The sequence below is a fragment of the Sphaerochaeta associata genome (assembly GCF_022869165.1).
Taxonomy (GTDB): Bacteria; Spirochaetota; Spirochaetia; order Sphaerochaetales; family Sphaerochaetaceae; genus Sphaerochaeta; species Sphaerochaeta associata.
Map to the genome: position 1 here is coordinate 344,032 of NZ_CP094929.1, position 115,343 is coordinate 459,374.

Sequence of the window (115,343 nt, forward strand, 5' to 3'; positions counted from 1 at the left end):
CCGAGCACGAGAACTGGTCGTCCCAGGTAGGATTTGCCACCATCATTGACCGCAAGGTCGAGACTGAAGAGAGGCTGGCTTTTCTGCTGGACAGGCTGCTTGGTGAGAAGCATCAGACGGATAAGAGAACCATGCTCGTAGCAGGTTCCTCTTCCTCCCTGGTACGGGACCTTCGCACTGAGTTTGTTCAGCTTGCCATCACAGACGGCCATGCCCTTAAGGACATAGCGTCTTTTCTGCATGTCAGCCATGAGACGGTGAGGAGGATTGGGAAGGGAAGGTGAAATCTGTATGTGAACACGCTCATCGACATGCTGTTCTCCCGGATTATCAAGAACAAGCCGGATGAGTACATCCAGACTATCAAGAAGACCTATGAGGTGTTTGAGTAGGGGGCTATCCCAAGAGAATTCCAGCGTCACGATACCGGCAGAAAAATCTTACATCCCATGCCACAAGAGGAAGGATATTCTCCGACATTTGAACCCTTCACAGTCCATCTTTGCCCTGAGGCATGACCAGTATACCTATCCTTACAGGATTTGGTAGGAGAAATTGTTTTCTCGCTTTTCTCTTGAAATCTTCATTTGGTGGTTATATTCAGCCTTTTTGGCCGATTTCTCTTTCCGTAAGTCCGAAAGTCAGGAAAGAGTCCTTGAAACTAGCAGAAAGAGGCCTTCAGGGCTGATGCTTCCTGAATCAATCGTGCTGCTGCCCTTCCTTTGATTGATGTAAGTACCTTCAAGTATGGCTACGGTGTTCTGGATCCTTGGCAACAACGCAATCAGATATCCCTTGACGATGAAGATGTCCATACTGGATTGGTCGATTGACTTATCTTATACATAATGTATAATATGAGATGCCGAAGTGCCAAAACCACAACCGGAATACGATATCAAGGATTTTCTTCGGGCATGCAAGGGTAATGGGCGTCAACCATCGAACGTGGTGCTCATGGGAGGAGTTCTTGAAACAGCAGCAAGCCATTTCTCTCTCAAGACAAAGGAAGCCATTTTTGCATTCATCAATGCAGGAGGTTTGGAAGATCTTGAATTTGTCAATTCGATTGAGTATAGACGCAGTTTTGAGGTACCCCCTCCGATTTGCGATGCCTATCATTTCAAGTCAGGATTTTCCGTCGGCTATATCTCCTTCTTTTTCAGTGAGTCGAACAGGAAGTGGATTATCAAATCGTTTCATCGTGATGCTGCATGCGGGCCTACAATAATGGAATTCGCGTTAAGGAAGGCAGGATTGCTGCCTGCTAGTTTAGAAGGAAGTGAGTAAGTATGGAAAAAGTCATATGTTCATATTGTGGAAAGGACACTGTATCAATCAAGGATCATGAGATTGAGATCAGCGAACCCTATGCTGAATCCTCCACAATCAAGATACAAGAAAGAGTATGCAGCCATTGTGGATTTTCCGAGGATGATGGCAGCAATGATCTCGTGATTCAGAAAGAGCTTGCAGCGCTCAAACGAGTCTCGATGGTGAACGTGCTTGATGAGCTCAATGCCATGGGTCACGCGACTGCATCCATGGAACGCGCCTTGGGGCTGCCCGCTCGGACTATTGCAAGGTGGAAGAATGAGCGATCCATGTATCCCTCGGCAGCAGCACTCGCATTGATGAGGATGATTCGGACCTTCCCGTGGCTGCTTGCTGTCGCAGACATGCACTTTGAAGGCGAAGCAGCCAGGAATATTCTTCTTCAGCATGCAGCAAAAGAACTTGAGGATATCCGTTTTGAGCACCCGGATATTTTGTAGTGACCGATATCTCCAAACCATTTTGAATACTTGTGAAGGACCTGTTCAAGGGCTATGAGTGAAACCGTATTCCTAAGCAGGACCGGCTCATGCTGTTCCTCAGCTATATCGGCACCCAAGACTGTAAGGTGACAGTTGCCGATAAGGGACCTTCGGGACAGCAGAGATATCTGAAGCATTGACCAAAAGGATTGCCGGTTGGCTCTATGGAACGACTCTGGTGATTAAGCACTGCAACAGGCAGTAGTTCTCAAGAAAACACCAGCAATCCGACATTGGTCACATGGTACCACGTGAAAATCATTACCCCGCCTATGATAGGAGTCTACAGCTTTGACTTCAATGGCCCATTCATGCAGGTTTTCTACTTTTCTTTCTTGATTGCTGAAGCAACTCCTCCTTTGTTCCACCTTTGATGGGTAGGTAGGAGGATTGTTGTGGCCACAGTGATCAGGAGCTTGGGAATTACGGGCATCAGCGGGTACCCGCTTGTAGTGGAAGTCGTAGTCAACCTCAGTCCCGGCGACATCAAGAAACGGGGTGCAAAGTGAGTGGCCAAGTCTACATGAAACCCGGCATGACAAGATGAAGGGTTCCCAGTCTGGTATACAGCGTTAAAAGAAATCGCACAGTCTCAAGAATTGATGTACAATCAGACAACACCAGTGAATCGAAGGATCTTCAGATTGGATTGCGGTGTATTATTCCATGAAGGATTATATGCTCATGTTGGGAGCACGAGGGGACGATAGGTGAACAGAGAACGAGACAAGCTGAGAATTATGGTGTCTTCGACTGTATATGGAATAGAAGAGTTGCTTGATCGCGTGTATACACTCTTAACCTCCTTTGGTTACGAGGTCTGGATGTCCCATAAAGGAACCGTTCCCGTATTTTCCAATCGAACTGCTTTTGGGAACTGTCTGCAAGCTGTGAAGGATTGTGATTTGTTTCTCGGAATCATTACACCCAATTATGGGAGTGGTCAGGATCCCAAAGACTCATCAAGTCTCTCCATCACACACCAGGAGATCCTCAAAGCAATTGAGCTTAATAAACCTCGGTGGCTGTTGGCTCACGATAATGTGGTATTTGCCCGTTCACTACTTAACAATTTGGGGTATAAAGGTAGGGCTGGACGAGCTGATTTAAGGCTGAAGAAGAATCAGATTTTTACAGATTTACGCATCAGCGACCTCTATGAAGACGCCACCATTGACCATGAATCACCTGAGACCGTTCCTTTGGATGAACGAAAAGGCAATTGGGTGCAGAAGTATCACTCCAACAATGATGGATCAATTTTTATAGGTTCCCAGTTCTTCAGGTACCAGGAGGTTGAGGAATTCATCAAGGAAAACTTCCAGAACGGAGAGCCGCTTCAGAAAAATGGAGGGGCTTCATGAATCTGAAACAGATAAAGACACTGCTTTCTCTTGGAGAAAATCAACGTGTTGAGTTCAAGTCCTCCATCCGAAATCTTGAGGAATTGGGGAGAACCGTATGTGGATTTTTGAATAGCGCTGGGGGCTATTTGATTTGCGGGGTGAGCGAGAGTGAAGGTGTCATCGGCATTGAGAGTTCTCATGACGCAGTAACCAAGCTTGAGCGGTATTTGCTTGAGCATATCTCTCCAAAGGCTTTCGTTGCGGTTCAGGCTGAGGAATTGGATAAGAAACTGGTGATTTCCATTGAGGTTCCCGCAGGGAGTGATGTCCCGTATGCCTTCAAAGATGTCATTTACATACGAACGGGTGAACTCACTCAAGTAGCAAAATCACAAACCATTCGTGATATTGTGATGCGACATCAAGTTGAACCTGAGCGTTGGGAGCGCCGCTTCTCTTTCGCTGATATAGAGAGAGATCTTGATGTACAAGAAATACGAACCACTATAGCAGAAGCAGGAAATGTGCGCAGGGTGTTGTTTCGGGATGCAAAAGATATCTCCATGGTATTGGAAGACTTCTCGGTTGCTCGATACGGACGGTTGACCAATGGTGGTGATGTTCTTTTTTCAACAAATCCGGCCATCCGATTGCCACAAACCCGAATCAGGGCTATGTGCTACAGCTCGGATAAAGCAGGTGATACATTCATTGACATGAAATCCTTCGAAGGCCCGTTGCATCGCATCTTCGAGGATGCCTATGCATTCATCATTCGTAATACTTCCAGCAGCTCCAAATTCATCAAAGGTAATCCCAAACGTCTGGATGCCCCGTTATATCCTGAAGAAGCGGTTCGCGAGGCATTGATAAACGCGTTGGCACATAGGGACTATAGTGCAGCATCCGGAGGTGTCAGCATCCATGTATATCCTCATCGACTGGAGATATGGAACTCAGGAGCACTCCCGGAAGGGGTTACCGAGCAGAGCCTGCTGAAAGGGCAAATTTCAATTCTTCGCAATCCTGATATAGCCCATGTATTGTATCTTCGGGGGTTTATGGAAAAAGCAGGGCGCGGTAGCGTGCTGATGGTACAGAAATGCCTTGACAGTGGCCTGCCTTCTCCGTTTTGGAAGTCAGATCCAAAGTTGGGAGTCACCGTAACCTTTTCTACCCCGGAAGTTACCCCGGAAGTTACCCCGGAAGTTACCCCGGAAGTTACCCCGGAAGTTACCCCGGAAGTTACCCCGGAAGTTACCCCGGAAGTTATAAAGCTATTGAAACATCTCACAAGTGAAATGAGCCGGGGGGATTTACAAGAGGTTATTGGCCTCCGGGATGCAGAGCACTTCCGAAAATCCTATATAATTCCAGCGCTCGAAATCAAAGCTATAGAAATGACAATCCCAGAGAAACCTACAAGCAGCAAACAAAAGTACCGGATCAGTTCAGTTGGTGAACGAATATTGGCAGGCTTAGCCAATAACAGCGCAAGGTAGAAAATAGGCAAGCTTGTATACAATCTTGATGATTCCATCGGGTTACCTCTCGTGGACAGAGAATATTGATTTGTTCTAAGCGCTTCCAACAACAAAACGATTAAGGTGTATACCAAGGAAACCCAACAGATGGGAAGTCTGTTGGGTTTCCCTGTTCTTAATCGTCATGTATAAAATCCTTTCAAGGTTTTCTGCTTTTCTTTCCCGACACCTGCAGTAAACCTGCCATTTACTTCTTTTTGATGATTAGTAGGAGGTTTGTTGTGGCTACAGTAATCAGGAGCTTGGGAATTACGGGCATCAGCGGGTACCCGCTTGCAGTGGAAATGGCGATCATCGCAGGTCTGCAGACAACCACCATCGTCGGGTTGGGGGACAGTGCCATCAAGGTGGCTAAGGACAGGCTGCTCTCTGAGAAGCATTAAAACGATAAGAGAACCATGCTGGTTTCAGGTTCTTCTTCCTCGCTGGTACGGGACCTTCGCACTGAGTTTGTTCAGCTCGCCATTGCAGACGGCCATGCCTTGAAGGACATCGCGTCCTTTCTGCATGTCAGCCATGAGACGGTCAGGAGAATCGGGAAGGGAAGGTGAAATCTATGTGGCCAGCCCTCTCCGAGGATGCCTTCTTCTCCAATTGTCTTTGGATAAAATTTCAGATACAGTCTCCCTATCATGGAAACCATCGGTGACGGGGATTTCTCCGTTTGCATCGTCCGCCTTTCTCCCTTCAACGATATTGAACGCTCCAGTCCCCATCTTTTCCTTTACCACGAGTGCCGTGCCGTCCTCCCGGCTGCTTCCATCGATTTCGCTTGGTTCCCCACCTCGCGTGAACGGCAACTCCACGAGGGTGATCATGACTGTTGGATCACCTCAGTCTTCACCAAGCGTCCGTTGGCACAGTTCGACCTGCTCCTCATCTCCAATGCATATGCGCTTGAGCTGGTCAATCTTCCCTACCTGCTTGCACATGCCGGTATTGCCCTGTCTGCTTCAGAGCGCCGACAGGCAAAATCCAAAACACTGATTATCTTGGGAGGATCGAATTCACTGGCATCCCAAAGCCTTGTATTCAGCGACAATGACGCCCTAGTCGACGCCATCCATTTCGGAGAGGGGGAAATGTTGGTCTCTGCATTGGTCGCAGCCCTTACGACAAGGCCGTGTGCTGAGCGTCGCACTGCACTGGAAGAACATGCTGCTTCGGTCGACGGCTTGGTGGTATTCACAAGCACCCGGACCCCCAGTCGGGTTGTAAAGGCCGTCTACCGATCGATGGACTGTTATCCAATCAGATGTGCCGACAATCCACCGTTGTTCGATTCTGATGAAGCCTCGACGATTCGGTTGCAAATCGCGGCCGGGTGCCCCTCTTTTTGCACGTTCTGCTTTGAAGGATGGGAACGCAAGCCATACCGGGAAGTGCCCTTTCGGAAGCTGGTGGAAAATGCATTGCTCCTGAAACAGACCACCGGTGCCGATTCGGTCGAGTTGACTTCGTTCAACTTCAATACCCACTCAGATATCGTCGCCTTGATTGTTGAATTACAGCGGTACTTCAAACAGGTTGATTTCATGAGCCAACGGGCGGACGTCCTGGCCGTTATGCCTGCTTTAGTCGATTTTGAGGTGGCAGCCGGTAAACGGGTGTTCACCGTCGGCATCGAGGGCATCAGCGAGCGCATGCGTGCCTACTACCACAAGGAATTGAGTCGCGACCAGATCATGGGGGCGATTGAAGCGATTATACAAGCCAAAGCGAAGGAAATTAAACTCTTTTTCATTTTGAGCGGGAACGAGGACTCCGTCGATGGTGAGGAATTCAGGCGCTTGTTGATCTCAATCGATTCCTTGCGTTCACACCATGGCAGCCATACCCGTATCGTTTGCTCATTCGGACTGTTGGTGCGCATGCCGTTCACTCCGTTGCGCTATGAACGGTTGCTGCTCGACAGGGCACAATGGGAACAGTCGTTGCAAGCCGTGCAGAGTGCAGTCCAGTCGGCACGTTTTGAATTCCGCTTGGCCGAGCAATTTGACGAGTACTTCATTTCGCAGACGCTGGTGATGACGCCTTATCCCATCGCTCCTGCTTTAGTGGCCATGGCCGAGAACGGCTATGTCTACGATTGCAAATTCCCCAAAGGAGCTTGGCAGTTCTTCTCTTCATTGTTGGGACGACAGGGCTGGCTGCCCGGCTCATTCACCCAACTCAAGGACCGGCATGCTCGATTTGCCTTCGATTTCCTCGATACCGGCATCGACAGTGGGTTTCTGTACAACCGCTTCATCGATGCCCGAAACCATGTCCAACAAAGCTCGTGCATGCCCGTCTCGCATGAGATAACGCGTTGTTCGGCTTGCGGTGCTTGCTCTGGCGCAACCGAACGGCAATTTCTTATCGGGCATGCCATCAAGGCTCCCACAAAGGCCGACATGGAAACTGTCGAAGCGTTGCGTAAGGCCAAAGCTGCAATGCAGCCGCTGTATATCCGCTTCACCATGCCGTTATCATTGCGTACAGCCAAGGCTGCAACCCGCTCTTCCTATATCATGAGGACATTGGCTGAACGCCTCCCAGGGGCAGCGACATCTATCATGCAGGTCCAGGATGTCTTGTTCGGTTCACCCGAATGGCAGGATCGGATGATCGCGTGGTATGGAAGAACCGCCATTGCAGTCTATCCATTGCCGAGGGCAGACCGGGAAGCACTGCAAAAGGACTTGCAAGAAATCGGTTACACGGTCTTGTCACGTGAGCAGGCCATCGGGTCGCGTTATGCCGTGTGCATCGAGCCGGCCGAAGGCAAACACCTCACTATGGTCATGATGGAACGCTCGATTGAGAAATTACTGGATCAACGCTTTCTGCCGGCCTCGCTGTTATGGCGAGGCAACGATGCTGTTTTCAACTTTTCTGAAAAAGCCCGAAAAAAGAGGGAAATCTTCGAGGCAATCATCCGGACGGCTGTCGACGGGAAGGTTTTCGTTGAGCTCCAAGGCAGTCCGAAATTGGACCTTTCTCCGCTGGCTAAAGCGACAAGCGGGCTTCCCGAAGACTCGATAACCGCTTGTATGCGGTTCATCGATGACTCAGAGAAACGATGATCCGAAGGAAACCCAACATTGTTACTTTGCTGGGCTCCATTTTGCCTTACCATCAAGAATCACTTGATGTGCCTAACCCTTGATTCCCGCATTCGTAATTCCTTCAACAAAGTATTTCTGAGTGAAGATGAACAAGAGAACTATCGGAATGATCGCAATGGCAGAACCAGCAAGCTGTACAGGAACATTGGCACCGCCACGCTCCTGGAAGTACTTCAGGGCAGGGGTCAGCATCTGGCGATCGATCGAAGTGATGAATAAGTATGGGTCGAGGAAGTTATTCCAGATATTGATGAATGAGAAGAGCACCGCCGTTGCAATGGCAGGGCCGGAAAGCGGGACATAGATTCTTGCAAGGATGCACAGCTGTGATGCACCGTCTATGCAGGCAGCCTCATTGAGGTCTCTCGGAATTGCCTGGAAGAATTGGATGAGCAACATCAGATAGAAGACTTCACTCAACTCAGGAAGGATTACAACCCACAGGGAGTCGAACAATCCAAGAGATTTATAGTACAGATATCGAGGCACCATGGTAGTTTCACTTGGTACTACGAGCGTGAGCATGAAAACCAAGAGAAGCAGCTTGCTTCCACGGAACTTGAGCCGTGCGAAAGCATACGAAGCAGGCAACGTGACCATAAGACGCAGGACGATTGATACGACAACAGTGACTATGGTGTTCTGACTCCAATTCAGGAAATTGGGATGAGAAATCACTGTAATGAAGTTGTCCGCTATGGGAACGGTTGGGTAGAAAAGCGGACGATAGGCCAACCCGGCAGGACGAAAGGCTATTACCACCATGGAAACAAACGGATAGACCATGAGCAGCCCGAAAATCCACATCACCATCGTAAAGAAAACCTGCTTGGGATTTTTTGTTTGCAGTTCAATATTCATAGGTTTTCCTTTGTATCAGTGAACTGATGATGAATATGATCAGAGCGAGCAACGTACCCTCAGCAGAAGCAATTCCCAATTTGAAGTATTTGAACGCATCGGCATATATCTGCATCGATGCAACCTGGGTGGCTGTCCCTGGTCCTCCTTCGGTCAATGCCATGATCACCGTGTAGTTCTTGAACGAATTGATGATGGTAATTGTCAGGATGAACAGTATGGCGGGTTTGAGCGAAGGCAGTATCACAAATCTGAGACGCTGCAGCGGGCCGGCCCCTTCCAGGTCGGCTACCTCGATCAAGGAACGCGGTACCTGCTGAAGGGCGGCAAGCAACGTAATGACCGGGAAAGCCAAGCCGACCCATGTATGGATCAAAGCCGCCACAGGCAAGGCGCTGTTGTTCCCACTAAGCCAAAGCGGCAGGTTCTGCTCAGCTATTCCCAAGGAAAGAAGCAGGCGATTGACCGGACCCTTGTACGGATTCAGGATGTAATTCCATACGACACCGATTGCGATCAAGTTGGTAACGTACGGCATGTAGAACATGGTCCGGGTTGCCGTACGCCCACGAAATTCCTTATTCAATAAAATTGCGGCCAGGATGGAGAAAGTCATAGTAAAAACGGTGTACATCGCAGAAAACTGAAATGTTCGGACAAAGGCTTGCATGGTGGTCTTATTTGAAAAAACCTTCAAATAATTAGAAAACAATACAAATTTGTCTGAATACACATTCTTCAGGGAGTTCCTGTCAAGAAAGCTTATCGCTACTCCATACACGAGCGGGTAGAGCTTGAAAATGATGAACAACAGTGTAAAGAGAGACAGAAACAACCACGCAGTGCGTTCTTCAGCTTTCAGTCTTCCACTTGTACGATGCATATTTTCCTCCACCTGGCCACAGCTGCTTTGTTGTTTATAGACTCTTGAGAGCTTCATCCATCCTCTGCTTGACGCGTTGGACTGTCTCGGAGAGTGTCTGCTGATCGATGCAATACCGCTCTGCTTCTTCCTTGATGATCTGATTATATTGTGCAGCAGCAGGACCGACGATGTCGACATTGATGATGCTCAAGCCATTGTCGATCAAGGCATTGTTCATGTCCTCGACAGTGATGCTTCCGTTCGAAGCGTCTGCGGTGCTCTTGAATACATTGGCAACGTCCTCCTTGCTCATGTTCTCCAGGGCAGGGATTCCCTTTTCGAATCTCCACTGGTTCTGTCCGAGCCAGAGGATATATGTCAGGGCATCTTCGGGGTGGGCTGCATTCTTGTTGATGCTTGCATACGCCATTGATACAAAGTTGTTGGCACTTCCCTTTTTTCCTGTCGTAGGAATTGCTGCAACACCGTAGTTCCAATCACGAGGATAATCTGCAGGGCTGTTCAGCAATCTGGTGAACCAATTGCCTTGAATGAACATAGCCATGTTGTCCACTGTCGCCCAATAGTTCCACGATGCCTTTTCAGCCAACAGCTGCTTCACGTCCAACTGATACTTCTTGGCACTTCCCAGCTCCTTGAACCATTTGAGGCTTTCAGCGAATGCCGGGTCATCGAAATTGCTGGTTCCGTCTGCCTTGTAGAGAGGGACCTGTTCCTGCAATGCCTTGATGATGATATGAGGAGTTTCGAGGCGCATCAATGCACCGTACTGGTCCTGTTGTGCATTTGTCAGCATTTTTGCCGTTTTCTCGAAGTCATCCCATGTCCATGGAGCCTGGGGATAAGCCACTCCAGCCTTGTCGAACATGGTCTTATTGTAATAGAGGCAGTAGATTTCTTGTTTGGTCGGGATGGAATAGAACTCACCCTTTTCATCGTACACAATGTATTTGCCCCAAATGGATTTGACATCCGTCCCCGAGCTGAGGGCGAGGTCTTTCAACGGAGCAAGGAAGCCGGCTTCCAATCGGGTATTCAAGTCGCGGGGCCCGAGAGTCGGGATTACATCGATCCTGCTGCCGGCAAGCAGGTCAAGGTTTACCTTTGAGACCTGTTCATCGTTGGTTCCGGGGGTCACCTGTACATCTACACGGATACCGGTCTCGGCTGTGAACGCATCGTTCATAGCCTTGTACCATGCTTCGGTGGCATATGATGACAAAGGAATCGTAGTGACAACCCGTTCTTTGGGAGTACTTTTCTTTTGTTCCGAACCTCCGGCTGCAAACAGCATGCCCCCGATAAGAAGGGATCCCAGTACACAGACAAGCAGCTTTTTCATACTTTTGCTCCTTTATAATTGCATCCATTGTGGTTTTGAAGCCACAAAATTGATTACATCAGTTGATGCCCAACAGGTCTTGCACCCTCTTAAGGTACGTTGTATCGCGATCTTTACATTCAGGGGATACTACCGCACTCTCGTCGTAGAAGTTCTTGTCGCCACGGTCCATCTGCTGCCCGGCGAGTGTATGTTTATCCAAGGCATAGTCAGGAATCTGCGGTACAAGCTTGCTTTTCTTGATCCAGTTCAACATCTCGTCCGATGAACGATCCTTCATTCTCGAGCATAGATATCGGACAGCATGGATTGCAAACAGATAGCGGTCATTGGTTTCAGGTTTGGCACTGAGGCGCATCTGTTCAAGAGAATGAATGAGAATGGGGGCCGAGCAGTCCCCGAATCCTACATCTTCAACACTGATGACTTGCAGCCGGAACCAAAGGAATTCCTCGAGTTCCCGACTCGTAGTCAGCATTTCATATGCCAGCAGGGCGGCATTATCGACATTGTTTCGACGGATTTCCTTCTGAAGGGCGGAAATTACCTGGTCGGCAGGTAGCCCGTTTTTGGTTTTGCATTGTTGCCATGGGTCGTATGACGACAAGATAATCCTCCAATTTCAGCTGAATGTTAGAGTACTTGATGATTGATCTCTGGAACAACCATAAGTTTCATGCAAGCGAGTTGTCAATATAGCTGATTTTTTTATTTGCATAAAAGATTAAATATATACAAATAAAAAGAAAGAAATAAAGAATTATCTGTGATATAATCGAGATATAAAGGTAATTTTATACAAAATTATACCTAATCAGTCTCAGGAGAATTGCTCTATGCATCGGGTGAAGTTCAAAGCAAAGAACGGAACGACGTACATCTACGAAGGTACAACCGTATGGGACGAAGAGAGCAAGAAATATAAGACCAAGCGCATCTGCATCGGCAAACTCGACCCTGAAAGCGGTGAGCTCATCCCCTCGAAACGGCTGGATATGACAGAGAAAATTGCCCGGGACATCAATAAGAACAATCTTGGAGTCATGCATGCCGGCCATGATATGCTTCTTTGGAGCATCACGCAGCGAATTAACCTCGACAGGATCATGAAGAGTGCCATCCCCTCTGATTGGAGGGCTGTCCTTGCGATGGTTTGGTACTTGGTTGTTGAAAGCGCTCCTCTCAGCTCTTGCGGCAATTGGATGGCATTCAATCAAACACCATTCGTTGGGAAGTTTTCCAGCAGATACATAGTGGAAGTCCTGGATAGACTGTCTGAGGAAGTCCAGACTCAATTCTACAGACTATGGAACGATACTGTGGCCGATTCTTCCAAAATGCTGTATGATCTCCGTTCCGTGTCCAGCTACAATACCTGTTATCCCTCCCTTGCTTGGGGAGTGAACATGGTGGGATGCAGCCCGAGACAGCTGCGTTACATCATGGTCGCAGGTAAAAACTCCATGCTTCCCTTGTATATGGAATCGACTGAAACGGAACTCCATGAAACAACGCAAGTAGCAAATCTCCTCAGGATGATGAAGAAGGAAGGCTTTTGTGTTGAGGCTCTGAACATGGATCAGGAATTTTACAGCATAGAAAACATTACGGCCATGTTTGTACGCAGATACTCGTTCCTGCAAGCTGTTCGCATTCAGGATGCATGGATTTGTAATCTCATTGAACAGAATCGCGATATGATGGGTGATCCTTCATCGCTCTTTTTACTGGATGGAAGGAACTACTATACCAGGACAATCGCATATACGTGGGAGGAAGAAAAGAAGAATCGGACGGTACACCATCCCTGTACCGTTCATCTCTTCTACTCCCAGGATATCATCGGCAAAGACAGGGACCGTTTTATGCATAGGATCGAGCAGGAACGGGAGAGGCTTGAACAACATCAGGGAGACAGCCCTGAACCGCACCTGTCAAAGTTCTTCATATTTGGACAGCATAAGTACACAGGCCGAAGGACTGTCGGAATCAACGTTGAGGAACTGGAGCTTCATGAGAAGACGTATGCTGGCTTCTTTGCATTCCTCACCAACGACCCTGATTTGCTGGATCCTGTGAAGGTGCTTGAAAGCCATCGGATGCAGAGGACTATAGAACGTGCTTTTGACGACCTGAGAAATGATCAGGATTTGCTGCGGATCAGAATTCATGAAGGCAACAGGCTGTCCCCGCGTCTGTTCCTGCAATTCATTGCTTCCATTTATATCTGTGAATTGCGCAAACAACTGAAGGAAACCGGCCTTGATGGCGAATACACCTACAAAGAGGTGTTATCGCAGTTGAAACAAGTATTTGTCTTGTCCAACCGTGACCATGGCGGCGGCTCGATCCTGCCTGTGAGCGAGACGCAACGAAGGCTGATGCATATCTTGCTTCCACAAGTCAATCTTGATGGATGCTGATGCTATCTGCATCCTCTGACGGTGAATGTGGACGAGGGTATCGAAGGTAGTACTGCGTGATTGCGGAAGTATTCACGCAACAGCAACGGTATTTCCAGTTGCGAATCCAGTACTAGTGGGCACCCGATGTAGCATGTGAAACCTCCTCCTCCGGTCGCACGGTAGCTGTTGAGGGCAAGCCGGAAGAGTTGGTCGTCTGCAATGGGTCTTCCTTTGAATTCCAAGGACGTGACACGGCAGCCGACAGGGCGGGTGATGTCGAATTCGTAGGTGATGCCGTAGAAATAGTCATAATTGAAATGCTGGCGTTCGTTCTGCAGAAATTCAGGGTTGATTACCACTTTTCCATCTGCATCGCAATCGAAATAGGATGCGCATTGCTCCAAAGCAGTACGCAGGATGGATCCTGTTATTTCAAGAACCTTCAGGGTGTTCGGAAATTCATAGGCGATGAGGACATCCCTTGCCGTAAGGTTCTCCGGAAGATCCCTGGAGACTGTGTACAGACACGTTGCAGAGATATCAGCATTACCGGTTTCCATCTGGACCTGGTTGATCAACGTTGCAAATGCATTTCCATGCAATGCTGTGTCCAGGCGTCCGGAAAACCTTATGGGTTCAGGTAATGTTCCCAGAGGTTCATCGAGCTTGCGCTGGATGTCATGTTCCATATTGAACAGGTTGGGAAGGGAAGGAATGGCGCGTTTGATCGACCCGTCGGGTTTCAGCCATTTCGTATCGAGATGCAGCGCATGCTCGTCATCGGCAGTGATTGTGACTTTACAAATTTCCGAGGCATATGCTCCAGGTTGAACCGTATAGGTGCCCCTGATATAGGTACCTTCGGTATGTTTGTGCTGATGGCCGGTGAACACAATGTCGAAATCGAGTTCTGCTGCCAATTTGCAGGCGATGTCTTCCTTGGTTTCCGATAGTTTTTTCCCCGTAGACATATCGTACTCATACCCGCCATGGTAGAGGCATATCAGGATGTCTGTTTTTCCCTTGAGTTCGTTGCAGGCTTGTTCGGCAGCTTCGAATGAGTCTGTTATGGTGAACTTCTCAAGATTCTGGGGAGGTTCCCAGACGGGGACGAAATCGGTGACGATTCCGACGATCCCGATTCGTAAGCCGTTCTCCAATACTCTGACGACATAGGGGACGATAGGGAGTTTCCCACTATGATCTATGACATTTGCACAGACGCATTGTGCGCTAAGGGCACCAAGGAATTCCTTCATTCCTTCGTATCCATAATTAAAATCGTGGTTGCCTAGTGTTATGTAGTCATATCCAAGCTCATTCATGACTTGTGTTATCGGGAAGCGGTTTTCTTTGTTGCTTCGAAGGAAATCAAGAAAGGGGGATCCTTGGATGGTGTCACCACCGTCAAGGGCCAAGGTATTTCCATCTTTTTCGAAAAAATGGGAGCACGACAGAAGCCCCATTGCCCTCACTGAATCATTTGCATAATTTGTGGGAAACAGATAGCCATGGATATCGGATGTGTAGAGTATGGTACAAGATTTCATATCGGTGCCCTTAGGCAACAAAGTCTAAAGGCATGATTGCATATTGTCAACGAAGAGGTTTTGATACCTGTTACAACACTGGCCGACACTTGCTTAAAGTTTTTCTAAAGTTGCTTTAGCCTATAGAAGACTCTCTTGTTGAATGTGCATACGTAACTGCCTTGATCGGACTTTATACTTTGCAAGAGCCTCTGAATAGATACATTTGAAAAGGAGGTGAGGTATGGCAACAAGTTCATTCACAACTGTTTTTAAAATACCCAAGAAGGCCTTGCGTGAAATAGCCAAGACCGTTAATAAACCTGCCGTTAGATTCAAGTTATCCGAGAAAGAAAAATAATCTCTCGCCACCAGTGGAGAGAGATTCCAAAAATGGTTGGAGAGCAACAAGAACTGAATCTGGAACAGCTGGGTTCATGGCTAGGATATGCTGAAGATTCAGTAATCGAGCAAATCCTAGCCCGATTTTCCTGCAGTCGTAACAAAGAGGTGGAAGAAATTCCTTCATGCCTCGGCTATAGCATTTGAAAGGTCCTCGAGTGCTAGAACCTATCTTCTTGCAACAGAAAATAAGGACATTGCTGGATATTTCACAATCTCCATCGGGTTCGCCGATATAAGCAATAGTGAAGGTCTTTCCGAAGAAGAAAAGAATACATTGAAAATGAGCAAATGTCCCGATCATAGAATTCCCTGTTTCCTTATTGGCCAAATTGGGAGAAATGATTCCTTTTCACATGCTGAATTACCGGGAAATCAGATTTTGGAAAACGCATTGGCAGTTCTGGGTGAGGTAAAGAATCTGATTGGCGGAAAGTTTGTGATTGTCGAATGCGAAGATCATCTTGTTCCAATGTATCAATCCGAGCGATTTGGATTCCGATTATTCAACACACCTAATAAAAAACGGAAATACAACCAATTGTTTCGGATTATCTAGAGATCATTTTGGCTCAATTATGCATCATGCGGGTGCAGTAGGACTTCGTTTTAGGCATGTACAAGGTTTGCTCGGAACCAATAAATGGCCAATTCATTTGAAACCACTTGAGTCTGTGTAGAAACATCTCCCAATTTCCTGCAGAATCCACTCTATAGCTCACCCCTATTGGAGAGACGTATGCCCGATACCCGTAAACAGCTGCTGATGGACCTTGGTCTTGAGACCCTTGCCGATACCCTGTTGGAATTGGCAGGCCATAATGAGCAGGTCAATGACAAGATCAACAGCCTTACCTCAGCTGAGAAAGTCAATATCAAACGATACAGACAGAAGTTGGCCGGCTTGAGAAAATCCAATAGATACATCAGCCTTGAGTTGAGCTCTTCCTTTGCCGATCAACTGGAGAGAATGCTTCTAGACTTGCAAACTTGGGTAACGGACCCCTCTACCGGCTTGGACCTTGTTGCCGAATTCATCGAAACAGACGATGTGGTTTTCGAGATCTGTGACGATTCCGACGGTACGGTCGGTCAAGTATATCTCTCTACTGCAAGAAACCTGTTCTTCCAGTATGCTTCGCTTTGCCAGGATAAAGAGAAGGTAGCCACCTTGTTTATCAGGTTGGCCACCAAAGATGACTATGGCGCACGTTCTTCCCTTATGAAGGACCTTCCCGAAACTCTTGGGGAACCTGTATTGTCTCTCGTATTGAAAAAGATACAGGCATTGGAAGCTACCGAGAAAGAAGCGAAGAACAAGAAATCCTATACTTGGATGCTTGAGTCCATAACCAGTCAACAGCGGGAAGCGCAGCTTTTTGCAGCAGCCCTGCAAGGCAAACAGGTGGAACTTCCAGTGCCAAGGATGTTTGCAGCAGCCCGTGCTTTTTTGAAGAAGCAGGATGCCGAATCGGCACTTGCCTGGATACAGAGGATTCCTGAGGATCATGTATCATACGGATATGAGATTGAGGAAATCCTGAAGGAAATCTATATTATGCAAGGTGACAGGGAAAGCCTTGTCGCCCTGCAGTATAAACGATTTCGGTTCTTTCGCACCCTCGAACGCTTTGAGGAGCTGTTGCTTGCAACAGGTCAGGAAAAACGGGATGAGATTCTGGCTAATGAATGGGCTCATATATCCCAAAGTTCTTCCTTCGATGATGACGATGCACAGTTTCTCTCAGAGATTGGGATGATTGATGAACTGGAAGTCTATATATTTGCCAGGGTGGAGACGTTGAATAAAGGTTCTTACTACACGGTACCTAAAATAGCAGCTGTGCTGGCTAAGCATGGGCGCTATCTCGCCGCCTCCTTGCTCTATAGAAGCCTGTTGGACTGTATGATGGAGCGTGCATACGCAAAAAGCTATCATCACGGGGTGGACTATCTCAATGCCCTGGACACCTTTGCACCCCTGATCAAGGACTGGAGGAGTTATCCCACCCATAACTCGTACAAAGTGAATCTCCTGCTGGAGAACAAGCGGAAAACCAGCTTCTGGAACCAATATCGCATAAGCAAAGGATGAAACTTTGCTTTGTTACATGATTATTCCGCGATATACTAGGGAACAATACTGTATCTGAGGAGAAGTCCATGATCATCTATCTAGTAGGCATGGCGTGTGTTGGGAAGACAACAATCGGCAGGATGTTGGCTGAGAGGCTGGGCTACACGTTCATTGACTTGGATGAGGAGGTGATGAAGCATTATCAGAAGTCAATTGAAAGACTTCAGAGTGAGCACCTTACGATGTATGGGTTCAGGGAGAAAGCCGGTGTCGTCCTGGACCATCTGCTCTCCAAAAATATTGACTGTGTAATTGCGGGAACTCCGGCAGGTTTGAAATTCGCCTATAACAAGGTCTTCAAGCGCCATAAGAAGGACAAGGAGCTCTACTCGCTCTACCTGTACGATACCTGTGAGAACGTGCTGGGCAGGCTGACGTTCTACGACGTCGATTCAAACCCTATCGAGGAGCCCATGAGTCCAGCGAAACGTTTGAGATACCTTCGAGACGTCAAGGCCGACTTCAACTATTTCAAAAGCTCCTACGACCGTGCCGATGTTCAGGTAAGCATCGAAAACATCCCGCTGTCCGACATCCCTGAAAAGATTTGCAACATCCTTGTCGAACAGCATGTGTTGCCGGCCGGGGTGTGATCCATCCTGTTCCCCTGATTGGCGATCGGATGGTTCTTGGTGGTCATGTAAAACAAATCGCCATGCGTTACGGTTATGATCAGTCTCAGCTGAAGTGTTTTTGGACAACCTTGGAAACGAGCACCTGACTTGATAGTCAACCACATCCCATACACACATTGTACCAAGGGAAGACTCATTGGAAGCAGCTTTCATTACAAAGCCTTCTTTCACCACGGTGGTGAAAGCTCATAAAATAATGAAACAATACTATCGTTAAACAGAACTATCGGCATCTACCAACAGCAAAACGATGCAATTCCATACAAGGAAACCTGACACCTGGACGGGCTGTATAGAATGCATCACATCCCTGCAGGATTGCCTGTCTGTTCAGACCAGCAATGCCGTCACTGAGTTACTGGTATGGAGAGTATTCTGGTTCCAACCTCGTCATATTGCTTTGGAGGCAGAATGTACGCCTTTTTGCAAAAAGCCTGTAATGGATAATCGTTATACATCATTATACCGATATTGTAATAAAAGTGACATAAAATAATTATTTATGTTTACATACCTACAATCATAATAATATTATCAGTACTATACTCCTTTTATGAGGCTTTCCTATGCAAATACAAGATTTTGACCATCGATTGGCAGGGTACGCATATCTACTTGAGAAACTGGAAATCACCGGCATTCCCAACTGGCACAAATCTGCTGTCGCCACTACCGGCATACACTCCGTAACCAGGCAGGACGGGTTTGTCGATGAAGTATTCAGAGCCCAATACTGGCCTGGAGAAACGATTGGTGCGCATCTTGAGTTTGCGCTGAAATATGATGGGGTGAATCTTGCATTGTTGGCTAAGATTTTCGAAAAGATTGCCATGCAGGAACTCGTCGAATTCATCGAATCCAAACCAACCGGGAAGTATGTCAGAAGAATCTGGTTCTTCTATGAGTTTCTGACAGAAAAACAACTGCCTATCGACGACATGACCACCTCCAACTATATCGATGCCTTGGAGACCAAAGACTATTACACTGTGCAGAAAGGGGAGAGGTCCCCTCGTCACCGCGTTGTGAACAATCTTCTCGGCCCTCGGACCTTCTGTCCTGTCGTCAGGAAAACGGAAAGGCTTTTGGAGTTGGATTCTGCATCACTGCAAAGGCGGTGTGAGGAGATTGTCACAGACTATCCCCCGCAACTACTCCGTCATGCACTGCGATCTCTCTACAACATAGAAGCCAGATCGTCCTTTGAGATAGAAAACATTACGAGCAATACCTCTCGAACCGAGAAATTCATAGCATCCTTGCAACTTGCCGAAAAAGAAGATTTCTGTGAAAAGGCAAGACTGATCGAGCTGCAGAACCGAATTGTCGACCCACGGTTTAGTGACAGTGATTATCGCTTGAGTCAACAGTATGTAGGTCAATCGATTGCGTATCAGAAGGAGATCATCCATTACATCTGCCCGAAGCCTGATGATCTGCCAAGCTTGATGGAGGGGCTGCTTGCCTCTCATGCAAGGATGAAAACAGGGGGGATCCCCCCTGTCATCCATGCTGCGGTCATAGCCTATGGCTTTGTGTTTCTGCACCCGTTTGAGGATGGGAACGGACGGGTACACCGATTTCTCATCCATAACATTCTTGCGATGCAGAATATGGTTCCACGTGGACTCATGTTCCCCGTCTCAGCCGTTATGCTAAAGAACCCGGATGCGTATGACCGGTCATTGGAAGCCTTCTCCCGACCCTTGCTCCAGGTCATTGACTATAGCATGGATGCTATGGGCAGGATGACTGTGGAGAGTGAGAGTGCATGCTGGTATTCCTATATGGATATGACAGCACAGGCAGAAGCCTTGTCCGAGTTTATACTTAAAACGATCGAAGAAGAACTCGTACAAGAGCTCAACTTCCTGGCCAACTATGACACCGCCAAGCAGGCGATTCAGCATATCATCGATATGCCCGACCGTCTGATCGACTTGTTCATCCATGTATGCCTGCAGAACAACGGGCACCTATCTGAAAAGAAAAGAACCGCACATTTCGACTTTCTGACCGATGATGAGCTTACAGCCATGCAGCAGGCGGTTCGAAACTCCTACAAGCAGGTATAACAGATTTGTCAGAGGAACTTCCAAGCAGCCCAAGAGAGGGTGTGGCTGTAGCGATACTTGAAAGGATGAGTATATGGATAATGCAACCGCACCTATTACATTTCATATGAATGCAGAGCTGGCGTTCAATTTTGAGAAAGCTTGTCAGGAACTGGGTTTGACTACTTCCGAGGCATTCACGATTTTTGCAACCAAAGTAGCAAGGGAGAGACGCATTCCCTTCGAGGTTGCGGTCGATCCATTCTATAGCAAACAGAATATTGCTCGGCTTAAGAAATCCATAGCGCAGATGGAAGCCACCGGCGGTATAATTCACGAGGTGGATGTACGTGATTCAGGCGTGGACTGATGATGCATGGAATGATTTTGAGTACTGGACTCGACAAGACAGGAAGACTTTAAAGCGAATATTGACGATTCTTAAGGATATTGACCGCAATGGCTATGAAGGGATTGGAAAACCATAGCGGTTGTCTGGCGATTTGTCGCAGTATTGGAGTCGGAGAATTGATGATTGTAATCGGATTGTTTACCGCATTGATGGAGATGTGATCCGTATCGTTCAATGTGGTTCCCACTCCAGAGATACCTAGTAGTTGATCTGAAGTGTAGAGACTTTTCTGACTTTTAGCTACGAGACGATGAGATGGATGGGCAGGCTATCTTGAAACCCAGTATGATTATCTGTGGTCTGTAAATCCTATTTCTTTAATTTTCTTCGGCCCAAACGCTGGGTAGCTGTGTTCTCGTCGGATCGGATATCGTAGATATCTGATCCTCCTTGGCCTTGCTACTCACCATGTTCGCTCGAAGCAAATATTCAAGTCTAGTCTTAACAGCCCACTCGTGTGTATCTGTAGAAGGTGTAGGGACAGGAAACAGCGCACCTGCACAAACCGTTCGATCAGGGTCGATCAGCTTCTGAAGACCCTCTCGGAGACGAGAGGAAAACAACGCTCATCAACCAGGTGCAATTGTATCTCAGCGCTGGCAACAATCAGATCCATATCCAAGCCCCATATTATATCCGCAGCTCGCTCCCCTTCGTGATACACCTTGCCAAATTTGCGGAAGAACTGCTTAAGGGTAGTCTTGCCGTTTCCTTCGCGAGGGATGGTCTGATCCGGAACTTCCAGGTAGTTGCAGATTCCCTCCTTATCATAGAGAAAAAGATCTTCGATCATCGCTCGTGAGGCTAAATCAATGACCTCCACGTTCTTTCCCTTCAACTTCCTCCGTAAGGTGAGCCAGTCACCTTCATAGAATTTTGTGATATCAGCAAGATGGGAGTCGGTGTCATAGCACAAAAAGACGGTCCATTTGATACCAGGATGTTTTTTCTTGCAAGAGTTGTTGAACCAATCGGCAGAATGAGCTACTTGAGTGATCGTCTTCATGGAATTCATGCGAATAATTACAGAATGAGATCCACAGCTCGACTCGGAGATGACTTCATTGACTACATCATCAAAGCTGACCGAGTACGAATATTCTGGGTGTTTTCCGCTGAATTGGCTTATCAATATCTCATAGAAAGTTTGTTCCGTATCTCCTTCGAAAATGAACGCAACACCGCTGGAATAGGTTTTCTTCATATTGGCTCAACCCTTGATGAAGTGCTTGAGGATGAGGCTGGACTTGGAATCGCCCGCCATCAAGTCAAACAGGTACTCTCCCACAGAGAGCCCAAGATCTTGGGATGTGCCGACTAAAGATTTTGCTTTGCTTTTGGCAATGTTCTGAAAGGAGGCCAGACCTGTCTCATCGGGGAGGCCGATATAGATTCTCTCCAATTTCAAGTATTGGACAAGATAGGGTGAATGGCTTGTGATGAGAAGGGAGATGTCGCCTAAGTGCTCGTTGAGAAGTTCCAGGGTCTGCTTCAAGAGTCTCGGATGGATGCTGGTCTCCAGTTCCTCAATGCCTATCAGATGGGTATCCGAGTTGCTGGAAAACAGTATGGTCATGATCCAGAACAGGCGCTTGGTCCCTGCTGACAACATGGTGATGTCCATAGGCTGGTTCATATGTTTGTTTGTCACAAAGATCTTTTGGATTTCATTTTTCCATTTGAATGGGGGGACTTCTTTATCGTTGCTTTGAAGCCCCTCTCCATTCTTCATGGAGAACATCTTGATCAATCCTTGAGGGGCATCGAATCTTGCCTTCACCACTTCCACATCGGTGATCTCAGGGAAGAGTGTTGTGATGGCTTCCTTGAACAAAGAAAATCTTTCTGGATTGGTTTCCTTGAGAGCGTTGAGCAGTTTAGGGATATCGTTGGTGTAAGAGAGAGGAATGCCCGGCTCATCCAGTTCGAATGGAACATCCTGATAGTGAGTATCCATATCCAGGGATGAGCATGTCTTGAACGAGAGATGCTTGATGCGATCGAGCACAAGAGTGTAAGCGATGTCATCGATGGAAGACAGGGTGTCGACCGCCAACTGATAATCACCAAGGGTGATGTTCCTGAAGGCGTTTGTGGATTTTGCTTTCCGGTAGTGGCCTTCATTTCGCTTCAGATACCTTGTATATTTGACACTCTCGCTTTCTCTCATTTCCAGCCATTCATCGGTAATCCGTTGGCCTGATGCATCATCTCGCATCCATATGAATGAGAAACCATACCGGACATATTGGTATTCCCCCAATGAAGGTTCATGGAACTCAACCTCAAAGAAGAACGGATCATCCGCGGAGTTCGGGTTCAATGGAATCCCTTTCTTCCAAGAAGTCATCTTCTTTCGGCTTTTCTCCCCGGCACTCAAGAACGTCAATGCAAAGTCAATTCCCTGGAGAAAATTGGATTTACCATAATTATTCGGTGAAACCAGCGCGATTATGCGATCGACCTCGATTCTTGTCTGTTTCAGATTCTTGAATCCACCTATGGATATGCTTTTTATTTTCATTCTACAGTCTCACCTTCAAATATCGTTTTCAACCTATATATGTATTTTAATACCAAAAAGTAACAAAATCAAACAATTTATCAAACGAGATGCAGTAAATAGTTATACTCGTCTGATTTTATACTCAAAACGATTGAAGAAGAACAAGAGCTCAACTTCCTGGCCAACTATGACACCACCAAACAGGCGGTTCGAGACTTCTACAAGCAGGTATAACAGATTTGTCAGAGGAACTTCCAAGCAGCCCAAGTGAGGGTGTGTTTGTAGCGATACTTGAAAGGATGAGTAAATGGATAATGCAACCGTACCTGTTTTATTTCATATGAATGCAGAGCTGGCGTTCAATTTTGAGAAAGCTTGTCAGGAACTGGGTTTGACTACTTCCGAGGCATTCACGATTTTTGCAACCAAAGTAGCAAGGGAGAGACGCATTCCCTTCGAGGTTGCGGTCGATCCATTCTATAGCAAACAGAATATTGCTCGGCTTAAGAAATCCATAGCGCAGATGGAAGCCACCGGCGATGCAGTTGGCGAAGTGGATGTACGTGATGCTCTTTGTTGAAGCTTGTATGTGTCTACCCAAAGAAGGCACGCTAGTCATCCTGGTAAATGAGTAGCCCGCCACTTATTCAATGTATTACTACAACAAACAGATGTGGACGGGCATTGATGTGTGAAGGGTACCGTGCATCCACAGTTCTGTCTACCTAAAGTTGGCTGACACTTGCTTACCACTGGCCCGAATATGATTTCTCCCAATCATCCCTCAAATGGTGTATTCCTGCCTGTTTGTGATATGTGGTTTAATGAGGAGAAGACCAGGGGAGAGGATCCCTGAAGGAGAAATGAAGAGGAAGCCCTTTGTCTTTGTTGGCACACAGCAAAGACTTCCCCTTCATCAAAAACACCATAGAAACAGTACCATCGAAGCGGCTTAGGTTCAAGAGCAATACAATCCATCCTTGAGAAAGGGCAACCATCGCTCATGAACATACAGGAGAAGGTTGCATACATTCGCCCTTGTCCGATGTAATCTCACCCCGCACACCTCAGCGTCGGCTTTTCTTCAAGGCGTTCGCATTGATGGGAATGGCGGCAGGAATTTCCGCCTTGATTGATAAATCACCCATGCGATAAACCATCGAATCGGAGTTCGTTTTATCTTTTCTGAACTCCGACGGAGTCGTGCAATACTGCTCCCTGAAACGGTGATAGAAGTAACTGAGGGATTCAAAACCGCAATCCTGACTGATCTCGATGATCGGAATATCGGTTGTGACAAGCAGCATGGCCGCATGCTCCAAGCGGATGCCGTTCACCAGTTGCGATGGTGTTTTCCCCAGGTACTTCTTGCAAGCTCTCGAAACATACTCCGGGCTCTTGCCCGATAGTTTATACAACGTCGGAAGGCCTTTGGTGAAATTCTCTTTGGTCAGCATCTGCAGCGAAAGCAATTTAAGCCACTGTGGGATGGAAGCAGAAGTTTTTTGCACCTGCTGAAGCGGAAAATACTTGGTAAGAAGATTGAAAATGGCAATCCGGTACATCGTATCGCTTTTTTCCTTGAGGATCTTCTTATACAGGATGAGCTGCTCGAAATCCCGGATAAGTGAAGACAAATCACGATAATCCAAACTGACGCAGGGAGGGGTTTGGGAGTGGCACAGCCGCTCTGCATCGTAATTGCTCCCAAGAAAAGCGAACAGGTTGGAGATGATCTGCTCGGGAATGATGATGTTGATGATCCGAAAATCCTCGGATGCCTCGACATAGCAGTGCACATCGTCCGGGCGGACAAAACACAGGCACCCTGCGTACAAGGGGAGCCGGAGATTATTTACCTGATGGATTGCATTGCCCCGGTCGACCAGGAAAATCTCGTAAAAGTCATGAGAATGCAAAAATTTAAGTTGTTTCTTGTCAAAGATGTATGAGGCGTACCCTCTCCCGGGAAAATGAATGAATGAAGGAAACTGCTGAATGTAAGGGTAATAATACCAAACTAAGTGCTAAATATAAGGGTAAAAAATGTAAGTAGAGTGAGAAAATAATGGGTAAAAAAGACGAGTTGTTGCTTATTCTCTCTGTATCGAGTACCTCAGCTCAACCATGTTCTTTCCCGGTTGCTGCACTGAGGTAAGCTGCAAGACCGGACTCAGCACCCTTCTGGGAAACAAAGGCTTCCCGCTTCCAAGCGTAGCCGAACCAATCTGAATAATGAGCTCGTCGAGCAGGCCAGCGTCATGGAATTGTCCGGCAAGGTCTCCACCGCCGACAATCCAAATGTTCTTTTCTCCAGCAATGTTGCGCATAGCCTCATGTACTGCTCGTACATCGCCCTGTACAAAGTGAATATCGGCACCCTCAACTGTTGGAAGTGTTCGGGTGGTGAATACCCATACCGGTTGTGTGTAGGGCCAAGCTTCTCCGGTTTCCTCGCGTACCTGCTCGATATTGTCAAGCATCCACTCATAGGTGGAGGAGCCCATCGCCAAGGCTCCCACCTCGGCAATAAAGGCCGGATAGCTGCTGCTGTCCAACTCTCCTAGTGGGAACAACCACGCAAGGGAGTCGTCTTCAGTGGCGAGAAAGCCATCGAGGGTTGCAGCGGTATAGTACTGGGTTTTCATCACAGAGGTTCCTCCCTGATTCTTTTCTTCTACTATAGCGAAGCATGGCATCACGAGCCAATCTTTCATCCTGATGATTTGAGTAGTATCATTATTCCATGGACGAAGCCTTGCTCCAGTTCTTCACCTCGCTCGACCGCTCCCTCTTTCTGGGTATGCAGTACAAAGGCCTTGCAAAGCTTGATAGGCCTTTGCCTATAGGGCTGGGACAGACGATCAGTCAACCAAGCCTTGTCCTGTATATGACACAACAGCTTGATCTCAAGAAAAACCAAAAGGTACTTGAGATTGGTACCGGAAGCGGATACCAAAGTGCATTTCTCGCTGAGTTCTGTGCTGAGCTCTATACCGTTGAGCTGCTTGCAGAGCTGCAGAAGCAGGCAAAAGAACGTCTTCGTGGATTAGGCTACCACAACATCCACTACAAGGTTGGAGACGGGAGCCTCGGCTGGGCCGAGCATGCTCCCTATGACCGGATCATGGTGACTGCTGCTGCCAAACGGATGCCGCTTCCTTTGATTGAGCAACTTGCTCCCGGAGGCATCATGATCATCCCTGTAGGTCCCTTGGGTTGGCAGGAATTGATGCAGGTCACCAAAGACAGTGAAGGCAACATAGAGCAGAAAAAGCTGCTGGATGTTGCCTTTGTGGAGTTGGTCGGCAAGTATAGCTGATTGTTCTTGCTACTTTTCTTCGTTCCACATCGTTGCTGTCGCCAAGGCAAACATGGCCACATTGCCCTTGTTGATCGAACCCGGTGCCAGATAGACAAACAGCTTGGGGTACACCAGAAGGCCGACTACTCCGACAAGCAGAAAGGCCAAGGGATTGAGCAGTGCCGTCCAGCGTTTGAACACGCTCTTGCCCCCGATGATGTGGATGAACAACAACAGGGGAGCTATGACCCAGGTGACCAGGTAATGGACAAGAAATACCGGCAGGATGGTTTTTGTCAGTGTCCCCTCGATAAATCCAACCAGAGCTTCGTGACGTAATCCGTTTTGCATGCCAAAGCGGTAGATGAATGGGTTGATGCTCATCACTCCATGGATGAAGGGAGAGCCCATCACCGTTCCGAAAGAGAAGAGGATGAAAATAAGTATGCCCAGGGTTTTATTAGTCTTGCTCACCGCCTTGTAGACCAACCAAAAGCCCATGAGGTAGAAGGGTATTGCGAACATGCAGAAGTACATGGAAACGGTAAAGCGCCAGGGGGGCATTTCCAGCCATGCGGTCTCTACAATCGATGAAGAGACTCCGTACTCCTTGTGAAATTCCAAAAGATAATCAGCAGCGGTAAGCAATACTGCTGCGATGATTGCGCTGATACCCATGAAGCGATTGAGTTTTGTTGTTCCTGGCATGAGTTTCGTTGTATGCCTGTACAAGGAATCTGTCAAGTTCTCTTCTCTCATGGTATGCTTGCCTTTAAGCCGATGATTACCCTACGACCAGCTGAGACCAAGGACGTTGAAATACTATGGACGCTCCAAAAAGAAGCGTTCCTCCCATTATGGGAAAGACATCACGATGCAGGCAATCCGTACCTGCGTGGGCCTGAGGACATAAGGACGAGGCTTTTCTCCCCTCAATATCATTGCTTCTGTATTCTTGACGATGCTCAGATTATCGGAGGCATCCTCTATGCAACCATGACCAATGAAATAGAGCGTGAGTACTATCTGCAGAGACTTTTTATCGCCCCTGAGAGGCAGAACCAAGGTATTGGTCGCAAGGCGATAGCACTGTGCGAGCATGAGCTTGCAGATGCAACGCTTTTCTCCGTTGAGTTCCCTCAGGATTTGGAAAAGAATCGTACTTGCTATACCAAAGCTGGATTCAAGGATACCGGCAGACGTGTGAAAACTGAAGAGGGAATTGTACTCGCAAGATTTGAGAAACGAATTATCCATCCTTGCTCTGGCACGTGAGAAATACCCGTGGTATGCTCGCTTTCGGAGGTGTTTCATGATAGGTATTCGAACGATGGAAGAGCAGGATATCAGTGCTGTCCGCTCTCTGATCCTGCAACTGGCTTCCAATTTGGGTGAAGAGTTTGATCTTGATCATGCACACTATCTGCTGCAGTACCAAGCGATGCAGCGATACCCCGATATCTACCAGAACTATGTCTATAGCTTTGAGGGCGAGGTGGTGGGTTTCCTCTCCTTGGTGTTCTACCGTTCGTTCTTCCACAAGAAAGGTACAGTCTTGGTCAACGAACTGGTGGTGAGCCAGGAATATCGGAATCAGAAGATAGGCAAGGCATTGATCGAGTACGCGATGCAGGTGGCGCGAGAGCTGGGTTTCAATGAGATTGAAGTCGGGGTGATGAAAGAGAACACCCGAGCCCTTGCATTCTACCGCCACAATGGATTCGACGAGGAGTACCTGCTGCTGGGAAGGGAGTTTTCAACCAGGGAAGCTAAGTGACTCCGACCTTGGTGATGAGTGTTCAGACCATTACGCTTACATGACAAGGAATAAATCATCAAGATTGACGAGTATGACCCCTTCATTTTGAGCTCTGGTCGTCACCGATTCAGAAAAACCTGATTTGCTGAACAGATAATAGAATCGATGCTCGGCTTTGGTGTGAATTTCGGTAGCACGCATGAAATCATTGTATTCATCCATGGCAAAGGGCTTGTTTCGGAATTTGCATTCACAAAATATGGCATTCTGATGATGTTTGTCCCAAGCGAGGATATCGATGTCATTCTCCTTCTTCGTCCTCGGATCGCTTCCCCACCATCTACCGATAGTATGGGGTATGAAGGGAAGTTTCTTGAGTTTTGCGAGCCTGACCAGGTATTCTGTGCAAATTTTCTCAAAAATTCCGCCCATATAAAGCGGGAGCTGTTCCATGATTTCTTGGGCTGATTCATTTTCTCCGAGTAACTCATAATAGCTTCTATTCGAGAAGATGAAATGATACCAGAACATAAAGAAGTTGTCGGAAATCATATAGATGCTCTTTTTGCTCGATGCCTTCTCACCTGAAGGAGTAATTTTCTCAATCAGCTTCATGGTTTTGAGTGTTCCGATATACTTGGAACATTTCGATTGTTCTTCATGAATTTTTTGTGCAATATCATTGAGACGGCTCGAACCAGTTGCAATAGCCTCGAAAATGCTGTTGTAGACAGCAGGCTCTCGAAGTTCCATTTTTAATAAGTTTTGCGTCTCATCTTTCAAGAACGAGCCCATACTGAGGATGTTCTGCGCTATGTTTTGTGCCAAGGGTGATGCATCACTAAAGGCTTGAAGGTAACATGGGATGCCTCCGAGTATTCCATAGCTGAGTAATTTCTCTTCGTTTGAGTAATTCGGAAAGAAAGCGGCACTCTGCAGGTAGTCAAAGCTTTGCAGTTCCAAATTACTTGTACTGCGACCATATAGCGGGCTCTTTGAACCCATTACCTCCGTTTCCATAAAACTCACGCTTGATCCACAAAGAATGAGGAAGAGGTTCTTTTCTTTCCACTGGTGATCGATTGTATGCTGCAGAATTGATTTGATAGTTGGATTGACCTCTGCGATGAATGGAAACTCATCAATAATGAGTGTTATTCGTTTCTCTGATACTTGACTGGTTATGTATGTGAAAGCAGCCTTCCAATCCGAGAAAGTACCAAACGTAGTCCCGGTGAAATACATCTGTAGTGTTTTGGAAAAATCAGCAAGATTCAGGCTATCGTTTTTTGCCTGGGCCGAATAGAAGATCACCGAGTGGCTCTTGGAAAATTCCTTTAGCAGGGATGTTTTTCCTATACGCCTTCTTCCATACAGCACCAAGTAGGCGAATTTACTTGAGGAATGCAGTGTTTCAAGCAAGGATAGTTCTTTTTCTCGTCCGATAAACATAGCAATCTCCTGAATCTTATATATTATACTTATGAGTATTATACTCGTAATTCCCTAAAAATAAAGCATTTTATTCATCCATTTTGCGATAGACACCTTGGAAAATTTGTTTGGGGAAATGAAAGAGAATGAAGGCGCCCTTGCTTTCTCCCGCCGCAATGGGTTCGACGAGGAGTGCCTTTTGTTGGGAAAGGATTTCTCGCAAAAAAGTATAGCTTTAGGACTTTATTCAATCTCTTGGTGGCGAAAGCTCATGTTATACTGTTGAAAATTTCTCCGTATTCGGCCTGGAGGCGAGCCAAGTGTCTGAACAGAAGAGGATCATCATTGTAGGTGCAGGTATTTCCGGTCTGACTGCAGCAACCTCGCTTGCCATGCGCGGCCACAAGGTGCTGGTGCTGGAAAAGCATGCAACCTCCGGCGGTCTGGTCAACAGCTTCGAGCGGGATGGATTCCTCTTTGACGGGGGGATACGGGCGGTCGAGAATGCCGGCATGGTCAAGCCAATGCTCGAAGAGCTTAAGATCGACCTTCCTCTATTGCCAAGCAAGGTTTCCCTGGGTGTTGAGGACAAGATCATCAAGGCTGACACCAAGCAGAGCCTCACCGACTATGAGAAGCTGCTCAAGGAGCTCTATCCCGAGAGTACAGCCGATGTAGAGAAGGTCATCAAGGTCATTGCCAAATTTGATGTGTACATGCAGGTCCTCTTCGGCAGTGACAGCCCCTTTTTCAAGGATGCCAAGCGTGACATTCGTTACTATTTGACCACCTTTATTGTTTGGTTTGCATGTTTTTTGGCCACCGGGGCTGCCATTATGCGCATGCGTCTTCCCATGGAGCAGTTCCTTGGACATCTTTTGGAGAACCAAGCCCTCAGGGACATCATCTCCCAGCATTTCTTCAAGAAGACTCCTGCTTTTTTTGCCATGAGCTACTTTTCCCTCTATCCGGATTACCATTACCCCAAGGGGGGTGTAGGAAGCATTCCCAAGGCACTGCAGCAGCGTTTGATTGAGTTGGGCTCCGAGGTCAGGACCATGACAGAAGTGGTGAGCGTCGATGCGTATCACAAGACACTTACCGATGGTAATGGCAACCAGTACTCCTATGACAAGTTGATTTGGTGTGCCGACTTGAAGCGCCTATACAGCACTCTTTCCTTTGAGGGGTATGGTGCCAAAGAGACTGAGGCAATACTTCGTGAGCAGAAGCGAATTCTTTCCAGTCGGGGTGCTGAGTCGGTGTTCACGCTCTTTGTAGCCGTCGATTTGGCGCCTTCGTACTTTGCCGGTATTTCGGAAGGACATTTCTTCTACACTCCATCGAGGAAGGGCTTGGGCGAGCTTCATCGAGCGGATCTTGCTGCGTTGCTCTCTGATTGGGATACTCTGGATCGAGAGCGGTTCTATACTTGGCTGGAGGCTTTCTGCCGCCTGAACACCTACGAGATCTCCATCCCTGTCCTCAACGACAGCAGCGCAGCTCCAGAGGGTAAAACAGGGCTTGTCGTCAGTTTCCTCTTCGACTACGAGCTTACGCGAAAGATTGAGGAGGGCGGATGGTATGAGCAGTTTGAAAAGCGTATCACTGAGTTGATGGTTGCATCTCTCTCTGAGTCGGTTTATCCAACTCTGAGTGAGCATATTCTTTTCTCCTTCACGGCAAGTCCGCTGAGCATCCAAAGAAAGTTTGCGTGCTCGGAGGGGGCCATCGTCGGCTGGTCCTTTGAACAGAAGATTCCCATCGAGGCCGGAATGCTGAATATGAAGAAGGCCATCACCACCCCCATGCCTGATGTCTACCGGGCGGGGCAGTGGACGGTAAGCCCGGCAGGGCTTCCTACCTGCATCATGACGGCTAAGATGGCAGCCGACTTGGTGCATGCCAAGCTCTCCGGCTAACCTTCCCATCCAACATAGGTCTCATGCTACTGGTTTTGCGACAAAATCCTGCATAATCATACTTTGGTAGGAAGGCGACGCTCCGATGTGGTTGTATCGTTTGGCCAGGGTTGGACAAGAGACCTTCAATGTCAGACAACAAGGTTGTGCATCATTGCTTGTTGGTTCCCTGGTTTTCAACCTCCACAGGAGGATTGAATCATGATGCATCATATCAAGACCGGGTGTATCGTATTGCTGGCGTTATTGGTGTCTGTAGCGGCGTTTGTCGCGTGTGATTTCGGAGGTGGGGACACACAGCTCGGGTCGTTGGAAATAATCCTACAAGACAGGATTGCTGCACGAACCATCGCCCCTCTATTGGATATGGAGGTGGATCTTTGGAACATCAGGGCCAATCGGGTGGGCTCCGATTACCAAATCGGACCTGTCGATGTTACTGCCGATACGCATAGCTTCACCGGCATTCTCTCGGGAACCTGGGTGGTGACAGTTGAGGCGTACAACAACGATTCCCCCCGTGTGAAAATCGGCGAGGGTTCGTCGACGGTTGTCGTCCAGCCGGGAAAAATGACACAAACTTCGATATCGGTCGTTCCTCTCACTGGAAATGGGAGCTTTACCTTCACCCTCGATTGGACGGGAAATCTGATCGACTCTCCTTCTTTGGAGGCGTATCTGACTGCCGAATCGGCAAGTGTCCCTGCTTCAGTGGCTGCGTCGGATATCAGCATCACAGGTTCGACGGCAACCATCACCGTTGACGAGGTTCCCACCGGCTACTATGACTTCAGCTACGTGCTGAAGAATGGCATGCAGGTCTTTGCAGGGAATTTTCATGAGGTACGCATCCTTGCAGGCCAGGAAAGTTCTGCTTCCGAGACAGTCCCGGTATCACCGCTGGGGCTGTCTCTCTCCATCGTCAACAACCTGAGAAATCCTTTCGAGGTTTCTATTTCATCCCACGATTTTGTGTTGGAGTGTGCAAACTCCCAATCTTTTTTCGCCGCCCCTGCTGATGCCGCTGCATATCAGTGGTATCTCGATGGCATGATGGTCGCAGGGGCTGATGGGGATGTTTTCGAGATCGATGGTGAGGGTTTCCCGTTGGGATGGCACACCGTATCGGTGAAGGTCAAACAATTCGATGGCAGTCTTTCCTCTGATACGAAAGCCTTCCTTGTGGATCCAATTTCCGGTACCGGCGGATGGATGGAGTTGACCTTCATCAACATCGATGACGAGAACGATGTCTATCACTTCTGGATGACCAGCGGCCCGGCCGAGGATTCGGGCTTCGATGCGTTTGGTACGTTCCCTGAGTATAATGTACCGATCCATCTGGAAATGTTCATGGAAAAAGATCCTGATGATTATCAGATGGGAAGCTTCATGCTTGCCTCCTCCGTTCCGCTGGACATTGATGCTGAACTGGATATGTTCCCGCTGGGTGGTGAATCATGGGACGAGCATATGACGGCGGCATTCGGGCCGTGGGGCGTCACCAGCGATACCGTTGTCCTCGATCAAGCGTACGACGGGTGCCTGTTCACCGGAAAGATCGCGGATGGTTACGGGTTCAGGAAGGACTTCAATGCTGTAGGCAACTTTCACAACCCAGTTATTGTTGACAACCCTGGTGATGAGCCGGATGTTCTGAAGCATGGGGATCTAAGCGCAGTCGATGGTGTTTCTGTGACATTCTCCAAGTATGGAACCGAATTCGGCTCGTATGTGAAAGGCACCGTGAGTGGTTCGGTAGTGTCCGTTGATTACCGTACGCCCGAGCAGACACTGGGAGTGTATTCCGTTACGGGCGAGTTTGTTTCGAGCAGAGGCGAGATGACAACGGTTCTTTAGCCGTTCTTTTGTGTAGGGTTTATGTGTCATCCTACCCTTCATCGGCAGGTGAAGGGTAGGATTGTCCGTCTGGTGCTATGAGATGTCTTTTGGTTTCTCTCCTTGAAGCAGGGCGTAGAGTTCGCTGCGGCTGGATATGCCGAGGCGGTTGTACAGGCCTGTTGTGTGGGTTTTTACCGTTGCCAGGCTGATGCACAGGGCGTCGGCTGTCTGGGCTTGGGAATTGCCGCTGAGGATGTGTCGAAGGATATCGGTCTGCCGTTCACTGAGGCTGTATCGTCGGATGAAGTCCTCTAGGTCGAACTGCGGGTGGCAGACGCCAAGGATTCCGATGCTCCCTCCCCATGCATCACGTATGATGGAGAAGTTGGTTACAATCGGAATGAGGTTGCCGTTGGTCGATCGGATGAATCCGGTATGGGAGAACTCGGTGGTCTCTGTCTGCATGACCGCCGCCGCCCGCTTTTCTATTGCTTCGTTGTCACAGAATACCTGCTGCATGGCAATGGGTGGTTTTGATGGTCCGATGAGTCGTTTTGCGTTATCGTTGAGGTCGGTGATGGTCCATGAACGGTCGATCATGAAGACAGGGCGGTTCATGCGGTCGACAAGCTCACGATGTATCTGTGCAGGGGTGAAGCGCATCAGTCCGTACCGCAAGATTGCAAAGCAGATTGCTCCCACCCAGAACAGGGGGATGGTGCACGAAATCGGATTCTTCCCTCCGGTTCCCGAAAGGAAGTCCACCAGTACTCCGATTACTGTTCCGCTGATGGTGCTGACTACAATGATGTTTGCTTGGATTTTCTGCCGATAGAGCGAGGATGCTCGTCCCCAGCGGTAGACGATGAGGGGAATGAAGAGGGACTCCAGTGCACAAAACAGTTGGTGGGAGACAAACCAGAAGCCCGAGGGGAAGTCCTGCGACAGCAGGTTCCAGCCCCAGTTGGCTGTCTGGTAGAGTGCCATGCGCACAGTAATTCCAAGCAGAATCAATCTGTATACCCGTGATGTCCACCCTTCGGTGAGCGTGAGTGCGAAGAGTATGCCGGTCAGGATGAAGAGCTCGGATCCGGTAAAATAGATGCGGTCGAAGAGAGAAACCCAGATGCTATCTTTGAGAAGATGCTGGCCGATGCTGCCGAAGGACCAGAGGGTGAGGGTTGCACAAAAGAGTGCAAAAGCTCGTTGTGTTGGGGAGTTCTTTCCGAACACAAGAATCAGGATTGCGAGGCAGATGTATGCGCTACAGGCAAAGCTCGAAATTATTGCATATAGCATAGGTAGGTGATTCCATCCTACCATGAGATAGGTTATACCGCTATTGGTGATACTAGCAGGACTTGCTAATTTATGAAAAATCTTAGCTCCTTTAGGATAGGTATCCCAACTATTGGAAAAATTCACTGATGATGATTCATGGTGTGGAGATTCAAGAGTTGTTGATTTCTAGTTCTCACTCTCTAAGTTGCCATTGATGATTATATGAAATACTACTATAATGTTAGTAATGTATGATATTTGGAGTTAAAGAATATTATGATAGCACTTATATCTCCATCAAAAGCTCAACGTTTACTTGCTGAAAATATCCGTGAACACAGATTGCAACGCAACCTCACCCAAGAAGAACTTTCATCCCGTTCAGGGGTTCCCCTTTCGACGTTGCGTAAGTTCGAGCAGCAGGGGGTGATCTCTTTGGAATCATTCTTGAAGTTGCTGATGGTCTTGGGTATGTTGGACAATGTAGTAAAAGCTACAAAGATGGAAACAATTCCATTTAGTTCCATCGATGAGGTTATTGCCCTCAATAATGCGCCTAAGCGAAAGAGAGGAAGACGAACATGAAGGCACTTCCTTCGGCATCTGCAATTAACGTAAAACTCAATTTTGCAAATGATAGGATTCCTGTTGGCCGTCTGGCCCTACGTGAGAGGACCATCTATTTTGCTTACGAGTCTTCTTTTATACAGAGAGGATTGGAGATCTCCCCATTCATGCTTCCTTTAAAACCAGGAGTAACAAGCTTTGGCAATAGCCTGTTTGAAGGTTTGCCGGGTGTATTCAATGACAGTCTTCCGGATGGTTGGGGTCGCCTCTTGTTTGATCGTTTTGCACAATCCAAGGGACGGTTGGCTTCGGAAATTACTCCTCTGGATAGATTGGCCTCTGTCGGCAGTCAAGGCCTTGGTGCCTTGGTCTATGAACCGGAATTCTCAATGGACCTACCCGACGCTTCTCTCAATCTTGATTGTGTTGCCTATCAGGTAGAAGAAATCCTGAAGGGTACTTCTTCAGAAGTATTGCAAGAACTACTGATACTCAATGGTTCTTCCTCTGGTGCAAGGCCCAAGGCTTTGATTGGTGTTTCTCAGGACCACGAGTCGATCATCCATGGAGGGATGAACGTTCAGGAAGGGTATTCGCCTTGGTTGGTGAAATTCCCCAATACCCAGGATGGTCTTGATGCTGGCTCGGTTGAATATGTCTATGCCCTGATGGCCAAGGAAGCAGGGGTGCACATGCCTGAAGTACATCTATTTCCAGCCAAGCGAGGTCCAGGGTATTTTGCCTGCAAACGGTTTGATCGTGATGGTGATAGGCGTTTTCATATGCATACTGCTTGTGGATTGCTGCATGCTGATTTCCGCGCCCCTTCTTTGGATTATCAAGATTTGCTTACACTTACCTCCATGCTGACTCGGGACATCCGTGAAGTCCAGAGGATGTATAGGCTTGCGGTGTTCAATGTGCTTGCTCACAACCGTGATGACCATTCCAAGAACTTCAGTTTCTTGATGGATGCGAAAGGTACTTGGAGCCTGTCACCGGCTTACGATCTTACCTTCTCATACGGGCCTGGTGGAGAACAAAGCACTATGGTTATGGGCGAGGGAAGGAATCCCGGGGTGCAGCAATTGATGCGTTTGGGACTTGAGGCAAAGCTGACGAAGGCTTACATCACAGAGATTATTGATCAAACTCGATTTGCTCTTTCTTCTTGGTCTTCTTTGGCAAAGCAGTACGGGGTGAGCCAGGAGATGATAGAGTTGATCGCCAAGAGGATGCAGGAAATTCCCCAAGTGAAATGAGATGCAATGCATTCTTTGATTGTATCGGGGGTGGGGAAAGGGAGGAGCTGGCGTTCAGTAGTTAAGAATCATGCAGAGCGGATGTTGCATACGGAGTACCGTCTCTTTTCTGAGAATGCTTTGTAATATAAGTAAATAATATGAGCCTGTCAAATTATGTGCTCGATACAAGAAGCGGCCTATCTCCCGGAATTAGGAACGTATGAGTTCATTCGATGGGCGAGTTGTCTTAGGGTGATTGGAGGATAACGTATTACAGGATTCTTGGTTTCTTGCTAGGATTCAGAATTCATTGAGTGAAAAAATCACATTCAATATGATAATTACCAAGTATTATGTGGATTTGTTCTTTGTAAATTTATAATAAAGTGATATAATCACGTATATGTTTATACGATGTATGATACGAAATATGTACTCATTCGGGGAAGAGAAGGAATTCAATATGATTCCTGCTCCGCGGTTCACAAGGCTGAAAGGTCATAAATATCAGAAACAAGGTATTGAGTTGTTGAAAATGGCCTCACTCTATGGAGCTAATGGTGCGGGTAAATCGAACTTGCTTCATGCGCTTTCCTTCCTTCGAAAAATTGTGGTTTCGTCCGACCTTCCCAGTACGATGGTCCTGAGGAGGATGAAGCACTTCCATACTACAGATGTCCCTTCAGCTTTGGCTGTAGAATTCATTAGTTTTGATGTCCCCTACATCTATGCCTTGGAGTTCAGTGATCAGTCTGTCTTGAAGGAGGAGCTCTATATTTCCGGGCTTGGCAAACAGGATGATAGGTTGGTGTTTGAACGGAGCACTGATGAAAAATTCAAGACGACACTCACGTTTTCTGATAAATTTGAGAAACATCCGGAAGGTCCTATCTTAAAAGGGATTCTTGAGAACAACCTGGTCAAACATAACAAGACATCTCTGAAGATTTTAGCTAAGCTAGATAATCCTCTGCTCATGGATACCAAACGTGCATATGAGTGGTTTGAGAATAATTTGGTGATTATTTCTCCAACTATGAAACCGAGCGGGCTTGCGCACAAGCTTGATGTGGATGCGGAGTTTCATCGTTATGCCGAGCAGATCATGTGCACATTCAGTGTTGGAATAAAGAAACTCCAGGTCATAAAGAAGCCTATACAAGCTTTCTTCGGTGATGACAACAAGGATGAGATGGAGACTCTGATGCAAAAACTAGCAGAGAGCTCTTCAGGGATTCTCGGCTTGCGTACAAATTCAGGTGAAGAGCTTGTTGCTGTACAAGAAGAAGATACTGTCGTAATCAAGCAGTTGAAAACAGAGCATGTGGACAAGAACGGACAGGCGGTGGTATTCGATTTGTTGGAAGAATCCGATGGATCTGTCCGACTGATGGACTATCTTCCTGCATTCAAGGATGTTTTGACGAAGGATATGACGTATTTTATTGATGAGATTGAGCGAAGCATTCATCCCATCCTTATCAAGGAACTCTTAGGAAAATTTTCTGCAGATGACGGTTCAAAGGGACAGTTGATTTTTACCACGCATGAATCTAATCTGCTCGATCAGGAACTTTTCAGGCTGGATGAAATCTGGTTTGCCGAGAAGGATAGCCTGGGGGGGACCGACCTGTATTCTCTCTGTGATTTCAAGGTTCACAACACAATCGATATACGAAAAGGATACCTATCCGGCAGGTATGGCGCCATACCCTTCCTTGCCAATCTGAAAGACCTTAATTGGGATGCTTATGATTTTAAAGAGTAGGGTATATGAACGTAAGCTACCGGATAGGGATGCAACACTTTTTGTAATATATTGTGAAGGCAGTCGAAGGGAGCATCACTATTTCAGGTATTTCAAGGAGATCAGCTCAAAAATAAATGTTGAGGTGCTTCCTGCCGATTCTCAAGGTAATAACTCTCCATTGGGTCTTTATGAATAAGCATGCAGGGGTATCGATGGTGAAGGTTTTCCTGCAAAGTATGAATTGGTTGAAGGTGATCAGGTATGGTTTGTCATCGATACCGATGCATGGGGAGAGGCAATTCCTGAACTGAAAAGCCTCTGTCGAAGCCGGCCCGGTTGGTTCGTAGCAGAAAGCAATCCATGTTTTGAAGTCTGGCTTTATTATCATGTTTTCAGCGATGCTGCATGGACAATACCATTGCAGGGGTGTTCTGAATGGAAGAATTTGGTGAATGCCGGAATCCCTGGAGGCTTTGACAGCAGGAAACATCCTGTGCTTATTGGGGATGCAATACAGAATGCTCGTATCAACTTCAGGGCAATTGGTGATGAGGTGTTGTATGGCTCCACTGAAGTTTTCAAGTTAAGCAAAGCAATGTACCCTTTGATTGCATCAGTAGTCGAGAAAGCGAGGCGATATCACGAGGATGGGTTGAGGGTGTAATGCAGTGTTATGTCTGCCTGTTTGGATTATCATGTCCCTGACACAAGTTGGTCCCAGATAATTATTCTGGGTGCTTGTAGAGGAAATACTATCTCAAGAATGGAGATTGTATTAAACAGTCCTCTTGATCAGCTCTCTCCCGGATGGCTCTCGTGTTTGTAATATTTCTGGTAGTCCGAAGGTGTGATCTTAATCTTATCAAGGAACAACCTGCAAAAATGCTGGTAGTCCTTGAACCCCAGGGACGTTGCAATCTCCTTGGGGGTTTTGTCGGTCTCCAAGAGAAGTCTTTCGCTCTGCTCAAGCCGTATGCCGTTCACAAACTCCCTGAAGTTTTTTACATTGGCATTCTCGATGCAAGTTTTGAGAGACAGTCTTGTAACATTGCAAGCGCTCATCACCTGCTGGGCAAGAATCTTGTCATCTGTATGTTCTGCAATGTATGCCCGGACCCTGTTCTCATCCGAAAGCTCGGGATCCTTTTGTTGTTGTGCTTCATTTGCATTTCGCACGATTTCTACAAGGAACTCTGCAAGCAAGGCCAGCGAGTATTGGAGTTCGTTGATGTCTATTGAAACAGGACGAACAAACTGCTGATATAACAATCGAGCTGCAATTTTCCTGGATTCGGGCTCCTTTTTGAGCAGTCTCTCCCTTAGGAAATCCCCTTTGCCTTCCTCAAGTGCAAAATGAGAAACGTTGATCGAGCCGTATACCTTGGTTTTTGAGGCTATAGGGACAACCAACTCACACAAGCCGGCAGGGCAATAGCCGAAGAATGGCTTGCGTTGCATGCATTTTTGATAGAGAGGTTTGTTTTGGGCCAAGCAACGCTGATACCCGTTCTCTGTCTCCTTTATGCACATGCAGTAGGGGCTGCAGTGGGCAAGATAGGGGCGGATGACACGTTCGAGGTCTTCACTCGTATAGATGAAGCCTGAGTAATCCTTGATGGTCACATCAAGAGAGTAGGCTGTTTTTACATGTTCCAGATAGGACGTTATGATCTTATAGCTTGGCATGCTCTATCCTTTAGGTAAATCTTCTACGAAATTCAGCCGGGGGAATTCCAAGAAACGAGGAGAACACCCTGCTGTAATAGGAAAGGTCCTCGAACCCAACTATTTCGGCAATATCGGCGATAGTCTTGTTGGAAGTAATGAGGTAGGTCTTGGAAACCTCCACCTTCAACTTGTTGATATAGGTGTTGATATTCATTCCCACCACCTTGTTGAAGTTTCGGGAAACATAGGAGCTGCTGTAGTTGCAGTATCGCGCGATATCCTCGATGCAGATCTTCTCCGTCACATGCATTTTGATATACGTCAGGGCATGCTCAACAAGCACGTCTTCCTGTTTCTGCTTTGGCTGGGTGAGCAGTTTGGCCGTATTCTCTGTTGCACAATACCCGTTGCCCAAGGAGCCCAGATAGGAGGCGATGAACTCAAGCGAACGAAGGACTACGGATATGTGTTGTTCATCGGGAAGTGCAGGTTCTTTCAAGTACAACTGTTCGAGCAAAGACTCATCCAGCTCCGGATGCCGCTCAGCAAGTGCATGGTGATTCTTATTCTTGGGAGGGGAGTTTGAAGCATAGCCGCCAAACGTAATTGCTCCGAGAATATTCTCTCCGTCCATGATGGGGATGACATACTCAAAACTTCCAGCATGACAGAATCCTGAAAAAGTGCTTCTGGTCTCTGTGCACTTGCGCAGGATTTTCGGAATCATATCCAAGCACTCCCGGTAGCATTTCTTGTTGCTTTTCACATAGTTGCAATAGGCGGATGTATGGTTTTCAAAGGGGCTGAGCGCTTGGAAAATCGCCTTGTCCTGTCGCATGAAACCTGTAAAATCTTTAATACAAATTGTAGCATCATAGGTATTTGATAGTTCAAATAGGTATCTTTGCAATGACTGGATGGTTTGCACGGGATTCTGGCCCTCACTGCTTTCTACCGTACCACGACATCAGTCGGTTGTCAAACAACAAGTGTGAGTCATTCTAGGGAAATTTTTCTTCGGGCTTGTATAATATTGTTGAGTATATTTCGAGCAAAGGAGAGCAGGATATTTAAAATAGTCTGCAAAATATTCCATTGTGCCCGTCCTGGCGGTGTGCTAGCGTTCTGGTATGACCCATCCAGGAAAGCTTGTAACTATCACTGCAGATATAACAATAGCCGGCGGAGGTTTGGCCGGGGTGTGTGCAGCCATCGCAGCCGCCCGCCAAGGTCGAACCGTCTCCCTCATCCAGAACCGTCCCGTATTGGGAGGGAACAGCTCCAGCGAAATACGAGTATGGACTCGTGGGTCCACCGGAGGAGGAAACCTCTTCAGTGAAGAGATGGGGATCCTGGGGGAGTTGAAACTGGCCAATCAGTACAAGAACCCTGAAGGGAATCCCATCCTCTGGGATGAGATCCTTTTGGATGCAGTCTATCAGGAACACGCTATTTCACTTTTCCTCAATACGCTGGTTGTGGATGTTGCTCACCAAGACGGCCATATCCAGTCCTTGACAGCGCTGGAGATCAACTCTGAACGACGGTTTCAATTCCGCTCCCCCGTATATGTGGATGCAACCGGAGACGGCTTTATTGCTGCTTCGGCAGGCCTCTCCTATGTAATAGGAAAGGAATGTAATGGGACCTATGGCGAAGAGCATGCACCTGAGCAATTCGACCCGACCACCCAAGGATGCACCATCCTTATGACCTTCATCAAGCGGGACCGGCCTGTTGCTTTTGTTCCGCCCTCCTATGCCTACCCGATTGAGTACATAGAGAAATTGCTGAACAACGGTGGACGCATGGTGAGTGAGAAGTCCAATGGCTGCGACTTTTGGTGGGTCGAATTTGGGGGGCAGAAGGATACGATCAACGAGATTGCTTCCATCACCCTTGAACTCAAGCGCTTGACGCTGGGCATCTACAACTACATCAAGAATTCAAGCAAGTTCGATGCCGATACCTTGGAGCTCAACTGGACGGGAAGCCTGCCGGGTAAACGGGAATCGAGGCGCTTTGTTACCGAGTATGTCCTGACTGAGACCGATATTCTCCAGAATAGGACATTTAATGACGTTGCCTTTCATGGTGGTTGGTATCTCGATTTCCACCCCTCGGAAGGAATTTACAGTAAAGCGGACTTCTGCACCCAGATACCGGTCGACCTTTACGGCATTCCGCTTCGTTGTCTCTTCTCCTCGCAAAGGGATAATCTTCTGGTATGTGGAAGAATCCTTGGTGCCAGCCATGCAGCGTTCGCCAGCACTCGAATCATGGATACGTGTGCCCTTTCAGGACAAGCTGCAGGCACTGCTGCAAGTGTATTGGTTTCCGATCAATTGAAGACACCTGATTTGCTTGACAAGAGCGTCTATGCAAGAATACAAGCCTTGCTTGTCGAGGGTGATATGCTGCTGCCCGGATATCATCAGGAGACTATATCCGAGAATATTCATGTAGAGGCAAGCAGTGTCATCGATGGCCTGCCGGGAAAAGAGTGCGGGGCTCTGTCCTGTCATCGGGATTGTTTTCTCGCAATTCCTACCGAGCTGGCGGCCGTATCCTCACTCTTCTTGGATGCCAAGCAGGAGGCCTTGTTGCAGGTTTCCTACCGATATGCAGCACTGCCCAGCAGGAACAGCAAGCAAGGAGAGTGGTTTCATGGCATGCTCGAGCTGAAACAAGGAAGAACCTCTGTTGACCTAGCTCGATTCAGCAGAAAGGAAGATGCCTATCTCCTGCTTGTTTTGCATGCATCGCATGGAGTCTCCATTCCACTCGTGAACAAAGACTTGGTAGGCGTGTTGTGCGGGCTGAGGGATTCTGCCACCTATCACCACCCCCTGCTCAGCATCCGTTCATTCGTCTCTTATGGACCTGAGAATCTAATAAACGGGCATTCCCGTCCGTATAATCGGGCGCATATCTGGCTCTCTGGAAAGGAAGAGCAGCCGACCATACGCCTGAATCTTGAAAAATCGCGGTCAATTACGGCAATCTCACTCTTCTTTGATTGCGGTTTGAGCGAGGAGATGGTAAGCAGCCGTGTCGCTGATGTAGATCCCCACCATAATATCCAGCTGCGTAGTGGTGTCAGCCCCAATTTGGTTCGTGACTTTGATGTGTATGTCCGCATAGGAGATGAGGATGTGCTTGTACGTCGAATTCGGGATAATTACCAGCGTCATGTGATGGTTCGTTTCGAGTGCTGTGACACTGCTTCGTTGTTGATCAGGTTTCTGAGGACCCACGGTTCTGAACATACCGGGGTCTATGCAATACGAATTCATTGAAAAAGGAGTACGACAATGAAAAAGAGTATCGTTGTTTTTGTAGTGATGGCACTTGTCGCCTCATCTCTCTTTGCAGCAGGTGCTGCAGAGAAAACCGCAGTACAACAAGGTATGACATTTTCCAACTGGTCTGGTTCGGAAAAGGCATCAGTGGAAATTTTTACCTGGATGATCGACACCTTCAACCAGAAGGTGGGAGCAGAAGAACAGGTGGTGCAGATCAACTGGCCGTGGGGTGAGACCGAGTCTCAGCTGGCGATCAGGGCGCAGGGTAAGGAGCAGTACGATATCGCCCAAATCGATATCAGGATGCTTCCTGCACTTGCCGAAGCAGGAGTGCTTGCCGATCTGAATCAGGTATTCGGCAAGGAGTTTTTCACCAGCAACTTCTCTGCAGGTTCCATCGCAGTCGGCAATTTCAAGGGTACCCAGTATGGTATTCCCTGGACCGTTGCTCCCATGGCTTTGATCAGCAATCCCAAGATTCTCAAGGAAGCCGGTGTGGATTTTCCTATCGTGACCATTGCTGATTTCGAGCGGGCTTGTGAAATGGTGAAGACCAATCACCCGGCCAACAAGGATGCCAATCTTTCCAACGACATTGTTGCGTATGCAGCGATGACCAAGGAGTCGGGAACAGCCGCTCCTGATCTGATGGTATGGCTGTGGACCTTTGGCGCAAGTGTGTATGATGAGCAGGGGAAGAGTGCGTTGAACAGTGAGAAAGCCGTGCAGGCTCTCACCTGGTTCAACAGCCTGATGCAGAAGGGATACATCCAGCAGGCGATGGCCCGTGGCGATGCCCGAACCCTCTTCAAGGAAGGACGTGTTGCATTCTATGATGATGCACTGATGAGCAAGGGTGCCATTACCAACCCGGCATTCGGCGATATCTCCGAGTATGCCTTCCCGCAGGTTCATCCCGTACTCAAGCAGGGTGACAAGCCTCAGGCAAGCGGCTGGGGACACCTGTTGGTGATCATCGACCGCAGCCCGAAGAAGGCGCAGGCTAAGGCTTTCATCGAGCATTTGATCAGTGAAGAGGTTGCTCTTCGCTACTTCAAGGAGAACGGTATGCTTCCCTCCAAGAAGAGTGTACTCGCCAATGAGGCGGTTGCCTCCGATTACTGGTCCAATGCTTGGACACCGGTGCTTGACGGCGGCAGGTTGGCCGAGACTGCAGGTCCTCTGTATGCTGCAGCGAACCAGGTTATTCTGGAAGAGTTGCAGGCCATGCTCTCCGGCTCAAAGACCCCGAGCCAGGCCGGATCGGCTATGGCCAGCCGAATCGATACCCTGTAAGCTTTGTATCCCCGCCTTCCCAAGGAGGGCGGGGAGTTTACCTGAATAAGGATTGTCTATGAATCGTTCAACAAGAAATCAGACGCTGATGGGATGGCTGTTGTTGGTTCCCGCGTTGGCTATCTTTGCCCTCATGATTTTCTATCCCTTCATCAACTCGATTTTCATCAGCTTTACAAGCAGGAATCTGCTGTATGCAAAATCGGCATTCATCGGCTTTGAGAATTATCGAAAGCTTTTTTCCGATCCCAATACACTGTTTCTTGTCTGGACGACGATCAAGTTTGTACTTCTCTCTACGCTTATGCCTTTTACCATTGGCTTGATCTGGGCCTTGTTGATGAACCAGAAGTTCAAGGGCTCGGAATTTGTACGGGGACTTACCTTGGTCAACTGGATCATTCCAGGCATTGCCATCGGCTTCTTATGGAGTTGGATATTCAATGGTGATTACGGAATTCTCAATGCTTTGCTGGGAAAGCTCGGCCTCATCGAGAAGAATGTCATCTGGTTTGGAGGCAGGCAGACCTCGATGCTTGCCGTTGTTACAGCACGTACATGGCAGATGTTTCCCTGGTACATGGCTTTCATCATGGGAGGGCTGCAAGGGGTGTCCAACGACCAATGCGAGGCTGCAAGAATCGACGGGGTGAACAATCTGCAAATGTTCAGGCATGTCATCATACCCGCAATCAAGCCGGTGTTGATCCTTATCCTATTGCTGGGAACCATCGGAAACCTTCAGCACTTCGATTTGATCAATGTCATGACCGGAGGCGGGCCTGAACGTGCGACCTCCACCTTCGCAACCGAAGTGTATAAGAAGGCATTCAAGGAGTACAGCTTGGGCAGGGCTGCCTCCCTTGGTGTGATTTGGGCCATGATGCTCAGCTTGTTCAGCATTTTCTATCTTAAACGGATCAAGGAGGACTGAGATGTTTCAGAAAACAATAGGCTTCAAGATTTTCTTTTGGTCGTTCCTCCTGGTCATAGGATTCTTCGCCTTTTTCCCGCAGCTGTGGATGGTTTCCACATCATTGAAACCTGCGACTGAAATGTTCAGTTTCAGCTTCTTCAAGCATTTCAATGGTTCCAATCTTATGCGGGTGTTGTCTGATAAGATCTTTCTGCGGTATCTGAGAAACGGTATTGTCGTTGCAGTCGCGTCCTCACTCTGTTCTACGGCGGTTTCGGTATTTGCCGGCTACAGTTTTTCCAAGTTCCGTTTCAAGGGAAGAAAAACAGTCATGGCCCTGATCATGGTAAGCCAGGCGTTCCCCCAAGGTCTGCTGCTCCTTTCTCTCTATCCCATGATGCAGAAAGTCGGCATGCTCGATACCCTTCCTTCCATCATCCTTGCATACATTGCATTCACGCTTCCTGTCGGAACGTGGACATTGAAAGCGTATTTCGACCAAGTGCCCCAATCGCTGATGGAGGCTGCCCGCGTCGATGGCAGCTCTGAGTGGAGAACCATGTTCCAGATCATCATCCCCTTGGCAGTCCCGGGAATGATGACCATTGCAATCTATAGTTTCGTCTGGGCATGGAACGATTTGCTCTATGCCTTGACCCTCATCTCCTCAACTGCAAACAGGACATTGGCAAGCGGTATGGTTTTCACCTTCACCGGTGAGGGAGGCAATGACTGGATCGGCATGATGGCGGCTTCGGTAATTGCCTCAATTCCAGTTGCGGCGATGTTTGTGTTTCTCCAGCGGTATTTTATCGCCGGTCTGACAGCCGGTGCCGTCAAGGGTTGAGCCATGGCAGATATTCTGGTTCCTGCAGGAAGTTTCAGCTGTTTTGGTGGTTGGGTGCTCGATACCCAGTTCGTTTCGATCATGGGTGGACCGTATTTGTTGGCCCATGGGTTGGGGAACCCTGTATCGGATGCTATGACCACCGTGGAGTTTCCCGAGCAGGGGACGTATCATGTATATGTCTATACTTCCAATTGGACTTCTCCCTGGAAGAAGGGTTTTAGTCCCGGTGTCTTTCAGCTCGCTGTCGATGACACTGTTCTTTCTCCGGTATTCGGGACCCACGAGGGTACGTGGGATTGGGAGTATGGCGGTACCATGGAGGTGTCCTCCACGACCGTACACCTTGCCTTGAAGGATCTTACAGGATTTGAGGGTCGTTGTGGATTCCTCTATTTCTCGACAGAAAAGCAGGAAGTACTTCCCACCGATCCAAGTGAGATGTTCGCGTTGTATCGAAAAGCTAAGCAGCCCCCGCTTACATCGTACTCATTCGATTTTGTGGTAGTCGGCGGCGGTATTGCAGGGATGTGTGCAGCCGTTTGTGCCGCCCGCCAAGGTCTCAAAACTGCTCTGATTCAGGACCGTGAGGTCTTTGGTGGCAATAACAGCTCGGAGGTCCGGGTTTGGCTTGGTGGATTGACGAATCTCAAACCATTTGAAGGTATCGGAAATATTGTAGGGGAGTTCGAGCAAGAGCGAATCGGGCATTACGGGGCAGAGAATCAAGCGGATTTGTATGAAGATGCCAAGAAACGCAGCATACTCGAGCAACAAGAGAACTTGCAGGTGTTCTCGTCCTCAATTCTTGTGGAGAGTCATGTCGATGGTTCAGTAATTACTTCGGTGCTTGCTTGGAAGTATCGCAGCGATACGCTTATTCGCCTTGAGGCTCCTCTCTTTTGTGACTGCACGGGTGACGGCAGCCTTGGTTCTATAAGTGGTGCCGATTTCGAGGTTACCACCAACGGTCATATGGGGATGACGAATATCTGGTATGTGGAGAAGACCGATTCGAAGGTTGATTTCCCTTCCTGCCCTTGGGCCGTTGATCTTAAAGAGGTGGAATTTCCGGGTCGCGGAGAAATTCGGGATGTGTACGACAACCAGCGGGAGATGTCCCTTGGGTGCTGGTTCTGGGAAAGCGGCTGCGAGCTCGATCCAATTATGTATGCAGAGTATGCCCGCGATATGAATTTCAGGGCGATGTATGGTGCCTGGGATTGCTTGAAAAACCACGACCACGATTACCCGAATCACCGGCTTGGATTCGCGGCGTATATCGGGGGAAAGCGGGAATCGCGAAGGTTGTTTGGAGATGTCATCCTTACCAAGGCCGAGGTCATGGCCGATCGTGCATATGAGGATGGATGCGTTCCTTCCACATGGAATTTTGATGTTCATTATCCCGACCGCAGGTTCTATGCAGCGTTCCATGAAGGCGACGGATTCTTGACCAAGGATTACCGACAGCGGTATAAAACCCCCTATTTCATTCCCTATCGATGTCTTTATTCTCGAAATATCTCCAATCTCTTCATGGCAGGCAGGAATATCTCTGTGACGCATGATGCCTTGGGCGCAGCGAGGGTGATGAGGACCTGCGGGATGATGGGGGAGGTTGTCGGGTATGCAGCGAGCCTGTGCAGAACTTGGGATGCATCACCGCGTCAATTGTACGTGAAGCATCTTGCCAAGCTGCTTGTCATGCTCAAAGGGCTTGAGAACAAAGAAGTGCCCAAGCCGAATATTGAGATGCAGATGCATAATGATCAGTGAGCGTGTTCTGTGTAATCATTCTGGATTAGCTACCCATGCAATGGAGAGGGAGTATCATAGTACTCAATCATTTTTGAGTGGATATGGGCGATGGGTTTTCTACCCAATCAAAAATGATGGACTATTCTTCTTTGGTATGCGATGATTTGTTTGGGAGCACGAAGTATGCACACTATTTGGGAGAATCCTGATTGGCCATGCTATGTATTTGATGAACAAGTAGTTGCACGATCCTACGATGCCTATCTGATACAGAAACAAGTGACCGATATTGTATTTGGCTTTCTTGATTCTGATATGAGAATGAGAATGCATGCCCAATCGCTTTCGGAGGAAATTCAATCGAGCCTCGAGATTGAAGGTGAGTCCATAGCGTATGAATCTGTGTTCTCTTCAATTTGCAAGAAGTTGGATGTTCATCTTGAGCAAAGTGCTAAGAGCGACCGATATGCTGAAAGCATTGCTTCATTGGCTCTCGATGCAACCGATAATCTGGAAACGATGACCGAGACGAGAATCATGGGATGGCATTCACTTCTTTTCTCATCGCTGGCTGGACTCAAGCCAAAGAGGATTGGTGAGTATCGAGATGCCCCTGTGTATATCAGCAGAGGCAATGGCAAGGATTCCCAGATTATCTACGAAGGGCTTCCTGCCGTAAGGATCGAGGAAGAGATGGGGCGATTGGTCGACTTTATTAATGAAGACAATGAGCAGCGCCCCTTGGTAAAGAGTGCAATTGTTTCATTGTGGTTTCTTTGCATTCATCCATTCGAGGATGGGAATGGCAGAATCAGCAGGGCTCTCTCCGATTATGTAATCTCAAAGGGCTTTGGTGTGACGCATCGTGTATACAGTATGTCCTCATTGATTCTGAAACATCGAAACGCTTACTATCAGTTGCTCAATGCCATTAGTGGGCAAGCACAGTCGCTTGACCTGACGCAGTGGATTACTTGGAATATCAACATCGCAGTACAAGCAAAGCAGCAAGCGATCAGGGTGTATGAGAAGCGTGTCAGACTTACGCATTTTATGAAGCAACTTGATCCGTCGGTGTTCAATTCCCGCCAATTTTCCATGCTCTTCAAGCTTGCAGACGGAACATTTGAAGGCAAGCTGACGACGGACAAATGGGCAAAGATGAACAAATGTTCTCCTGCAGCAGCAACTCGCGATATCCAGCATCTTCTTCAGGAAGGGTTGTTGGTACCTTCAGGTGATACAGGTCCGAAGACCGGATACTTTCTCAACCCAGCAGTGATGGAAAGAGTGTTGTAGACACAATGCTGGAATGAGAACGAGGGAATTTCTTTCCAGCCAAGATGGTGAGAGACTTAAATTGTAGAATTATTTCCTGTAATATAAGGGTATATTATATATAACTAGAAATATAACACAATATATGTTATATTAGAATATATATTGTTATATTAAGCAGGAGACATCACAGCAATGCAACTGTTTGAAAAGAAGCTAAGACAAACCATTGATGAGCAAGTACAGATAAAGCCTTGGAAAGAATCTGAAAAAATTCCGCTTTATTTCCTGGAATTTTATAAGATGTATGAGATTACTCTGTTGAGTGTAACCTTTTTACTTGCAAAAGAAGTAAGGTCTCCTGCGAGTACCAATGCATTGAAAAAACACGCTATACGGCTTTGTTCTCTGACTGATTTACCGGTTGCATTCCTTTTTAAGTCACTGTCTCGCTATCGAATGCAAAGCATGCTATCCAATCGAATCCCTTTCATGTTGGAAGATGCACAGATGTTTCTTCCTTTCCTTGGAATCAATGTAAAACAACCAAAAGAATGTATTCAAAAAGTTGAGAAGGGTAAATTTTCTCCCTCAACGCAGCTTGCATATCTGTATTTCTTATACAGAGAAAACGTTGAGATGAATGTAACACGGCTTGCCAAGGAACTCAATGTTACAACGATGACTGCTTCCCGTGCCTTGCAGCATCTCTATGAGGTTGAACTTGTACAATGCCGAATTTCCGGAAAGACAGGGAGGAGCAAAGAGTATCGGAAAATTGAAGACCCTCAATTTTTTAAAAGAGGCAAAGAATTTCTTTGTTCGCCGGTGAAGCAAATTGTGAATGTCCGGCACGTACCTGATACATCGTTGCTCGCAGGGCTTGAAGCGTTGGCGCAATTGACGATGATCAATGGTCCAGAATACAGCATCCGAGCCATAGGGCAAAATCAGTTTTCGTACATGCAAGAAACGATCGTCCGGGATGAGGCAATGGTGAAGGATATGAAGCTTGCCGAGCTGCAGATATGGGCGTATGATCCGCTTTTGTTTTCAGTCGATGGGCATGTAGACCCCCTTTCTCTCTATTTGTCTTTGATGGATGTAAAGGATGAACGGGTGGATATTGCACTTGAGGATATGCTTAGGAGGCAAAGGTGGTATACGGACTAACAAGTATCTTCCCAAAATGAGTATATACGCACTTTTATAAAATGGGGTGAAACTCATTTGAATGGCTCTTTGTCCTTGAATTCTCCGATGCATGGAGTGGTATGCCATCAGAGATAAGATTCTCTTTGAATTACTGCTCCTTTGTTGAAGTGCCGCGCATTTTTTCCAATTGCTGAAGAAATACTTGTGTATTCCAATAATCAAGCGAAGCTTGCTCTCTGACGGGGACGAAACGTCTGACATCCATGGCAGCTTCCTTCCAATCAATCGTTGTAATCCGTTCAAGTAATTTGTTGTAAAGCCAATTTTGATCTACGTGGATATCAGTATTTTCCAAAGGTCCTGATTGTTGTAAAGCCTTTTCCAGATACTGATAATTCACTGCTGTTCTTCTTGATGTATACCAAATGAAATCATACCAGTCTCGGCCTTTCACATAGTTTCTACACAAGAGTGCATGAATCTTTCCTGCAAAAAGCGTGTCAGGAGTCTGTACTACAATCGGGGAAATATATGGGAAATCTACATATTTCAGCTCATTGGTTCCACCTCCTGGAGGATTTGTGTCGATTTCCAACTTGATTTTGATTTTTCCAAGCTGACTTGTCTTGCCTGCATACTGGAGCTGCAATATCTTTCCTAGTGTATCGTCTTTTAAGAATGCAAGCCGAACATGTGAATCCGTTTCTCGTCTATCTGTGATTTCCATGTTGTATCCATAAGACGCAACATCACGTATGACCTGTTCTAGGTAAGGTTTCCAAGCAAACGTTGAGTTGCCTCTGATAAGAGTAAAATCCATGTCTTCACTGAATCGATTGAGACCATAGAAGATGCGTAAGCAAGTGCCTCCTTGGAATGCTGCATATTCATAGAAGTCTGTTCTTGCAAGGGAGGCGAGGATTATTTCCTGGGTAATTTCTCTCAATGCTTGGATTTCTTCAATTTCTGATGAAGCCCGATATGATTTCAATTTTTCTTCAACCATCACTACACTCATGAAAACAACTCCTTTCTCAGTCCTTCCAGGAACCTGATCACTCGTTGGTTGTTATAATTGCCTTCCAATTGGAGGAAGTCTTCCTCCTTGATTTCTCTTAGGCTCTCTTCATCAATACGAAGAGATTCAACCAAGGGGCGACTTGTAGTCCACGTACAACCATGCAGGTACACATAGTCGGCAAGGGCTTTTAGCCCGATAGCCCTGAACCAAACAGAGTAAGGATTGTCATGAATCCTCTCGACTCCAGCAAATAGGGTCTTTTGAGGAATCCTGTCGTAGGTGAAATGCCCGACCGGAGTATCGAATTCCGTTGAAGGTCGGGAAGTGACAGCTGTGATGCTCGTCACAGCCTCCGGTATCCAGCCATGGATGCTCAGGGCGGTTTCAAGGCTGATGTAGGAGAGTGTTACGATTGCCTGTGATACACAAAGAGGATTCAGATTTCGCTTTCGGTAGAGGGGAGAAAGGGTGTACAGGCCCCTTTTGATATGAATGATATCACCATCGGCGATAGCCCGCTTGACCAAGGCATAGCGACTATTTGCACTTCCCCCGACAAGATGAGAAATCTCCAACGTGGTAAATAACGGGGTGGGTACCTGTTCGAGAATAGTCTTGACTAATCGATTCATGGGAAAATCCTTATCGAATTTTATAGAAACTGTCACAAAATGACAGTTTCATAGTAGAATAGTTGCTGTGCAAAAGCAAGATGCGCTTACAGGATTCTTTTCGGTAAGGTTCTCGTGATTTCTGAAATGAGGTGAAACAGCCCGTTTACTCGCTTACATTTCTGACGATTGAGAACTCAAACTTGTCACTGAGGTAGTAGCCGTCGGAGTAGAGTACAGGGATTCCTCGCTGGGAGAAGTGCGTCTGTTGGAGTACCAAGAGAGCTTGCGGTTTGGAAAGCGAGAGCTTCTCCTGCAGCCTTGCATCACTCATGATCGCCCGAATTTTGCAATTGACGAATGCTATCTGGTGGCCGTAGGAACGTAAGAAACCCCATCAGCGATCCCAAGATGATTGACAGGTGATTAAAACTTTAGTATAAAATGTATAGAAAACATTAGTTAGGCTTGGTGAGAGCCTAGATCACCAATTTAGTTATTCTTTATTAGTTATATTAGGTCGACTCATTTAGTAGTCGACCTTAATTTTGTTATCCAATATTTGTCATTTTATCTATTTATGTATTGGGAGCAGGAACTTTTCGATTGTAGAAAAGTAACAAATAAGATACTATATAATCAAATTCCGCACTAATGGGAGTAATTACTATTCATACGGAGGCACGGATGCGACTTATCGATACAACTCATGATATTGACATCATTATCACAAGGGGAAAAGACAAGGTTTTATCCTTGTTGCGAGAAGCTTTCCCTGATATCGAAATTATCGATGATTTGTATTCGGAAGTAGCAGATATTGTCGGCGAGTCAGCTTGCTATAGTGCACGATCATATGATGCTTCTTCTCGGCTGTTGATGTACCGCAAACAAAAAGGAATGACACAAGGAGCATTGGCTGAACGTGCCGGTATCAAGCGGGAAGCGCTCTCCATGCTTGAGAATGGGAAACGAAATCTTGGTGTCAACCTGGCAAAGAAACTTGCTCCGGCTCTTGGGGTTGATTACAAGGAACTGCTTCCTGACGCCTAGCAGGAGCAAGGAACGTCGAGAAGGAGAGAACTTTCATGAAAAGGAAGGATAATGGAACGGTTGAGGAAGTGTTGTTTGGCTTTCTGAAGGAGCTTGAAGCCTTTGAATACGCTATGGAATCCTTGGACCATATCTGGAACGTTTTGTTTCCTTCCGAGAATGGGAAGTGGCACCATCTGAGGGTGGTCAACTATAAGGAGGCTTATGTTTTCATCGATATCACCGGTGATCTCAAGCCGATTGAGTTGAAGAAGCCCAACAGCATCAATGAACTTCCTGACTACCGTTTCCCAGACTTGAACGGCTGGTCCAACCTGGTTCATGAGGCACGCAATTGGTTGAAACTCGTTGCCAAGGATTGGATTTCCGCCAACAAGCGGGTTCGAGTTGAGTATCCTTTGGACTACCGCAAGGGGATTGTCCCTCATGCTCTGATTCGTGCAACCTTTGCAGACTACTTTCGCTTCGATCTTGAGGTGGGACCCGAGAAGAAACAGAAAATCATTGAGTTGGTGGAATCGCTGTATCTGAGGCGAAGCGAGAACACAGAACTCGAGAGCTTGACCGCCAATGAGTACTTCAACTATTGCAAAATCGCCTATATTGCCGCCAAGCGGGAAGATGAAGAGGTGGACGAAACCCTCTCGGGTAGAGAGCTGTACCGCATGTTCGCCGATGGTCGTGATGATGGATTATTGGAGATTGATGGGGATTCTCAGCAGGAGTTTGCCGATTGGATTGATGGAAAACATCCCAAGAAAGGGATGGGAGGCCATCCTTGGGAAATCAAGCGGGGCGGCAATACCACCCACATCACACTTGCAGTGTACAGGCCTCCCTACAGTCAACGTAATCGCTTTATCATCGAGTTGTGCGGTGAGGCTTGGACTCGCTTTGCCGAGACACTGAAGATGCTGTATGCCATTCACGAAGCAGGTCTGCCCATCACCATCACAAATCCTGAATCGGTCAGGAAGCGGCTGCTTGCCCAGGATAATGTAGGCGTTATTCCATCATACGACTCCTACCATCGGGCGAATCAGTATTTCCCAGCGAAGCAGGATGTGTTCGAGGTGCTCCACTATAAGGACTTGGGTCGGTATAAGAGAAGAATCACTCCATTCATTACTTGGGAGCCGCTTCCAATACTGAGGCCGATGTAGGTGAGGGATAGGTTAGACTTTTCACAACAAAGAATTGTACTTTTGGGTTGGAGAATTTTCATTGACGTAAACAGAAATAGCGAATATCATGAAATATGTTAATTAGTAATAGCAAATATAATAAAATATGTTACCATATGGAAGTTAGGACGATGAGAGATAAAGCGTATGTCAAACGGATTCTGCAGATAAGAGAGAAACTGGAACGAAAATCACAGTTTCTGCTGGGACCAAGGATGACAGGAAAGACTACCTACATTCGTCATGAATTGCAGGATATGGTGACATTAAGTTGGAACCTATTGGATGGAAGACTTCGCATGAGAGCCTTAGCTGATCCTGGATTGCTCAAGGAAGAGATTGAAGCACGGGATTTGCGTGACTGTCTTGTCGTGATTGATGAAATCCAGAAGGTCCCACAATTATTGGAAGAAATTCATCTTCTCATAGAGGACCGGAATCTTACATTCCTATTGACTGGTTCCAGTGCAAGGAAACTGCGCTCAGCTGGGGTGAATCTTTTGGGAGGAAGAGCGGGGTCGATTACCATGCATCCTTTCGTCTTTCCAGAAATTCAAAATGATGGTATTCGGTTGGAAAGAATATTCAAGTCAGGATTACTCCCTTCAGCCTATTGTTCTGACGACCCTGAACAAGAGTTGAGTGACTATATTTCATTATATCTCAATGAGGAAATTCATGCTGAAGGGGTAACAAGGAAAATTCCTGAATTTACACGGTTCCTTGAAGTTGCTGCAGTGTCAAATGCAGAAATCCTCAATTTTACCAATATTGCCAACGATGTCGGGGTATCCAGGCAAACTGTCGCAGGTTGGTACCAAATATTGGTTGATACGCTCATCGGGTACGAGCTTGCAGCCTTTACCAAGGCATCCAAGCGAAAAACGTTCGGACTCCCGAAGTTTTACTTCTTTGATCTTGGTGTTGCAAGACTGCTGCAAAACTCACCGGTTCCTGCTGAATCCCAAAGTGAATATGGGAGAATGTTTGAACACTACTTGTTTATGGAACTACGTGCCTACCTCGACTATTGCCAAAGAAAGGAAGTGCTGAGTTACTGGAGGACAACCAGTGGATTCGAAGTGGATTTCGTTCTTGGTGATTCTGTGGCTATAGAGGTGAAAACGACGAGAAAAGCTGACTCAAGAGATTATCGGGGCTTGAGAGCTCTCATGGATGAAGGCATCTGTAAACGGTACATCTTGGTCTGTAATGAAGATCGACCTAGAAAACAGGATAACGGTATTGAGATTATGCCTTGGAGGTATTTCCTCGAGCTTCTTTGGAACAATAAGATTATGTAATCGCCAACACTGAAACAGGATGGGTTCGAGGTGCTCTAGTATAAGGACTTGGGTCGTTACAAGCGAAGCATTAGTCCTTCTACCTAACGAATCTCATAATATACGTTAGGTAGTGCTTGCGATTCTCAGGTTCTTTACTTCCCGTTCTTCTTCTAATTACCCAGGTGTACTGTTGTCTCGACAGTATTGTCGTCGTATGCTCACCTATGAGAGGAAAAATACGGATGAGCCATTGTAAGCATTGCGATGCATCTGCAACACAATGTATCAAACTCAGATCGACAGAGAGCCTAGCCCTCTGCCTTGATTGTTATAACAGCTGGTATTGTGAAAAAGCTGGCTTTCTTTGGGAGAGTGCAATACCGGGCCTATGCGGGAAGAGCGGATAATCCAGAATCTTTCCTGTTTAACGGACCTTTTACCATGAGTGGTAAAGAGGCTGTAAAGCAGCTGTCTTCCATCATCGCAGAGCATACGGATCCACGACAGAAGGATGATGTACTTGTCCTGGAACCTGGTTTTATCAGTGTTGTTTCTTCGAGGAATGGGTATGACTACGAAGACTTCGTCGTACATGGAAAACGGTATACAGGAGAACCATTCATCAAGCACCCGAGCATGTACATGGAGACAAATTTCAGATATGTCCTTGATTCACGAGTGCCTTCACCTGATTGCAAATGGATCATGTATGAAGAGGATATTTTTCAATGAATAGAATGGCTGAGCCTGATATGAGAGAAGCCCTCAAGCCTCTGCTTCGAGGTCGGGACAAGGATGCACTGGTTGATTTCTTACTGAATTCGGCTATGTACGATTCTTCATTGGCAAAGCATATCCTTATTGCATTTTCCGACGATGTGCAATCCTTGCTCCATCATTGGGGCTCTGGGTTGGGTACAGCGGTTTCCCAGTTAACACAAAATTCCTTTGGGGAAGTCTGCCTTGCCGAGCAAGGTGAGAACGTCATAGAAGAGTGCCTTTCTGAGATTGATTTTGCTATTCACTACAAGCGTCTTCTGTATGCTGTCGATCTGCTTAAGGTCCTCGAAGAGGCGACGCAAACGCTTGAAGGTATCGAGTGGAATGCAGGAGAAGTCCGCAACCGTATGGAAGCCCTGGCCGACGCTATTGGTACTGTTGAGATTGAGGATGAAGAACGTCTGCAACTTGTGCAATACCTGTGGGAAGACCGTCGGGATTGGGAACTCGGTTTGCATGTGCTGGTGGGACTGATCAAAGGCGATGAAGAGATTGAGTGCGTGCGCAAAGCAGTTGAGGAGGATGATTCCCTATCGGTATTTTGGATATCCCTTTTACTGCGTTTTGCACTGTATGAAGAACTGGATGTCTTCCTTTCGAGCCCCGAGTGTCAGGCTTGCTGGTACACGATTGCTATTGAGGATGCACTCAAAGCAGGCTCTTATGTTCGCGTGATTACCCTTTCACAGCGAGCTCTGGAAAGGTTTTCGCGAATTACGTTGTGGGATACATACCTCTACGATGCTTCGATCAAGGCAGGTAGGGATGACATTACTCGAGAACTTGCTTTCAGATATGCTGCGCAAGGTTCCTTCAGCCATATTGAGATGCTGAAAAAATTGACTGAAGCCGAACATTGGGATGCCGTAGTACAACAGCTCATGGAAGTGTTGGAGAAGAACTCTCAGGCAACCAATACGTATGCACGATTTTTATGTCAGGAAGGCAAAACCGAACGTCTCATGGCTTTGGTGCGGGATAAGCCTTTCCTGTTCGATGACTATTACGATCACTTGCTTCCTCGCTATACGGCAGAGCTCAAGATGCATATGACAGAATATTGCAAGACAATGATTTCCCATGATGGTGACAGGACCCAATGCAAGGTTCTTGTTCAGAAATTGCTTTTGCTTAAAGACTTGGGCTGGGAAGACGAGGTTCAATCGCTGCGAGGGTACTTTCTTGGGAAGTATCCTGCCAAACGGATGTTGAAACAGGAATTGCAGCAAGCCAGGTTGTTGTAATTCCGTACTTGCTTTCTCTGATTCCGCCATCTATGCTGGTCAATAGCAAGGGAGGATGAACGTATGTACACATGTCAGGATTGCGGGATAGAGGCAAATCATCATATTTCGATGGAGAAGGGTGGTGTTGCCCATTATTGCTTGGATTGTTTCAATGTCTACCTGTGTAAGCGAATGGGATTGGATATTGCTTTATATGATCATCCCAAGACGATTTCAGTGGAAGGCCAGCGTTTCCGGGTGATGAAGGAAGTGCTTGACAACGGGGTTGCATATTACGCTTATAAGGGCAAGCCGACCGCCCTCTCTTCCGTTTCCTATCTAGGGCCATTTACCATGAACGGAAAAGAAGCCATGGAAGAACTGAAGTATCGAATTGTTGCATTTCTAAAGCATGATACCTTGCAAGAGGATGAGCTGAGTGAAATAGGAGTCATAGGTATCGTCGATGATCCCGATGCTTGGGATGAAATTGCGTTTATCATCGATGGAAAGCGGTATAGCTCAGAAGACATGATGGATTTCTTCAGCTCTGTGCGAGGTGTAAATATGATGTACATCATGCAACCGCGCATCCCCGAGCCAGGAAGCAAATGGGCTGCGCCTGAATCAATCCTGCCTAAAAAGGAATAAGGTGGCAATCTTGGTGCAGCGGCTTTTATGCTTGCAATCTTTTCATCCTTGAAGGTATCAGCGCCATAACTGCTTGTTTCTCATGTCTGGTGCAATACCTTTAAGGTAGGGGTGCTCAGGATTCTTCCTTCTGCTCAATAGGGCCCGGTACCGCCTGGCGTATTCCATACTCAAGCATACGGTGCATCGAAAGGCACAAACAGCATGCAGTTACTGATGGATCAAGCAGGAATTCTTCTGTAGCTATACAATAAATACCCAGTTTATCATACCAAGTGATGATGTCTTGTTTCACAGACATACGCATGCTCAAGACCCACACCCTGAATCTGGACACCACCTTCATGCAGAATTAGGATGCCTTCGAAGGGTTCCAGTTCATCAACCACCTTGCCCTTCAGTCGCTGTACGCTAGCTGAAGGGCAAGATTAACGGGAGGTTGAGGTACCTGAGTTTTGAATGTTACATTTTAATCATTCAACCCATACCGGACTCGACCAGCCTTGGTGTTCATCCTGTTGGGTGATTCTCAGGTAATACCAACAATTCTCCTCTTGCTTCGTATCCATGAAGGTCCCGTGGTATTCCTCTTGGTTTGTTTCGTGGGAGAATACTACGTGATTGTTTTTCAGTAGTTCAACGGTCAGAGAGGTGGTTCCTGCAACTGCAAAATCAAGAGTATATGATTCTCCGGCTTTCTTGTGGATGATGCTTCCCATCGGCTTACCGTCGACCTTCAGGTCGATAAGCAATCTAGCCCCTGTAGTGGCCCAGGTAGCACGGTCGTACAAGGCTTTGAACACTCCGCTGCGGTTGAGCGTCGGAAGGACCATGCCAAGAATTCCGCCTTCAATGCCATGCTCGAGCTGGTGGGAGTCGCTGCCGGCGGTGAAGCCCATGTGGTAGCCCAGTGCAAGTGCATCCTGCACACTGCAGTCGGTAAGCTGTGGGTTGTTCTTGGTATAGATTGAGTGGTTACCATAGAATTCAAACGGAGCATGTCGTGAATAGATTTCCACCTGACGTTGTACTTGCTCGTCATGGAAAGCCCAATCGGTTGCGGCGCTGACCATCGTCCATGTCGCCGCAGGGTGGTGGGGGAATGCCATGGCCTTATACTGCTTCACTTTGCTGAACAACCTGTCAGGCGTCATCCCATCCTCATCCCCGCTGCGCAGTACCTCCCCTTCATCACCGGGGTAATAGACATTCTTGTGTCCAAAGTCGTAACGATACTCATTCGGCGTCCATTCATAGGAAAGCAGTGTGGCAAGCTCTCCTTCCTTGTTGTGCAAACGGGCGGTGGTCCGAATCCATTCCCATTCACCGGGGGACATCCAATCTGGATAGCAGTCATGGTCGGTAAGAGCTGTGAAATCCAAATCGGCTCCTGCTTTTGCATAATGGAAGTATTGGTCGATCTCCCCCATTCCATCACTGATCCCGCTTTGGCCATGGATATCGCCAAAATAGGGACGGCTTTCTGTATGTTGCGTCTGATTCAACCAGCGCTCGACAGCATCGTGTGAAGGGGAGGGGAATGCCTTCGGAGTCGGAATCGGCAGTGTAAATTGCACCTGCCGAAGCTCGGCGTCACGGTTTGCGGCACAATGGAACTGTTCACGCGGCATTGAAGAGTGATAAAGCTGAGCATTCCGGACCTGTTGATGCCCGTTCTTCAAGGCAAACTGCCATACCAAGTCAATGGAATCCTTGTTCACTGCAAGATGGGGATGCACGGCACAGTTGGTGTCGTCCAAGGACATGACCACCGGGTCGGACCAGCTCTTATTGTCATCAGTAAGACGCACATGGATGTTATTCTTTCCCCATGTATACGCAAAAGCCGCTATCCTTCCATCGGAAGCAAGACTGATATTTTGGTACCAATCCATGGCTCCGGCCAGCTGGATGGGGTGCTCAACGGTGAGCGCGCCCTGATGCACTGTTGCATAGGCGCTCTTGAAGGAGAAGCTTGCTCCCTTGCCGATATCGTACCAACCGACCAGTACTCCATTCTGGAGGGGAACCACTATCGGGCTTGCCGCCCAACGCCCATCTGCGTTGTTGACTTGTACTTCCCCCCCATCCATTGACTTCAGGATGATGTCGTATGAAGAGCCGTTGAAGCGATCATAGGCCAGAATGAAGGCTCCATTAGGGCCTGTCGTGATGGATGGCCTGTAAGCCTTTGTCGACACAGAGAGCTGTCTCGGGTTTGAAAGTGTATTATTTGTCAGAATCCTCCCAAAAATCCTACTCTCATCCTTGTTTTGGCTTGTATAGGCAATCATGAGCTGAGAATCTGAAACACACAGTGCTGGATAGAACTCCGCTTCACCTGTGCTGATTACGTATGTGTTCTTGATCATCATCGATTCAACCACGGCGAGACTGATCGACCATATTTTGTCTCTGTGCCATGCATACGCAATATAAAGCGTTCCTTGGTGTTCAACCATTGTACCCTTCAGGGCCTGGGCGTTCAAAGGTGAAAGCACAAGGTGGTTTTCAAGACCGGCTTCAGAGAGCTTTGCAAGTACAATTACATCAGAAGAGCCTTGCATTTTAGTGTAGACCACATAAGCGGAACCATCGTCGAGATAGACGGCAGATGGATATTGGCAGTGCTCCTTGGAAATTTCGGTAAGCGCTTGATGCATAGATCAATCCTCCTCGCTTTTTCCCACTCCTGCTGGTGGGGTGATGTGCTTGACTCCGAAGGCCAAGACAAACAGGGTGACAACATACGGCAGTGACTGTACCAGCTGGGGTGGAACCCCCTTTCCTTGGAAGACGATCTGTACTGCATCGCTGAAGCCGAAGATGCCCGCACACCAGATTGTATTGAATGGATTGTAACGGGCCAGTATGTTGATGACGACTGCGATATATCCGCGGCCTGCGGTCATATCACGGACGAACATATTCAGGTGATCAAGGGAGAGATACGTACCACCAAGACCGGCAAGGGCGCCGCAAATGAGCGTCCCGGCATACTTGTACCCATGCACCCTCAGTCCCATCGATGCTGCTGCCTTGGGGTTTTCTCCTACCATGCGCAGGCGTAGACCGAATTTAGTCCTGAAAAGCAGGAATGCCGAGATTGCCACCAGTATTAAGGATATAAGAAACAGGGGTGAGAATGGCGCTGCGTACTCCAAGGAAGGAACCTGGGGGCTGCTGCCACGGTTCTTCCAGACCAGTTGCATCAACAAGGTTGTGGTTGCCAAAGCGAGCAGGTTCAAGCCGATGCCGCTGATGACTTGGTTGACCCGATAGCGGATGCACAGCACACCGTGCAACAGGCCGAGCAGCATGCCTCCCAGTATTCCGCAGACTATGCCTATCAATGGGCTTTGCGAAAGGTATGATCCGAGAACCGCACAGAAGGCTCCTGTCATCATCATGCTTTCCAATCCCAAGGCCATAATGCCCGCCCGAACAGAGAACACTCCTCCCAATGCGGCCAAAATAAGCGGCGTTGACATGCTGATTGTAGAAAGCAGCACGGATGGAATGAGATGAGTTAGGATATCAACCATGACGCTTCCTCCTATGTGGTGTGAGTTCTCTTACCAGTGCCGGTGCAGAAACAAAAATGATGACAAGGCCTTGGATGACATTGATGAAATCGGTTGGGATTCGGGTGGTGCGATTAAGCACCATGCTTCCTGCGTTCAAAGCCCCGAAGATGATGGAAGCAAGAATGACCCCCAAGGGATGGTCTGCGGCCAAGGCTGCAACCGAGATGCCATTGAAGCCGTAACCAGGTGAAAAACCGACTATGAAGCGCTTATCCACACCCAGTACATGCATGGCACCGGCCAATCCTCCAACCGCTCCGCTGAGCATCATGCTGATTACTACTACTCTTGAGATGTTGATTCCTGCAGTCTGTGCAGCGAGGCGATTGTAACCGACGCTTCGGATTTCATATCCAAGGATTGACTTTTCCATAATTAAATAGATGAGTAAACACACCAACATTGCAAGGAAGAAAGCCATGGTCAACTGATAACCTGGGAATATGCGGCTCAATTCTGCGGTCTGCTGAATGCGGTTCGTCTGGGCAGTCGGCCCGTCGGCTTTCAGCGGATAATTGCCCAGGTAGCTCGTAATGTTGATGGCAATCGTATTGAGGACAATGGTGGCGATAACCTCGTTGGATCCAAATTTTACCTTAAGGAAACCTACGAATCCGGCCAGCAAGGCTCCTGCTGCCGCACCGATGACAATCGCCAGGGGGAGATGCACAAAGAGTGGGAGTGGAAGCGGCATGGCCCCAATCCAGGCTGCGGCAATCGCACCCATGTACATCTGCCCTTCAACACCGATATTGATCAGGCTTGCTTTCTTGGCTATGGCAAAGGCAAGTCCTGTAAACATCAGGGGAGTGGCTTGCACCAACGTCTGACTTACAGCCCTGAGACTGCCGAATGCCCCTTGGAAAATTGCTGCAAAGGCTTGCATAGGATTGAATCGGCACAGAGCCATGACAATCGCGCTGACAAGGATGGCCAAAACCAATGCACCAAATGAGAGGGAGAGCGAGTGCAAGGCCTTCTGGCTTTTATTCTGAGCTTCAATGCTGATCATCATTATCTCCCTTCTGATAGGATCCTGTCATCATCAATCCCAATTCTGTTTCATTATAGGTTCCATTCTCACTGATCGAGACCAATTGACCCTCGTACAGAACGGCAACGCGGTCACTGAGCCTGAGTACTTCATCGAGGTCCGCCGAGATGAGAAGAATTGCCTTTCCTGCATCCCTGAGTGAGAAGATCTGTTCGTGGATGTACTCCATTGCACCAATATCGACACCACGTGTTGGTTGCGCCACGATGATGAGGTTGGGATCTTCGCTGAAAACCCTGGCAATGACGACTTTCTGCTGGTTTCCCCCAGAGAGGGTGGCGCAGGCCTGCTTGCTTGATCCTGCCTTGATTTGGTAGGAATCAATCTGTTGTTTTGCAAAATCCGTTACTGCAGAAGGTTTAAAGAAACCTGCCTTGGAAAACTGCTGTTTGTGATGATAGCCCAAAATTACGTTCTCTTCGATGCTCATCTGCGAGATCAAGCCTCGTGTAGACCTGTCCTCAGGCACATGGCCGATACGGTTCTCAAGAAATGTGATGGCATTGCCCGCCAAGGGTTTCCCTTCATAAACAAACGAATCGAATCGGGCCTCCTTGAGGCCTGTCAGAACTTCAATCAACTCACTTTGGCCGTTCCCCTCAATACCCGCAATGCCGAGTATCTCATGGTGGTGGAGGGTGAAGCTGATGTTTTTCAATACAGTATTCGACCCTTCGGTAAGGCAGAGATTTTCTACTGCAAGACAGACTTCCCCGCGTTGCTTGCTTCTTCGTGTGGAAGTGAGGCTGATATTCCTCCCTACCATCATCTGTGCCAAGGTACGTTCATTGGTGCCGGCAACAGGAAGGGCGCTGGCGATGAGCCTGCCGTCCCTGAGTACAGAAAATGTGTCGGCAATTGCCAGTGTTTCCTTGAGCTTGTGAGTGATGAGGATGATGCTTTTCCCTTCATTCTTGAGCATGCGAAGGATGACAAACAACTCATCGACCTCCTGAGGGGTCAGGACAGCTGTCGGTTCATCGAGAATGAGAATGTCGGATCCATGATAGAGGGCTTTGAGGATCTCCACCCTCTGTTGCACTCCCACCGATAATGATGACACACAATCGGTGGCCTGCATATGGAAATGGTAGCGGTCTATGAGTGTCTGCACCTTCTCTGCTGCTTTGTGTATGTCAAAATACAAGCCTCGCTGTTTTTCATTTCCTACGACAATATTCTCTGTGACGGAGAGCACCGGGGCCAACATGAAGTGCTGATGAACCATCCCGATGCCGCAGGCAATGGCTTCGCGGGGGTTGTTGATTACCACCGGCTTGTCGTCGATTGTAATCGTCCCCGCGTCGGCCTTGCACATTCCGTAGAGAATGTTCATCAGGGTGGATTTCCCTGCTCCGTTCTCACCTAGCAGGGAGTGGATGGAACCCCGTTGCAGTGTGAATGAAACGGTATCCAGAGCTCTTGTAAGAGGGAAATCCTTGATTATGTCCTGCATTTGGACCCTGCTCATGCTCTACTCCTCGATCATTGGATGGACTTATTTATACTGATTGGCGGCTGTCCAGGAAGGAAGAGCCTCCATGCTGGTGGGAAGCACCAACTCTCCAGCGATGATCTTCTTGCGTGTTTGTTCGACTATGGTGCGAATCGATTCGGGAAGGGTGACATTGGAGTATTCAGTTGAATAACCTACTGCGCCTTCCTTCATGCCGCTGATCTGCAGTCCTGCACTCCAACTTCCATCAACCAAGGCACTTACTTCGTTGTAGACCATGTCGTTGACGTTTCGGATCGAGGTGGCGACGATATGATCAGGCTCGAGATGGTTTTGATTGCCGCCGACACCGAATGCATAGCGATTGACCTGCTTGGCAGCGTTGAACACGCCGAGACCGGAAGCTCCGGCAATGTGCTGAATGAAATCTGCCCCACGGTTGTACATGGAAAGTGCAATCTCTTTGCCCTTGCCGGGGTCGTTGAAGGCTCCTACGGTAGCCTGCAGCACATCACAATCGGGGTTGACGTATTTGACTCCGGCGATGAAACCTGCCACACCTTCACGAAGGTTGGGGAAATCCATGCCCAGAATTACTCCTACGGTATTCTCCTTGTTTGCCTTGTCCATGGTACTGAGGGTTCCCAAACCTGCAACAACACCACACAAGAAGGTCTGTTCAGCCCATTTGGTGGAAACCGATCGAACCCCTTCAATTACGGCTGATGAATCGATGAAGGATATCTTTTGGTTGGGGAAGTCTTTTTTGATTTCTTTCAATGCTTCGAGCTGGTCATTGCCCAAAGCGATGATTAAATCATAGGTTCCTGCTTCAGCAAACATTCTGTTTTGCGGCAGGAAATCACTTGGTGACTTGGGTTCTACATAGTCAAACGTAATGCCCAAGGCTTCTTGAGCCTTTTGCAGACCCTCATAGGCCATATCGTTGAAATTCTTATCCCCGAGCCCACCGGTGGAGAGGACGAGCCCGATGCTCGGCGCCTTCGCCGGTTTTACCTCGGCACTTTCCTTGTTTCCCCCGGCAGTCAAAGTGAAGAGTGCCAAACATGCAATCAAGAACAGACAGGTCAGTTTTTTCATTGGTAGTTCCTCCTGGGCTGCATACAGCCTTCTGTATGTACAGCGTATGAGGCGGTTACCCTTTTGCAAAGACTGAATCATGACCTGTTTCATCAAGGTTTTGACATTGAAGCCTCGACGTGGAGGTTCTTCTATCGTAATTTTGAGATTTCTTGTTCTTTTCTGACTTCTTCAGGATTGATGCCCATGTACTTCTTGTAAAGCTTGGAAAAATGGCTGGCAGAAGCATACCCGACCTGATTGGCAATGTCATAAATCTTGTCATTGGTTTCGGTGAGAAGCTTTTGTGCTTGTTGGAGGCGGAGCATCATAAGGTGGACACTGAAGTTCTCCCCTGTTTTCTCTTTGAAAAGACGGCTGAAGTACTCTGCAGAAAGACTGACATGGTCAGCGGTTTCGACTAGCGAGATGGGCTGCGAGTAGTGTTCGTTCATGTACGCCAATGCTTTCTGGATTCGCTGCGAATATGTATCGCAGAGAGCTTCATCCAAGATGCATAGGGAATCATGTATCCGCTTTTTACATTCCTCGAATGAGTCGGGCTCCTTGCTTGCTTCAGTAATTTTGTTTTGCTGGGTATGCATGACTCGTTCCTCTACGGTAAAGAGCATGCGTAGGCAGGCTTCTTTGGCCCATTGAATATCCTCAAGCCCAACCCGACTTAGCTGTTCAAGCCAATGCGTTAGCAGGGTTCTGGTTTTATTACTATCTTGCAGTTGCAAGGCTTCAAATATCTCAGTACTGGCTTTCCAGATTTGTTGACGGTCGATTATTGGTGAGGAGTGGAAAAAGGACGTGGTTAGTTGTCTCTCTTGCGGATAAAAGAAACCGGCAAGCACCATTTGGTCGGTTTCATGCAGTGCGGTGAGCAATTCTGAAAGGTCGTTCCTAGTGTGAGAAACGCCTATAGTATTTTTCGTAGTCGTCAGTAGAGCGGAGGTCAGTTTCTGGATTCTAGCATTGAGGGCACTGCAAGTTGATTCTTGGAGAAACACCATAACTGTATGTTTTTGGAGGGCGGCAAGGCAGAGTGTTGGTTTTTCAAGTGCAATCATGTTGTCGATCACCTGTCGTTGGATGAAGAGATCTGTTTCCTCAAGGCCGATGAGACAGTACGGAAGGGCGTCTTGCATGCCATGCCGATGCATGAATGTACGGGCGAAATCTCCATCCCCGGCATGTTGATACAGGTCATAGATGTCAAGGAATCCATTTGCGTACATGTCGGTTTGTTTGCCCTGAAGCAGGTCCTTTTTATGTTGATGCAGGGTTTCTATGGCTTCGATGAGGTCAGTGGCTCTCATCTCACTTTTGAGCAGGTAGTGCTTGGCCCCATAAGCGAGGGCGGTACGGGCATAGGAGAACTCGGCATAGTTGGAAAGGATGATGAAGTTCGTGTACGGAAGGCTTTGCAGGATCTGTTTCATCATCCCAAGACCATCCAAACCAGGCATCATGATATCAGTAATGACCAGATCGGGGCGGTATTGCAGGGCCATTTCAACGCCTTCCTGCCCGTTTCTCGCTTTGGCGATCAGCTTGAGGTCTCGCTGTGGTTCCCGTTCGATGCAATATGCAACCCAATCCCTGATCGGAGCTTCATCATCAACTACAAGGATGCTCAACATGGTGTGTTTTCTCCAATTCGTTATAGACTCGTGCCGGAATGGTGATATGAATGGTGGTACCTTCATGTTCCTTGCTGGTGATTGAAAGTCCGAATGCGGTACCGTAATTCAGCTGGATCCGTTCCTGAACGTTATGCAGCCCGACTTTATTCAGGGTGGCATTCTTTGCCAATGCAGTCTGAGCCTCATCCTCTTTCATTCCAAACCCACTGTCTTCAATGGCTATGTGAAGGATTTGTCCTTCTCTCTTGGTTCTGAGCGTGATGATGTTGATATGATTGAGTCCTTCGTTATGGAAAATGGCATTTTCAACCAAGGGTTGAAGAATGAATGAGGGAATTTCCAAATCGAGTGTTTCTTTTTGCAACTCTTTCTGCAGAATAAAACCGTCGGGATAGCGGTATGATTGTACCTTCACGTAATGGTCGATGATGGCGATTTCCTCCGAAAGCGAGATGAATTGGTCGCTGCGATTCAAGGTTGCCCGCAAGAGTTTCGTGAAATGAAAGAGCATTTCGCTTGCATTCTCCGTTTTGCCCATATCGATGGAAAACCGTATGGAGCTGAGGGTGTTGTAGATGAAATGCGGATGTATCTGGGCTCGAAGGAAATCGAGCTCAGCCAGTCGTTTGGCTTTTTCTGTCTCTGTGATGGTTGCTAAAAGATTGTTGATTTTGTCCACCATGGTGTTGAAGGAGGCTGCCATCTGCCCGAACTCATCATTTGTATGTACGGTTGCCCTTACGTTCAGGTCGCCTGAGGCAACGGTATCGAGCATCGTATTCATGCCGATGATCGGCTTTGCGGTCTGATGACGGAAACGGGATATGATGTAAAGCATGGTGAGGATGCTGATGAAGAAGAGTATAATGATGAACCATTGCATCTTCTTCAGCGATGCCATGACAACTGCGATGTTGCTTTGCTGGACCAAATACCAATCGGATCCGCCTATTTGCTGATAGAAAAGCATGGCCTGCTTATCCTGCGATCGTACATACCCCGATGCTCGTTGTCCCAGCCCGGCAGGATTTGCATCAAGGAAGTGAGTCCCGATGAGCGTTTTATCTTTTGCAGAGAGTACTGTGCCCTGCTCATCGACTATTACAAATATCTTCGATTCCGATTGCAGGTCCTTGTAGGAGTCGTACAGTACTTTCTCGCTGACATCGAGGATGACGTACCCGTAGAAATCGCCGTTGACCGGATCTATGAGCGGATTGCTGATACAGAAAGAGAATTGCTGTACCCCTCGTCTGCCAGGGTGCTCAATCATGGGGAGGATTGTGGGTGCGCTGCTTGAAAGTTTTCCGCTCTCCAAGAGAGAAGGCAGCACTGCATTCTCAGTGTATCGCGGTGAGATCTTGTGAAAGGACTGTTCCGATTCGTACAACACATGCAAGGTGATCAAGTTTGATTCCGGGTAGGTGACCCAGATGGTATTATTCACTTTGTTGCCTAGATAGGTGGAAATTTCCTCCTCGAATGCTGCTTTCTGCTTATTTTTATGCGCATACAACTTTTCAATGAGCACACTGTCATAGGAGACTTCCTGGGTAAGTGAAATAAGGCGATTCATGGTTTGAGCACTACTGTCCGTTGCGTATTTTTGCAATGACCGGTTGTAACCAATGACCTCTTGTTCCACGGTTCGGTATAGATAGAAGAGGACAGTCCCTCCCATCAACAACGTGACGAGCGTCATGACCAGCGCGAGCAGAATGAACATCTTGGTGATATAGCTGGAGCGTGCCATCTTCATGGGTGCAGTATATACGAGAGATGGGCAGCTGTCAGTAATGGGATTGTGTAGTGGTATTATGAAACGATGTTCCCGAGAAAAGGGCCGATGAGAAAGGTTGGTGGAGCAATCTATCGGCATTTTTCAGTTCCAATCAGATGCAAGACAAGAATGGAACAAGAATCCCCGGCAATCCTTCCTAAATATCAATAGATGCGAATGTCGGATGAGAGGTAGCATATTCTATGCTTGCAATCTTCTCATTCGTGATTTAATCAACGCTTCAAATGCTTGTTTCTCATGTCTGGTGCAATACCTTTAAGGTAGGGGTGCTCAGGTTTCATCCTTCTGCTCAATAGGGCCCGGTACTACCTGGCTTCCAAACATTGCCAACGCTTGATTTACTTTATCCAGCCTTACAGTAGGCTTGCCTTGTTCCAGTTCACGGACAAACCGAAGGCCAAGTCCCGCTCGAAGGGCAAATTCTTCCTGGGTAAGCTTATTCCGTTTTCTTTGTTCCTTGATGAATCGCGCAATTGAATCCATAGGTATAATTTATACCCGAACGGGTAATAATACAAGAGAATTTTGTTGGTTTATACTCGGAAGGGTGTAAATAGGTACATTTCTCATGATGCCTTAGTGAAAGGGGTGATGATTCCATCAGATTGTCTTTGAGTGAATTTTTCTATTGTGAATCACAACTTGCTCTTTGCCATCTTTAGATTCTGATATACTCTCTGAACATGGCGACAATAAAGGATATTGCAAAGGTAGCTGGTGTTTCCCAAGGGACCGTCTCAAATGTCTTGAACGGCAAGGGGAATGTCAGTAGTGACAAGATGCTTCGTGTTGAAGCTGCCGCCCATTCACTTGGCTATACGGCCAATGAAAAGGCTAAGATGCTTCGCAAAGGCTCAAGCAATATCATAGCTCTTATAATCCCCAATCCACAGGATCGCCATTACGTCGATTTTCAAATCTCATTTACGGCATTTATTGAAGCTCAAGGTTATGAATCAGTGGTGTACTATAGTGAAGACAATGCAGAACGGGAACGCTCATTGGTTGAGCAAATCAAGGCTTCCATGGCACCGGGTCTTGCTTGTTTTTCTTCGGTTGGAGCAGAAGCTTACAAGGTGTATCAAGAGTTGGGATTTGACCCTGCAAATGTCCTTTTTATAGAAAGAAAAGGAGGACCTCTTTGGATTGGTTTCGACTATGCAAAAGCTGCTGCTGATATCGCTGCCTATTTAAGACAATGTGAAGTAGATTCGATGTGTGTAGTTACTGAAGAGAAAGCGGATAACGACGAGACATTTATACAGTTGCTGCGTGAACAGTACCCATCTCTTTCTCACGTTCGAACCAATCTTTTCAATCGAAAATCTAAATTACTTAGTTTGCACGAGAGCCTGCCTCCTTCATGTGTTGTAACAACACATCCTGGGCTCGCCAGAGTTTGGAAGAATATCCAGCAGAGTTTCTTTCCAGAGACTCCAAGCAGACTCATAACCCTGAGTACGTTGAATACCCTGCCTGAAGAAGACTTTGAACGATATGAGCTCAATTACCGATATTTAGGAAGAAAAGCTGCTGAACAACTCCTTAATGCGCTTTCCAGCCATCAAACTTCTGCATGTGTTTTACCCAACAACGGGTTTCGAACCTGGTCGAAATCCAGAATGGAGCCTTGTTTATTGCGAGTGTTGCTTCTAGCAACTCCCCATAGTTCAGCTTTACAGCATTTTGCACAAAAATTCAGTCGAGAGACAGGTATTGCCATCTCTGTTGAGATAGCTTCCTATGAAAGAATCAATGAAGTACTTGTCTCTGAGACGCTTGCATCCGAGTATGATATATTGCGTATTGGTGCAGACGTATTTTCCTGGGATGCCCCCAAGGTGCTGAGACCGCTTGATGAAATTCCATATTCGGTGGATTCGGTGTTCACAAATCTGGTTGAAGGGGTGGAACAACCCTATACCCATGTGAGGGGCAGACGGTACGCAATACCTATTTCTCCGAGTTTGCAAGTTCTGTTTTATCGAAAAGACCTATTTGAGAAGCCTATGTATCGAAGGATTTACCAAGAGACATATCATGAGACATTGAAGGTCCCTTCAACATTCAATCAGTATAATCGCATTGCCGGATTCTTCTCCAATGCAATCAATCCAATTTCTCCCATTCAGTACGGCTCAACCTTGTTGTTGGGTAAGAAGCCTGTAGTTGCAGGCACAGAGTTCATGACCAGATACTTCAGCTATGCTCCCTCCCTTTTTGAAGAGGGTCTGCCCAGACTGATCTCTGATGAAGCAGAGCGGGCTATGCAGGATATACTCTCGCTACGGCACTCCATCAGTTCTCCCCAAACATGGTGGACTGAAGCAGCACAGGAATTTGCCAATGGCAAAACGGCAATGACTATTCTCTTTTCCAATTTTGCTAGTGAATTCTTTGGTAAGAACTCTCAAGTCTCCGACAAGATCGGCTACAGCATGGTTCCGGGATGCAGACCTTTGCTGGGTGGCGGGAGTTTAGGGGTTACCCGCGCCTGCCGTCATCCTGAACAAGCATTACGTTTTATAGCGTGGATGGCTAGCGAACCTGTGGCCTCTGCGGTTGCTTTGTTTGGGGGAAATCCCATTACTGCCAGCACTCTCACCAATTACGAGGTCATCGAAGCCTTCCCTTGGATGGAAATGCTCTCCACCGGGTTTACTCAAGCATTAGGACAACGAACTCCATCCACGAACTGCGCCCCATTCAATGATCATAAGTTTGTAAACTTGTTGGGTGAAGCAGTATGGAGGTGTTGGTATGAACAGGTTCCGATTAAAAAATCATTGCAAAGGGCTCAACAAGTATATGAAAGAGAGAGGGAAAGTTTCATACGTTGATATCTGAATATTTAAATTGACACGTTTCAATTTTGGATGCGATACTACTGAGGTAGAAAAGCTTAAACCAACAGGCAAGGTAGTATGTCCAACATTGACTCTGCTGCACTAGCTGAACGACTCTTTCATGCCTACGATATCAGGATTGATGCCGGCTTGCTTGATTATGATCATGCTCGTCGGCTGTTTGATGCCATCGCAGTATATGCCAGAACCATATTGAAGGTTGATTCAGTTTTGTTATGTCGAGACGCACGGCTCAGTGGCAACTCTCTCTTGCAACAAGGCATCGAGCACTTCTCCTGCTTAGGGTTCTCCGTTCATACAGAATTGAATCCCGTGTCGACCTGCCAATTCTATTTCAGCTGTTCGCGTCTTGGCTCCATATTGGGCATCATGATAGGAGCTTCCCATAATCCGGGAAGATATACCGGCCAGAAGCTGGTAGGCCCTTATTGTATTCCCATCGCACAGGATATTGGACCGGCAGGCGGGCTTACCCAAATTCGTCAATTGTTTATACAAGGTACAGCCCTTGATCTTGCTTCAAAGCGAGGAGACATCCTTTGCATCGAAGACCGTACAGCATATGTACAGGCTTGCTTATCGTGGGCTGGTGTTGAAAAAGGTTCGTTGCATGGGCTTAGGGTAGTGCTTGATTTTCTCAGTGGAACCGCTGCGGCTGAGGTGTTGCTCGGCTTGCAAGAAGCAGGAGTGCATTTTGTTGCAAGAAATGTAGTTCCTGACGGGAATTTTCCGTCAGGCCCGCCCAATCCCATTCTAGAACAAAGTATAAAACCGACTGTAGCGTATCTGAAAGAACATCCTTCCTATGATTTCTGCTTCTGCTTCGACGGCGATGGTGATAGGGTCGATACAATCGCTCATGGCTTGGTAAACGTGGAACCGTCCTTGGTACTTGCATTTCTTGCCCCCGGGTTCAAGCGGTTTCATCCTGATTCAGCATCCACAGCTTTCGGATTCGATCCTAAAGCCAATCCTTTATTGGTTAATTCAATCAAGGCATATGGTGCCAAGCCCCAACTGATTCCCAACGGACACTCAAAGATCAAGGAACTGCTTGTCAAGCGAAATGCGCAGGGAATGGTGGCTGCAGTGGAGGAGAGTGCCCACTACTATATTACTCTTGCTTATGAAGGAAGAATTGTAGCTACAGAGAGCACTCTTCTCATTATACTGCTCTTTTTGAAAACTTGGAGAGAAGAGAAGCAACGCTTTCTCGATTTGCTTGACTTGCAGAATTCTGTCGAACGTAAGCGGGAATGGGGGTACACCTACGCAAACGATAGTAATCGAGCAAAGGCTCTTTCGAGGGTTGAGAAAGCCTTTCTATCCCAGGGATTCGAATCGGTTAACACCCAAGCCGATGGAACACTACTTGGATCTTCGTTGCTCAGGATTGGAGCGGCTGGTGAAAGTCCAGTATGGGCTTGCATTTCTCAACGCTCGAGTGAAAGTGAGGAAGGGGTTGCACGCTGGTCGGTAGTAGCCTCCGATGCAGGACTACTCGCACAATGTGTAGATACGATTGATACGATTGCTGCCCAAGATGCAATCGGATCCTATCAAGGATAATGGAGAGAATTCATGGTTGAAATCAAGGAATTGGTTAAAAGGTATCCATCAGGACAAGAAGCGCTTAAAAGTGTGTCGTTGACACTGAAAGAGAATACTGTCATGGCACTTATAGGCCCTTCAGGAGCAGGAAAGAGTACCTTGATCAGGTGTATCAACCGCTTGGTGGAACCCACCTCCGGTTCAATTATGATAAATGGCGTCAATGTCTGTGATCTCGGTAAAAAGGAACTTCGCTTGAGACGCAGGAAAATTGGTATGATTTTCCAGGAATACGCCTTGGTTGATCGATTGACGGTTATGGAGAATGTACTTTCAGGTCAACTTGGATATGTTGGTTTTTGGCCCAGCACTTTGCGTCGTTTTCCTCAAGAAGTGGTCACTCAAGCCTACACACTGCTTGAGCGTGTGGGACTATCGGACTTTGTCGACAACCGTGCTGACCAGCTTTCAGGCGGGCAACGGCAGCGGGTGGGTATCGCCCGTGCCCTTATCCAGAATCCAGAACTCCTGTTGGTGGACGAGCCGACGGCAAGCTTGGATCCCAAAACCAGCAGGCAGGTTATGCGCTTGATTGTAGAATTGGTGCAGGAGCGTAATCTGCAGTGCATCATCAATATCCATGATGTGGTTCTAGCCAAGCAGTTTGCACAACGAATCGTTGGTCTTCAGGATGGTAGGATTGTCTTCGAAGGACAAAGTGCTGATTTGGATGTCAATGTCCTCAATACGATTTATGGAGAAGAAGATTGGAATATTTCGAAGAAAAAGAAAGAAGATGAGGACGACGAAGCCGACATCTTTTCCATGGGAGAGTGAGCATGCAAAAGGTGCAAACTACATGGAGAAAGAAACGAAAGATTGAAAGCCCTTTCCTGCGATACGGCATTCTTGTACTGGTGCTGGTCTACTTGTATCTGGCTGGGAAAGGCATTCAAGTAGACTCTGACCGCGTGGCACGAGGCCTTTCACGAGTGGGATTGTTATTCTCAGGATTTTTTCAACCTGATTTCCAATCGCGTGGCAAATACATCGTTGAGGGTATACTTGAGAGTGTGGCAATGACGTTGGCTTCATCGGCTTTTGCCATGGTTTTGGCTATTCCTCTTGCTCTTGGTGCATCGAGAAATATTGTACCCAAATGGGTATACCTCATCTGCCGTGTCTTTTTGATGCTGATCAGAAGTCTGCATGTTGTGATACTGGGTATCATTTTTGTTATCATGTTTGGTTACGGTCCATTGGCTGGAGTACTGACCTTGGTGGTTAACGGAGTGGGCTTCATCGGCAAGCTGCTTGCAGAGGATATAGAGAATATTCAGGAAGAGCAACTGGAGGCCATTCGTGCCACAGGGGCAAATTGGCTACAGACAGTGGTGTATGCTGTTTGGCCGCAGGTTTCAACAAGATTCATCGGGTTGTCCATCTACCGTGCAGATATCAGCTTCAGACAGTCGACGGTCATTGGTATCGTCGGAGCCGGTGGGATAGGTGCAGTGCTCGACACGGCGATGGGGCGCTACGATTATCATACTGCTGGAGCGATTCTTTTGGTAATTATCATCATGGTTTTGGTAACCGAGTATGGCTCGAGTGCAATCCGAAGGAGGATAGTCTAATGCCCATCCACAAAGACGGAACAACATTTTTCTGGAAGCGTCGGACTGTTTCCCAGCAAAGGACTCGCTTCTTTTCCTTCCTTGTCATTCTTGTCATATTCCTCATTTCCTCCTCCTATATCGGCAGGCAGACAATGTGGGAGTTTGTTTCCGATGCACCAGTGCAGATTCGTGACTTTGTAAGTCGTATGTTTCCCCCTGATGTAAAGTATTTCGGCAGGATTATGCCGGCTCTGTGGGATACTATCACTATTTCTGTGTTTGGCACCGGTATCGCAGTGGTTATATCATTTTTACTCGCGATTATGGCGGCTAAAAACACTACCCCCAACAGTGCAGTACGCATGGTGGTGCTGACAGTCATTGTTGCCTCACGATCGGTCAATAGTATGATTTGGGCGTTGTTGATCGTCCAGATTGTTGGGCCTGGCTTATTGGCAAGCATCATTGCGATTGCTATCCGCTCGTTGGGTATGATCAGCAAACTTATGTATGAAGCAATCGAAGAAATCAATAAAGAGCCTATAGAGGCAATAACTGCTACAGGGGCAACGAAAGCACAAGTCTTTATGTATGGGTACCTCCCACAGTTGATGCCCTCATTTGTCGGGACTTCAGTCTATCGTTGGGAAAATAATATCAGGGAATCAACAATTATCGGCATAGTTGGCGGAGGTGGTATCGGCATGTTGCTGAACTCTTCCATCAACCGCCTTGCATGGGATCAAGTGATGTCGATTCTGATTGTTATCTTTTTTACTGTTGTAGTTGCTGAATGGGTTTCTGCAAAGATTCGTAAATCCATATCGTAAGGATATTTCGGTACATTGATACCAGAGAATAAAAGGAGAGAACGATGAGAAAAAGTGTAGTATTGGTCTTGATTCTTTGTTTCGTAGCAAGCTTTGCCTTTGCCCAAGGGGCCAAAGAGCAGGTTGAACCGACACAGTACGGCGAACTCGATCCTATGTATGTGGATAAGGATGGTGACATGGTCGCTGATCCTCCTGCCGACTCAAAGCAGTGGCTTGACCCCGATACCTTGGTGTTTGCCTATGCACCGGTAGAAGATCCTGCAGTCTATGAAGAAGTGTTTGTGGACTTCCAAAAACACCTTGAGGCAAAGACTGGCAAAAAAGTGAGATGGTTTGCTGTTACCAGCTATGCTACTCAGATTGAGGCAATGAGAGCCGGCCGCCTCCATGTTTCCGGTTTTGCGGCAGGAACTGTACAGGATGCAGTCAATACCGGTGGATTTGTCCCGATGGTTATTATGGGTGCCGAAACCGGCATGACCGGGTATAAGATGGCGATTATCGTACACAAGAACTCAGGTATTACCACCATTGAAGGCTTGAAGGGTAAGACCATCGCATTCGTTTCTGAGAGTTCAAACTCTGGTTACAGTGCTCCTCGAGCCATTCTGTATGATCAGTTTAAGATGCTGCCTACCAAAGACTATAAAGTAGCCTTCTCTGGCAAACATGACAACTCAATTGCTGGTGTTTTCAACGGAGACTATGATGCCGGAGCCATTGCTGATACAGTATTGCAGAGAATGGTTGCAGGAAACCGTGTTCCTGATCCTGCAGAATGGATGACGCTGGTTTTTGAGTCTCAAACATTCCCCCCGACAGCTTGGGGCGTAAACTATCGTATAGCACCTGAATTGCAGGCAAAGATACGTGATGCGTTTCTCAGTTACAACTGGGCAGGTACGTTGATGAAAGAGACTTGGCCGGAGAACGATAGGTTTATCCCGGTCAATTATGAGAAGGATTATGCCATCACTCGAGCTATCAGAGCTGGTAGTGAGGAAGTTGCAAAACTATTGGGCGAGTAATTCGTTTCCATTGGGGGTATGCCGATGGCATACCCCTATCAATGAATGAAGGGTTAAAAATGGTAGTAGATATTCTTGGGTATTCTGGGAGCATGCAAACTCAGGATTCTTCCAACACGAGTCTGTTGATTACATCCGGGAGTACCAGTATTCTCGTCGATACTTCCGGTAGTCCGGCACAAGCTTTGCTTCAACGCAATTTCAATCCAGACTTATTGGATGCAATTGTCTTGACACATGCACACGTAGATCATCTATATGCCCTTCCTTCTTTGTTGCATAATCTCTGGATGCGGAAGAGGCAGAAAGAACTGTTGATTGTGGGGAATTCTGAAACTTTGGAAGCTGCGAAACAGTTGTATCAATTTTTCCATCTGGACTGTAAACCGAGTCTCGATTCGATTATTTGTTGGGCTGACGCATGCAAGCAAGTTGGTGACATTGAAATAGAGACGTTTTCACTTTATCACCGGCCTCAAATGACTACGCAAGGGTACACGTTTTTTGATGGAACGGGGAAAGTGGCATACTTTCCTGACAGTGTGGTTCAAAAACCCTATCCTGATTGTGCAGAAAACTCCCAACTATTGATTCACGAGGTCGGTGGACTGGATGTTGATAGGCAGGCGTTGCATCATGATGGTCATTCAAGCGCTTTTGAAGTTGCACAGCTGGCAAAAACGCTCAATGCACAGGCATTGCTGTTAGTCCATCTCCCTCCCTCAAAAGCGATTCATTCTGCAATACTCGAAGAAGCAAGCGGTATCTTTCCAACTGTCCGCATGCCTATGGAATATTCTTCCTTTATCGTATCCTGAACTAAATCCTACTCCTCAGTGTGTGCTGATATGGCATTATTGACCATATGATCAGGGATTCCTGGTCCTAATCCGCCCCAAACGGTTTCCCGGTTTCTTGAACACCACTCCTTCCCCTCGCTAGAATGGCCTTAGGCAAAGGAGTGATGATGGGCAGCAACAACAGCAAGCTTGGACTCTTTGACAGTGTGCACCTTCTTGTGGGGGGAATGATCGGGTCGGCAATATTCTCACTGTCGGGTATCACCATCCTGCAGGCCGGTCCTGCTTCCTTGCTTTCATGGATTCTTGGTGGCCTCATCCTGCTAGCCTATGGACTGCAGACGGCAGAGCTTGCTTCTCGCTATCCACAAAGCGGCGGGATATTCAACTTCCCGGCGCAACTCTTGGGAAAAACACGAGAACAGGGCAGGCTCTGGGGTTGGATTTCAGCGTGGGCCTATCTCTTCGGCTGTATTGCCGGTGCTGCTTTCTCTGCCATCTACATCGGCATTTACCTGGGAGTAGCGTTTCCAGCCCTTGGCTCAATGCAGGTACCGCTTGGTCTGCTTGCCGTTTTGTTCAGTGGGGCGTTGAATATCGCCCGATTTAAAATTACCGGGAGAGCTACCACAATTCTCACCCTCTTTCTGGGTGGAACGCTGCTGCTGTTTGCCATAGCGGTATTTACCAGCGGCAGCTGGGATGCTTCCCTGCTGCTTCCTTTCTTTACCCAGGGCAGTGGAGGGTCCACCGGTTTTCTCGATGCCCTTCCTCTGGCCATGGTTGCTTATGGGGCGATTGTTGCTCTTTCCTTCTTGGTTGGGGAGGTAGAGAAACCGAATAAGACCGTGCCCAAGGCGATGGCAATCGCCATGGCCGTGGTGCTTGTTTTCTATCTGGCTGTACTGGTGGCGACCCTTGGGCTGGTCTCAGCAGGCTTCCTTGAGGCTAATGAAGGACTGCGCTATATTCCCCTCTATGCCGCCGCTTCCTTCCTGCCCAAACTTTCCTTTCTGACTCCCTTGATCTCCATCTCCGCCGTCTTGGCCTTGGTCACCACCATGATCGTCACCATGGCCCTTGCCGCCCACACCCTGCTTTCGTGTGCTGAGAATGGCGTGTTGCCTCAATTCCTTGCAAAGACAGGAAAACAGTCGGGCTCACCGCTTTATGCAACAGCAGTGGTAGTTGTGGTGACCGGCTTGTTTGCAGCGTTTCCACAGCTGACCAATATCCTGATAAACCTCGGTGCCCTGTGTAATGTCATCGTGGTAGCCATTGTCTGTGTAACGGTGCTTGCCTCACGCAAGAAGTATCCGAAGCTTGAAGCCGAGCATTTTCGAGCACCGGGGGGAACCATTCTTCCCGTCATTACCTTGGCCGTTCTCGTAGCAAGTTATATTCCCAGTATTCTTCAGGGAGGCTGGCAGGTATGGGTGGCCACAACTGCATACTACCTGCTGGGAATGCTGTTATACCGAGGTCGGAGGCAGAGCGTATGAGCATTGCCTGTGGAGTATTTGACGGGGTGCATAGGGGTCACCAGGCTCTCCTCTCCCAAAAGCCTGATACCGTGTATGTATTGCCTTCCTCATCAGCGCTGGTTCTGACTACCGCCGAAGAGAAACAGGCTCTGCTCACAGCCTATGCCGGGCCAACGGCTCATATCGAGTTTGTTGATCAACTGCCTGGACACTCCTCTTCTGAAGTGCTCTCTGTTGAGCCAGTGCTCTATGACAATCTTCCTATCAGCAGCGAACGTATTCAGGCAGCCCTGCTTGCGGCACAGATTGAGGATGCAGAGGCCATGTTGGGGTATCCGTACACCCTTTATGGTGAAGTGGTGTATGGCAGGCAGTTGGGAAGAACGGTGGGTATGCCCACTGTCAACCTCAAGACCGCTGATGAAAAATTGCTTCCCGCCCACGGCGTGTATGGGACGATTACCATCGTCGACGGAATCCGCTACCTGGGCGTGACGAGCATCGGGCCGAGGCCTACGGTGGACAACCTTCCTACTGTTACCATCGAGACCTTTCTGCTGCATTTCAATCGTGAACTCTACGGGCAGTACATCAGCCTGGAACTGAAGACATATATCCGTCCCATCACCAAGTTCGAGAGCCTTGAGGCAGTGAGAAAGAAGGTGGATGAGGATGTGCTGTATGTGATGGGCAAGAACCTGCTGTAGCTGCTTGTGCTGGACGTCTGGCAATTCTCATGATACCGTCTAGTCAGAGGTTTTGTGCAGAATGTCTGATTTGTATAATTATGGTTCTTTTACGATGCCGGGAGAGTCCGGGTATGAAGAGCTGACCTTGCAGTTGGCTAAGAAGTGGGGCTCGGATGTCATCCGCGATTGTGATGGCACCAAGCTTTCTGATCAGCTGCTTTCTGCAGGGATGGATGTGTATTCCACCATCTGCATCATTCGTGAGCACAATGCGTTTATCAATGAGCATCCAGAGTACCAGCAGCAGGTCTTTTTGGAGAGCGGGAGAGTGCTTGCCACCTCCTCTGCTGTTTCCATTACTCTTCTGTCCGGATACTTTACCAAACAGTTTTGTGTGAACAAGGAATCAACATCCTATTGGCAGGTCTATGACAGGACCACTGATACCGTGGTTCCCCGCATCAATTGGTCGTTCGATGCAGAGAGTGATAGCGTCACCATCCAGGGTACTACACAATGGCACCACTACAGCGTGAACTTCCTGGCCTTCCGCATCTGGGAAGAGATAAACATGTACAACCATGTGACCAACAGCTGGGATAAGGAGCCGCTCAAGCAGCTTGACCCCCGCTATCCAGAGGTTCAGGAGTATCTGCGCTCATGGTTGACTACATGGTGTGAAGAGCATCCGGAGACCGATGTGGTACGGTTCACCTCCCTGTTTTACAACTTTGTCTGGATCTGGGGCGGTGATGAACGCAATCCCTTCTTGTTCACCGACTGGGCTTCCTACGATTTCACTGTCAGCCCGCTGGCTCTTGAGCTGTTTACTGCAGAGTATGGGTATAGACTTACCAGCGAGGACTTCATCAACCAAGGGTATCGTAATCCCAATCATATGGCTTGGAAGCAGAAGATGGTGGACTACCTGTGGTTCACCAACCGTTTTGTCTGCTCGTTTGCCAAGGAGCTGGTGGACATTGTCCACCGCTACGGCAAGAAAGCCTATGTGTTCTATGACGACAGCTGGGTGGGCATGGAACCTCAGTCTGAGGCCTTCGGTACCATTGGTTTCGATGGGATTATCAAGTGCGTGTTCTCGGCCTTTGAAGTCAGGCTCTGCAGCGCAGTGCCTGGCAAGCTGACCCATGAGCTGAGGCTCCATCCTTATCTCTTCCCGGTAGGGTTGGGCGGAGCCCCAACCTTCAAGGAAGGAGGAAATCCTGCCCTCGATGCTCAGAAATACTGGGTGTACGTACGAAGGGCTTTGCTGCGGGCTCCGATCGACCGTATCGGCTTGGGTGGCATTTTGCACTTGGTCGAAGGCTTCCCTGATTTTGTGGATACGATTGCCGATATTGCCAAGCAGTTTCGGATGATCAAGGAATTGCACCAGAGGTCATCGGTCTACAAGGTGAATCTAAAGGTGGGAATTCTGACCAGCTGGGGAAAGCTGAGGACCTGGACGTGCGGCGGCCACTTTCACGAACACCCTGACTTGGATTTGATCAACATCCTCGAAAGCCTGGCAGGCCTTCCCTATGAGGTTGAATTCCTGAATTTTGACGAGATAACCAAAAACAACCTCGAATCGATTGATGTTCTCATCAATGCAGGTTTTGCCGGAAGCAGCTGGAGCGGGGGAGAGCATTGGAAGGATGACAAGATTGTAACAATGCTCACTGAATGGGTGCATGACGGTGGTGTTTTTATGGGGGTTAATGAGCCTTCAGCAGTACAGGGATATGCAAACAACCTCAGGATGGCACCTGTGCTTGGAGTCGATGTTGATGACGGCAGGCGTTTGTGTCATGGACTTTGGAAGGTTGAGCAGGAAGCATCACAGCTGAAGCTGGATATCCGAAAGAAGGACGGTGTGTACCTGATCGATGGTGATACCAAGGTACTGCAAGAAAAGGACAATCTTCCTGTTGTGACCGAACGTTCTTTCGGCAAGGGCAAGGGTATTTACCTCAGTGAGTATCGGTATAGTCCTGAAAATACATTTGCATTGCGTTCAATACTTGAACAGAGTAAACTGCAAGAGAGTCTTTACTGCACGGACAACCCCCTGGTTGACTGTGCATACTTCCCTGAAGCCAAGACGCTGGTGTTGGCCAATGGGAGTGGGCAAAAACAGCGTGTCGTAGTTCGAATTGGGAAGGAATTCATTCCTGCAGAGGTGGAGGGCTTTGCAATAGCTTTGATATCTTATTAATAAACTTGGTCTTTTGATGTTTTGTTGGAATTTTTCAAATGTCTCATATTTCGCTTATTTATATGTCAATCAGCAAAGAAATCTAGTCAATGGATACGAGTGATTGCCGAAATCTAGTTTACATGGGCATAGAAGAATGATAGGCTTCAATCTAGCCGTGGGATGGGATGTATATGCGATGCATTTGTCTCAATCCTAACCATCTTTTTTGTAGGTCCGTCCTGAAAAAGAGTGGCTGTATATACCCCGTTTCCAGAACTTTCTGGGTTGGGGAAGGTCTGTCCTTTGGATTGAGATTCTCTACTTGATTACATCTACAATCAAATCCTAGGAGCCAAAGCCGAGATGTCTGTGCCTCGTATGAGGTAGGTGCATCCGGTGTATACCGCAGTATTGCAAGCTAGGTAGGTTCGCATGTATCAAAAGATAGTACACCAGAAGCGTCTGTACATGACCTTTGTGGTAGCATTCCTCTATCTGTTCCAATTTGTTTACACAGACAGGTTCACCAATATGAGGATGCTGCAGTTTATTATTGTGGATCTATCTGTAGTAGCGTTTATTTTTGCTTTTCATGGTTTTGAGCTGAATACTCTCAAAAGCAAGCATATCATCTTTATTTCAACAGTCATTGGTTCGTTTCTCGGTGTTCTGCTTGGCATGTTCTTGGTAATTTTGATATTTGGTGCTCAGAGAGATATCTATCGGCATGAGTTCATTGCTACCTTTGTTGCTGCAATTGTTGGTATTCCCTTCTTCTCTTGGATGTATTATCGCATCATCATGAAGGTGATTCCTCCTACTCGATGTGTAGTGATAGGAGAGCCGAAAAAATACAAGGCATTGACTGATGAAGTGCAGATTGCTTCCCATGGGAAAGTTGTTATCGATAGCTGGATTACCACAATAGAACAAGCCGAAGAAGTCTCAAGTTCGATTGGGACCAAATCAATCCTCATTGCTGATTTAGCGTTGTACCGCAAGTTGACAGAGCTTTTACATGGTTTGGAGAAACAGGGCGTCCAGAAATATTTCATTACTGATGTAGCAGAATATTGGCTCTATAGAATCCCCTTGCAGTTGGCTGAAGAGTATCGTGATCACTATGAGATTCTCCTCAATCAAGCACCAATTTCACAAGAAAAACGGGTGATGGATATTGTCCTTGGATTGATGATGATGCTTATTGCTTTACCATTTATTGCTGTATTCGGCGTCTTGATTGTTCTGAATTCGGGTTTCCCCATTATCTTCAAGCAACCCAGGATTGGCTTATATGAGCAGTACTTTATGTTCTATAAGCTGAGAAGTCTTAAAGTAGATAAGAAAGCAGAGAATTCAGAGAATCCCAACGGGACCATTACACAGCGGATTACGCTAGTCGGAAAAATTCTTCGCAAGACCCGTGTTGATGAGTTCCCGCAGTTCGTAAATATTCTTAATGGTACGATGTCTGTTGTAGGCCCAAGGCCTGAGATGCAGGTCTACCATGATAAGTGGATTGAAGAAATCCCGTTCTATGGCTATCGCAACATGGTTCGACCCGGTCTTACCGGATGGGCTCAGATCAATTATGGGCATACTACAACCAAAGAAGAGTATATCCGCAAGACAGAATTTGATTTGTACTATGTAATACATAAATCAATTCTCTTTGATATTCAGATCATCATGCAGACGTTCGAGACCTTTCTGGGAATGAAGGGTGGTAGGTAACCATTCCATGCATATTCTGGTTGAGTCACAGTTCTTCTATCCTGAACAGATGCGAATCAATGACATCTGTGCTGCTTTAGTTGAGCGTGGCCATACGGTAACGGTAGTTACCAGTATTCCAAATTATCCACAAGGAAAATTTTATCCCGGATATGGGATTTTTAAACGGCGTAAGGAGACCTACAGAGGAATTTCCATCATTCACCTTCCCGTAATTCCGCGCGGTAAAGGCTTTATTGGACTGACTCTGAATTATATTTCCTTTGTACTTTCTGGATGGTTTTTCGCTCAATTTACAAAGCTCCAACCTGATGTCGTATTTATGAATATGAGTTCTCCGATGACACAAAGTCTTGTGGGAACATGGTTAGCTCAAAGGCGCCGCATTCCGAGTGTGATTTATATCATGGACCTTTGGCCTGAGAGCTTCCAAGTGATAACAGGTATTTCTTCGGGTTTCATTCTTCGGCCTTTGGGGAACATGGTTGATCACATATATAGCCAGGTAAATCATGTCCTCACTTCCTCCTACGGTTTTCTTGATGTTATTGAAGCACGAGGCGTCCCCAAAGCAAAACTTGAATATTGGCCTCAATATGCTGAGGAATTTTATATTCCTCTTGATCAAGGTACATTAGTTAAAGATACACGCATTCCTACTGATGACCGATTAAAAATCATATTTACTGGGAATGTTGGATTAGCCCAGGGGTTGGACTTGCTTGTTCCTGTTGGCGAATCCCTGAAGAACGCAAAATGCTTGGTAACTTTCATTATTGTTGGAGATGGAAGCTATAAAGAGACGTTGATTGCGCAAGTAAACAAACACAATCTCTCGGATTTCTTCCTATTCATTGATCGTCAACCAGCTACCCAAATACCAGGCCTTCTTGCACAGGCAGACGCAGGGTTGGTAATCCTTAAGAAGAGTGAAATTTTCTCAAAGACGCTTCCCGCTAAAGTTCAATCATATATGGCTTGTGCTCTCCCCATACTTGTCTCTGCCGGTGGAGAAGCTCAACGTGTTGTATTGGAAGCTCAAGCAGGATTTGTTGCTCCTGCTGAAGAGACAGGGTCGTTTGTTGATGCTATTTGTTCATTTGCTACCCTGGGTAAAAAGCAAAGAAAACAAATGGGAATGTCTGCGAAGACGTACTCTGAAAAGATGTTTCAAAAAGATACCTTGATTACTCGATTGGAAACAATATTAGAAACAATAGGCAAGGAGTGAATGCATGTTCACTGATAAGACTATCTTGATCACCGGCGGTACGGGCTCCTTCGGCAATGCCGTGCTCGAACGCTTTCTGAATACCGACATAGCAGAAATCCGCATATTCAGCCGTGATGAGAAGAAACAGGACGACATGCGCTACTTCTACAAGAATGACAAGATCAAGTACTACATCGGCGATGTACGCGACTACCGCAGCATCCGCGACGCCCTCAGCGGTGTCGACTTCGTCTTCAGTGCGGCCGCCCTGAAGCAGGTGCCCTCCTGCGAGTTCTTCCCCATGGAGGCGGTGAAGACCAACGTCGTCGGCACCGACAACGTGCTGACTGCCTGCATCAATGCAGGAGTGAAGAAGGTCATCTGCCTCTCCACCGACAAGGCCGCCTATCCCATCAACGCCATGGGGACCAGCAAGGCGATGATGGAGAAGGTCTTTGTTGCAAAGTCTAGGACTGTCGCCGAGGACAAGACGCTCATCTGCGGAACAAGGTACGGCAACGTACTGTGTTCCCGAGGCTCGGTTGTTCCCCTGTTCGTCGAGCAGATCAAGGCGGGAAAGCCCCTGACCGTGACCGAACCCTCCATGACCCGCTTTATCATGACCCTCGACGAGGCTGTGGATTTGGTGCTCTACGCCTACGAACATGCACACACCGGTGACATCCTGGTGCAGAAAGCACCTGCAAGCACCATCGGTGACCTTGCCCAGGCGGTGAAGGAGCTCTTTGGTGCAGACAATGAGATCCGGACCATCGGCATCAGGCACGGGGAGAAGATGTATGAGACGCTGCTCACCAACGAGGAGTGCGCACATGCCTTGGACCTTGGCAATTTCTACCGGGTTCCTGCAGACAACCGCGACTTGAACTATGACAAATATTTCACCGACGGAAACGGCAAGCGCACCACGCTCACCGAGTTCAATTCCAGCAATACTGAATTACTTACCGTTCAGCAGATCAAGGAGAAGCTGCTCACCCTGAAGTACATCCAGGACGAATTGAAGGCATGGGAGAACCGCTAGCATGAGGATACTGGTAACCGGCTCAAGCGGCTTCGTAGGGAAGAACCTCATCGCTGAACTGAGAAGCAAGGGATACGAAGATTTGTATCTCTACGACATCGACACCGATCCGAAGTTTTTGGACTCGTATACCAAGGACTGTGAATTTGTTTTCCACCTTGCCGGAGTAAATCGGCCCAAGGATCAAGAGGAATTCATGCAGGGCAACTTCGGCTTCACCGATACCCTGCTTGCCTCCCTGAAGCGGAACAAGAATACCTGTCCCGTTCTCATCACCTCCTCCATCCAGGCAGAGCTTGACAATCCTTACGGCAGGAGCAAGAAAGCGGGTGAGGACCTGCTCTTCGCCTATGCCCAAGAGATAGGCTCTGTCGTATATGTGTTTCGCCTATCCAACGTCTTCGGCAAGTGGTGCAGGCCCAACTACAACAGCGCGGTGGCCACCTTCTGTTACAACATCGCAAGAGACCTTCCCATCACGGTCAACGACCCTGAGGTGGTCATGAACCTGGTCTATATCGATGATGTGGTCCAGGCTTTCCTCTCTGCACTCAAGGGTGATGTCCTGATTGAGAACAACTTCTGCAGGGTCTCCACCGTCCATACGGTGAAGCTGGGTAGGATTGTTGAGCTTTTGAGGCAGTTCAGGGAGAGCCGGACAACACTTTCTGTGCCCAATATGGCAAACAGCTTCGAGAAGGTGCTGTACAGCACCTACCTGAGCTACCTGCCTGAAAGCCGGTTCAGCTATCCGCTGAAGATGAACACCGACAACCGTGGCAGCTTCACCGAGATTCTTCATACTGCTGAAAGAGGCCAGTTCTCGGTGAACATCTCCAAACCCGGCATCACCAAGGGCAACCATTGGCACCATACCAAGAACGAGAAGTTCCTGGTGGTAAGTGGAAAAGCCCTGATCCAGTTCAGAAAGATCGGGACTACTGAAGTAATCGACTACCATGTGTCGGGAGAGAAGCTTGAGGTTGTGGACATCCCCCCGGGATACACCCACAACATCATCAACGAGGGGGAGGGGGACTTGGTCACCTTCATGTGGGCCAACGAGCCGTACAACCCCGACAGGCCCGATACGATATTCGAGAAGGTATAAGCAGCATGGAAAAGATGAAGGTGATGACCATCCTGGGGACAAGACCCGAGATCATACGGCTCAGTGCGGTGATCCAAAAGTGCGATCGGTACTTCAACCACATATTGGTGCACACCGGGCAGAATTGGGACTACACGCTCAACCAGGTGTTCTTCGAGGACCTGGGTCTGAGAGCCCCCGACTACTATCTGGACAGCGTAGGAAAGAACTTGGGTGAGACGATGGGCAAGATCATCGCCAAGAGCTACGAGGTGATCCAGAAGGAGAAGCCTGATACCCTCTTGGTGCTGGGCGACACCAACAGCGCCCTGTCGGCCATCAGCGCCAAGCGCCTGAAGGTGCCCATCTTCCATATGGAAGCAGGCAACCGCTGCTGGGACTGGAACGTGAGCGAGATGATCAACCGCAAGATCGTGGACCACATCAGCGACATCAACCTGCCGTACACAGAACACTCCAGAAGGTACCTGCTTTCCGAGGGGCTGGACGGCAAGACGATCTTCGTAACAGGCTCTCCCATGCGCGAAGTCTTGGACAATCACTTGGAAGGCATCCGAAAGAGTGATGTGCTTGTTAGGCTGAACCTTGAGAAGAACCGTTACATCCTGGTCTCGGCCCACCGGGAGGAGAACATCGACAACGAGGAACACTTCATGTCACTGATGACAGCCATCAATGACATGGCTAAACAGTATCAGATGCCAGTGATCTACAGTACCCATCCCAGGAGCAGGAAGTTCATCGAGCAGAGAAACTTCCAGTTCCATCCGCTGGTGCAGAGCCTGAAGCCCTTCGGCTTCCTGGATTACAACAAGTTGCAGATGAATGCCTACTGTGTACTGTCTGACAGCGGGACGCTCAGTGAGGAGTCTGCGATGCTCAACTTTGCAGGAGTCCTCATCAGGACAAGCACAGAGAGGCCCGAGGTATTGGACAAGGGGACGGTTGTCATCGGGGGCATTACGACCAAGGACATTAGCCAAGCCCTGGAAATGGCTGTCTCCATGCGGGACAACCAAGAGAAGACGGAGATGCCCGACGATTACCATGACACCAACGTATCGGTGAAGGTGGTCAAGCTAATCCAGAGCTATGCGAAGATAGTTAATGAGACGGTGTGGGGGAATAGAAAATAAAAAAGGAGAAGAAAGGCATGAAAGGAATAATCTTAGCCGGGGGGAAAGGGAGCCGTCTCTATCCAATGACAAAAGCGGTTTCAAAGCAGCTCCTTCCAATTTATGACAAACCCCTCATTTACTACCCGCTCTCAGTGCTGATGCTGGCTAGCATCCAAGAGATTCTCATCATCTCAACACCTGAAGATACCCCGGTATATCAGAGGTTATTGGGAGATGGGTCTGAGATTGGTTTGGAGATTTCCTATAGAGTCCAAGAAACTCCCCGGGGATTGGCTGATGCTTTTATTCTTGGGGAATCTTTCATTGGTAACGATTCTGTTTGTTTGATTCTCGGTGACAACGTGTTCTATGGGCAGGATCTCACTGATGTATTAAGGAGAGCAAAGAAAAGGGAGAATGGAGCAACAATATTTGGCTATCCAGTACATGATCCCCGTTCTTTCGGAGTGGTGGAATTTGATGATAACCAGAAGGTCCTCTCCATCGAGGAGAAGCCCCAGATTCCCAAGTCCAAGTATGCAGTACCGGGTCTCTATTTCTATGACAGCCATGTCATTGAGATTGCCAAGCAGGTCAAACCGTCCACTCGAGGTGAGATTGAAATTACTTCAGTCAATAATGCCTATTTAGAAATGGGGGAGCTGCATGTAGAACTCTTGGGGCGTGGCATGGCATGGCTCGATACAGGTACACCTGAAGGGATGCTGAAGGCTGCTGAGTATGTGGAGGCAGTGCAATCGAGGCAGGGTTTTTACATCTCTTGTATTGAGGAAATTGCTTGGAGACGTGGGTTCATCAATGCAGAACAGCTGAAGAAAATCGGAGAGAGCCTGAAGATGACCGACTACGGTCAATACATCCTTTCTTTGGTTGACGAGTCTGTATAGGAGGACTGAGTGAGCAGCAAATCAAGAATCATTTTGGTAACCGGTGGAGCCGGTTTCATCGGGAGCAATTTCATTGCTTACATACTAAAGAAGCATCCTGCTGACACGGTAGTCAACTTTGATGCACTTACCTATGCCGGAAACCTTGAGAACCTGAAAGAGGTGGAAAATGAACCACGCTATTCATTTGTGAAAGGTGACATCAGGGATAGGAAATTGGTTCATAGATTGTTTGCTGAGAATCAGTTCACCCACGTAGTGAACTTTGCTGCAGAGAGTCACGTAGACCGAAGCATCGTTGAGCCCGAGCTGTTTCTTACCACCAACATTATTGGAACAGAGGTTCTGTTGGATGAAGCAAAGAGAAGCTGGAAACTGCATCCAGATGATAAGTACAACAAGGACTATCAGGAAGGAGTGAGATTTCATCAGGTATCTACTGATGAGGTATACGGGGCACTTGGTAAGGAGGGCCTCTTCACTGAGACCATGCCTTTGCTTCCGAACAGTCCATATTCCGCTTCCAAGGCAAGTGCCGATCTGATTGTCCGGGCATACCATGAAACCTATGGACTGCCAGTGACCATATCACGTTGCTCCAACAACTATGGTCCATTCCAATTCCCAGAGAAGCTCATCCCCTTGATGATTAATAACTGTCTCAAGGACAAGAGTCTTCCCGTCTATGGGGATGGGATGCAGATCAGGGACTGGCTGCATGTCTTCGACCACTGTTCAGCAATTGATACCATTCTAGAGAAGGGAACAACCGGAGAGATTTACAACATTGGTGGAAACAACGAGAAGGCGAACATTGAAATAGTCAAGCTCATTATCAAGACTATCGGGAAGTCAGAGGATTTGATTACCTATGTGAAAGACAGACCCGGTCATGATCGTAGGTATGCAATCGACAATACGAAGATTACCAGCCAACTAGGATGGAAGCCTTCATACACCTTCGAGCAGGGTATGAAAGAAACCATTAAGTGGTATCTGGATAATCAGCATTGGATAGAGCGGGTGGTGAGTGGGGATTATCAGGGGTATTATTACATGATGTATACTAATTAGAAATGATTAATTCCATCGATGTTTATTGCTTCTAACAATAATAATAAGGGATATCTAGGATATACATGTTGATTTTTTGTACATTGTTCGACTCAAAATACCTTGATAAAGGGATTGCTTTATACGAATCGCTCTGTAGCGTAGAGGATGAATTCAAACTCTACGTATTTGCGTTCGATCAGAGGGCTTATGATATTCTTTCTTGCCAAAATTATGAGAAGATGCGGTTGGTTTCTTTAAAAGAATTCGAAACTGAACAGATGCTCAAGGTTAAACAAGAAAGATCAGCTGCTGAGTATTGTTGGACATGTACTCCAATTACCATAGATTATGTGTTGAGAGAATTCAGTGAGCCACATTGTACATATCTTGATGCAGATTTATATTTTTTCGCATCTCCAAAAGTATTATTCCAAGAGCTACAAGATTCGAATAAATCTGTAATCATCACTGAGCACCGATTTCCTCCATCGGAACAGAAACAGATGGTTGAGAGAGCTGGCAAGTATTGTGTGCAATTCAATACATTTCTAAATAACAAACAAGCGAAAGAAGTTTTGGGAACTTGGAAAGAGCAATGTCTTGATTGGTGCTTTTATACTCCTAATGGAGAAAGAATGGGAGATCAAAAGTATCTTGAAGCTTGGACTAACGATTATTCCTGCGTTCATGAGTTGCAACATTTGGGCGGAGGGGTGGCACCTTGGAACATTGCCCAATATTCTTTATTCGATGAAAATAGGAAGATCCTGATATATAATCAGTCTACATTTCCTCTAGTGTTTTATCATTTCCAGAATATTCGGTATCTACCATTCAATCTGGTGAATCTTAGGTCGGGGACGAAAGATCGGAAGATGAAAAATGCGATTTATCTCCCATATTTAAAGCATATCGAAATGATTAGGGCAATGTTACATGATGAGTATCAACTTATTTTCACTATTAAAAAATCATACTATCAGAATCCATTATTACGTGTTATCCAGAACTATGTAATGCCCTTTAAGATAACAAGTCTTTCAGATATTGTATCTCTTAGAAAATTGAGGAAAAGTATATGAATATTCCTGTAAACGATCTTCATCGGGTAAATTTACCATTTCAGGTGGAACTTGAGAAAAAGGCTCTCGAGGTAATACGAAGTGGATGGTTTGTTCTTGGGAAGGAAGTTGAATTATTTGAACAGGAATTTGCTGCTAAGCTTGAGATCCCTTATTGTATTGGAATTGATAATGGACTGAATGCAATAAAGCTTGGATGTCAGGCTTTGGGTATCGGAGTCGGTGATGAAGTAATCATGCAGGCAAATACGTACATAGCGACTGTACTTGGTGTAACATGGAACGGAGCAACTCCAATATTTGTTGAACCAAATGACTTTTATAACATTGATGCAGGCTTGTTGAAATTAAAAATTACTTCTAAAACTAAAGCTGTATTGGTAACTCATTTATATGGGCAGACATCTGAGATGGATTCAGTTGTTGAATTTTGTAAAGAGAACAACTTGTTTCTGCTTGAAGATTGTGCGCAGTCCCATTTCTCCAAGTATAATGGTCAATACTCAGGTACCTTTGGAGATCTTGGATTCTTTAGTTTTTATCCTACGAAGAATCTAGGCGCTCTCGGGGATGCTGGATGTGTTGTCACGAAGAATGAGCATACGGCGACTCTGCTGAAAATGCTGCGAAACTATGGGAGCAGAGTCAGATACCAAAATCTTGTTGCTGGGCATAATGCTCGGTTGGATGAGATACAAGCTGCATTTCTGCGAATAAAACTGACCCATATGGATGCTATCAATCAAGAACGTAATTCAATTGCAGAACGCTATAACGCAGAGATTACAAATCCAAGAATTTCTAAACCTAAAATTGCAGATAAGGCAACACATGTTTGGCACCTTTATGTAGTGCAAGTTGAGGAACAGGAACGATTTCGGACGTATCTCAAGGTTAATGGGATACAATCTGATGTGCACTATCCAACACCTCCACATTTGTCGGAAGCATATAAACACCTTGGGTACCATGTGGGTGATTTTCCGATTACTGAAAAGTTTTCGCATTCAATCGTCTCGATTCCAATTTATAATGGCATGCAGAACGTAGAAATTGATTATGTTATCAAGGTGATGAATGAGTATGAATAAGAAACATTATTTGATCGATTTGAAAGAACTTGGTGATGAAAGAGGCAGTCTTGTTGTTCTTGAGGAGAATAAAGAGTTCCCTTTCCCTATTCGCAGAGTCTTTTATGATTTTAATACGGATCCAACAATTTCTAGGGGCAATCATGCAAACAAAGAATCACGTTTTGGCTTTATTTCTTTACAAGGTTCGTGTGTTGTTGAAGTTGATGACGGGTTCGATAAAGTTGAATACTTGCTAGATTCCCCGTTTCAATGCTTATTCGTGGATAAAATGCTTTGGAAGTCGATGAAGTGCTTTTCTCCGGATAATATTTTATTGATTATTTCTGACTGCAAGTATTCACGAGAAGAATACATCTATAACTATTCTGATTTTTTACTTTCAACTACTATATAGTAAGAACAACTTTTAATCTGTAACTTTTAGTTTTTAGGGCTCCCGAAAAGGGAGCCTGAATATTCATAAATTCATATCAGGGAACCACCTTTTCACTTGTTGTCGGGGAGGTGTCATCTCAAATTCCCGACCTAATTATATCTAGGCCTCCTCGTCTTCCTGTTCGTCATCTTCTTCAGACTCCATTGGCTTCTCAAGATTCACTATCTTTCCCTTCCAATGGTACTCTATCTTTAAGAGGCTGAAGATCAGCCTCTGGGCCTTGGTGGGCACCGTCCACAGGTCCTTGTAGGTGCCGGTGAAGTGGATTCTGGAATAGGTCGACACCTTGTTCAGCATGTCCTTGAAATCCCAGTACTTCCTGTTCCTGGGCTTGATGGCCGAGACCTTGCCTCTCAGGTCGTTGAGCAGGATGAGGGTGATGAAGTTGACGAAAAGCCTGCCCTTCATGGTCTTCTCTGTGTGCACGTTGAGCCTGTTGCAGTCCAAGAGGTTCTTCATGTCGTCGAAGTGCAGCTCGATGTCGCACCTGCGGTTGTAGTGCCCCAGGGCCTTGGATGCATCCTTCTGTGCATTGGTGAGGATGATCCAGAACCCGCTGTAGCCGTCGATGTAGGCATTGACGGCCTCCTCGTTCAGGCTGACCTTCCTTCCCCGCTTGGGGGTATCCTTGACGGTGAAGTAGGTGTCGTACAGGTTCCTGTGCTTCTCGAAGGCATCCCCGCCTGCAAGCTCCTCCTCGCACTTTCTCAGCTTGAGCATCAGCGATGCGATGTCCTGCTCCTTCCTGACGGGGTCGAAGTAGACATGCCTCCAGGTCCTGCCGTAGGACTCGGTCTTGTAGTCGGTGACGCCATAGATGTAGGACTTGTCGTCCTCGGGATTGCGGATGATGTTGGCGGGTCTTCGGATTGAGGGTGTGTAGCGTAAACTAAAAATCCCTAGAAAGATCACTTCATCTTCCTTGGTCTGATCACGGGAAATTCCCGGGATTGTTCAAAGGGACAGTTGAGAAGCTGCCCTTTGGAAAGTAACCTTTGATGTAGAAACAAATACATTAAAGGAGAAAGGAGAAGTGCTCAACATGTCCCAAATCAATTGTATCAGAGATTTGAGGAAAGAGGGATACTCAGTGGCAAGGATTGCCAGGGAAGTATCGGTCGATGAGAAGACGGCGAGGAAGTACCTCTGCATGGAAGACTTCTCACCGAAGCCGCCTCAAAAGAAGGAGGGGTTGCCCAGCAAGCTGGACCCCTACAAGCCGCAGATAGACGGATGGCTTTCCAACGATGAAAAGGAGAATTCGAAACAGCGCCATACCGCCCAGCGCGTCTATGACAGGTTGGTGGAGCTGCATCCGGAATTCGGTTGCTCCTACCCAACGGTATCGCGGTATGTGAGGAAAACACGTGCACAACGCTCGAGTTACAGGGCCTGCCAGGAGCTGGTATGGCATCCGGGTGAGGCCCAGGGGGACTTCGGCGAGGCGGACTGCTATGAAAGAGGCGTCAAGCAGCGCAAGCATTATCTTGTCTGCGTGTTTCCGAATTCAAATGCGGATTTTCCCCAGATGTTCAACGGAGAGACCAGCGAATGCATCTGCCAGGGCTTTCAGGACGTCTTTGAGTTCATCGGCGGAGTCTTCCCCCTGGTTGTGATAGACAATGCCACCGGAGCAGGTCGTCGCATCGGGCAGGAGATACGGGAAGCGAAGCTCTTCGCCCAATTCAGGGCTCACTACGGCTTCTCCATACGATTCTGCAGTCCGGGTAGTGGATGGGAAAAGGGGTGCGTCGAGAATAAAATCGGCACGGTCCGCAGGAACCGGTTCGTTCCCCTGCCCGAGTTCGACGACCTGCAGCAATACAACAAGGGCTTGCTGGAGCAGGCGACGAGCTTTCAGGGAAATACCCATTACAAGAAGAACACAATCATAGGCGAGCTTTTCGAACAGGACCGCGAGGCACTGCTGCCGCTGCCCCGACACCGTTTTGATGTCTGTCGGTATGTGTACGCCAAGGCCGACGGGTACGGGAAGGTGGAGATTGACGGCAACCACCATTACTCAACCCGTCCCGAATACCGGGGAAGCGAAGTGCTGGTGGGCATCCGGGCCCACACCGTCGACATCTATGACGAGAAGCGCAAGATCCTGGTGAGCCACGTCCGCAAATTCGGCAAGGAGCGGTCCGACAGCGTCGACCCAAGAACCTCCATGGCCGTACTCATGAGAAATGTGGGAGCGTGGCCCAACAGCGGTGTGAGGGAGATGGTGTCCTCCCCCGTACGCGATTATCTCGATGCGCTGGACAGGGAATCGCTGAAGGATGCCCTGCGAACGATGAACCTGCTGAGCGAGCGCTACAGCTTCGAAAGAGCACTTGATGCGTTCGACCTGGTGCTGAGGAACCCCGGCAACGCCCCGTTCAGCGATGCAATGGTGTTTGCGGCGAGGATGGCGGAGTTCGGGGACCAAACCGACCTGGACGCCGGTCCCGACCTTTCGTTGTACGACCAGCTTCTGGAACAACGGAGGGTGCAGCCATGATGATGACTTCAACCATCCGCATCCAACGTAGGGAAGAGATATCGGACATGTGCCGGAAACTGTTCCTTTCCCAACAACTGGTAGCGTTGTGCCAGCAGGCAACGCCGAGGCAGGAAGAGTTCCTGCATGACGTGCTGTCAATGGAGGTGGAGAGCCGGGAACGCTCAAAACGCTCCAGGCTGCTCAACCGGGCCCGGTTTCCCATGCCCAAGAGCATGGAAGGCTACGACTATTCTCATGTGCGCCTGCCGCCTTCCATTACCAGGGTGGAACTGGAAGGCTGCGAATTCATTGGCAGGAAGACCAACCTGGTCTGCTATGGACCGGTGGGAACCGGGAAAACGCATATGGCCATAGCACTGGGGATGAAGGCCTGCGAGATGGGCCTTGCAGCCCGGTTCTATACGGTGACCGAGCTGGTGCTGAAACTGGCCGAGGCACGGAAGAACGGAGTCTTGGAACGCTTGGTGTCGGACATACGCAGACTGGATCTGCTCATTCTTGATGAGTGGGGGTACGTACCGGTGGACAAGGAGGGGTCCCAGCTCCTGTTCCGCATCATCAGCGACAGCTACGAGAGCAAAAGCCTCATTCTTACGACGAACCTCGAGTTTTCCAAGTGGGGTGGCATCTTCACCGACCAGCAGATGGCTGCAGCAATGATCGACAGGCTCATCCACCATGGGCACCTGCTTGTGTTCGAGGGGCAGAGCTACCGGATGGAGCATGCATTGATGCGGAAGACCGCATCCGAGCGGTCGAAAGGGGGTGACGAACATGGTCGTTGACAAACAATACTTGCGTGAATTGCGTTCGTGTTACCGATACGACGGTACAAAATTCACCGAGGAGCTCGAGCAGATCATATTGGACCGGTTGGGGATAGAACCCAGCCCGCATGAATACTCGGAACAGGACCTGCATGAGCAGGCCAGAAAGATAGTAATGCAGTACCAAAGCCCTGAAGGAAGGCTTCGACTGTTGTACGGCTTGGACAAGATCGAGAACGAGATGGCTTACCTGGGCAACAAGCTTGCCTACCTGAAAGGTAAAATTGCACATCAGCTGCATGGGGAAACGGATCCAAACGTGATCTTTGTGATTGAGGATGAATATGAGGATGTCCCTGATTACAAGCCATAGTTTCTGGATATCTGCATAGATTCCTGTGCAGATGATAAAACCCGGGAATTTCCCGTGATTAGACACGGGATTCCCTGGTGATTAGACCAAGGATTTTTGCTTGACAAAACACATGAGGGCCTGACCTTGTCGATCAATTCCTTCTGCCACTTGAGGCTGGAGGGGACGGGGATGGTGAACTTCTGTCCCTTATCCGCTATGTTCCTGAGGTTCGCCTCGCTGTAGAAGCCCCGGTCGCCGACCAGGTTGATGTCCTTCACATCGAGCTTTTCCAGGCTGCGCAGCACATGGTCGAGGACGAGTGAATCGGACATGCTCCCGGGCAATTCCGAGTACCAGAGAGGGACGTTCGACGAGTGGGCGCTGAGCAGGCCGAGGTTTATCTGCCTCAGGTTCTCGTGGTCCCGGTTGTACCCCCGCTCCACATAGGTGTTGTTTTTTCCATAGGACGAAATCGAGGTTATATCGAAAAGCAGTGCCTTTTTCTTCGCCTGCTTGGCAATCCAAAGCTTGAAGAAGGTGTTGCGCCTGTCGTCGGACAGGGAGGCAAGCAGCTCGCTGATCCGCTGCGAGCAAAGGGCGTTGCCGTTGAAACCACGATCGTTCAGCCAGTCCTCGGCTCTGCTGAGGGCCTTGCCCTCGCAGACGCTGTACCGTGCAAGCTGAAGGATGGCATCGGCATCGTCGGCTCCGAAGGCTTCCTTCAGAACAGGCTGTATGCCGACGTCCTTGACCACCTTGTCCAGGATGAGGTTCTGTCCCATCAGGGTGGTTTTCGAGACAAGCGGATTCTCGGCCTTGGAGGCTTCCTTCCTGGCCAGGTAGAAATCGTTGTATATCTCGCTTCCATCCGGACCGAGTCGGCCGATGCACTTTCGCTTGTGCTCGCCGCGCTTCTTCTCGCTGTTCCAGAAGGCCTGGTCCTCGTAGAGGTAGGTGACACCGTTCTTCTTGTTGGTGACACGGATGATTTTCATCGGTTTTGCATTGGCATCTATCATAGATACAATTATACCTATGTTTAGAGCTTTTGTCACGCACTTTCCGACATTATATGCAACTATTTAAAAGAATTATCTAATCCCTAGATATAACTGGGACGGGAATTTGAGGTGTCATACTATAATGGGTATACCTAAATAGGGAGACCCAAGATGACACAGAAACCGCAGTTCATCCAGTCCTTCAAAAGGCCCGCCGGCACCGAGATCAAGCTCATCAACGGCCACTACTACCTGTATGAGCGCAAGAGCGTCTACGACCCACAGATAAAGCGCAAGAAGAAGAAATCAGGCGCGCTCCTGGGCGCCATCACCGAGGATGGGTTCACCCCCCAAGAAGGAGAAGGTCTCCGAGCAAGAACTGAGGGAGGTTCAGTGCGTCGAGTACGGGGCCTGCAGCTACCTGTACCAGGCCAACGGGGCCATGATGGACGGCTTGAGGCGGTTCTTCCCCGACACCTGGAAGACGGTTTTCACCCTTGCCGCGCTCAAGTGCATCGGGGAGGCCTCGCTGAAGCGGGTGCAGACCTGTTATGAGACCAGCTATCTTTCGGTCCTGTTCCCCCGCCTCGGGCTGTCCGCCCCCTCGCTCACCCATGTCATGAGGGAGCTGGGAAGAAACCGCGACGGCATCTGCTCCTACATGAGGGACGGCCTGTCCGCCTACAGCGGCTTCATCCTTGTCGACGGGCACCGGATCATCAGCGAATCGCGGAACATGCCGCTCACGCAGATGAGCTACGACAGCAGGATGCGCTACGAGCCGCAGATCAACCTGCTGTACCTGTTCGGGAGGAAGGACGGGACGAGGCTTCCGCTGTACTACAAACAGTTCGCAGGCAGCGTGCCCGACTGCCTGGCGCTTCCCGACATCGGGGATGAGGCGGGGATTGGGGGTTCCGGCATCACCGTGATAGTGGACAAGGGCTTCGGGTCCGAGGACGACTTCAGTGCCATCACCGGGTCTGGGATGCACTACATCATCCCGCTGAGAAGGAACACGACCGAGGCGCAGATCCCTGCGAACACATCGCTGTACGCCAATGCGTTCAACTTCCGCCAGCGCAGCGTATTCTGGATATCCGGTACCAAGGATAGATGCAAGGTCGTGGTCTATTACGACATGCTGCTTGCCATGCATGAGACGAACGATCTCATCTGCCGCCTCGAGAAGAAGAACAATACCATGGCAGCCGCGCTGCAAAAGGAGGGGGCACGACGCAGCAAAGGCAAGAGCAAGCTCACCGACGAGCAGATTGCCGCGATGCAGAGCATCGACGTCGCCAGCAATGTACAGCAGCGCAGCGAAATCGGCACTCTCATACTCAAGACCGACCGCCTGGACCTCGACGAGTCCCAGATCTATGCCTTGTACAAGACACGACAGGAGATCGAGCAGAATTCCAAATGCTACGACGACACCCTGGATCTGGACGCCAGTTTCATGCAGGACCAGGATACCTTCGAGGGGTGGCTGTTCGTCAACCACCTGGCCCTTCAGATGCTGTACAGCATCCTCGACCACGTCGCCCAGGCAAACCTGGCGGGCAGGTATTCCTTCAAGGATGTGCTCAGGACCCTTGAAGGAATTCGGGCGAACAAGATCCACGGACAGTGGAGATTGTCGCAGTTCACCAAGAATACCCGGAAGCTGTGTACCGACCTGAACATCAAGATTGACGGTCCTCTAGTCGGTTAGGGAAACCTAAGATTTAAAAGTTACACATTAATAATTCTTAAAAGAAGTTAGAAATGAAGATTGTGATTGTTTGTTTTACCTATTCACCAAGCTTTTCCTATATGGAAAATCAACTAGCGAAAGCTTTTCAAGTTCTTGGGCATAATGTAAGTTTGATTGCCTCGACTGAAAGTTATGTTCAAGACAAAATTGAGCGTTTTAGTCCTGGAGATTATGTTTATGATAATTTGGCCGTTAAACGAATTTCATTTGCTTGGAAAGGTAATTACCTAGCGCATAAACTTTGGAAAATGAAAGGATTATCTCAAGCTTTGGAAGATTTCCAGCCAGACATAATTTATCACATGAATATTTGTGGTTTGGAGATTAAAAATTCAGTCATTTATGTAAACCATAATCCTAAAACGACTATTTTTTTTGATAATCATGCTGCTTTCTATAATTCTGGAAAGAATTGGGTTTCGAAATATCTCCGTTATCAGTTAATCTTAGGCAATTATGTGAGAAGAGCGTCAGAAAAGTCGATGAAGATATTTTATATCGGAAATGGTGAGAAATATTTTTTAGAAAATAATTTCCATATTCCAACCCAAAAACTGGAATTATTTCCACTTGGGGATTTCATTTTATCGGATGATCAGTATTTAGTAACTCGGAAACAGATAAGGACTCAAAATTCTGTGAGCAATGAATGTCAAGTAATATGTCATACTGGAAAACTAAACAAGTCAAAGTATACCATAGAAATAATTAATTCATTTCTCTATGCTGGCGTACAGGATTCGCAACTCTGGATAATTGGAGGTATTGAAAATGATATCTACGATGATGTAATGACGTTAATCCATGAAAATTCTGATAGAATCAAATATTTTGGATGGAAAAATTCAAGTCAATTAAGTGAACTACTTTGTGCTTGCGATATATATGTTCAATTATCAGTGTCTTCCACATTTCTAACTGCATTATGCAGAAAGTGTGTAGGAGTCTCAATAAATCCAGTTGATACATATAACTATATTCCAAAAGAAATTTACTATCAGATTGCGACTCCTTCATGTTTAAAGCATACTCTCAAAAAAATCCTAGATTTTCCGGGACAAATTTCTAGTAAACGACAAGAATCTTATATTTTTGCGAAGGATAACCTCGATTATCTGACTTTAGTTGATCGTTTGATTCTTCAACCGCATGCTAATAAAAATATTTGAATAAGTGTGGAAAAATGAATATAATCCAATGTTTAGAAAAAATCACAAATAGAGAAATTGAAATTGGGGTCATCGGTCTCGGCTACGTCGGTCTCCCTCTTGCCGTAGAGAAAGCCAAAGCAGGATTCAAGACCACCGGCTTCGATGTCCAACAGAAGAAAGTGGACATGGTGAACCAAGGCATCAACTATATTGGCGATGTGGTGCAGGAAGACCTTGCTGCCCTGGTGAAGTCGGGGATGCTTCGTGCCACCAGCGACTTCTCCTTTGTAGCCGACTGCGACTTCATTGCCATCTGTGTGCCTACTCCTTTGGACGAGCACCAGCAACCGGATATTTTCTATGTGAGGGATTCAGTTATTGAGATTTCTAAGTACTTAAAAAAGGAATCCATCGTAGTCCTTGAGTCCACCACCTACCCCGGTACCACCGAGGAATTGGTAAAGCCGTTGTTGGAAAAAGGTTCCGGGCTTGTCTGCGGTGAGGATTTTTACCTTGGATTCTCTCCTGAGCGTGTCGATCCGGGCAATCTCATCTACAAGACAAAGAACACCCCCAAAGTGGTCGGAGGCATCGGCAAGGATGCCACTGAAGTTATTGCTGCCGTCTACCGTGCCGTACTCTCCAGTGATGTCTACGAAGTTTCCAGCCCGGCTATAGCCGAGATGGAGAAAATTCTGGAGAACACCTATCGTAATGTGAACATCGGGCTGGTGAACGAGCTTGCAAAGCTCTGCCATGAAATGGGCATAAGTATCTGGGAAGTAATCGATGCGGCGAAGACCAAGCCCTATGGGTTCCAGGCCTTCTATCCCGGCCCTGGACTTGGCGGGCATTGCATCCCGCTCGATCCCTACTACCTTTCTTGGAAAGCGAGGGAGTACGGATTTCATACGTCGATGATAGAGAGCTCGATGATGATCAACGACCGCATGCCTGAATACACGGTAGAGCGTGCCTCCAAGATTCTGAACAGGTTCAGGAAAGCCCTCAACGGATCGAAGGTATTGGTGTTGGGTGTAGCCTACAAGCAGGATATCGACGACTACCGCGAGAGTCCGGCACTCAAGGTCATCGAGATACTGGAGAGGCAAGGGGCGGAAGTGACCTACTACGACCCCTGGGTGGCAGAGTACCGGTACAAGGGAAGGGCTGTGCAGGGTTTGAAGGAACTCACGAAGGAGACTTGTGTAGCGTAAACTAAAAATCCCTAGAAAGATCACTTCATCTTCCTTGGTCTGATCACGGGAAATTCCCGGGATTGTTCAAAGGGACAGTTGAGAAGCTGCCCTTTGGAAAGTAACCTTTGATGTAGAAACAAATACATTAAAGGAGAAAGGAGAAGTGCTCAACATGTCCCAAATCAATTGTATCAGAGATTTGAGGAAAGAGGGATACTCAGTGGCAAGGATTGCCAGGGAAGTATCGGTCGATGAGAAGACGGCGAGGAAGTACCTCTGCATGGAAGACTTCTCACCGAAGCCGCCTCAAAAGAAGGAGGGGTTGCCCAGCAAGCTGGACCCCTACAAGCCGCAGATAGACGGATGGCTTTCCAACGATGAAAAGGAGAATTCGAAACAGCGCCATACCGCCCAGCGCGTCTATGACAGGTTGGTGGAGCTGCATCCGGAATTCGGTTGCTCCTACCCAACGGTATCGCGGTATGTGAGGAAAACACGTGCACAACGCTCGAGTTACAGGGCCTGCCAGGAGCTGGTATGGCATCCGGGTGAGGCCCAGGGGGACTTCGGCGAGGCGGACTGCTATGAAAGAGGCGTCAAGCAGCGCAAGCATTATCTTGTCTGCGTGTTTCCGAATTCAAATGCGGATTTTCCCCAGATGTTCAACGGAGAGACCAGCGAATGCATCTGCCAGGGCTTTCAGGACGTCTTTGAGTTCATCGGCGGAGTCTTCCCCCTGGTTGTGATAGACAATGCCACCGGAGCAGGTCGTCGCATCGGGCAGGAGATACGGGAAGCGAAGCTCTTCGCCCAATTCAGGGCTCACTACGGCTTCTCCATACGATTCTGCAGTCCGGGTAGTGGATGGGAAAAGGGGTGCGTCGAGAATAAAATCGGCACGGTCCGCAGGAACCGGTTCGTTCCCCTGCCCGAGTTCGACGACCTGCAGCAATACAACAAGGGCTTGCTGGAGCAGGCGACGAGCTTTCAGGGAAATACCCATTACAAGAAGAACACAATCATAGGCGAGCTTTTCGAACAGGACCGCGAGGCACTGCTGCCGCTGCCCCGACACCGTTTTGATGTCTGTCGGTATGTGTACGCCAAGGCCGACGGGTACGGGAAGGTGGAGATTGACGGCAACCACCATTACTCAACCCGTCCCGAATACCGGGGAAGCGAAGTGCTGGTGGGCATCCGGGCCCACACCGTCGACATCTATGACGAGAAGCGCAAGATCCTGGTGAGCCACGTCCGCAAATTCGGCAAGGAGCGGTCCGACAGCGTCGACCCAAGAACCTCCATGGCCGTACTCATGAGAAATGTGGGAGCGTGGCCCAACAGCGGTGTGAGGGAGATGGTGTCCTCCCCCGTACGCGATTATCTCGATGCGCTGGACAGGGAATCGCTGAAGGATGCCCTGCGAACGATGAACCTGCTGAGCGAGCGCTACAGCTTCGAAAGAGCACTTGATGCGTTCGACCTGGTGCTGAGGAACCCCGGCAACGCCCCGTTCAGCGATGCAATGGTGTTTGCGGCGAGGATGGCGGAGTTCGGGGACCAAACCGACCTGGACGCCGGTCCCGACCTTTCGTTGTACGACCAGCTTCTGGAACAACGGAGGGTGCAGCCATGATGATGACTTCAACCATCCGCATCCAACGTAGGGAAGAGATATCGGACATGTGCCGGAAACTGTTCCTTTCCCAACAACTGGTAGCGTTGTGCCAGCAGGCAACGCCGAGGCAGGAAGAGTTCCTGCATGACGTGCTGTCAATGGAGGTGGAGAGCCGGGAACGCTCAAAACGCTCCAGGCTGCTCAACCGGGCCCGGTTTCCCATGCCCAAGAGCATGGAAGGCTACGACTATTCTCATGTGCGCCTGCCGCCTTCCATTACCAGGGTGGAACTGGAAGGCTGCGAATTCATTGGCAGGAAGACCAACCTGGTCTGCTATGGACCGGTGGGAACCGGGAAAACGCATATGGCCATAGCACTGGGGATGAAGGCCTGCGAGATGGGCCTTGCAGCCCGGTTCTATACGGTGACCGAGCTGGTGCTGAAACTGGCCGAGGCACGGAAGAACGGAGTCTTGGAACGCTTGGTGTCGGACATACGCAGACTGGATCTGCTCATTCTTGATGAGTGGGGGTACGTACCGGTGGACAAGGAGGGGTCCCAGCTCCTGTTCCGCATCATCAGCGACAGCTACGAGAGCAAAAGCCTCATTCTTACGACGAACCTCGAGTTTTCCAAGTGGGGTGGCATCTTCACCGACCAGCAGATGGCTGCAGCAATGATCGACAGGCTCATCCACCATGGGCACCTGCTTGTGTTCGAGGGGCAGAGCTACCGGATGGAGCATGCATTGATGCGGAAGACCGCATCCGAGCGGTCGAAAGGGGGTGACGAACATGGTCGTTGACAAACAATACTTGCGTGAATTGCGTTCGTGTTACCGATACGACGGTACAAAATTCACCGAGGAGCTCGAGCAGATCATATTGGACCGGTTGGGGATAGAACCCAGCCCGCATGAATACTCGGAACAGGACCTGCATGAGCAGGCCAGAAAGATAGTAATGCAGTACCAAAGCCCTGAAGGAAGGCTTCGACTGTTGTACGGCTTGGACAAGATCGAGAACGAGATGGCTTACCTGGGCAACAAGCTTGCCTACCTGAAAGGTAAAATTGCACATCAGCTGCATGGGGAAACGGATCCAAACGTGATCTTTGTGATTGAGGATGAATATGAGGATGTCCCTGATTACAAGCCATAGTTTCTGGATATCTGCATAGATTCCTGTGCAGATGATAAAACCCGGGAATTTCCCGTGATTAGACACGGGATTCCCTGGTGATTAGACCAAGGATTTTTGCTTGACAAAACACAAGACTCTGCAAGAGTCCGACCTGGTAATGGTCACTGCCGCGCACAGCAATTTGGATTATGGCTTTGTACAGCAGCATGCAAAAGCAATTTTCGACACCAAGAACGTGATGAAGGCAATCAAGAACCGCGACAACATAGAGGTGCTGTGATGAGATATGCATTGATCGGCTGTGGGAGGATTTCTCCGAACCATCTGGCTGCGGCCCAAGCAAACAAACTTGAGATAGTTGGCCTGTGCGACATCGATGCAGCCATGCTTGAAGACAAGATTCTTAAGTTCAAATTGGATGCTTCGAAAGTTGCACAGTACGATGACTATCAGCTGATGCTCGACGAACAGAAGCCCGAGCTGGTCTCCATCTGCACCGAGAGCGGAAAGCATGCCGCGATCGCCCTGGAGTGCATCAGACGAGGCATAAACATCATTGTTGAGAAACCGATAGCATTGTCGATAGAGGATGCAGATGCAATAATTGAGGAAGCAAGAAAGCATAACGTCAAGGTCTGTGCATGCCACCAGAACCGTTTCAACAAGTCGGTGGTGAAGATCCGCGAGGCGATGGACCAGCGGCGGTTCGGTCGCTTGTTCTACGGTACGGCCCACATCCGCTGGAACCGGGGTCATGAATATTACGACCGTGCTTCCTGGCGAGGCACCTGGGAGCAGGACGGAGGAGCACTAATGAACCAGTGCATCCACAACATTGACCTTTTAAGATGGATGATGGGAAACGAGGTGACTGAGGTATTCGCCTACACCGACAAGCTCAACCATCCCTACATCGAGGCAGAGGACCTGGGCATCGCCCTCATCCGGTTCGCCAACGGCTCCTACGGCATCATCGAAGGAACCACGGACATTTATCCGAAGAACCTGGAGGAGACGCTCTACCTGTTCGGCGAGAAGGGGACGGTGAAGGCCGGGGGCCAGTCGGTGAACATCATCGAGGAGTGGCGGTTCGCCGATATGCTCGACGACGCCGATGAGGTGAAAGCCACCTACCACGAGAATCCGCCGAACGTGTACGGCTTCGGCCACACCCCCTTGTTCGCAGATGTAATCGATGCAATCAGGACTGATCGGCAGCCGAAGGTGACAGCCGAGGACGGCAAACGTGCCCTGGAACTGGTACTGGCTATATACAAGTCAGCTGCCGAGGGAAGGCCGGTGAAGCTTCCCTTGGAAGCGTGTGCCACAACCGATTTTACCGGGAGGTTCTCCTGATGGATGAATGGTATGTGCATCCCTCATCCTACGTGGATGACAAGGTAACCATAGGCAAAGGGACAAAGATCTGGCACTTCTGCCACATCCAAAGCGGAGCAACGATCGGCGAGAACTGCTCGCTCGGACAGAACGTGAACGTCTCCAACAATGTAACAATCGGCAACGGCTGCAAGATCCAGAATAATGTTTCGTTGTATGAAGGTGTGACACTGGAGAACCATGTGTTCTGCGGCCCCTCCTGTGTGTTCACCAACGACCTGACCCCCAGGGCGAAGTACCCCAAGGGGAGGGCTGGCTATCTGAAGACGCTGGTAAAGGAAGGAGCCTCCATCGGGGCCAATGCAACCATTGTTTGCGGCATAACCATCGGAAGATGGGCACTTATAGGAAGCGGGGCGGTGGTGACCAAGGATGTCCCCGATCATGCCCTGATGGTGGGGGTTCCCGCCAAGCAGAAGGGTTGGGCCTGCGAATGCGGCTCAATTCTGGAAGGAGATCTTCACTGCAAGAGCTGCGGTCGACAGTATGAACAGCAGGAAAGCGGGCTTGTTGAAAGTAAGAGGGATTGAACATGGAATTTCGTGATCTGAAGAAGCAGTACCAGGTACTCAAGGAACGGATGGACAAGGCCGTCTTCGAGGTGATGACCGATTGCAACTTCATCAGCGGCAGGCAGGTGAAGGAGCTGGAGGAGAAGCTGGCGTCCTATATGGGTGTGAAGCATTGTATCACCTGCGGCAACGGAACCGACGCCCTGTCGATGATGCTGATGGCCTGGGGCATTGGAGAAGGCGATGCGGTGTTCGTCCCCGACTTCACCTTCTTCGCAACCGGTGAGGTCGTCTCCTTCGAGGGTGCGACACCGGTGTTCGTCGATGTCGATTCTGATACCTTCAACATGGATCCCGTAAGTCTTGAGAAGGCCATCCTGGCCGTCAAGGCTGAGGGTAGGCTGAATCCAAGGGTTGTGATTCCCGTCGATTTGTTCGGCCTCCCTGCCGATTATGACCACATCAATGAGATTGGACACAAGTATGGCATGAAGGTGCTTGAGGATGCGGCACAGGGATTCGGAGGGATGTACAAGGGCAGAAGAGCGGGTTCGCTCGGCGATGCAGCAACCACCTCTTTCTTCCCGGCTAAGCCTCTGGGCTGTTACGGCGACGGCGGAGCAATCTTCACCAACGACGACCAGGAGGCTGAATATCTCCGATCGATAGCTGTGCACGGCAAGGGCTCGTTCAAGTACGACAACGTACGCATAGGCTGGAACTCGCGCCTTGATACCATCCAGGCAGCAATCCTGTTGGTAAAGTTTGACGCCTTCATTGAGTATGAGCTGGAGGATGTGAACAAGGTAGCGGCTTGGTATACTGAAGCCTTGAAGGGCAAGGTGAAGACGCCTGTTGTTCCTGAGGGCTGTTATTCAAGCTGGGCACAGTACACCATCCAAGTGAAGAATGAAGAAGAACGCACTGCCTTGCAGCAAAAGCTCAAGGAACAGGGTATCCCCACCATGGTGTATTATCCCAAGCCGATGCATGAGCAGACGGCCTATAAAGATTTAAAGCCTTATGTACCTTGTTCTAATACTGTGAGTCTATGTAAGACTGTGGTTTCATTGCCTTTGGATCCATATAAGGGTGAGCAAACTGTAAGGAATATCTCACAATTTATTAATGACTGTTGTTGTTATTAATTTCAATACAAGAAAATTTCTATGAGAATATTAATTGTCGCAGGTGGATATCCCACTGAAAAGTATTACCTGAATGGAATATTTGAATTTGATCAAGCTCAAGCTTTAGCAAAGCAAGGGCATGAAGTGATTTTTGCTGCTATTGACCTCAGGTCTGTTAGGCGCTGGCGGCATTGGTTTTTCGAAAGTATCGAGAAAAATAATGTAAGTATTGAAGTTGTAAATATTCCTTTAGGCCCAGTGGCTCCAATCGTATTGCATTTTTTTGGTTTGCTCGGATTAAAATACATATATAGAAAGTGTCTAAAAAAATTTGGGAAACCTGATGTTATTCATGCGCATTTTACAGATTATGCTTATATTGCACTTCAATCTCTCAAGAAAACAAAAATTCCAATAGTGATGACAGAGCATTCCTCGGGAATTAACTGTATAAATATTGATCAGAAATTATGTAGAACTGCTGAGAAAGTATATCATAATGTAAATACAGTAATTGCCGTAAGTAATGAGCTAAAAGCAAAAATTATGCAGGAATTTTCGATTAAAGCATTATACATTCCAAATGTTGTTGACCTAAAGATATTTTCATATGATTCAAATCCAAATAAAGACAGTAAGTTTAGGATAATTTCTGTTGGTAATCTTATTCCAAGAAAACGAATGAAAGCTCTAATAAGCGGATTTGCTAGTTTTGTTAAGTTTGTTCCTGATTCCGAATTATTTATCTATGGATCTGGTCCTGAAAAAGATAATTTACAAGCTCAAATCTCCAGCTTGAGGCTATCAGATAGAATAGTTTTAAAGGGAAGTTGTAAAAGAGATATCATTGCTAATGCACTGAAAACAGCTTCCTGTTTTGTTTTAGTCTCAGAAGTCGAGACTTTTGGTGTGGTGCTAGTCGAAGCAATGGCGTGCGGTCTTCCCGTAATTGCTACGAAATCGGGAGGGCCAGAAAGCTTTATTCATTCTGGAAATGGAATACTAATTCCAGTTGACGATGAGCAATCGCTTTTGGATGCACTGAAAAAAATGTATCTAACAATCAATGATTACAATCGTGGGGAAATATCTTCAGAGGTTAAGCAATTGTTCTCTGCTGAATCAATAGTAAATCAGCTAGAATCGGTTTATGAAAGAGTGATTTATGATTAATACCATATTATACCTTTTTTTGATTACTTCCTTCTTTCCTGTTATTGATTTTTCTATCGATCTCGGTTTTTTTCAATTGTCAATTTTTCGAGTTATTACAATTATTGTAATTTGTATGTCATTCTTCATTGCTATTAAGCAACGACACGAATGCTTTAGTATTATAAGAAGTATGAATATCTATGCTATAAGTTTTCACTCGGTTTGGTTACTTTATGCAATATTGACTGTATTTTGGATAAAAGATTATTCACATTGGTTTAAGTCAGTATATTTTTTAGGGTTAAGTCTCTTCTCTATTATTTTTTTTAATTATTTCTTTAAGGAGAAGAAACAGATTAAGGTAGCCATGATTTTGATTACAATTATCCTCGTAATTAATTCAGTAATTGGTATATATGAAGTTTTTTCATCAAATTATTTCTTTTTAAGTAATGAATTAGTATCTAATTATTCATATTACCATCTTCCAGTTAGCTGGTTCAATAATACAAACGATTTTGCAATGCTTATGCTAATTGGTTTTAATCTATGTCTCTTTTGCAAGAATCTATTCACTAATAAAGTGATACGTATTTTCTTTCTAATTGATGGCTCATTAATGATTTCATTGATTTTTCTTGCGGGGTCTAGAGCAAACGTTTTTGGTTTAGCAATCTCGGTTATATTGTTGATATGTTTTTACATAATCAAAAGAGCGAAAAAGCAAATATTCGATTTAGCTATTATTATGATGCTAGCAATACTATCGTTATTTGTATTGAACCAAATGGGGTTATACCGTCAAGGAACATCTATCACGTCAACGGTGTCGGGAGTTTATCAAATGATAAGTACTCCTGCAGAAGTAGGCGAGCAATCAGGTACTACTCAACAAACAATAACGATACATGAAAATATTGATGAATCAATTAATACTCGTATAAATTTAATAAAAAATGGTTTATACTTTTTATATAGAACATATGGATTTGGAGTCGGATCTGGAAACATTGAGTATTGGATGGAGAACTATGCAATTTTCCCAATAAGTACAATCAATATGCATAATTGGTGGTTTGAAATACTTACGGCATATGGAGTATTAATCCTCATTGGCTACTTGATTTTCTATGGGAGGATTATTCTCCATGCGATGGTTATTGCTTTTACTTATCCATTGGATAGCAGAGAATCACAACTCTCAATTATTACAATATGTATAATGGGAGGATTGATATTTGGTTTGATTAGTTCTAGCTCAAACTTTGGAAGTGAATGGTTGTGTGTTTTTATGGCAGTTCTTTCTTCATTGTCTATAATAATTAAACCCAAATTTAGAGTTGATGCCAATTTTTTTGAAAAAATTGCTATTAGGTTTTCATATTTAGGGCAAATGAGGGATCTGGAGCAATGAAATCTGATACAAATTCAATATCCTTTTTCAAAAATGTATTGAGTTTTTCATACGCATCACTAATTACGGCTGCTATTGGATTTGTCATCATTCCATTTGCAACTCGATTGTTCTCTCCTTCTGAAATGGGCAAAATCAATCTCTTTTCTACAGTTGCAAGTTTATTTTCAATGCTAGCAATTGCAGGGATTGATCAGTCATATGTTCGTTACCATGCTGAAGTTTCAGACCATGGTATCTTGGTTGGCGATTGTATAAGGCTCAGCATAATTTCATGGGCTTTTGTTTCTTCTATAGTTTTTCTTTTTCGAGAGTACATAGCAAAATTGATTATCGGTGAGTCTTCATTAACCTTAATAATCATTTTAATTTTGTATATTTTATTTACCAATATTCAGAGATTTTCATCACTTGATTATAGGCTCAAGCAAGATGCTTGGAACTATACTCTACATTCAGTATTACATGCTTTAGCAAATAATGTTTTATTTTTTTTTATAGCATATTGGAATAGAACGGCATTGTTTGCCTTAGGAATGAGGGTTTTTCTTGTAATACTCTTATCTGTAATCTATATCTTTTTCTTTCAAAAATCGTTCTTCTCACAAGCATTACATAGATATAAGGCTTCAGAGAAAAGTAAAATTCTTAAGTTTGGTCTTCCTTTATTACCGGCTTCCATTTTTTATTGGATTAATGGATCTGTGTCGAAATTTATACTTGCTCGTTATTGGGGTTTTGATATAGTAGGATTCTTTGGTATTGCTTTAACTCTATCAAGTGTTGTTGGAATTATTCAAACAGGTTTTAATACATTCTGGGCTCCATATGCTATGAAGTATTACGAATCTGAATCTGTTCGAATTCAGAAAGTACATCATTATATAGTTTGTATACTTTCAATTTTCGTAATATGTCTAATGCTTTTTCAAGACATAATATTTTTATTGCTTGATGTATCATATCAAGCAAGCCAACAAATATTCCCTCTACTGATTATTACTCATGTTCTATACACAATTTCTGAAACAACCGGCCTTGGGATTCCGCTTTCTGGAAAAACATATTTCCAAGCAATACTGGTTTTTTTGTCGATGATTGTAAATATCCTATTATGTGTCATTCTAATTCCTCGATTTGGACTTATAGGATGCGCGATAAGTGTTGTCTTTTCCGATATAATTATGGTTTCACTTCGCACAATACTTGGCCAAAAATATTATAAAAGTGTTGATTCTTTTAAATGTACAATTTTTACTGTTGTTCTATTACTCTTCACTGCATCACTCAATCTTTTTCTTCCTATGTTTCCAAGAATAGTCATTACAATATTAATCTTATTAGTGATTACACTAGTCTATCTTCATGAAATTGAGCGGCTAATTCTTATAATAAGTTCTCTTCTAAGAGAATATTTATTTAAATTGTCAGGTAAACGAAAAGATGATTCTTAAAAATGAATTTTGAAAGAGTTAATAATAATTTTATCTTGACGTTCCTGTTACTGCCCAGCTTACTTAAAAGAAAAAGCTGGGTTTTTTATATCGATACATTTGGTGGGTTTCTATTCCCTGATTTTAAAATGCAGGGTACATTGTCTAATGTTTCTGAGAACTTGATAGCTAGCTTGATATTTTATATATAGCTTTGGCTATCATTTACAGTGTCTGTATTCTTGAAAGACTTGTCGAGGTAGCGCATGGCTGAGTTTCCAATTGTTACAGTACTAATGAGCACCTATAACGAACCTGTTGAGTATATTCAGGCTGCTCTCTCTTCTATTCTTAACCAAACCTATTTCAATCTGGAAGTCTTGGTTATTGTCGATAATCCACAAAACCTGGAAGCCATTTCATTCCTTAAATCTTCTTCTCAAAAAGATAACCGGATAACAATCCACATCAATGAGCGTAACAGAGGCCTTGTATATTGTCTTAATTATGGGATCTCCATCGCCAAAGGTGAGTATATTGCCAGAATGGATGCAGATGACATCTCCTTTCATAAGCGAATCGAACAAGAATTGGAGTTTCTTCTAGAGCATGATCACGATTTGGTATCTACGGGCATTGTTGCCATCGACGAAGGAGGTAAAGTCTTGGAAGGGGAGAAGCATCCCAAATACCAGCCTGGTCGTAATCTTGAAAAGCAGATGTACTTTGAGAACATGGTAGCTCATCCTACCGTCCTTATACGGAAAAAAGCCTTAGATAGGTTGAATGGCTATCGAACAATCAAATCAGCCGAAGACTATGATCTCTGGCTCCGTTTCCTTACTGATGGATATTCAATTGGATTTCTGGAGACACCATTGTTATACCGACGAATCTCGTATGAAGGTGTCTCTCGATTGAATAGGTATGTTCAGTTTTTAGGAGCTGAATATGTTCGGTTGCTCTATAGGCAACGAAAGAAATTAGGTCGTGACGATCATTCGGAAGAGTATTACAATGCATTTCTAAAAAAACATCACTACTTTGATAAGAAGGCATTGGAGGCATATCATGCTTCCTACAAAGAATATTGCCTGGCAAAAGAGATGCTAAGAAACGGAAAGAAATTGACAGCATTCAAGCTTTTCGTTCATTCTACAATAGCTTCAAAACTTCGAATGAAGCACGTTTGGGTTATGAGCCGAAATAAAGTGAGGAACTTTCTTTTTGCCTAGAGAGCAAAAGAGAACAACATGGAAACTTTACTATTCTACATTTCCAATATTTCGAAAGGTGGTGCCCAACGGGTCATCACCACGCTTTCAAATCATTTTTCTGAAAAATATCACGTTATTCTTGTAACAACTACCGTCGGAGAAGGAACATATCCTCTGAATCCGAATATTACTCATCTATCGTTGGATTTTGCTGCAGAAGACATAAAAGCGAACAAGCTTACAAAGAATCGTAAGCGAAATATACGGTTCAAACAAATAATACAAAGGTATCAACCTTCTGTAATTATTACCTTTCTTGAGCGGGAAATCTTGAGGGTACTGTACTTGAAACCTCAGCTCTCCGTACCTGTAATCATTTCATTCAGAAATGATCCCAATGTTGACTATTCCTCTTGGCTGCAACGGTTCGCTATCATGAGATTGATCAAACGAGCCGACGGCATCGTATTTCAGACTCCTGATGCCAAACAGTTTTTTACTGGTCATTATTCTAGTAAGGACACAATAATTCCTAACCCTATACATCCAACTTTCCTTAAAGAGAGGGCCATTGGGTCTCGTGATGCACGTATTGTAACCGTAGGGAAGTTATTCCCTCAGAAGAATCATGCACTGCTCATTCGCTCGTTTGCACATATTGCATCAGAATTTCCTGAACATACCCTAGAGATATACGGTGAAGGAGAATTGAGAAACTCATTGCAGCAGTTGATTGATTCATTTGGATTGCAATCAAGAATTTTCCTTAAGGGTGTCAGAAATGATATCGAGAAAGTATTGGAGCAAGCAGCTCTCTTTGTGCTCTCCTCGGACTATGAGGGTGTCTCCAACGCTCTCATGGAGGCAATGGCTTTAGGGCTTCCTGTGATCTCCACCGATTGTCCTTGCGGAGGCTCAGCCATGCTTATCAGACACGGAGTAAATGGATTATTGGTTCCAGTTGGGGATGAGAGAGCATTAGTTGAATCAATGCGTTCAATGGTAAATGACCCTGTTTATGCTGAAGCACTTGGTACAGTAGCTAGAAAGATTCGCCAGGAAGTAGATCCCCAAGTGGTATTTGCATCTTGGGAATCCTTCATTCATGATGTAGTCAGTATGGGTAAAGAAATCGATGAGTAGCATTGCATATAAAATTCGGAAAGGGTTGAAGAATCCTCATATCGTTGGAGAATATCTGCTGGAGAGGAAACTAGCCAGAATTATTCCCGATCGATTATATCTGTCTTGGCTGTATAGGTTAAAGATGGGAATGTCCCTTAACTTGAAAAATCCGACAACATTCAATGAGAAACTTCAGTGGTTGAAGCTCCATGACCATAATCTTCTCTATCCTTCCTTGGTCGACAAGTATGAAGTTCGGCAGTTTGTGAAGGATACAATTGGAGAACAATACTTGATTCCGTTGCTGGGAGTCTATAATACAGTAGATGAGATTGAATTCTCCACTCTTCCTGGAACATTCGTTCTCAAGCCAACCCACACTTCTGGTGATGTCATATTATGCAAAGATAAAGATCTGCTTTCTCCTGAATTAACCAAGCAGAAGATGAATATGTGGTTACAGAAACGCTATTTTTGGGGTCTTCGAGAATGGCCTTATAAACATATTAATCCACGTATTATTTGTGAATCAATGATACAAACTGAAGATGGAAGGAGTCCAAAGGATTACAAGATTTTTTGTTTTCATGGAGTGCCCAAATTTGCCTTTGTTGCGTCAGATAGGGGAGTCGACACTAAGTTTGATTTCTTTGATGTTGATTGGAATCGTCAACCTGTCAAACAGCATTACTCTACGAGCAATTATGATTTACCAAAACCTTTGCAATGGGATGAAATGCTTCAATTAGCTAGGAAACTCTCACAAGGTATCCCACATGTACGAGTGGATTTTTATATCGATGTTGCAGGACGCATATTTTTTGGAGAACTGACATTTTTCCATTTCTCAGGTTTAGAAAAATTTGAGCCTGACTCCTATGATACCCTACTGGGTAGTTGGATTGATTTGGCAGCCTTATGACAAGAAAACAGAAACTTATTCTAAATACAGCAAGCTCACTTATTCATCAATTGATTACTGTTGTATGTGGAATCATTCTTCCTCGTGCCTATATCGCATCATTTGGGTCGGAAGTAAATGGCTTGGTTGCTTCCATCACCCAATTCATATCCATAATTACCTTCCTGGAATTAGGCGTAGGAGCAGTAGTCCAAGCTGCATTATACTTTCCACTTGCTAAGAAAGAGACTGAGGAGATCAGCCGCATTATTATCTCCTCCAATAGGTTTTTTAAAAAGATAGGTGGGATTCTTATCCTTTACTCTCTCGTACTGTTTTTTCTCTACCCTATGTTGATTGACACAACACATTCCTTTTTCTATACAGGATCTTTAGTAGCCATTCTTGCACTCAGTGCGTTTGCGCAGTATTTCTTCGGTATTTCTTATCAGCTGTTATTACAGGCGGACCAACTCGCTTTTGTCGCCTTGCTCACCAATACCGTAACGGTAATCATAAATACAATAGTTGTCCTGTTGTTGATCAAGTACGAAAAATCCGTACAAATTGTAAAACTTGTATCTTCGATGATATTTCTTATTCGTCCAATTATCTTCCAGATTGTTGTAAAAAAACGCTATAGATTGCAGCTTTCCATCCCGCTCCATGTTGAGCCAATTAAACAGAAATGGAATGGCATCGCCCAACATATCGCCTCTGTTGTACTCAATAGTACGGATATTGTTGTATTAACCGTTTTCAGTTCCTTCAGCCTGGTATCGGTATATTCGGTGTATTATCTTGTCGTCAATAGTATTAAGAAAATCTTGATATCCTTTACGTCAGGGTTCCAAGCCCTCTTTGGCAATATGCTTTCAAATAATGAACTTTCCAAATTGAATCAAGCATTTGAGAAGTTTGAATGGATAAT

At 47.1% G+C, this 115,343-nt stretch carries 102 protein-coding genes and 2 pseudogenes (2 of these 104 only partly in view); 77 read left to right on the forward strand and 27 right to left on the reverse strand.

Annotated features, from left to right (window positions below):
• The 8 genes from MUG09_RS01620 to MUG09_RS01655 form a co-directional block, all read left to right on the forward strand.
• Positions 1-284, forward strand: the 3' end of a protein-coding gene (locus MUG09_RS01620) for a transposase (RefSeq protein ID WP_244772834.1). 526 nt of this gene lie to the left of the window's left edge; only the last 284 of its 810 coding nucleotides appear in the window; its start codon lies beyond the left edge, outside the window; it ends in the stop codon at positions 282-284.
• Between the two features lie 586 nt (positions 285-870).
• Complete coding sequence (locus MUG09_RS01625; protein WP_244772835.1) at positions 871-1,290, forward strand: hypothetical protein; 420 nt, start codon at positions 871-873, stop codon at positions 1,288-1,290.
• Between the two features lie 2 nt (positions 1,291-1,292).
• Positions 1,293-1,775: a helix-turn-helix domain-containing protein gene (locus tag MUG09_RS01630; RefSeq protein ID WP_244772836.1), complete on the forward strand. Its 483-nt coding sequence runs from the start codon at positions 1,293-1,295 to the stop codon at positions 1,773-1,775.
• A gap of 782 nt (positions 1,776-2,557) precedes the next feature.
• On the forward strand, positions 2,558-3,181 hold the full coding sequence (locus tag MUG09_RS01635; protein WP_280529400.1) for a DUF4062 domain-containing protein: 624 nt from the start codon (positions 2,558-2,560) through the stop codon (positions 3,179-3,181).
• Positions 3,178-4,665, forward strand: coding sequence for an RNA-binding domain-containing protein (locus tag MUG09_RS01640; protein WP_244772838.1), 1,488 nt, complete (start codon positions 3,178-3,180; stop codon positions 4,663-4,665). The genes MUG09_RS01635 and MUG09_RS01640 overlap by 4 nt, the downstream gene beginning before the upstream one ends.
• Positions 4,666-4,928: 263 nt before the next feature.
• Positions 4,929-5,090 (forward strand): hypothetical protein, encoded by a 162-nt coding sequence (locus MUG09_RS01645; protein WP_244772839.1) that lies wholly within the window; start codon positions 4,929-4,931, stop codon positions 5,088-5,090.
• A gap of 15 nt (positions 5,091-5,105) precedes the next feature.
• Positions 5,106-5,258 carry a hypothetical protein gene (locus MUG09_RS01650; protein ID WP_244772840.1) on the forward strand — a complete coding sequence of 51 codons (153 nt, stop codon included), beginning with the start codon at positions 5,106-5,108 and terminating at the stop codon, positions 5,256-5,258.
• Between the two features lie 81 nt (positions 5,259-5,339).
• Entirely contained in the window at positions 5,340-7,775 is a 2,436-nt protein-coding gene (locus MUG09_RS01655; RefSeq protein ID WP_244772841.1) for a B12-binding domain-containing radical SAM protein, read from the forward strand.
• Between the two features lie 72 nt (positions 7,776-7,847).
• Here the strand turns inward: MUG09_RS01655 and MUG09_RS01660 are convergent, their stop codons facing one another.
• The 4 genes from MUG09_RS01660 to MUG09_RS01675 are packed head-to-tail and all read right to left on the reverse strand — an operon-like array spanning position 7,848 to position 11,513.
• Positions 7,848-8,678, reverse strand: a complete 831-nt coding sequence (locus MUG09_RS01660) for a carbohydrate ABC transporter permease (RefSeq protein ID WP_244772842.1) — start codon at positions 8,676-8,678, stop codon at positions 7,848-7,850.
• Entirely contained in the window at positions 8,668-9,561 is an 894-nt protein-coding gene (locus tag MUG09_RS01665; protein ID WP_244772843.1) for a carbohydrate ABC transporter permease, read from the reverse strand. The genes MUG09_RS01660 and MUG09_RS01665 overlap by 11 nt, the downstream gene beginning before the upstream one ends.
• Positions 9,562-9,595: 34 nt before the next feature.
• Positions 9,596-10,906 (reverse strand): ABC transporter substrate-binding protein, encoded by a 1,311-nt coding sequence (locus MUG09_RS01670; protein ID WP_244772844.1) that lies wholly within the window; start codon positions 10,904-10,906, stop codon positions 9,596-9,598.
• Between the two features lie 58 nt (positions 10,907-10,964).
• Positions 10,965-11,513, reverse strand: a complete 549-nt coding sequence (locus tag MUG09_RS01675; protein WP_244772845.1) for a hypothetical protein — start codon at positions 11,511-11,513, stop codon at positions 10,965-10,967.
• 229 nt (positions 11,514-11,742) lie between these two features.
• On the opposite strand from MUG09_RS01675, the gene MUG09_RS01680 reads away from it, so the two are divergent.
• Positions 11,743-13,329, forward strand: coding sequence for an IS1634 family transposase (locus MUG09_RS01680; RefSeq protein WP_244772846.1), 1,587 nt, complete (start codon positions 11,743-11,745; stop codon positions 13,327-13,329).
• A 2-nt stretch (positions 13,330-13,331) separates the two neighbouring features.
• Here the strand turns inward: MUG09_RS01680 and MUG09_RS01685 are convergent, their stop codons facing one another.
• Positions 13,332-14,861, reverse strand: a complete 1,530-nt coding sequence (locus MUG09_RS01685; protein ID WP_244772847.1) for a bifunctional metallophosphatase/5'-nucleotidase — start codon at positions 14,859-14,861, stop codon at positions 13,332-13,334.
• A gap of 1,120 nt (positions 14,862-15,981) precedes the next feature.
• On the opposite strand from MUG09_RS01685, the gene MUG09_RS01690 reads away from it, so the two are divergent.
• The 5 genes and pseudogenes from MUG09_RS01690 to MUG09_RS01710 all read left to right on the forward strand — a co-directional run bounded on the left by MUG09_RS01690 (position 15,982) and on the right by MUG09_RS01710 (position 20,682).
• The gene (locus MUG09_RS01690; protein WP_244772848.1) at positions 15,982-17,337 is read left to right on the forward strand and encodes a DUF6880 family protein; all 1,356 of its coding nucleotides are present in this window, start codon (positions 15,982-15,984) and stop codon (positions 17,335-17,337) included.
• A 68-nt stretch (positions 17,338-17,405) separates the two neighbouring features.
• Positions 17,406-17,972, forward strand: coding sequence for a shikimate kinase (locus MUG09_RS01695; protein WP_244772849.1), 567 nt, complete (start codon positions 17,406-17,408; stop codon positions 17,970-17,972).
• 608 nt (positions 17,973-18,580) lie between these two features.
• Positions 18,581-20,089 (forward strand): Fic family protein, encoded by a 1,509-nt coding sequence (locus tag MUG09_RS01700; RefSeq protein ID WP_244772850.1) that lies wholly within the window; start codon positions 18,581-18,583, stop codon positions 20,087-20,089.
• Positions 20,090-20,162: 73 nt separating this feature from the next.
• The gene (locus tag MUG09_RS01705; protein ID WP_244772851.1) at positions 20,163-20,438 is read left to right on the forward strand and encodes a type II toxin-antitoxin system RelB/DinJ family antitoxin; all 276 of its coding nucleotides are present in this window, start codon (positions 20,163-20,165) and stop codon (positions 20,436-20,438) included.
• Positions 20,413-20,682: pseudogene (locus tag MUG09_RS01710) on the forward strand (Txe/YoeB family addiction module toxin). The gene MUG09_RS01705 and the pseudogene MUG09_RS01710 overlap by 26 nt, the downstream one beginning before the upstream one ends.
• A gap of 321 nt (positions 20,683-21,003) precedes the next feature.
• Here MUG09_RS01710 and MUG09_RS01715 read toward each other — a convergent pair.
• Entirely contained in the window at positions 21,004-21,684 is a 681-nt protein-coding gene (locus MUG09_RS01715) for a hypothetical protein (RefSeq protein WP_244772852.1), read from the reverse strand.
• 6 nt (positions 21,685-21,690) lie between these two features.
• Complete coding sequence (locus MUG09_RS01720; protein ID WP_244772860.1) at positions 21,691-23,004, reverse strand: AAA family ATPase; 1,314 nt, start codon at positions 23,002-23,004, stop codon at positions 21,691-21,693.
• Positions 23,005-23,293: 289 nt separating this feature from the next.
• Between MUG09_RS01720 and MUG09_RS01725 the strand changes: the two genes are divergently transcribed.
• Positions 23,294-23,566, forward strand: a complete 273-nt coding sequence (locus MUG09_RS01725; protein WP_244772862.1) for a type II toxin-antitoxin system RelB/DinJ family antitoxin — start codon at positions 23,294-23,296, stop codon at positions 23,564-23,566.
• Positions 23,567-24,053: 487 nt separating this feature from the next.
• Here the strand turns inward: MUG09_RS01725 and MUG09_RS01730 are convergent, their stop codons facing one another.
• The gene (locus tag MUG09_RS01730; RefSeq protein WP_244772864.1) at positions 24,054-24,905 is read right to left on the reverse strand and encodes a helix-turn-helix transcriptional regulator; all 852 of its coding nucleotides are present in this window, start codon (positions 24,903-24,905) and stop codon (positions 24,054-24,056) included.
• 174 nt (positions 24,906-25,079) lie between these two features.
• Complete coding sequence (locus MUG09_RS01735) at positions 25,080-25,634, reverse strand: dihydrofolate reductase family protein (RefSeq protein WP_244775349.1); 555 nt, start codon at positions 25,632-25,634, stop codon at positions 25,080-25,082.
• 98 nt (positions 25,635-25,732) lie between these two features.
• Between MUG09_RS01735 and MUG09_RS01740 the strand changes: the two genes are divergently transcribed.
• Positions 25,733-26,308, forward strand: a complete 576-nt coding sequence (locus MUG09_RS01740; protein WP_244772866.1) for a protein-L-isoaspartate(D-aspartate) O-methyltransferase — start codon at positions 25,733-25,735, stop codon at positions 26,306-26,308.
• 9 nt (positions 26,309-26,317) lie between these two features.
• Here the strand turns inward: MUG09_RS01740 and MUG09_RS01745 are convergent, their stop codons facing one another.
• Positions 26,318-26,998 (reverse strand): DUF6796 family protein, encoded by a 681-nt coding sequence (locus tag MUG09_RS01745; RefSeq protein WP_244772874.1) that lies wholly within the window; start codon positions 26,996-26,998, stop codon positions 26,318-26,320.
• Between the two features lie 72 nt (positions 26,999-27,070).
• Between MUG09_RS01745 and MUG09_RS01750 the strand changes: the two genes are divergently transcribed.
• Positions 27,071-27,565, forward strand: a complete 495-nt coding sequence (locus tag MUG09_RS01750) for a GNAT family N-acetyltransferase (protein ID WP_244772876.1) — start codon at positions 27,071-27,073, stop codon at positions 27,563-27,565.
• 37 nt (positions 27,566-27,602) lie between these two features.
• On the forward strand, positions 27,603-28,067 hold the full coding sequence (locus MUG09_RS01755) for a GNAT family N-acetyltransferase (protein ID WP_244772878.1): 465 nt from the start codon (positions 27,603-27,605) through the stop codon (positions 28,065-28,067).
• Positions 28,068-28,103: 36 nt separating this feature from the next.
• Here MUG09_RS01755 and MUG09_RS01760 read toward each other — a convergent pair whose 3' ends face one another.
• On the reverse strand, positions 28,104-29,501 hold the full coding sequence (locus MUG09_RS01760) for an ATP-binding protein (protein ID WP_244772880.1): 1,398 nt from the start codon (positions 29,499-29,501) through the stop codon (positions 28,104-28,106).
• Between the two features lie 302 nt (positions 29,502-29,803).
• On the opposite strand from MUG09_RS01760, the gene MUG09_RS01765 reads away from it, so the two are divergent.
• Together MUG09_RS01765 and MUG09_RS01770 are read left to right on the forward strand one after the other, a co-directional pair.
• The gene (locus MUG09_RS01765) at positions 29,804-31,405 is read left to right on the forward strand and encodes a phytoene desaturase family protein (RefSeq protein WP_244772882.1); all 1,602 of its coding nucleotides are present in this window, start codon (positions 29,804-29,806) and stop codon (positions 31,403-31,405) included.
• 201 nt (positions 31,406-31,606) lie between these two features.
• Positions 31,607-33,265, forward strand: a complete 1,659-nt coding sequence (locus MUG09_RS01770) for a hypothetical protein (protein ID WP_244772884.1) — start codon at positions 31,607-31,609, stop codon at positions 33,263-33,265.
• Positions 33,266-33,340: 75 nt separating this feature from the next.
• On the opposite strand, the gene MUG09_RS01775 is transcribed toward MUG09_RS01770, so the two are convergent.
• Positions 33,341-34,546, reverse strand: a complete 1,206-nt coding sequence (locus MUG09_RS01775; protein WP_244772893.1) for a LuxR C-terminal-related transcriptional regulator — start codon at positions 34,544-34,546, stop codon at positions 33,341-33,343.
• A gap of 258 nt (positions 34,547-34,804) precedes the next feature.
• On the opposite strand from MUG09_RS01775, the gene MUG09_RS01780 reads away from it, so the two are divergent.
• From MUG09_RS01780 to MUG09_RS01795, 4 genes are all read left to right on the forward strand, one after another.
• Positions 34,805-35,113: a helix-turn-helix domain-containing protein gene (locus tag MUG09_RS01780; protein ID WP_244772901.1), complete on the forward strand. Its 309-nt coding sequence runs from the start codon at positions 34,805-34,807 to the stop codon at positions 35,111-35,113.
• Positions 35,110-36,357: a type II toxin-antitoxin system HipA family toxin gene (locus MUG09_RS01785; protein WP_244772903.1), complete on the forward strand. Its 1,248-nt coding sequence runs from the start codon at positions 35,110-35,112 to the stop codon at positions 36,355-36,357. Before MUG09_RS01780 ends, MUG09_RS01785 begins: the two co-directional genes overlap by 4 nt.
• Before the next feature lie 517 nt (positions 36,358-36,874).
• Entirely contained in the window at positions 36,875-38,107 is a 1,233-nt protein-coding gene (locus MUG09_RS01790) for an AAA family ATPase (RefSeq protein ID WP_280529401.1), read from the forward strand.
• A gap of 223 nt (positions 38,108-38,330) precedes the next feature.
• A complete protein-coding gene (locus MUG09_RS01795) occupies positions 38,331-38,753 on the forward strand; it encodes an RloB family protein (RefSeq protein ID WP_244772907.1) in 423 nt (140 codons plus the stop codon).
• Positions 38,754-38,881: 128 nt separating this feature from the next.
• Here MUG09_RS01795 and MUG09_RS01800 read toward each other — a convergent pair whose 3' ends face one another.
• Both MUG09_RS01800 and MUG09_RS01805 read right to left on the reverse strand, forming a co-directional pair.
• Positions 38,882-39,775 (reverse strand): helix-turn-helix domain-containing protein, encoded by an 894-nt coding sequence (locus tag MUG09_RS01800; protein ID WP_244772909.1) that lies wholly within the window; start codon positions 39,773-39,775, stop codon positions 38,882-38,884.
• Between the two features lie 10 nt (positions 39,776-39,785).
• Positions 39,786-40,595: a helix-turn-helix domain-containing protein gene (locus MUG09_RS01805; protein ID WP_483315929.1), complete on the reverse strand. Its 810-nt coding sequence runs from the start codon at positions 40,593-40,595 to the stop codon at positions 39,786-39,788.
• A 292-nt stretch (positions 40,596-40,887) separates the two neighbouring features.
• On the opposite strand from MUG09_RS01805, the gene MUG09_RS01810 reads away from it, so the two are divergent.
• From MUG09_RS01810 to MUG09_RS01840, 7 genes are all read left to right on the forward strand, one after another.
• Positions 40,888-43,056: an FAD-dependent oxidoreductase gene (locus MUG09_RS01810; protein WP_244772914.1), complete on the forward strand. Its 2,169-nt coding sequence runs from the start codon at positions 40,888-40,890 to the stop codon at positions 43,054-43,056.
• A 15-nt stretch (positions 43,057-43,071) separates the two neighbouring features.
• The gene (locus MUG09_RS01815; protein ID WP_244772917.1) at positions 43,072-44,358 is read left to right on the forward strand and encodes an ABC transporter substrate-binding protein; all 1,287 of its coding nucleotides are present in this window, start codon (positions 43,072-43,074) and stop codon (positions 44,356-44,358) included.
• 58 nt (positions 44,359-44,416) lie between these two features.
• Complete coding sequence (locus MUG09_RS01820) at positions 44,417-45,292, forward strand: carbohydrate ABC transporter permease (protein ID WP_244772919.1); 876 nt, start codon at positions 44,417-44,419, stop codon at positions 45,290-45,292.
• 1 nt (position 45,293) lies between these two features.
• Positions 45,294-46,121 (forward strand): carbohydrate ABC transporter permease, encoded by an 828-nt coding sequence (locus MUG09_RS01825; RefSeq protein ID WP_244772921.1) that lies wholly within the window; start codon positions 45,294-45,296, stop codon positions 46,119-46,121.
• 3 nt (positions 46,122-46,124) lie between these two features.
• Positions 46,125-47,900, forward strand: coding sequence for an FAD-dependent oxidoreductase (locus tag MUG09_RS01830; protein ID WP_244772923.1), 1,776 nt, complete (start codon positions 46,125-46,127; stop codon positions 47,898-47,900).
• Between the two features lie 165 nt (positions 47,901-48,065).
• Positions 48,066-49,181: a Fic family protein gene (locus tag MUG09_RS01835; RefSeq protein ID WP_244772925.1), complete on the forward strand. Its 1,116-nt coding sequence runs from the start codon at positions 48,066-48,068 to the stop codon at positions 49,179-49,181.
• A 174-nt stretch (positions 49,182-49,355) separates the two neighbouring features.
• Complete coding sequence (locus MUG09_RS01840; protein ID WP_244772927.1) at positions 49,356-50,333, forward strand: helix-turn-helix domain-containing protein; 978 nt, start codon at positions 49,356-49,358, stop codon at positions 50,331-50,333.
• 130 nt (positions 50,334-50,463) lie between these two features.
• Here MUG09_RS01840 and MUG09_RS01845 read toward each other — a convergent pair whose 3' ends face one another.
• The 3 genes and pseudogenes from MUG09_RS01845 to MUG09_RS01855 all read right to left on the reverse strand — a co-directional run.
• Positions 50,464-51,333: a nucleotidyl transferase AbiEii/AbiGii toxin family protein gene (locus tag MUG09_RS01845; protein WP_244772929.1), complete on the reverse strand. Its 870-nt coding sequence runs from the start codon at positions 51,331-51,333 to the stop codon at positions 50,464-50,466.
• Positions 51,330-51,968 (reverse strand): type IV toxin-antitoxin system AbiEi family antitoxin domain-containing protein, encoded by a 639-nt coding sequence (locus MUG09_RS01850; protein WP_244772931.1) that lies wholly within the window; start codon positions 51,966-51,968, stop codon positions 51,330-51,332. The genes MUG09_RS01845 and MUG09_RS01850 overlap by 4 nt, the downstream gene beginning before the upstream one ends.
• A gap of 145 nt (positions 51,969-52,113) precedes the next feature.
• Positions 52,114-52,323 (reverse strand): annotated as a pseudogene (locus MUG09_RS01855) (UTRA domain-containing protein); the annotation flags it as partial.
• A 278-nt stretch (positions 52,324-52,601) separates the two neighbouring features.
• On the opposite strand from MUG09_RS01855, the gene MUG09_RS01860 reads away from it, so the two are divergent.
• From MUG09_RS01860 to MUG09_RS01885, 6 genes are all read left to right on the forward strand, one after another.
• Complete coding sequence (locus MUG09_RS01860; protein WP_244772934.1) at positions 52,602-53,000, forward strand: helix-turn-helix transcriptional regulator; 399 nt, start codon at positions 52,602-52,604, stop codon at positions 52,998-53,000.
• A 35-nt stretch (positions 53,001-53,035) separates the two neighbouring features.
• Positions 53,036-54,163 carry a hypothetical protein gene (locus tag MUG09_RS01865; RefSeq protein ID WP_244772935.1) on the forward strand — a complete coding sequence of 376 codons (1,128 nt, stop codon included), beginning with the start codon at positions 53,036-53,038 and terminating at the stop codon, positions 54,161-54,163.
• Between the two features lie 152 nt (positions 54,164-54,315).
• The gene (locus MUG09_RS01870; RefSeq protein ID WP_244772936.1) at positions 54,316-55,488 is read left to right on the forward strand and encodes an ATP-binding protein; all 1,173 of its coding nucleotides are present in this window, start codon (positions 54,316-54,318) and stop codon (positions 55,486-55,488) included.
• 423 nt (positions 55,489-55,911) lie between these two features.
• Positions 55,912-56,202, forward strand: a complete 291-nt coding sequence (locus MUG09_RS01875; RefSeq protein WP_244772937.1) for a hypothetical protein — start codon at positions 55,912-55,914, stop codon at positions 56,200-56,202.
• A complete protein-coding gene (locus MUG09_RS01880; protein ID WP_244772938.1) occupies positions 56,199-57,494 on the forward strand; it encodes a hypothetical protein in 1,296 nt (431 codons plus the stop codon). Before MUG09_RS01875 ends, MUG09_RS01880 begins: the two co-directional genes overlap by 4 nt.
• A gap of 63 nt (positions 57,495-57,557) precedes the next feature.
• Entirely contained in the window at positions 57,558-58,127 is a 570-nt protein-coding gene (locus MUG09_RS01885) for a DUF7713 domain-containing protein (protein ID WP_244772939.1), read from the forward strand.
• Between the two features lie 473 nt (positions 58,128-58,600).
• Here MUG09_RS01885 and MUG09_RS01890 read toward each other — a convergent pair whose 3' ends face one another.
• From MUG09_RS01890 to MUG09_RS01925, 8 genes are all read right to left on the reverse strand, one after another.
• Positions 58,601-60,790 carry a CehA/McbA family metallohydrolase gene (locus MUG09_RS01890; RefSeq protein WP_244772941.1) on the reverse strand — a complete coding sequence of 730 codons (2,190 nt, stop codon included), beginning with the start codon at positions 60,788-60,790 and terminating at the stop codon, positions 58,601-58,603.
• A 3-nt stretch (positions 60,791-60,793) separates the two neighbouring features.
• On the reverse strand, positions 60,794-61,672 hold the full coding sequence (locus MUG09_RS01895) for an ABC transporter permease (RefSeq protein WP_244772943.1): 879 nt from the start codon (positions 61,670-61,672) through the stop codon (positions 60,794-60,796).
• Positions 61,665-62,726: an ABC transporter permease gene (locus MUG09_RS01900; protein WP_244772945.1), complete on the reverse strand. Its 1,062-nt coding sequence runs from the start codon at positions 62,724-62,726 to the stop codon at positions 61,665-61,667. Before MUG09_RS01900 ends, MUG09_RS01895 begins: the two co-directional genes overlap by 8 nt.
• Positions 62,713-64,239 (reverse strand): ABC transporter ATP-binding protein, encoded by a 1,527-nt coding sequence (locus MUG09_RS01905; RefSeq protein WP_244772947.1) that lies wholly within the window; start codon positions 64,237-64,239, stop codon positions 62,713-62,715. Before MUG09_RS01905 ends, MUG09_RS01900 begins: the two co-directional genes overlap by 14 nt.
• Positions 64,240-64,266: 27 nt before the next feature.
• Positions 64,267-65,325 (reverse strand): BMP family ABC transporter substrate-binding protein, encoded by a 1,059-nt coding sequence (locus tag MUG09_RS01910; protein WP_244772949.1) that lies wholly within the window; start codon positions 65,323-65,325, stop codon positions 64,267-64,269.
• Positions 65,326-65,456: 131 nt separating this feature from the next.
• Positions 65,457-66,953 (reverse strand): helix-turn-helix domain-containing protein, encoded by a 1,497-nt coding sequence (locus tag MUG09_RS01915; RefSeq protein WP_244772951.1) that lies wholly within the window; start codon positions 66,951-66,953, stop codon positions 65,457-65,459.
• Positions 66,931-68,715 (reverse strand): cache domain-containing sensor histidine kinase, encoded by a 1,785-nt coding sequence (locus MUG09_RS01920; RefSeq protein WP_244772953.1) that lies wholly within the window; start codon positions 68,713-68,715, stop codon positions 66,931-66,933. The genes MUG09_RS01915 and MUG09_RS01920 overlap by 23 nt, the downstream gene beginning before the upstream one ends.
• Positions 68,716-69,027: 312 nt before the next feature.
• The gene (locus tag MUG09_RS01925) at positions 69,028-69,240 is read right to left on the reverse strand and encodes a helix-turn-helix transcriptional regulator (protein ID WP_244772955.1); all 213 of its coding nucleotides are present in this window, start codon (positions 69,238-69,240) and stop codon (positions 69,028-69,030) included.
• A 200-nt stretch (positions 69,241-69,440) separates the two neighbouring features.
• Here MUG09_RS01925 and MUG09_RS01930 point away from each other — a divergent pair, with 200 nt between their 5' ends.
• The 20 genes from MUG09_RS01930 (at position 69,441) to MUG09_RS02025 (ending at position 92,583) form a co-directional block, all read left to right on the forward strand.
• Entirely contained in the window at positions 69,441-71,597 is a 2,157-nt protein-coding gene (locus MUG09_RS01930) for an extracellular solute-binding protein (protein WP_244772957.1), read from the forward strand.
• 84 nt (positions 71,598-71,681) lie between these two features.
• Positions 71,682-73,193 (forward strand): phosphohexomutase domain-containing protein, encoded by a 1,512-nt coding sequence (locus MUG09_RS01935; RefSeq protein ID WP_244772959.1) that lies wholly within the window; start codon positions 71,682-71,684, stop codon positions 73,191-73,193.
• Between the two features lie 12 nt (positions 73,194-73,205).
• The gene (gene phnC, locus MUG09_RS01940; protein ID WP_244772961.1) at positions 73,206-74,012 is read left to right on the forward strand and encodes a phosphonate ABC transporter ATP-binding protein; all 807 of its coding nucleotides are present in this window, start codon (positions 73,206-73,208) and stop codon (positions 74,010-74,012) included.
• Positions 74,013-74,014: 2 nt separating this feature from the next.
• Positions 74,015-74,812, forward strand: coding sequence for a phosphonate ABC transporter, permease protein PhnE (gene phnE, locus MUG09_RS01945; protein WP_244772963.1), 798 nt, complete (start codon positions 74,015-74,017; stop codon positions 74,810-74,812).
• The gene (gene phnE / locus MUG09_RS01950; RefSeq protein WP_244772965.1) at positions 74,812-75,624 is read left to right on the forward strand and encodes a phosphonate ABC transporter, permease protein PhnE; all 813 of its coding nucleotides are present in this window, start codon (positions 74,812-74,814) and stop codon (positions 75,622-75,624) included. The genes phnE (MUG09_RS01945) and phnE (MUG09_RS01950) overlap by 1 nt, the downstream gene beginning before the upstream one ends.
• Positions 75,625-75,668: 44 nt before the next feature.
• The gene (gene phnD / locus MUG09_RS01955; protein ID WP_244772973.1) at positions 75,669-76,655 is read left to right on the forward strand and encodes a phosphate/phosphite/phosphonate ABC transporter substrate-binding protein; all 987 of its coding nucleotides are present in this window, start codon (positions 75,669-75,671) and stop codon (positions 76,653-76,655) included.
• A 92-nt stretch (positions 76,656-76,747) separates the two neighbouring features.
• A complete protein-coding gene (locus tag MUG09_RS01960) occupies positions 76,748-77,473 on the forward strand; it encodes an MBL fold metallo-hydrolase (protein ID WP_244772975.1) in 726 nt (241 codons plus the stop codon).
• A 149-nt stretch (positions 77,474-77,622) separates the two neighbouring features.
• A complete protein-coding gene (locus MUG09_RS01965; RefSeq protein WP_244772977.1) occupies positions 77,623-78,957 on the forward strand; it encodes an APC family permease in 1,335 nt (444 codons plus the stop codon).
• Complete coding sequence (locus tag MUG09_RS01970) at positions 78,954-79,646, forward strand: riboflavin kinase (RefSeq protein ID WP_244772980.1); 693 nt, start codon at positions 78,954-78,956, stop codon at positions 79,644-79,646. Before MUG09_RS01965 ends, MUG09_RS01970 begins: the two co-directional genes overlap by 4 nt.
• Positions 79,647-79,707: 61 nt before the next feature.
• Positions 79,708-81,846, forward strand: coding sequence for a 1,3-beta-galactosyl-N-acetylhexosamine phosphorylase (gene gnpA, locus MUG09_RS01975; RefSeq protein WP_244772982.1), 2,139 nt, complete (start codon positions 79,708-79,710; stop codon positions 81,844-81,846).
• 450 nt (positions 81,847-82,296) lie between these two features.
• On the forward strand, positions 82,297-83,562 hold the full coding sequence (locus MUG09_RS01980; RefSeq protein ID WP_244772984.1) for a sugar transferase: 1,266 nt from the start codon (positions 82,297-82,299) through the stop codon (positions 83,560-83,562).
• A 49-nt stretch (positions 83,563-83,611) separates the two neighbouring features.
• Complete coding sequence (locus MUG09_RS01985; RefSeq protein ID WP_244772986.1) at positions 83,612-84,793, forward strand: glycosyltransferase family 4 protein; 1,182 nt, start codon at positions 83,612-83,614, stop codon at positions 84,791-84,793.
• Positions 84,794-84,797: 4 nt separating this feature from the next.
• Positions 84,798-85,820, forward strand: coding sequence for a polysaccharide biosynthesis protein (locus MUG09_RS01990; RefSeq protein WP_244772988.1), 1,023 nt, complete (start codon positions 84,798-84,800; stop codon positions 85,818-85,820).
• 1 nt (position 85,821) lies between these two features.
• A complete protein-coding gene (locus MUG09_RS01995) occupies positions 85,822-86,931 on the forward strand; it encodes a capsular polysaccharide biosynthesis protein CapF (RefSeq protein ID WP_244772990.1) in 1,110 nt (369 codons plus the stop codon).
• 5 nt (positions 86,932-86,936) lie between these two features.
• Positions 86,937-88,067 (forward strand): non-hydrolyzing UDP-N-acetylglucosamine 2-epimerase, encoded by a 1,131-nt coding sequence (wecB, locus tag MUG09_RS02000; protein ID WP_244772992.1) that lies wholly within the window; start codon positions 86,937-86,939, stop codon positions 88,065-88,067.
• Between the two features lie 17 nt (positions 88,068-88,084).
• Positions 88,085-88,957 carry a glucose-1-phosphate thymidylyltransferase RfbA gene (rfbA, locus tag MUG09_RS02005; RefSeq protein ID WP_244772994.1) on the forward strand — a complete coding sequence of 291 codons (873 nt, stop codon included), beginning with the start codon at positions 88,085-88,087 and terminating at the stop codon, positions 88,955-88,957.
• Between the two features lie 9 nt (positions 88,958-88,966).
• On the forward strand, positions 88,967-90,031 hold the full coding sequence (gene rfbB / locus MUG09_RS02010) for a dTDP-glucose 4,6-dehydratase (RefSeq protein WP_244772997.1): 1,065 nt from the start codon (positions 88,967-88,969) through the stop codon (positions 90,029-90,031).
• Positions 90,032-90,096: 65 nt separating this feature from the next.
• Entirely contained in the window at positions 90,097-91,095 is a 999-nt protein-coding gene (locus tag MUG09_RS02015) for a hypothetical protein (RefSeq protein ID WP_244772999.1), read from the forward strand.
• A complete protein-coding gene (locus MUG09_RS02020) occupies positions 91,092-92,186 on the forward strand; it encodes a DegT/DnrJ/EryC1/StrS family aminotransferase (protein ID WP_244773000.1) in 1,095 nt (364 codons plus the stop codon). Before MUG09_RS02015 ends, MUG09_RS02020 begins: the two co-directional genes overlap by 4 nt.
• The gene (locus MUG09_RS02025; RefSeq protein WP_244773003.1) at positions 92,179-92,583 is read left to right on the forward strand and encodes a sugar 3,4-ketoisomerase; all 405 of its coding nucleotides are present in this window, start codon (positions 92,179-92,181) and stop codon (positions 92,581-92,583) included. The genes MUG09_RS02020 and MUG09_RS02025 overlap by 8 nt, the downstream gene beginning before the upstream one ends.
• Positions 92,584-92,724: 141 nt before the next feature.
• Here the strand turns inward: MUG09_RS02025 and MUG09_RS02030 are convergent, their stop codons facing one another.
• Positions 92,725-93,537, reverse strand: coding sequence for an IS1634 family transposase (locus MUG09_RS02030; RefSeq protein WP_244773005.1), 813 nt, complete (start codon positions 93,535-93,537; stop codon positions 92,725-92,727).
• A 130-nt stretch (positions 93,538-93,667) separates the two neighbouring features.
• Between MUG09_RS02030 and istA (MUG09_RS02035) the strand changes: the two genes are divergently transcribed.
• From istA (MUG09_RS02035) to MUG09_RS02045, 3 genes are read left to right on the forward strand one after another with little or no spacing between them, the layout of a single operon-like run.
• On the forward strand, positions 93,668-95,131 hold the full coding sequence (gene istA, locus MUG09_RS02035; RefSeq protein ID WP_244771474.1) for an IS21 family transposase: 1,464 nt from the start codon (positions 93,668-93,670) through the stop codon (positions 95,129-95,131).
• Positions 95,128-95,919 carry an IS21-like element helper ATPase IstB gene (gene istB / locus MUG09_RS02040; protein ID WP_244771475.1) on the forward strand — a complete coding sequence of 264 codons (792 nt, stop codon included), beginning with the start codon at positions 95,128-95,130 and terminating at the stop codon, positions 95,917-95,919. The genes istA (MUG09_RS02035) and istB (MUG09_RS02040) overlap by 4 nt, the downstream gene beginning before the upstream one ends.
• Positions 95,909-96,274, forward strand: a complete 366-nt coding sequence (locus MUG09_RS02045; protein WP_244771476.1) for a hypothetical protein — start codon at positions 95,909-95,911, stop codon at positions 96,272-96,274. The genes istB (MUG09_RS02040) and MUG09_RS02045 overlap by 11 nt, the downstream gene beginning before the upstream one ends.
• Here MUG09_RS02045 and MUG09_RS02050 read toward each other — a convergent pair.
• Positions 96,262-97,275: an IS1634 family transposase gene (locus tag MUG09_RS02050; protein ID WP_244773014.1), complete on the reverse strand. Its 1,014-nt coding sequence runs from the start codon at positions 97,273-97,275 to the stop codon at positions 96,262-96,264. The genes MUG09_RS02045 and MUG09_RS02050 overlap by 13 nt on opposite strands.
• A 319-nt stretch (positions 97,276-97,594) precedes the next feature.
• Here MUG09_RS02050 and MUG09_RS02060 point away from each other — a divergent pair, with 319 nt between their 5' ends.
• From MUG09_RS02060 to MUG09_RS02140, 17 genes are all read left to right on the forward strand, one after another.
• On the forward strand, positions 97,595-98,974 hold the full coding sequence (locus MUG09_RS02060) for an IS1634 family transposase (protein ID WP_425314087.1): 1,380 nt from the start codon (positions 97,595-97,597) through the stop codon (positions 98,972-98,974).
• Positions 98,975-99,027: 53 nt separating this feature from the next.
• Positions 99,028-100,185, forward strand: a complete 1,158-nt coding sequence (locus MUG09_RS02065; RefSeq protein WP_244773025.1) for a glycosyltransferase family protein — start codon at positions 99,028-99,030, stop codon at positions 100,183-100,185.
• Positions 100,186-100,199: 14 nt separating this feature from the next.
• Entirely contained in the window at positions 100,200-101,384 is a 1,185-nt protein-coding gene (locus tag MUG09_RS02070; protein ID WP_244773027.1) for a nucleotide sugar dehydrogenase, read from the forward strand.
• 154 nt (positions 101,385-101,538) lie between these two features.
• Positions 101,539-103,002: an IS21 family transposase gene (gene istA, locus MUG09_RS02075; protein WP_244771474.1), complete on the forward strand. Its 1,464-nt coding sequence runs from the start codon at positions 101,539-101,541 to the stop codon at positions 103,000-103,002.
• Positions 102,999-103,790, forward strand: coding sequence for an IS21-like element helper ATPase IstB (gene istB / locus MUG09_RS02080; RefSeq protein ID WP_244771475.1), 792 nt, complete (start codon positions 102,999-103,001; stop codon positions 103,788-103,790). Before istA (MUG09_RS02075) ends, istB (MUG09_RS02080) begins: the two co-directional genes overlap by 4 nt.
• Positions 103,780-104,145: a hypothetical protein gene (locus tag MUG09_RS02085; protein WP_244771476.1), complete on the forward strand. Its 366-nt coding sequence runs from the start codon at positions 103,780-103,782 to the stop codon at positions 104,143-104,145. Before istB (MUG09_RS02080) ends, MUG09_RS02085 begins: the two co-directional genes overlap by 11 nt.
• Positions 104,146-104,245: 100 nt before the next feature.
• Complete coding sequence (locus MUG09_RS02090) at positions 104,246-104,407, forward strand: hypothetical protein (protein WP_244773029.1); 162 nt, start codon at positions 104,246-104,248, stop codon at positions 104,405-104,407.
• Positions 104,407-105,483, forward strand: coding sequence for a Gfo/Idh/MocA family protein (locus MUG09_RS02095; protein ID WP_244773031.1), 1,077 nt, complete (start codon positions 104,407-104,409; stop codon positions 105,481-105,483). Before MUG09_RS02090 ends, MUG09_RS02095 begins: the two co-directional genes overlap by 1 nt.
• On the forward strand, positions 105,483-106,055 hold the full coding sequence (locus MUG09_RS02100; RefSeq protein WP_244773033.1) for an acyltransferase: 573 nt from the start codon (positions 105,483-105,485) through the stop codon (positions 106,053-106,055). The genes MUG09_RS02095 and MUG09_RS02100 overlap by 1 nt, the downstream gene beginning before the upstream one ends.
• Positions 106,056-106,057: 2 nt before the next feature.
• Entirely contained in the window at positions 106,058-107,185 is a 1,128-nt protein-coding gene (locus MUG09_RS02105; protein ID WP_244773034.1) for a DegT/DnrJ/EryC1/StrS family aminotransferase, read from the forward strand.
• Between the two features lie 21 nt (positions 107,186-107,206).
• The gene (locus tag MUG09_RS02110; RefSeq protein ID WP_244773037.1) at positions 107,207-108,340 is read left to right on the forward strand and encodes a glycosyltransferase; all 1,134 of its coding nucleotides are present in this window, start codon (positions 107,207-107,209) and stop codon (positions 108,338-108,340) included.
• Between the two features lie 172 nt (positions 108,341-108,512).
• A complete protein-coding gene (locus tag MUG09_RS02115) occupies positions 108,513-109,736 on the forward strand; it encodes an O-antigen ligase family protein (RefSeq protein ID WP_244773039.1) in 1,224 nt (407 codons plus the stop codon).
• On the forward strand, positions 109,733-111,190 hold the full coding sequence (locus MUG09_RS02120; RefSeq protein ID WP_244773041.1) for a lipopolysaccharide biosynthesis protein: 1,458 nt from the start codon (positions 109,733-109,735) through the stop codon (positions 111,188-111,190). Before MUG09_RS02115 ends, MUG09_RS02120 begins: the two co-directional genes overlap by 4 nt.
• A gap of 245 nt (positions 111,191-111,435) precedes the next feature.
• Entirely contained in the window at positions 111,436-112,404 is a 969-nt protein-coding gene (locus MUG09_RS02125; RefSeq protein ID WP_244773042.1) for a glycosyltransferase, read from the forward strand.
• An 18-nt stretch (positions 112,405-112,422) separates the two neighbouring features.
• Entirely contained in the window at positions 112,423-113,529 is a 1,107-nt protein-coding gene (locus tag MUG09_RS02130; RefSeq protein ID WP_244773044.1) for a glycosyltransferase, read from the forward strand.
• The gene (locus MUG09_RS02135; RefSeq protein ID WP_244773046.1) at positions 113,522-114,433 is read left to right on the forward strand and encodes an ATP-grasp fold amidoligase family protein; all 912 of its coding nucleotides are present in this window, start codon (positions 113,522-113,524) and stop codon (positions 114,431-114,433) included. Before MUG09_RS02130 ends, MUG09_RS02135 begins: the two co-directional genes overlap by 8 nt.
• Positions 114,430-115,343: the 5' portion of an MATE family efflux transporter gene (locus tag MUG09_RS02140; RefSeq protein WP_244773048.1), read on the forward strand. Its footprint extends 577 nt past the window's final position; 914 of the gene's 1,491 nt are visible here — the first part of the coding sequence; its start codon is at positions 114,430-114,432; its stop codon lies off the right edge, out of view. Before MUG09_RS02135 ends, MUG09_RS02140 begins: the two co-directional genes overlap by 4 nt.

Excerpts from the sequence above, each read along its gene's own strand:
- MUG09_RS01685 (WP_244772847.1), bottom strand. The coding sequence starts at position 14,861 with ATGAAATCTTGTACCATACTCTACACATCCGATATCCATGGCTATCTG.
- MUG09_RS01920 (WP_244772953.1), bottom strand. The coding sequence starts at position 68,715 with ATGAAGATGGCACGCTCCAGCTATATCACCAAGATGTTCATTCTGCTC.
- MUG09_RS01665 (WP_244772843.1), bottom strand. The coding sequence starts at position 9,561 with ATGCATCGTACAAGTGGAAGACTGAAAGCTGAAGAACGCACTGCGTGG.
- MUG09_RS02065 (WP_244773025.1), top strand. The coding sequence starts at position 99,028 with ATGAAGATTGTGATTGTTTGTTTTACCTATTCACCAAGCTTTTCCTAT.
- MUG09_RS01850 (WP_244772931.1), bottom strand. The coding sequence starts at position 51,968 with ATGAATCGATTAGTCAAGACTATTCTCGAACAGGTACCCACCCCGTTA.
- MUG09_RS01635 (WP_280529400.1), top strand. The coding sequence starts at position 2,558 with ATGGTGTCTTCGACTGTATATGGAATAGAAGAGTTGCTTGATCGCGTG.
- MUG09_RS01640 (WP_244772838.1), top strand. The coding sequence starts at position 3,178 with ATGAATCTGAAACAGATAAAGACACTGCTTTCTCTTGGAGAAAATCAA.
- MUG09_RS01780 (WP_244772901.1), top strand. The coding sequence starts at position 34,805 with ATGATAGCACTTATATCTCCATCAAAAGCTCAACGTTTACTTGCTGAA.
- MUG09_RS02095 (WP_244773031.1), top strand. The coding sequence starts at position 104,407 with ATGAGATATGCATTGATCGGCTGTGGGAGGATTTCTCCGAACCATCTG.
- MUG09_RS01925 (WP_244772955.1), bottom strand. The coding sequence starts at position 69,240 with ATGGATTCAATTGCGCGATTCATCAAGGAACAAAGAAAACGGAATAAG.
- phnC (WP_244772961.1), top strand. The coding sequence starts at position 73,206 with ATGGTTGAAATCAAGGAATTGGTTAAAAGGTATCCATCAGGACAAGAA.
- MUG09_RS01860 (WP_244772934.1), top strand. The coding sequence starts at position 52,602 with ATGGGAGTAATTACTATTCATACGGAGGCACGGATGCGACTTATCGAT.
- MUG09_RS01820 (WP_244772919.1), top strand. The coding sequence starts at position 44,417 with ATGAATCGTTCAACAAGAAATCAGACGCTGATGGGATGGCTGTTGTTG.
- MUG09_RS01770 (WP_244772884.1), top strand. The coding sequence starts at position 31,607 with ATGATGCATCATATCAAGACCGGGTGTATCGTATTGCTGGCGTTATTG.
- gnpA (WP_244772982.1), top strand. The coding sequence starts at position 79,708 with ATGTCTGATTTGTATAATTATGGTTCTTTTACGATGCCGGGAGAGTCC.
- MUG09_RS01650 (WP_244772840.1), top strand. The coding sequence starts at position 5,106 with ATGCTGGTTTCAGGTTCTTCTTCCTCGCTGGTACGGGACCTTCGCACT.
- MUG09_RS01980 (WP_244772984.1), top strand. The coding sequence starts at position 82,297 with ATGACCTTTGTGGTAGCATTCCTCTATCTGTTCCAATTTGTTTACACA.
- MUG09_RS01865 (WP_244772935.1), top strand. The coding sequence starts at position 53,036 with ATGAAAAGGAAGGATAATGGAACGGTTGAGGAAGTGTTGTTTGGCTTT.
- MUG09_RS01830 (WP_244772923.1), top strand. The coding sequence starts at position 46,125 with ATGGCAGATATTCTGGTTCCTGCAGGAAGTTTCAGCTGTTTTGGTGGT.
- MUG09_RS02050 (WP_244773014.1), bottom strand. The coding sequence starts at position 97,275 with ATGATAGATGCCAATGCAAAACCGATGAAAATCATCCGTGTCACCAAC.
- MUG09_RS01840 (WP_244772927.1), top strand. The coding sequence starts at position 49,356 with ATGCAACTGTTTGAAAAGAAGCTAAGACAAACCATTGATGAGCAAGTA.
- MUG09_RS02120 (WP_244773041.1), top strand. The coding sequence starts at position 109,733 with ATGAAATCTGATACAAATTCAATATCCTTTTTCAAAAATGTATTGAGT.
- MUG09_RS01845 (WP_244772929.1), bottom strand. The coding sequence starts at position 51,333 with ATGAGTGTAGTGATGGTTGAAGAAAAATTGAAATCATATCGGGCTTCA.
- MUG09_RS01775 (WP_244772893.1), bottom strand. The coding sequence starts at position 34,546 with ATGCTATATGCAATAATTTCGAGCTTTGCCTGTAGCGCATACATCTGC.
- MUG09_RS01660 (WP_244772842.1), bottom strand. The coding sequence starts at position 8,678 with ATGAATATTGAACTGCAAACAAAAAATCCCAAGCAGGTTTTCTTTACG.
- MUG09_RS02135 (WP_244773046.1), top strand. The coding sequence starts at position 113,522 with ATGAGTAGCATTGCATATAAAATTCGGAAAGGGTTGAAGAATCCTCAT.
- MUG09_RS01885 (WP_244772939.1), top strand. The coding sequence starts at position 57,558 with ATGTACACATGTCAGGATTGCGGGATAGAGGCAAATCATCATATTTCG.
- MUG09_RS01995 (WP_244772990.1), top strand. The coding sequence starts at position 85,822 with ATGAGGATACTGGTAACCGGCTCAAGCGGCTTCGTAGGGAAGAACCTC.
- MUG09_RS01805 (WP_483315929.1), bottom strand. The coding sequence starts at position 40,595 with ATGCGACAGGACAAGGCGATTTTCCAAGCGCTCAGCCCCTTTGAAAAC.
- MUG09_RS01800 (WP_244772909.1), bottom strand. The coding sequence starts at position 39,775 with ATGCCAAGCTATAAGATCATAACGTCCTATCTGGAACATGTAAAAACA.
- istA (WP_244771474.1), top strand. The coding sequence starts at position 93,668 with ATGTCCCAAATCAATTGTATCAGAGATTTGAGGAAAGAGGGATACTCA.
- MUG09_RS01725 (WP_244772862.1), top strand. The coding sequence starts at position 23,294 with ATGGATAATGCAACCGTACCTGTTTTATTTCATATGAATGCAGAGCTG.
- MUG09_RS01935 (WP_244772959.1), top strand. The coding sequence starts at position 71,682 with ATGTCCAACATTGACTCTGCTGCACTAGCTGAACGACTCTTTCATGCC.
- MUG09_RS01700 (WP_244772850.1), top strand. The coding sequence starts at position 18,581 with ATGCAAATACAAGATTTTGACCATCGATTGGCAGGGTACGCATATCTA.
- istB (WP_244771475.1), top strand. The coding sequence starts at position 102,999 with ATGATGATGACTTCAACCATCCGCATCCAACGTAGGGAAGAGATATCG.
- MUG09_RS01790 (WP_280529401.1), top strand. The coding sequence starts at position 36,875 with ATGGCCTCACTCTATGGAGCTAATGGTGCGGGTAAATCGAACTTGCTT.
- MUG09_RS02110 (WP_244773037.1), top strand. The coding sequence starts at position 107,207 with ATGAGAATATTAATTGTCGCAGGTGGATATCCCACTGAAAAGTATTAC.
- MUG09_RS02115 (WP_244773039.1), top strand. The coding sequence starts at position 108,513 with ATGAATATCTATGCTATAAGTTTTCACTCGGTTTGGTTACTTTATGCA.
- MUG09_RS01895 (WP_244772943.1), bottom strand. The coding sequence starts at position 61,672 with ATGGTTGATATCCTAACTCATCTCATTCCATCCGTGCTGCTTTCTACA.
- MUG09_RS01970 (WP_244772980.1), top strand. The coding sequence starts at position 78,954 with ATGAGCATTGCCTGTGGAGTATTTGACGGGGTGCATAGGGGTCACCAG.
- MUG09_RS01875 (WP_244772937.1), top strand. The coding sequence starts at position 55,912 with ATGAGTGGTAAAGAGGCTGTAAAGCAGCTGTCTTCCATCATCGCAGAG.
- MUG09_RS01680 (WP_244772846.1), top strand. The coding sequence starts at position 11,743 with ATGCATCGGGTGAAGTTCAAAGCAAAGAACGGAACGACGTACATCTAC.
- MUG09_RS01965 (WP_244772977.1), top strand. The coding sequence starts at position 77,623 with ATGGGCAGCAACAACAGCAAGCTTGGACTCTTTGACAGTGTGCACCTT.
- MUG09_RS01810 (WP_244772914.1), top strand. The coding sequence starts at position 40,888 with ATGACCCATCCAGGAAAGCTTGTAACTATCACTGCAGATATAACAATA.
- MUG09_RS01825 (WP_244772921.1), top strand. The coding sequence starts at position 45,294 with ATGTTTCAGAAAACAATAGGCTTCAAGATTTTCTTTTGGTCGTTCCTC.
- MUG09_RS02125 (WP_244773042.1), top strand. The coding sequence starts at position 111,436 with ATGGCTGAGTTTCCAATTGTTACAGTACTAATGAGCACCTATAACGAA.
- MUG09_RS01695 (WP_244772849.1), top strand. The coding sequence starts at position 17,406 with ATGATCATCTATCTAGTAGGCATGGCGTGTGTTGGGAAGACAACAATC.
- phnE (WP_244772963.1), top strand. The coding sequence starts at position 74,015 with ATGCAAAAGGTGCAAACTACATGGAGAAAGAAACGAAAGATTGAAAGC.
- wecB (WP_244772992.1), top strand. The coding sequence starts at position 86,937 with ATGGAAAAGATGAAGGTGATGACCATCCTGGGGACAAGACCCGAGATC.
- MUG09_RS02085 (WP_244771476.1), top strand. The coding sequence starts at position 103,780 with ATGGTCGTTGACAAACAATACTTGCGTGAATTGCGTTCGTGTTACCGA.
- MUG09_RS01715 (WP_244772852.1), bottom strand. The coding sequence starts at position 21,684 with ATGAAGAAAACCTATTCCAGCGGTGTTGCGTTCATTTTCGAAGGAGAT.
- MUG09_RS02015 (WP_244772999.1), top strand. The coding sequence starts at position 90,097 with ATGTTGATTTTTTGTACATTGTTCGACTCAAAATACCTTGATAAAGGG.
- MUG09_RS01740 (WP_244772866.1), top strand. The coding sequence starts at position 25,733 with ATGGACGAAGCCTTGCTCCAGTTCTTCACCTCGCTCGACCGCTCCCTC.
- MUG09_RS02060 (WP_425314087.1), top strand. The coding sequence starts at position 97,595 with ATGGGTTCACCCCCCAAGAAGGAGAAGGTCTCCGAGCAAGAACTGAGG.
- MUG09_RS01870 (WP_244772936.1), top strand. The coding sequence starts at position 54,316 with ATGAGAGATAAAGCGTATGTCAAACGGATTCTGCAGATAAGAGAGAAA.
- MUG09_RS02070 (WP_244773027.1), top strand. The coding sequence starts at position 100,200 with ATGAATATAATCCAATGTTTAGAAAAAATCACAAATAGAGAAATTGAA.
- MUG09_RS01890 (WP_244772941.1), bottom strand. The coding sequence starts at position 60,790 with ATGCATCAAGCGCTTACCGAAATTTCCAAGGAGCACTGCCAATATCCA.
- MUG09_RS02020 (WP_244773000.1), top strand. The coding sequence starts at position 91,092 with ATGAATATTCCTGTAAACGATCTTCATCGGGTAAATTTACCATTTCAG.
- MUG09_RS01785 (WP_244772903.1), top strand. The coding sequence starts at position 35,110 with ATGAAGGCACTTCCTTCGGCATCTGCAATTAACGTAAAACTCAATTTT.
- istA (WP_244771474.1), top strand. The coding sequence starts at position 101,539 with ATGTCCCAAATCAATTGTATCAGAGATTTGAGGAAAGAGGGATACTCA.
- MUG09_RS01915 (WP_244772951.1), bottom strand. The coding sequence starts at position 66,953 with ATGTTGAGCATCCTTGTAGTTGATGATGAAGCTCCGATCAGGGATTGG.
- MUG09_RS01735 (WP_244775349.1), bottom strand. The coding sequence starts at position 25,634 with ATGAAAACCCAGTACTATACCGCTGCAACCCTCGATGGCTTTCTCGCC.
- MUG09_RS01880 (WP_244772938.1), top strand. The coding sequence starts at position 56,199 with ATGAATAGAATGGCTGAGCCTGATATGAGAGAAGCCCTCAAGCCTCTG.
- MUG09_RS01985 (WP_244772986.1), top strand. The coding sequence starts at position 83,612 with ATGCGAATCAATGACATCTGTGCTGCTTTAGTTGAGCGTGGCCATACG.
- phnE (WP_244772965.1), top strand. The coding sequence starts at position 74,812 with ATGCCCATCCACAAAGACGGAACAACATTTTTCTGGAAGCGTCGGACT.
- MUG09_RS02105 (WP_244773034.1), top strand. The coding sequence starts at position 106,058 with ATGGAATTTCGTGATCTGAAGAAGCAGTACCAGGTACTCAAGGAACGG.
- MUG09_RS01750 (WP_244772876.1), top strand. The coding sequence starts at position 27,071 with ATGATTACCCTACGACCAGCTGAGACCAAGGACGTTGAAATACTATGG.
- MUG09_RS01755 (WP_244772878.1), top strand. The coding sequence starts at position 27,603 with ATGATAGGTATTCGAACGATGGAAGAGCAGGATATCAGTGCTGTCCGC.
- MUG09_RS01910 (WP_244772949.1), bottom strand. The coding sequence starts at position 65,325 with ATGAAAAAACTGACCTGTCTGTTCTTGATTGCATGTTTGGCACTCTTC.
- MUG09_RS01630 (WP_244772836.1), top strand. The coding sequence starts at position 1,293 with ATGGAAAAAGTCATATGTTCATATTGTGGAAAGGACACTGTATCAATC.
- MUG09_RS01815 (WP_244772917.1), top strand. The coding sequence starts at position 43,072 with ATGAAAAAGAGTATCGTTGTTTTTGTAGTGATGGCACTTGTCGCCTCA.
- MUG09_RS01655 (WP_244772841.1), top strand. The coding sequence starts at position 5,340 with ATGGAAACCATCGGTGACGGGGATTTCTCCGTTTGCATCGTCCGCCTT.
- rfbA (WP_244772994.1), top strand. The coding sequence starts at position 88,085 with ATGAAAGGAATAATCTTAGCCGGGGGGAAAGGGAGCCGTCTCTATCCA.
- MUG09_RS01760 (WP_244772880.1), bottom strand. The coding sequence starts at position 29,501 with ATGTTTATCGGACGAGAAAAAGAACTATCCTTGCTTGAAACACTGCAT.
- istB (WP_244771475.1), top strand. The coding sequence starts at position 95,128 with ATGATGATGACTTCAACCATCCGCATCCAACGTAGGGAAGAGATATCG.
- MUG09_RS01835 (WP_244772925.1), top strand. The coding sequence starts at position 48,066 with ATGCACACTATTTGGGAGAATCCTGATTGGCCATGCTATGTATTTGAT.
- MUG09_RS01745 (WP_244772874.1), bottom strand. The coding sequence starts at position 26,998 with ATGCCAGGAACAACAAAACTCAATCGCTTCATGGGTATCAGCGCAATC.
- MUG09_RS02045 (WP_244771476.1), top strand. The coding sequence starts at position 95,909 with ATGGTCGTTGACAAACAATACTTGCGTGAATTGCGTTCGTGTTACCGA.
- MUG09_RS01990 (WP_244772988.1), top strand. The coding sequence starts at position 84,798 with ATGTTCACTGATAAGACTATCTTGATCACCGGCGGTACGGGCTCCTTC.
- MUG09_RS02025 (WP_244773003.1), top strand. The coding sequence starts at position 92,179 with ATGAATAAGAAACATTATTTGATCGATTTGAAAGAACTTGGTGATGAA.
- MUG09_RS01670 (WP_244772844.1), bottom strand. The coding sequence starts at position 10,906 with ATGAAAAAGCTGCTTGTCTGTGTACTGGGATCCCTTCTTATCGGGGGC.
- MUG09_RS01705 (WP_244772851.1), top strand. The coding sequence starts at position 20,163 with ATGGATAATGCAACCGCACCTATTACATTTCATATGAATGCAGAGCTG.
- phnD (WP_244772973.1), top strand. The coding sequence starts at position 75,669 with ATGAGAAAAAGTGTAGTATTGGTCTTGATTCTTTGTTTCGTAGCAAGC.
- MUG09_RS01690 (WP_244772848.1), top strand. The coding sequence starts at position 15,982 with ATGCCCGATACCCGTAAACAGCTGCTGATGGACCTTGGTCTTGAGACC.
- MUG09_RS01905 (WP_244772947.1), bottom strand. The coding sequence starts at position 64,239 with ATGAGCAGGGTCCAAATGCAGGACATAATCAAGGATTTCCCTCTTACA.
- MUG09_RS01720 (WP_244772860.1), bottom strand. The coding sequence starts at position 23,004 with ATGAAAATAAAAAGCATATCCATAGGTGGATTCAAGAATCTGAAACAG.
- MUG09_RS02100 (WP_244773033.1), top strand. The coding sequence starts at position 105,483 with ATGGATGAATGGTATGTGCATCCCTCATCCTACGTGGATGACAAGGTA.
- MUG09_RS01930 (WP_244772957.1), top strand. The coding sequence starts at position 69,441 with ATGGCGACAATAAAGGATATTGCAAAGGTAGCTGGTGTTTCCCAAGGG.
- MUG09_RS02130 (WP_244773044.1), top strand. The coding sequence starts at position 112,423 with ATGGAAACTTTACTATTCTACATTTCCAATATTTCGAAAGGTGGTGCC.
- MUG09_RS01900 (WP_244772945.1), bottom strand. The coding sequence starts at position 62,726 with ATGATCAGCATTGAAGCTCAGAATAAAAGCCAGAAGGCCTTGCACTCG.
- MUG09_RS01960 (WP_244772975.1), top strand. The coding sequence starts at position 76,748 with ATGCAAACTCAGGATTCTTCCAACACGAGTCTGTTGATTACATCCGGG.